The organism is Pseudomonas sp. RIT-PI-S, assembly GCF_025642975.1.
Classification (GTDB): Bacteria; Pseudomonadota; Gammaproteobacteria; order Pseudomonadales; family Pseudomonadaceae; genus Aquipseudomonas.
The window spans coordinates 54483-153592 of the sequence record NZ_JANZKJ010000013.1 but is presented as its reverse complement, the minus strand read 5'-3'; the positions used below and the strand labels follow the sequence as shown (position 1 = coordinate 153592).

The following is a 99110-nucleotide window of genomic DNA, read 5'->3' as shown; positions in this document are numbered from 1 at the left end:
ACCGAGGCCACTTCGTTCTTTGGTAAGGCCACTGGCAAGCTGGCCGAGGACCACAACGTCAGCCTCGATTACTTCTGGTCGCGCAACAACAACATCACCAGCGTGGCACCCGCGCCTTTGACCGGGCTGTCGCTGTCGCCGAGCTCGCCATACTACCCAGGCAACGGCATCACCCCGCTGCCGACCGATTTCACCCTGGACCCCACCCAGCCGGTGGGGGTGAACTGGCGTGAAACCGCGGCCGGCGACCGCGAATCGAAAGACCAGAACACCAGCCAGCGCTTCCAGCTCACCTTCGACGGCACCGTGGCCGGATGGGACTACAACGTGGGCGCCGGCTACAACCAGAACCAGGTATATAACAAGGTCACTGGCGGCTACGTCAGCGACGCGGCGATGATCGCCGGCCTCGAGAGCGGGCTGCTCAACCCGTTCGGCGCGCAAACCGCCGCCGGCCAGGAATATATCGACGCCAACACCTACCACGGCACCTATGCGGTTTCCACCGGCCGGGTCAGTTCGCTGGACGGCAAACTCACCCGGGAAATCGGTGACTGGTTCGGCGCGGGCCCTGTGGGCCTGGCCCTGGGCGGCGAGTACCGCAAGGAGAAATTCCACGAAACCGTGGAGGACTTCGCCGGCGACCTCTCTAGCCTGGGTGTGGACCCCAACAGCTCGGTCTCGGGCGACCGCAGCATCAGCGCCGAATACGCCGAGATCAACGTACCGGTGCTCGACAGCCTGGAGTTGTCGGCCGCCGTGCGCCACGACAAGTACAGCGACTTTGGCAGCACCACCAACCCCAAGTACTCGTTCCGCTTCCAGCCGTTCAAGGAACTGGTGATGCGGGGTGCCTACAGCGAAGGCTTCCGCGCCCCGTCGTTGTATGAGCTGAACAACCCTACCTACACCACCTTCACCCAAGGCAACTACAACGACCCGCGCCTGTGCGCCGGCGGCACGGTGCAGCCAGGGGGCAATGGTGGGCGGGACTGTAACCAGCAGTTCCTCAACAACACCGGCGGCAATAGCGATCTCAAGCCTGAAACCGCGCGCAACGTCACCGCAGGCTTCGTGTATCAACCTGTGCGCAACCTGTCCATGGGCCTGGACTTCTGGTGGATCAAGATCAACGGGCAGATCGAGGAGTTCCCCGAATCCGAGGTGTTCGCCAACCCCGAGCTGTACGCCGACCGCATCGTGCGCGCGGCCGATGGCTCCATCGACCACATCATCACGGGCCTTGCCAACCTCGGTAAGCTCAAGACCAGCGGCGTGGACGTAAGCCTGAACTACCGCTTCCCGCAGACCGGCTTCGGCCAGTTCGGCCTGGACCTGCAAGGCACCTACGTCACCCGCTACGACTACCAGCAGACCATCGGCGGGGCATACATCGACCGCGTAGGGGACTTCCAAGGCTACGGCGTGGCCGCGCGCTGGAAGCACAACATCACCGGATCCTGGACCTACGGCCCGGCGCGCGCCTCGATCACCAACCGCTTCACCTCCGGCTACAACGACTACGACCGCACCACTAACGATCGCGTTGCGTCCTACATGCTCTGGGACCTGGCCGCTGGTTACACCTTCAGCAAGGTGCTGGACGTGGATGTGGGCGTGAAGAACATCCTCGACCGCGACCCGCCATTCTCCAACCAGAACTACACCTTCCAGAGCGGCTACGACCCACGCTACACCGACCCCCTGGGCCGGACACTGTTCGCCAGGGCGACGTACCACTTCTGAGCCACCGTCGACGGGCAACGCTCCGGCCCGTTCGATTGCCTGCGAATCGCACCCCCGGCAGTGCATGCCGGGGTTTTTTCCAGGTTTGAAAGTGTTCGCGTTCGAGGATCGCACCCCATGCCATTGCGCGCTTTTCACGCGCTGCGCCTGATTCTGGCGGCAGCGTTCTACCTGGCTGGCCTGGCGTTTGCCCAGGCGGCCACGGTCACGGCCATGACCGTGTATGGCGAGGCCCCCAAGTACCCGGCTGGCTTCGAGCATTTCGATTACGTAAACCCCGATGCCCCCAAGGGCGGCTCGTTGAGCCGCTCCTCCGAGGAAATCTCCCGGTTCAACTACATCATGCCCTCCAGCGACCAGGGCACCGGGGTGGTCCAGGTAGACGCCTGGCTGTACTCGCCGCTGGCTTATCGCTCGTTGGACGAGCCGTACACCGTGTATGGGCTGGTGGCGGAAAAGATGGAGCGCGACCCCAACGGGATGTGGGTGCGCTTCTACCTGAACGCCAAGGCGCGCTTCCACGATGGCGCGCCCATCACCGCCCAAGACGTGGCCTACACCTACAACCTGCTGATGACCAAGGCCAGCCTGAGCTACCGGCTGCTCTACGGGGACGTACAGGACGTGGTGGTCGAGGGGCCGCGGCAGGTGCGTTTTAACTTCAAGAACAGCCTCAATCGCACCCTGGCGCTGGACCTGGCCTCCATGCGGGTGCTGCCGGAGCATTACTGGAGCGCTCATGACTTTGCCGGCGGTGGCGGCTTTACCCCACCCCTGGGCAGTGGGCCCTACCGCATCGCCAAGGTGGACCCCGGCCGCAGCCTGACCTTCGAGCGGGTGAAGGATTGGTGGGCCAAGGACCTGCCGGTCAGCCGGGGGCTGTACAACTTCGACACCCTCACGGTGAATTTCTACGGCGACACCGAAGTGGCTCGCCAACTGCTTCAGGCGCAGGCGTTCGACTACAACCGCGAGTTCTCGTCCAGCGGCTACGTGGTGGGCTATGACAGCCCGGTGCTTGCCGACGGCCGCTTGCAGCGGGCGATCCTCGCCAGGCCGCGCCCAGTGGCGGCGCAGGGCTTCGTGTTCAACCTCAAGCGGCCGATCTTCCAGGATCGCCGGGTACGCCAGGCGCTGACCTTGCTGTGGGACTTCGACTGGGCCAACCAGCACATGATGCGCAGCTTCTACACCCGCCAGAGCAGCTATTTCCCCAAAAGCGAAATGGCCGCCACCCAACTGCCAGACGCCCAGGAGCTGGCAATACTGGAACCGTTGCGAGGGCAGGTGCCTGATGAAGTGTTCACCCAGGTGTACCAATCGCCCAAGACCGACGGCAGCGGCTACATCCGCGACAAGCAACTGCAAGCGCTCAAGCTGCTGGCCGAAGCCGGTTGGCACCCGGAGCACAACCGCTTGGTCAACGCCCAGGGCGAGCAGCTCAGGTTCACCTTCCTGGACGGGCAGGGCGGGTTCGACCGCCTGGTGCTGCCGATGAAGCGCACCTTGGCGCAGATCGGCATCGACCTCGAGCTGCGCCGCATCGATGGCGGCCAGTACAACAACCTGATGAACGCCCGGGACTACGACATGATCGTGGTCAGCTTCCCGCGCAGCGGCGACCCGGTCATCTCCCCCGGGCGCGAGCTGTACAGCCTGTACGGCTCGGCCAGCGCCGACCAGCCGGGCAGTTCCAACTTCATGGTGCTCAAGGACCCTGCCGTGGACAGCCTGATCGATGGCCTGGTGAAGGCCAACACGCGCAACGACATGATCCACTACGCACGCGCCCTCGATCGGGTGCTGCAGTGGGGTTACTACTCGATCCAGAACTACTACTCCGAGGGCACCCCCACGGTGTACCTCAACCGCTTCGGCATGCCCAAGGTGTCGCCGAGCTACGACGTGGGCCTCGATACCTGGTGGCAGGTCAGCGCCAAGCCACTGACCCACCTGCAGATGAGCGCCCTGGCACAAACCCCTGGTCAGCCTTCAAGAGAGGAGCACTGAAATGCTGCGCTATACGCTGCGTCGCCTGTTTCTGATCGTTCCTACGCTGTTGTGCATCCTGGTGGTCAATTTCGTCATTGTGCAGGCAGCCCCGGGCGGGCCGGTGGACCAGGCCATCGCCCGCCTGCAAGGGGCCGGCAAGCAGGGGGTGGGCGGTGGCGGCGGGGAGCTGGCCGGCGGCAGTGGCAGCCGCTCCAGCCAGGGCCTGGACCCTGCCCTGATCGAGGAAATCAAGCGCCACTACGGCTTCGACAAACCTCTGCATGAGCGCTTGTGGCTGATGCTCGAGCACTATGCCCAGCTGGATTTCGGCAACAGCTTCTTCCGCGGTGCGCCAGTGACCGAACTGATCGCGCAAAAGCTGCCCACCACCCTCTCCCTGGGCCTGTGGGCGACCCTGATCACTTATCTCGTTTCCATCCCGCTGGGCATCCGCAAGGCGGTGCACCACGGCAGCCGTTTCGATGTGTGGACCAGCACGGCCATCATCATTGGCTATGCCATGCCGGCGTTCCTGTTCGCGATATTGCTGATCGTGGTGTTCGCCGGTGGCAGCTACCTGAGCTGGTTCCCGGTACAGGGGTTGGTGTCCGAGGGCTTCGACCAGCTCTCGACCCTGGGCAAGGTAGGCGACTACCTGTGGCACCTGGTGCTGCCGGTCAGCGCGTTGGTGATCGGCGGTTTCGCCACCCTCACCATCATGACCAAGAACAGTTTTCTCAACGAGATCAGCCGCCAGTACGTCACCACCGCCAGGGCCAAGGGCCTGACCGACAGCCGAGTGCTGTACGGGCACGTGTTCCGCAACGCGATGCTGTTGGTGCTGGCAGGCGTTCCGCAAGCCTTGATCGACGTGTTCTTCGCCGGTTCCCTGTTGATCGAAACCCTGTTCAACCTCGATGGGCTCGGCCGCATGAGTTACGACGCGGCGATGAGCCGGGACTACCCAGTGGTGTTCGGCACCTTGTTCCTGTTCACCCTGTTCGGCTTGCTGATCAAGCTGGTGGGCGACCTGTGCTACACCCTGGTCGACCCACGTATCGACTTCTCCGCGAGGGCCGCCTGATGTTCCAACTTTCCCCGCTCGGCAGGCGCCGGCTGGTGGCGTTCAGGGCCAACCGCCGCGGCTGGCTGTCACTGTGGCTGTTCGTTGCGCTGCTGGTGGTGTGCCTGTGCGCCGAGCTGCTGGCCAACGACAAGCCCTTGATGGTGAGTTATCAGGGGCGGATGTATTACCCCATCGTGCATGAGTATCAGGAAACCGATTTTGGCGGCGAGCTGCCGTTCGAGCCGGACTACGGCAGCCAATATGTGCGCGACCTGATCGCCAGCAAGCAGGGCTGGATGCTGTTCCCGCCGATCCGCTTCGGGCCGGAGTCGATGAACTGGGACCTGACAGCGCCGTCCCCCAGCCCGCCCAGCGCGCAGAATTGGCTGGGCACCGACGCCCAGGCCCGCGACGTGCTGGCCCGGGCATTGTATGGCGCGCGCGTGTCGATCCTCTTCGCGTTGCTGTTAACGCTTGTCAGCACCTTGATCGGTGTGTTCGCCGGCGCCATCCAGGGATACTACGGCGGGCTGGTGGACTTGCTCGGCCAGCGCTTGCAGGAGATCTGGTCGGGCCTGCCGGTGCTCTACCTGCTGATCATCCTGTCCGGTTTCGTGGCCCCAAGCTTCTGGTGGCTGCTAGGGATCATGGCGCTGTTTTCCTGGTTGGCACTGGTAGACGTGGTGCGCGCGGAGTTCCTGCGCGGGCGCAACCTGGAATACGTGAAGGCCGCCCGTGCCCTGGGCCTGACCGACGGCGAGCTAATGCGCCGGCATATCCTGCCCAACGCTATGACGAGCACCCTCACGTACCTGCCGTTCATCCTTACCGGGGCCATTTCGACCCTGACCGCGCTGGATTTTCTCGGCTTCGGCATGCCGGCCGGCACCGCCTCGCTCGGCGAGCTGATCGGCGAGGCCAAGCAGAACCTGCAGGCGCCGTGGCTGGGCTTTACGGCCTTCTTCGCCCTGGCGCTGATCCTGTCGCTGCTGGTGTTTATCGGCGAGGGCTGTCGCGATGCATTCGACCCTAGGAGCTGACATGCATAACAACCTGATCGAAATCCGTAACCTGAGGGTCGCTTTCGGCGAACAGGAAGTAGTCCATGGCCTGGACCTGGACATCCGTCGCGGTGAATGCCTGGCCCTGGTGGGTGAATCCGGCTCGGGTAAGTCCGTTACCGCGCATTCGATCCTGCGCTTGTTGCCTGGCGCGAACGTAAGCACTCGCGGCAGCATCCGCTTCGAAGGCAAGGAGTTGGTGGGCGCCAGCGATAAACAACTGCGGGCATTGCGCGGCAACCGCATCGCGATGATCTTCCAAGAGCCGATGACCTCGCTCAACCCTTTGCACACGGTGGAGAAACAGATCGCCGAGGTGCTTGCGGTGCATAAGGGCCTGGGCGGGCGCGCGGCACGGGCGCGGGTGCTCGAGCTGCTGCAGATGGTCGGCATCCAGGCACCGGCCAAGCGCCTTAAGGCATATCCGCATCAGCTATCGGGCGGCCAGCGCCAGCGGGTGATGATCGCCATGGCATTGGCCAACGAGCCGGACCTGTTGATCGCGGACGAGCCGACCACCGCGCTGGACGTTACCGTGCAGCAAAAAATCCTCGAGCTGCTGCGCGACCTGCAGGCGCGCCTGGGCATGTCGCTGCTGCTGATCAGCCACGACCTCAACCTGGTACGGCGGATTGCCCAGCGCGTTTGCGTGATGCGCGCCGGGGAGATCGTCGAGCAGGCCGCGTGCGAGAACCTGTTTCGTTTTCCACGCCACCCCTATAGCCGCTTGCTGATCGAAGCCGAGCCCAGTGGCCGGCCGGTGCCAGCGATGTTCGAGCACTTCCTGCTCACGGTCGACGACCTGCGGGTGTGGTTCCCGTTGCCCAAGCCTTTGTTCAGGCGCGAGCGGGAGTACATCAAGGCGGTGGATGGCGTGAGCTTCGATTTGCTCAAGGGCAAAACGCTAGGGATCGTCGGGGAGTCAGGTTCGGGCAAATCGACGTTGGGGCAAGCCATTTTGCGCCTGGTCGACTGCGAGGGCAGCGTGCGCTTCGGCAACACCCAGTTGACCCTGCAAAGCCAGGCAGGGATGCGCCCGCTGCGGCGGCAGATGCAAGTGGTTTTCCAAGACCCGTTCGGCAGCCTCAGCCCGCGCATGTCGGTGGAGCAGATCATTGCCGAGGGGCTGCTGACCCACAACATCGGCACACCCGCCGAGCGCGAGGCGGCGGTGATCCGTGTGCTTGGGGAGGTGGGCCTGGACCCGGCCAGCCGCCATCGTTACCCGCATGAGTTTTCCGGTGGCCAGCGCCAGCGCATTTCCATCGCCCGCGCACTGGTACTGGAACCGGCCTTGATACTGCTCGACGAACCGACCTCGGCGCTGGACCGCACCGTGCAGAAACAGGTCATCGAATTGCTGCGCTCATTGCAGATCCGCCATGGCCTGACCTACCTGTTCATCAGCCATGACCTGGCCGTGGTACGGGCGCTGGCCCATGACCTGATCGTGATGAAGAACGGCCAGGTGGTGGAACAGGGCCCGGCGCGCCGTATATTCGCAGCCCCGGAGCACCCGTATACGCGAGAGCTGATCGCGGCGTCGGGGTTGGGTTCGGAAGATGACGCCGCAAGCCCGCGGATGAACGCGGCGCCGGCCTGATGGAACCCAGCTTTGCGCAGGCCGGCCCCACAGGGTTTGGCCGCTTTAGGAGACCCTGTGGTTGGGCCCGTGCTCTAACACGTAGCAGCACCGCTTGCCGGAGGCAGGCGTTACAGGGCGCTGCGTTTGGATCGGGGGCAAGCCCGGCTGCTACGGCTCTGGCATGTGGGATTTCTAGGGCTGCCCGCAAGCTGCTAACCTTAGCAGCACGGCTTGCCGGCGGCAGACGTTACGCGGAGTTTCGTCTGATCGCGGGCAAGCCCGAATGCTACGGCCCTGCCGTGGAGAAGTTGGCGCCGGCCTGATGGAACCCGGCTTTGCCGGAGGCCGGCCCCGGCTACTACAGCAACTCGAAGCGCGCCTGTTTCACATCCTGGGAATCCAACCCGATCTGCACGTCGAAGTCGCCCGGCTCGGCGGCGTACTCGAGCTTGATGTTGTAGAACTTCAGGTCGTCTTCGCTCAGGGTGAAGGTAACCTCCTTACGCTCGCCGGCCTTGAGGAAGACCTTCTGGAAGTTCTTCAGCTCCTTGATCGGCCGCGCCATCGAGGCGGTAACGTCGTGCAGGTACAGCTGCACCACCGTTTCGCCATCCCGCTTGCCGCTGTTGCGCACCGTTACGCTTGCCTTGAGGGTGTCGCCGCGCTTGATGCGGTCGGCCGACAGGCGCACGTCGGACACATCGAACGTGGTGTAGCTCAGCCCATAGCCGAAGGGGAACAGCGGGCTGGTGTCTTCGTCGAAATACTGCGACGTGTAGTTGCCAGCCTTGCCGGGGGTGAACGGCCGGCCGATGGTCAGGTGGCTGTAGTACATCGGCACCTGGCCAACCGAGCGTGGGAAGGTGACCGGCAGCTTGCCTGATGGGTTGTAGTCGCCGAACAACAGATCGGCGATGGCATGGCCGCCCTCAGTGCCGCTGAACCAGGTTTCCAACATCGCGTCGGCTTCTTCGTTCTCGCGCACCAGCGACAGCGGCCGGCCATTCATCAGCACCAGCACCAGCGGCTTGCCCGTGGCACGTAACGCGGTGAGCAAGGCACGCTGCGGGGGCGGGATCTCCAGCGTGGTACGGCTGGCCGACTCGTGGGACATGCCCCGCGATTCGCCCACCGCGGCGACGATCACGTCGGCGTTGGCGGCGGCCTTGAGCGCTTCGTCGATCATTTCCTGCGCAGGCCTTGGGTCGATCTCGACCTCGGTGCGGTCGAAGATGATCCGGTTGAGGAAGGCGACGCTGTTGCGGTCGTTGGTCACGTTGGCACCTTTGGCGTAGACCACCTGAGCCTGGTTGCCGACGGCTTCGCGGATACCGCGCAGCAGGGTCACCGACTGTGTCGGCTGGCCGGCGGCGGACCAACTGCCCATCATGTCGATGGGCGCATCGGCCAATGGCCCGATCACGGCGATGGTGCCGGCCTTTTTCAGCGGCAGGGTGTTGCCCGCGTTCTTGAGCAGCACCATCGAGCGCCGCGCCACGGAGCGCGACTCTTCGCGGTGAAGGCGGCTCTCGGCATTGGTGTCGGCTGGATCTTCAGCGGCCTTGCCCAAGCGCCGGTAGGGGTCGGCGAACAGGCCCATGTCGTACTTGGCCGAGAGCACTTCGCGTACCGCGTTGTCGATTTCCGCTTCCGGCACCTCGCCGGATTTCACCAGCCCAGGCAATTCGGCGCCGTAGACCATGTCGTTCATGCTCAGGTCGATACCGGCATGGATCGCCAGCTTGGCCGCTTCCCGGCCATCGCGCGCCACGCCGTGTTTGACCAGCTCCAGGATCGCCCCATGGTCGCTGACGGTCAGGCCCTTGAACCCCCAGTCTCTGCGCAGCAGGTCCTGCATCAGCCAGGTGTTGGAGGTGGCCGGCACGCCGTTGATGGAGTTGAGCGCCACCATCACACCGCCAGCCCCCGCATCCAGCGCGGCGCGATAAGGCGGCAGGTAGTCCTGGTACATGCGGTTGGGGCTCATGTCCACGGTGTTGTAGTCCCGGCCACCCTCGACGCCGCCATACAGGGCGAAGTGCTTCACCGCCGCCATGATGCTGTCTGGGGCGCTCACGTCCTTGCCTTGGTAGCCCTGGACCATCACCTTGGCGATCCGCGATACCAGGTAGGTGTCTTCGCCGAAGCCCTCGCTACTGCGCCCCCAGCGCGGGTCGCGGGAGATGTCCACCATGGGGCCGAAGGTCATGTCCAAGCTGTCCGCGGCGGCTTCGCGGGCGGCGGTGCGCGCACTCAAGCCGATGGCATCCATGTCCCAGCTCGAGGCCAGGCCCAGGCCGATGGGGAAAATCGTGCGGTGCCCGTGGATCACGTCATAGGCGAAGAACATCGGGATTTTCAGCCGGCTGTTCATGGCCGCGTCCTGCATGGGGCGGTTTTCTGGGCGCGTGACCGAATTGAAGGTGCCGCCGATGTGGCCAGCAGCGATTTCCTTGGCGATCTGTTCGTGGGTCATTTCCGGCCCGATGCTGATCAGCCTTAGCTGGCCGATCTTTTCATCGAGGGTCATGCGCCCAAGCAGGTCGGTAATGAACGCATCCTTGCTGCTGCCGGCGGTGGCCTGGTCAGCGGCCAGGGCCGGGGAGCAGGCCAGGGCAGTGGCCAGGCCAAGCAGATACAGCTTCTTCATGAATCGGTTTCCTGGGCGGGGCCCGCGGGGGGCTGACAGATGTCGTAAACGTTTTTTTGTAATTATTCTTACCTTTGTTTGGGCCCGTTTTAACTCATTGGTGGCGGCGGATCCAGTCAGGCAGCGTTCGGCGGAGTTTTTTCCGGTTTCAGCCGCGCTGGCCTAGAATGGCGCTCCGCTGTTTTTCGAGATCCGCTTGATGCCTGTCGCGCCTGTTCCGCCTCTGCCCACCGACGATCCACGGGAGGTTTTCCTCGATCACCTACGCACGGCGCTGGCTGAAAACCGCTGGGTAAAGCTCGTGCTGGCGCGCCATGTGGGCAGCGAACCTGACCTGGAGCGCATCACGGTCAAGCCGCTCACGGTAAAAGGCCAGGCGCGCCTGGGCTTTGTGTTGCGCTACCGCACCCGCGACATCACCCGCCATCACGGGTTGGATGAGGGCCTGGCGGAGATCGCCAGCGCATTGCCCGAGCGTTTCCGCAATGCTCACCTGCAGGCCACGGACGAAACGCTGCAGCTGGAGTTCGGCAAGAAGAAGGCGCGCCTCCACCGCAGCAAGGCCGAGCAGGTGCAGGCGCCGGCTTCAGCGGAGCACGACCGCGCCAAGCAGCGCTGGCTCGACCTCGACCGGCCGTTCCTGGCCGCACTCGGCGTGACTGACCGCCACGGCGTGTTGGTGCCGGCGATGTCGCGCAAGTGGAAGCAGATCAACAAGTTCATCGAGGTGTTCGCCCATGCGTTCACGCAGGCCGGCTTGCCCGCCGAGGCGCCCGTGCGGGTGGCGGATTTCGGTTCCGGCAAGGGCTACCTGACGTTCGCCATCCATGACTACCTGCGCCATGGGCTGGGCCGTGAGGCGCTGGTGACCGGGGTGGAGCTGCGCCAGGACATGGTGCAGTTGTGTAACCAGGCCGCCGCCCAGCTCGATCATCCCGGGCTGCACTTCGAGCACGGCGACGTGCGTTCAGTGGTGCCAGCGCGGATAGAAGTGATGATCGCCCTGCATGCCTGCGACGTAGCCACCGACTATGCCATCCATACGGGTATCCGCAGCCAGGCGGCGATCATCATGTGCTCCCCGTGCTGTCATAAGCAGTTGCGGCCGCAGATGAGCAGCCCGGAACCGCTTGGCCCGATGCTGCAATATGGCCTGCACCTGGGCCAGCAGGCCGAAATGCTCACCGACAGCCTGCGCGCGCTCTACCTGGAAGCCTGCGGCTACGAAACCAAGGTGTTCGAATTCGTCTCGCTGGAGCACACCAGCAAGAACAAGATGATCCTGGCGGTAAAACGCTCAGGCCCAGTGGACGCCGCGCCACGCCTGGCGCGCATCCAGGCGCTCAAGGCCTTCTACGGCGTGCGCGAGCATTGCCTGGAAACGCTGCTGCAAGCCGACGGCCTGCTGGGCTGAATCAGCGCGCGGCCTTCGGTTTTTCCCGAGGGATATGCAACGAGGGCGCGCCCAGTGGATGGCTGGTCGCGTCGAAGAACTCCAGCTGCATCCGGTCGCCCAGCAGCGCTTGGTAGTGCTGCTTCTGGCTGAGTATCCAAGGCGCGCTGAGGGGGAAGATCGCCACTGCCATCTGCCCGATCGGCGCCTGGCGCAGCGCCGCTAGCAGGTGCGCGTCTTGCGCGCCCAACTGGTGGCCGAACAGGCACAGCGGCCCTCGATGGCTGGCCAGCGCGGCCAGGCAACTGGCGAGGTAATCCGAACCACGGATGCCGCGCAGCTTATCCGCGCTGCGGCCCTCGTTGACGAACAGCGGCACGTCGCCTGGGGTGTTGATCGCAAAGCCATCGAGCAGCTCGCTGCCGGCGGCCGCGCGGCGGCGGGTGGCACCGTCGCGGTCCTTGAGCAGGTGCAGGCCGCCATGCAGGTAGAACAACTGGTGGTCGCCGGTTGCCGGCTGGCGCGGGTCGAAGCCGGTGTCTACATCCAGTCGGTCGTCGAAGCCCTCAGGGGCCTCCCAGACGGCCCAATGGCACAGCAGGTCGTAGTTGCTGGAATAGATACAGCGGTATTCACGCAGCGCGGTGTTGAGCGCCAGGCGCGTGGCCGCTGGCAGCAGCCGCCATGGCAGATGCACGCTGCGCATGGCGTGGATCAACGCTTCCTTGATTGCGTAATAACGGTTGAGCGGCCCGGAGGCGCCGATCGCCAAGGCTGCGTTCACCCGTGTGGTGGTGTTGAGCGCGCTCAGCACCTGCTCGAAGCTTTCGCTGCCGAGCGCCTTGAACAGCGCCAGGTCGGTTTGCCCCAGCGGGCGATTGCGCACCTTTTGCGCCAGCTCGAACAAGGCGTCATAGGCAAAGCCACGCCACAGTGCCCGGCTGGCGCCGTTGCCCAGCAGCAGGCCGGGGCAGTGGCCGGCCAGGCGGGTGTCGTTCCAGGCGGGGAGGGAAGCGTTCAGGTCGTGTCGGTCCATAGCTACAGCAAATTCGGTTACCAAGGCTGGCGGCGACTGTAGCACGTTGCCGCCTTTGATCCTCAGGCGGGCCACCCTGTCATCGTTACTGCCACCCCGCTGCGCTATGCTTCACGCCTGGCGTGTAAACGCCACGCCCGGCCTGAGGATAGGCCCGGCGAATGCCCATGACTTGAAAAGGAAAAGCCTGTGAAAAGGGTTGGAAAACACCAGTGGACCACCGCGGCGTTCTGCCTGGCCTTGGTGGCCGCGCCGGCATTCGCCGCCGCGCCGTCGCCCGAGCTGCTGGCGAAGAAGGCAAACGTTGCCTACCCGGCGGTGATCGCCCACCGCGGCGCCAGCTATGACGCGCCCGAGGCTACCAAACCTGCGTACCTGGCCGCTCGCGACCTTGGCGCGGACTACCTCGAAATGGACCTGCAGCGCACCCGGGACGGGCAACTGGTGGGCTTCCATGACGATACCCTGCTGCGCACCACAGACGTCGCGGCCCGCTTCCCCGACCGTCGGGACAAGCCAATCAGCGAATTCACCCTGGCCGAACTCAAGCAGCTGGATGCCGGCAGCTGGTTCAACGCCGCTCACCCTGACCGCGCGCGGGCCGGGTTCGTCAACGCCAAGGTACTGACCCTTGACGAAATCATCGACATCGCCGAAGCCGACCCGCAGCACAAGGCAGGGCTCTACATCGAAACCAAAGTTCCCAACCTGTACCCGGGCATCGAGGCAGACTTGAAAGCCAAGCTGATCGAGCGCGGCTGGCTCACGCCGTCGGGTGAGGTCGCCGCCGGCCGCCGGGTGGTGCTGCAAACCTTCGAAAAGGCCAGCCTGGAACTGCTCGCCAAAGAAATGCCTAAAGTGCCCAAGGTGTTGTTGCTATGGGTAGGCAAAGGCAGCATCGAGCCTGAATCCACGGTGCCGTTCGCCGAATCCGGTGCCAAGGACAAGGCCACCTGGTACGCCAGCCAGCGCCCGGCCAGCAAAGAAGCCTTCACTCAGTGGGTCGACTTCGCCAAGGCCCAAGGCGCCGTCGGCACTGGCCCGTCCGCGGCGCTGACCAACGGCGGCGATCAGAGCTACATGGACCTGGTGCAGCCCTGGATGAACAAACTCACCCACACCAAGGGGCTGTTAGTGCACGTGTACACCGTGGACGAACCGGTCGACTTCGAGAAGGTGAAAAAGGCAGGGGTGGACGGCATCTTCACCAACCGCGCCGCCGAACTGCTCAAGTTCTACGGGCGCCCGGCATCGCGCTCGGTGCAGGACATTCTCGCTGCCGAAGGCTACTGACCGGTGTGACCCGGGCCGCCGCTGTGTAGCGCTGCTATCCAGCGGCTCAAGGGCTCGGCGTTGCGCTCGAGGGTGTCGAGGGCGTCGCGCACACTGCCGGCGGTGGCGGCATCCTCACCGCGCACCTCGATCCACAGGGCGAGCTCCTCGATAGCGGCGGCCAGCGCGATCTGGTTCTCGTACATCTTCTCCAAGGCATGGTGCAGCGAATCCGCCATTGTCCTTACTCCTCAGGGCCTGAAGTTACAGACCTTTCCCGGGGGCCGTTGGTGCCCGGCCTGGCGCCTGGCCAATCGAACTCAACCCAAGGGGAACCCTTTGCTGCCCGCCTGGCCCAAACCAGTGAGAGTTACTGAAGCCATTGGAGAACAGCCATGCAGGTACAGGTCAACAGCAACCAGGTGAACGCCGGCGTAGGCTTGCACGATTGGGTGAGTAGTACTGTCGAGGATACCCTGGCGCGGTTCGATGACCTTCTGACCCGGGTAGAGATTCACGTGAGTGACGAGAACGCTGGCAAGGCTGGCGCCCAGGACAAACGTTGCCAGATCGAAGCGCGGCCAAAAGGGCATACGCCCATTTCCGTGACCCACAAGGCCGATGCGCTGGACCTCGCGGTACAGGGTGCTGCGGACAAGATGAGCCACGCCTTGGAACACCTAATGGGGCGATTGGATGAGCCTGTACTCTCCACTGGCCATATGACTGCGCCGCCGGTATTGGAAGACACCCCCGCCGAGGTCGACGCGATGCTTGAGGATGACTTCCTCGCCCGGCGTGAGGCGGTTGGGAAAGAATAAGCAAACATAGGATGACGGCTTGGTCGCTTCGGCGACCAGGTTGGCCCGCACGGTCGAATCAATTCCTCACCTCCTGAACTCGCTACCCAAGCTGATCGCGCGATCTGCTCGGACCTGTCTTGACGGGAAGCGTGGCTTGAAACCCTGGCGTATCTACTGCGCCGTCGATTTACAAACCTCAGAAGCCTCATAAGGCGCTACCCGGAATTTCGGGCCTTTTGCCTGCGCCTGTGGGTGAGCTTCCTGCTGGCCCCTACCAGTGTTTCCAGATCTGGGAACGCTCCGCTTTTCATCCGAACTCCATAGTGCTAAAGTCACTAGGTGACCTGGTAAATATCGGAGTTCATTTCTATGTTTGAGAAGAATCGACTGTTAGCGATGCTCGAGCGCAAGCAGGTCCCGTTGGGGATGCAGTGTTTCACTGGCAATCCGGCGTTGATTGAGGTCCTGGGCTGTACGGGTTTTGATTTCGTCATGCTCGATACCGAACACGCAGGCAATGACCCTCACGCGATGGAAGACCTGGTTCGGGTGAGCCAACATGCCGGGCTTGTTCCTTTCGTTCGAGTGCCAGATCGCCACGACGAAGGAGCCATTCGCCGGGCGCTCGAGGCTGGTGCTAGCGGCGTGTTCTTGCCGATGGTGCGCACGGTTGAAGACGTACGTTTTGCGGCAAATTCGGCGTTCTTCCCACCGCAAGGTACCCGCGGTATCTGCCCAGCCACCCGGGCGGCTGGTTATGCCTTCAACGGCTTCGAGCGTTACACCGAGTGGAGCAATGCCGAGAGCCTGCTTATCCCAATGATCGAACACCCTGAAGGGGTACAGAACATCGATGCGATCTGCGCGATGGAGGAAGTGAAGGTCATCGTGTTTGGAGCAGGCGACCTGGCGTACGCCATGAATGAAGGCACCCTGATGATGAAAAGCCCGAAGGTCCAGGAAGCCTATCGCATCGTACTCACCGCCGCTAAACGCCACGGCGTGGCCGTCATTGGTGGGCCGGTGCTCGACCCATCGCCCGAAGCCTGCCGCAAGTCCCTCGAGGACGGCATCAGCGTCTTTTGCTTGGGTTTGGACATTCTTGGTTTCCGCCGTTTTTGCGAGCAAACCGTAAGCGCTCTCAACACGGCTATCGACGATAGCGGTTGGCAACGGCCCGCCGCGCCTCCCAGCGGTTTTCACGGCTAAGTAACGCGTCATCAGAACAATAAGAGGAAACGGCTATGGCCAAGTGGAAACGCTATGTTGTGGGCCCCAACGAGCACGGCAAGTCAGCAGTGTTAATGGAAGAGGCAAACAACGTGCAGGAGCAGGAAGGCATTTTTTACCGTGCCACGCTGTGGAGCACTAAAGAGACGCCCGTAGATAACCGAATAGAAGGTGATCGCGGCGATGACACCATGACGCGCGAGCCTTTCGCGGGCGGTATGTTGTTCCGCGCGTTGGAGATTCCGCCCGATACCCCGGACCGTCTAGGGCACATCGCCAAACTGGCCAAGCTTAACGCTGAGGTCAAACAGAAGCACCCGCCCAGCGCAGCAGACCTCGCCCGGCATCCGTCGATGCACCGCACGGACACGCTCGATTGCATCACCTGTGTGAAAGGCGAAATTTACCTGTTGACCGATGTCGACGACGTGCTGATGCAACCGGGCGATTCGGTGGTGATTCGCGGCACTAACCACGCTTGGAGCAATCGCTCAGACCAGCCGTGTCTGTTAGTCGGTTGCATGATCGACGCGAGCCTCTAAGCCGCCGTCCACGCGCATTTTTAGAGTGATTGCACACAGCTGCGCCAGCCGGTGGAGGCTTGCGCGTGGACGTTCGACGAGCGCGCAGCGGGCAAAACATAGCTGAAAACCATAGGGAAAAGCCTTCTCGGGGGCTCTTAAGCTGTGTAGAATTCATCAAGTCACTAGGTGACAAAGTGCTTCACTTTCACATCAATAAAAATAAGAAAGAGGAAGTCATGGACAAATCCAAAAGCCTATTGGCGTGCTGTTCGGGTGTTCTCGCCGCTTGTATAGGCCAGTCTGCGCAGGCCATTGAGCCAGGGTATCCGGGTTGGACCATGCCGCCTGGCGTCACCATCGGCTCTAATGCAGCAGCACCGCCACCGGGGCTATACAGCTTCAACCAGGTGTACACCATTCAGGCGACCTTAACGGGCCCCGGCGGTGCGGCTAACACCAAGTTGCACTTAGGCTCGGCGGCGTTCGGCCTTACCTGGGCACCGGGCTGGGACCTATTAGGTGGCACATACACCGCCACCGTCGTGCAGCCGTTCACCTATGCGAAGCTTGGCGCGCCGCTGGATGACCACCGCTCCGGCATGCACAACACCTATGTCATGCCTGCGGCCATCAGCTGGAAAGTGGCCGATAGCTGGTACCTCAAGGCGGGCCTGGGTGTGGGGGTTCCAGATGGCAGCATCCAGGGCGATACCGGCCTGGATAGCATCGGTAATCCGTGGTGGACCTTTCAGCCGAACCTGGTGCTGTCGTATTTGAACCACGGTTGGAACATTACCGCCAACGTGTCTGAAGAGTTCAACACCCCCAATTGGAAGACCGACTACAAGATGGGCAATGTCTTGCATCTTGACTTGGCCGCGACCAAAACCATCGGTAAATGGACGGTAGGGCCGCTGGCCACCTACGTCGGCCAAATCACCGGCGACGACTCCAGCAGTTATTACCATGACCGCATCATTACCGATCACTTCAACGTGATCTCTGTAGGCGGTTTGGTGGGCTATGACTTTGGCGGGCCGAGGCTCAATGTGTGGGCCGCCAAGGACATCAATACCAATGCTTCCGGTGGCTTGAGCCCAGACCGCGCGACCATTCCCGAAGGCTACAAGGTCTATGCCAGCTTCAGCTTCAAAGTGTTCTAGGACGGTTCTACGCAGCGGGCCCACCTGCGTCGACGTGGGCCTTTGCCGAGGTGCAAGACATGACTGATAACCAAGGGTTGAACCTGGAAGCCATCGTTGACGCCAGCCCGGTCAGCCGTTACCAGATCGGTGTGCTGGTGCTCTGTGCATTGGTAGCGATGCTCGACGGTTTCGACACCCAATCGATTGCCTTTGTCGCCCCCGCGATTACCCAGGCTTGGGGCATAGAGCCTGCGTTGTTCGGGCCGGTCTTTGGTGCAGGTTTGCTGGGTGGCCTGCTTGGCGGCGTAGCCTTCGGTCATATGGGCGATCGCTTTGGGCGCAAACCGCTACTGATCGTGGCGATTGTTATTTTCTCCATGGCCTCTTTGCTGACTCCTTGGGTGGGCTCAATGAAGTGGTTGATTGCAGCGCGCTTTATTACTGGGGTAGGGCTAGGCGGAGCATTGCCGGGCTTTATCGCGTTGGCCAGTGAATATTCCCCGGCGCGCCTGCGTCCAGGCACGGTGGCAGTGATGTTCTGCGGCTTTCCACTGGGCGCGGTGATGGGCGGGATAGTCTCCGCCAAACTCATCCCCGCGTATGGCTGGCAGGCGGTATTTTTACTCGGTGGCGCTCTGCCGCTGGTGCTATTGCCGGTGTTTGTCGCAAAGCTTCCTGAATCCTTGCAGTTTCTCGCGGTGCGTGAGCGGTCGGCCGTGATTCTGCGCATTCTTGCGCGGATGGGTTCGCCTTACACCTGGGATGCGACGGCAGAGCCCATGCGCCATAAACAGGCAACGCTGTCATTCATCAAGCTGTTTGCTCCCGGCACCGCGCTCGGCACGCTGTTGCTGTGGGTCACGCTGTTTCTAAGCCTGCTGCTCAGCTATTTCCTGATCAATTGGATTCCCATCGTGGTCAACCGCAACGGCTTGAGCGTACAGAGCGCGGTGCATGCGGTGACGATGTTGAACCTCGGTGGCATCGTCGGTTGCTTGTTGTTCGGTCGGCTGATCGTGCGCTTTGGCGCGGCACGGGTCATTAGCATCGCTTTCGCATGTGGGGCTGCGGCAGTGGCCAGTATCGGCCTGGCCGGCGGCTCGTCGCTGCTGCTGTGTACGGTGACCTTCTTCGCCGGCCTTTTCAGCCTCGGCCCGCAAATGTGCACCGTGGCGTTGTGCTCGGCCTTCTATCAAACCTTCTTACGGGCCACCGGCGTGGGCTGTGCCTTGGGCGTGGGGCGCATGGGTGCCATCACCGGCCCGCTTGTGGGTGGGCTGCTGCTGGCGGCAGGGGTGTCCTTCCTGAACCTGTTCCTGTTTGCCGGGGCTATCTGCGCGGGCGCTGCGATCAGCGTGGGCCTGCTTGGCGTTTTGGTGTTGAACCGTCGGCCAATTAACGAGCCACCCGAACATAAAGCAGCCGTGGTTATTTCAAACGGTATGACGAGGTAGTTATGCACACACTGAAACTGCAGCAGGCAGCTGAAATCATCGAGGTAGCGCTGGCCCATGCGCGGGATGTTGGCTGCCCACCAATGACGGTGGCGGTACTGGACCCAGGGGGGCACTTACTGGCCCTCCAACGCGAAGACCGCAGTGGCATCCTGCGCCCACAGATTGCTCAAGCCAAAGCTTGGGGGGCGCTAGGCATGGGCCACGGCAGCCGTTTTTTGGCAGGACGAGCGGAGGCCGCCCCGGCGTTCTTCGCGGCCCTGACCGATATCTCTGCGGGGCGCATAGCACCGGTCCCAGGGGGTGTATTGATCCGTGACAGCGACGGCAACATCTTGGGGGCGGTGGGGGTCAGCGGTGACCTCCCCGATCGAGACGAAACCTGCGCAGTGGCGGGTATTGACCACCTTGGGCTGGTCGCTGACGTGGGTTAAAGGTGTTGCCCGACGCTCATGAGCTTGGCTAGATGGTTATTCGATACCAGGGCATCCTGGGCGTTAGGCAGTGCGCTGATGATCTTCTGGGCTGTCTGGTGGTAAGCCACGGCCGCCGCGCGTGCTCCGGCGGCATCACGGGCTTTTATTTTGTCCACCATGTTTTGCCGAGCGCCGTGCAGCGATTTGGCGGTGGCACGCCATTGCTTCATGGAGTCGCCGGCCAACTGCCGTGCCAGGCTGATTTGGATATTGGCCAGGAAGCGGCAGAAGATTGCCAGCAAGGTGTTGCCAGAGGCCGTGGCAACGCGGTCTAGAAACTCCGTCAGCGCTTGGCTCACCGCCTCCGGATCAGCACCGGAATTGATGCGCAGCAGGCTGCGTTCGAGGAACTCGATATCTTCAGCCGTAGCGTGCTCGGCCGCGAGTTCGGCTGCGTAGCCATTTAGCGCGCCCAGCACGCCGAGCAGTTCGGGAATGCCAATTTGCTCAAGCCGAATCATCGAGCGCATGGAGACGGCAATCAGTTGATCAGTGTCCGCCGTAACGTAGGCGCCGCTACCGTGGCGCACTTCAATCAGGCGCGCAGTGGTCAGGCCGCGGATAGCCTCGCGCACGGTGGCACCGCTGACGCCATAGGCCTCGGCCAACTGCTTTTCGGTAGGCAGCTTGCTCCCGCGCGCGAGTTCACCACCCAGGATACGGTCACGCAACTCATCGAGGATCTGCTCTGCAGCATTGCCACGCTCCAGCCGGCGAGTAGGCAGCCATTCAGCAGTTGGTTTTTTTTCAGCGGTTTTTTTGCCCAGAGGCATGCTCGTTTTTCCTTTTTAAGTCACAAGGTGACATTGTCACTTGAATATAAATGACCTAATGTAATTTACCGGCCGAAGCTTAGCGCCTTCGCCTTCGGCAAACAATCGACAGGCTGTGACCGAAGTCCCGCCAACGATGCCTCCGTACCCAAGGGGATAAAAGATGGAACTGGCAGACCTTAAAGCTATAGAAGCACTGTTTAGCGAGTTTGCGTGGTGCGCTGATCGCGGCTTGGGCGAAAAAATGGCGGCGCTGTTTGCAGAGGACGGCGTGCTTGCTATAGGTGAGCTGGAGTTTCAGGGGCACGGCCGTATAGGCCTGGTATGCCAACAGCGCGCGCAGCCACCCCGGTACACTCGCCATACGTGGTCTGGCCTGCGGGTAGCTGAAGACGCTGGTGACTGGGTGCGCACCACGGCGATTCAAACCACGTTTGAGCGGAGCGACACGAACTCATCGCCGCTGGTGCGTGTCAGCGACTTGTTCGATCAACTGATCAAGACCGAGGCGGGAATATGGCGTTTTGTACGCCGTGAGATCAGCCGACAATTGTCGGTAGGGGCATGAAGTGCCTGTGGCAGCCTGGCTAACGGCAGCGGTATGGCAGGCCAAGCACGTTTCATGGCCGCGAGGGGTTGATCAGAGGACGATGCAATATTGAGTATGGGAGCGGCAAAAACAAGAAAACCGGCTTGAGGGCCGGTTTCAGTTCAGGCGCCTATGCGGGCGCACGCTAACATCGATCTGGAGCGGGTGGAGGGAATCGAACCCTCACCTAGAGCTTGGGAAGCTACCGTTCTACCACTAAACTACACCCGCTTGAGCGGTGTACTTTTTACCAGAAAGCCTTTCGGAAAAGAACTTCTTTTTTGTGTTTCTTGGGCGTGGGGTGCGTTTAGCGCAACACGTTCGCGAGTTCCGATCCCGTAGCCGCAAGGCTTGCCGGCGTCTGGCCACCTCCTACACGGCCTCCAGGCTGGCCAGCTCTTCCTTCGTCAACGCTCGATACTCGCCAGGCGCCAGCCCAGGATCGAGGGTCAATGGCCCTATGGCCAGCCGGTGCAACCGGGTGACCTTGTTCTGAAAGTGCCCGAACATGCGTTTGACCTGATGATATCGACCTTCCATCAGGCTCAGGTGCGCTCGATTCGGCCCCAGCACGGTTAGGCGGGCGGGTAGGGTGGTCAGATTTTCGTAAGCGAAGTATAGGCCGGCGGCAAATACCTCGGCGTAATGAGGTTCGATGGGCTGTTCAGTTTCCACGTCGTATAGCTTGGGCAGTTTGCTGCCTGGCAGCGTCAGCTGTCGCGACCACTGCCCATCGTTGGTCAGCAGTACCAGGCCTGTCGTGTTGTAATCCAGTCGCCCGGCCAGGTGCAGGTCGGACCGCTCGGCTTCCGGCAGCAAGTCCAGTACTGTGGGGTGTTCAGGGTCCGCAGTGGCGCTCACGCACCCCATTGGCTTGTGCAGCATCAAGTAGCGCGCAGCCACGCCTTGCTGCACGACCTTCCCCCGCACGCACACCGTATTGAAGGTGCGCACGTCCAGGCGAGGATCATAGGCCGGCTGGCCGTCGACGCTGACCTCGCCCCGTGCCAGCGCAAGCCGCGCCTGTTGGCGGTTGAAGCCCGGCAGGTTGGCAACGAAGCGGTCAACCCGCATCGCTGGGCGTCTGAGGTTGGCCGGGTAGCGTGGCCGTTAGGTTGGCGCAGCGTGGGCAAAGGCAAGCACGGCCACGCTCGGCCTCGGGCAATGCCGCCAGTGCAGCGGCCGACACCTCCACGCTGAAACACCAGCAGGGCGCCGAGCTGCCGTCGGTTAGCGCGCACTGGTTACGGCCACCGCAGGCGGGGCAGGTTGCCGGGTCTGTCATGCATGTGTACTCAACGTAATAGGGCCAAGAAGGCGGGATTGTCGCACAGGCTCGCCGGGCCAGCCCTATCCTCAGGCGGTAACGCGCAGGTTCTGCAGCACGATCGGCCGCGCCCAGCCGCTATCGAAGTCGAACTCGCGCTGCTGGTAGATAAGCGTCTGGTCGTCGTACGGCTCGTTCGGGGGCGGGAGCAAGTCCGTTTCAAACTCGGCGATGGGCAGGTACAGCGCGCGGGGTTTGGGTGCCGGGCCGGGTGTCGGTATGGGCTGGCCGTTGTTGAGCACCAAGGGGCGGTGCCAACCGGTGTCCAGGTCCAGCTCATATTGCTGGGCTTGCACTTCCTCGGGCGGGTAGGGCTTCGCCGCTGGCGGCAGCAGGTTGGTGTCCAATTCCGCGATAGGCAGGAACAACGGCTTGGGCGGCTCCACGACCTGGTCGGCGATGTCGCAATCACGCTGCTCGTTCACCTGTTCCAGCCATTGGGTGGCGGCGACAGGTTCGCCTTCACTGGTCACGGTGTTCGGAAGCAAGGCTACCGGCGCTTCTGCGCCTTCCTCGACCCCACCATGGGCGTTGAGCGCGCTGGCGAAAAAGTCCTGCCACAGTTGGCTCACCCCGCCCAGGGTCTGGGTATTGCGCCGGCTGAAGTTACCAACCGGCGACACGTAACCAACAGGTGGGGAAATCAAATCGGTCATGACGTTCGGTGGGCTCAAAAGCTCTGGCAAAATACCGGTCAGAGTGACTATCGGCCGCCAGCGGCGAAGATTTAACCCTTTCGAGTACAACCCATGCAAGAACGACAGGCGGCGTGCCGCATCCAGGTCATGCCGATGGCGCCAGCCTTCACCGAAGCGGCGCAGGCCCTGGCAAGCGCACTGGGCTTGCCCTGCGGCTCGTCAACGGGCCCGAGCGACGGCGAGTTTGCCTTGCAGCTGGGCCCGGCGGGTTTGCAGCTGCAACAGCTAGGGGCAGAGGCGCCGGGGCCGGTCTGGGTGGATTTCCTCCAGGGCGGCGCCGCGCACCGGCGCCAGTTCGGCGGCGGTAGCGGGCAGATGATCGCCAAGGCGGCGGGCTTGCAGCCGGGCGTGCGGCCCTATGTGCTGGATGCCACCGCTGGGCTCGGGCAGGATGCTTTCGTGCTGGCGACCCTGGGTTGCCGGGTCGAGATGATCGAGCGCCAGCCGATCATTGCCCAACTGCTGCGGGACGGGCTAGAGCGGGCGCGTGGTGACGCGCAGGTAGGCTCGATCGTGGCGCGCATGCGCCTGCACCAAGGCAATGCCATCGAGTTGCTGCGTGCCTGGCAAGACGAGCCGCCACAAGTGGTTTACCTGGACCCGATGTTCCCCCATCGGGACAAGAGCGCATTGGTCAAAAAGGAGATGCGCTTGTTCCGCCCGTTGGTGGGCGATGACCTGGACGCCCCGGCGCTGCTTGAAGCGGCGCTTGCCCTGGCCACTCACCGGGTGACGGTGAAGCGCCCGCGCAAGGCGCCGCCCATCGCCGGCGTAGCGCCTTCGCTGACCTTGGAAGGAAAGTCCAGCCGCTACGATATTTACCCGAAAAAGTCCCTCAAGGCTTGAGGCTGCCGAAGACCTTCTTCGCAAGGCTAGTGGCGGCCCCGGTTGGGTTCTCACGCAGCGCTTGCTCCTGGCCCGCGATGACCTTGAACAGGCCATCGAGGGCCTTGTCGGTGACGTACCCTTCGATGCTGCTGACCTTCGGGTCGGCGCCCAGGGTAGCGGCCTGGCCGGCAACCGCATTGAATTTCTGCGCCAGGCCGATGCGGTCGGTGTTCTGCTTGATGATAGGCAGGAATTTGGCGCGAATCTGTTCGCGGCTGCTCTTGTCCAGGTATTGCGTGGCCGAATCTTTGCCACCGGCCAGGATGCCCTTGGCATCGGCAACGGTCATGTGCTTGACCGCGTCCACCAGAATGGCCTGGGCTTGCGGCATCGCCGCCTCGGCCGCGCTGTTCATCCCGGTTTCCAGTGCCTCGACCTGCGGGCCCAGGCCGAACTGCTTGAGCAACTTGCTCGCCTTGCCGAGCTTGCCGGGCAGTTCGATGCGCACTTGAGGGTCGTTGCTGAAGCCCCCAGGGGTGCCCAACTGCTTGACGGCGATCTGCGCCCCCTGGCTAAGGGCGTCTTTCAGGCCGCCGTTGGCATCGGCCTGCGACAGGTCGGCGAGCGACAGCGCGCTGGCCTGGCTCGCCAGCAGCACCGTGGCGCAAAAGGTGATCAAAGTGGCGGTTCGACGAAGCATGGCGGCACCTGGTAACAAAAGGGAAAATTCAACGCGCCGGATCGACACGAATACGCAAGGGTTGCGGGTCGCTGCCATCGAGCGCGACGGGCACGGTCTCGGTGTTGATCCACAGCAGCTCGCCGGCGGCCTCGATACGGGCGCTTAGCGCATACCGATGGCCACGTTCAACCAGGCGGGGATCGTAGCTCAATTCAAAGGGCAGAGGCACCTGTGCGCCGGAGGGGCCGGTATAGCGGGCCAGTGTCACTGCTGGGGCGTCTGCCAGGGAAACGTCGGCCAGGGTGACGCTGAGCACTGCTTCGGGCGGCAATGCGATGCGTTGTAGATAAAAGGCTTCGCCTTTCAAGGTGGCGGGCGCCGACCCGTGATGACAGCCTGTGAGCAATAGGGCGATAAACAGCGCGGCAATGGATTTCACAGCCAGCTCCAATGGTGGTTGGCCGTCCAATGTAGCCGATGCGTCGGTCATGCGCAGCCGGGGAAGCTCCGAAGCGGGCGAGGTGCCTCGCCCCGGCAGGAGCGAGGCGGGTGGGCCTATGGCTTGTCGAAGAGGTTGCCGCCGTGGATACCGGCAACAGGTGGGTTATCGATCAGGTTGCCGCCGTGGATACCCGGAACGGCTGGATTTTCAATGGGGCTCCAGCCGTGGATGCCCTCCGAGGCCACCGCGGTGACCTCGACATCCAGGTGGGTGGTTGCGTACAGATCGGTCAGCTTCTCAGAGACACCGCGTTTATGCGGGCGGTCGCGGTGATGGACCTCGGCGATCACCAGATACCCCCGCGCCGGGACGACGCTCCTTGGGTCATAGTCGAGGCGGTACGTCAGGGGGCCGCCCGCCGAAACCAGGCGGGCCATGCTGGCGATGGTTTTCTCGGCAATCCCCCTGGCAGACACTTCCTTGAGGGTCACGGTAAGGGTGACTTCGGGCAGCAGCTCCCGAGTCATGTAGTGGATGTGGCCGGTCAGTTTTGCTGTGCTCATGAAGATCTCCTTGAATGAAAAGCCCGGCGCTCAGGCCGGGGCTTCAAGGTAGCGGGGCGATCTTAGGCGCAGCGGTGCTTATTTACCCGCGGGCTGGCTCTGCCACTGCCAGCTCGTCGTTGCGTTGCAGGGTGACTTGGCGGATGGACAGCCGCACCTCCGCCGACAGCACCCGCTTGGCCGCGCCTTCGGCCAGCTCGCCGAGGCGGTCCTGATACCCGAGCTTGCCCTCCTCGTTGCGATGCACCACGCCGGCTTCCACCAGTGCCTGGATAAAGTGGCGGAACAGGGTTTTATCAAAGAACTCCGGTGCGTTAAGCCCGTGCAGGATCGATATACGCTGCGCCATGACCGTGGAGAGGTCTTCCAGGGCTTCGGCCGTCAGCCCGTACTGGCCGTGGTTGAGCAGCAGCGCGATGGCCATGTAGAAGCGTTGCAGGGTCTGGGTGATGCCGCGCGCCAGCAGCGTAAGCAACACGAACTGCCGGGAACTGGGCGCCGGGCGCAGGTAAGTGTCCGCTTCGCGGCGCAGCAGCCCCTGGCTGACGAACGCCTCCAGCCATTGGTCGATGACGGCGTCCAGCTCCTCCACCGACCAGCGAATGAACAGCTCGGCGCGCAGGAAGGGGTACAGCGCCTTGGCGAAGCGCAGCACCTGGGCGCGGTCGATCTTCGCGGCGCTCTGGAACAGGCTGGCCAGCAGGGCAGGCAAAGCGAACACATGCAGTACGTTGTTGCGGTAATAGGTCATGAGGACCGCATTCTGTTCGGTCAGATACAGGATGCGACCCAAGGCGTCCGTTTGTTCAGCTACTAGGCCCATGCCCTTCACATGGGCGATCAGCGCCAGGCCGTCGCCTTCGGGCACCGTGGTATAGGGCGAGTAAGGCACCGAGCGCAGCAGCGCGAGAAAGACGTCGAGCACCCGCGCCAGGGCGCTTTCATCCAAGGCTTGGCGGGAGGTAGACAACAGCGCGAGCGCTACCAGGTTGGCCGGGTTGATCGCCGCGGCCTCATTGATGCCACAGGCCACTCGCTCGCCCAGGCGGTGGGTCGCCTGGTTAAGCCAGGCTGGCTTGAAGTCCTCGACGGGCGGCTCGCCCCGCCAGCCCGGCTGCTGCTGGTCCAGGAACTCGCTGAGCCTGATCGGCTGGCCGAAGTTGACCGACACCTGGCCAAAGCGCTGCTTGAGCGCACCCAGTACCTTGAAGATGTCCAGCAGCGATTCTTTCTTCTTGCTCGCGCCGCGCAACTCGCCGAGGTAGGTCCTGCCTTCGAGCACCCGTTCATAGCCGATATACACCGGTACGAACACGATAGGCGTACGTGACGAGCGCAGGTAGCTGCGCAGGGTGATGGCGAGCATTCCGGTTTTCGGTTGCAGCATGCGCCCGGTTCGCGAGCGGCCGCCCTCAACGAAATACTCCACCGGGAAGCCTTTGGTGAACAACGTGTGCAGGTATTCGTTGAACACCGCTGTGTACAGCGGGTTGCCCTTGAACGTGCGGCGCATGAAAAACGCCCCGCCACGCCGCAGCAGCCCGCCGATGACCGGCATGTTCAGGTTGATGCCCGCTGCAATGTGTGGAGGGGTGAGGCCGTTGCGGAACAGCAGGTAGGACAGCAGCAGGTAGTCGATATGGCTGCGATGGCAGGGCACGTAGATGACCTCGTGCCCTGGGGCGATCTGCTGCACCTGCTCGATCTGGCTGACCTTGATGCCGTCGTAGATCTTGTTCCAGAACCAGCTGAGCACCACTTCCAGGAAGCGGATCGCCGTATAGGTGTAGTCCGAGGCGATTTCGTTGCCGTAGCGCAGGGCCTGTGCCTCGGCTCGTTCGGGGCTGATGTTCTCGCGAGCAGCCTCATCGGCGATGGCCTGGCGCACCAGCGGCGCATGCACCAGCCCTTTGACTAGGTGGCGGCGGTGGGAGATGTCTGGGCCAATGACCGCAGCCCGCTGTTGGCGGAAATGTACGCGCAGCAGCCGCTGAGCCATGCGCACGGTGCGCTCCGGGCCCTTGCCGGCGTCCACCAGGGCGCGCAGGGAGATAGCCGGCGCGAACTGCACGCGGGTCTTGCGACCAAGGATCAACACCGTCACCAGCCGGCGCAGGCGCCCGGTAACCGCCCAGCTGTCAGCGAACAATAGTTTCCAGGGGCTCGACTCGCTGTCTGGCGATAGCCCCCAGAACACGCTTACCGGGACCAGCAAGGCATCTTCGCCCGGCTGTTCGGCGCAGGCTGCGACCAGCCGCTGCAAGGTCGGCGGCGCGCCGCGTTTATCTTGCCGGCCAAGCCAGTCAGCGTCTGGGGTCAGGTAAAAGTACGCTCTGGGTTCGAGCACTGGACCCAGCGCCACCGGTAGGGCGGGGCGTGGCAGGCCCATGCGGGTGCATTCGTGATCGACCACTGCCAGGTCCGTGGCCGCGGGGCTTTCGAGTACGTAGACGATGGGCCGGCTTCGGTCCAGGCTGGTGCTTGCCCCAGGGTTGATGGTTTCCGAGCGGACCCATAGGTAAAGGATCCGACGCAGTGCACTGAATACGACGCGGTGCAATACAGAAGGGGTCATACGTGGTTGCTCAGGTAAACAAGCGCACAGTGTGACAGATCATTGAAAAAAAGCCTCGCAAAGGGCCTTTTTTCCGGAGATCGCTGGCATATACTCGGACGGCTTCGGGGTTGCTGGCATCAGGCCATCTCCCCGTGGTCAAGGGACGTTGGAATAATAAAAACCGGAGTAGTGCAGATGTCTTCTCGCGAAATTGGCAAGGTCAAGTGGTTCAATGATGCCAAGGGCTATGGCTTCATCCAGCGTGACAGTGGGGGCGCGGACGTGTTCGTTCACTACAGGGCCATTCGAGGGGAGGGCCATCGCACCTTGCAGGAAGGCCAGCAGGTCGAGTTCGCCTTGATCGAGGGCGACAAGGGCCTGCAAGCGGGTGAGGTCGTCGGCCTCTGACGCCACCGGGTTTGCCCGGGCCTGCATCGGGCGGCAAGGTGCCACGCCGGTGCCGCGTCGGTCGCTTGTGGGCCTGGGCGCTGCCCGGGAACGAATTCGCTTTCAGGCCGGCTGCTCCAGGCCGCTCAGCGGTTCAGGTGCGCCAGGTGATTTCCTGTTCACCCTCGGCGCTGACCCGTATCCAGCGGTCGGCGTCCTCCTCGCCTTCTTCCTCAACCCAGCCGCCCGGCGCGCAACGCACTTCCACCCTCAGCGCCGCATGCGCCGCGCGCGCGCAGGCAAGGTCATCGGCCCACGGGGTATGGTCGCTTTCCAGGTAAAGGCTGTTCCATTTGCCCACGGCCAGCGGGACCCAGGTCACCGGGATGTCACCTGCCTTGCATTTCCACACCTGGCCCTTCTGCGCCCAGGCGGTGCAAGGGCCCAGCGCCTCGGTCAGCCAGGCGGTGATGGCCTTGTGGTCGACATCGGCGTCCTTGAGGTAGATCTCGATATCCGGTTGCTGCATGGTGTGCTCGCTGAATTGGAGGCTCATGGCGCTACGGCGTAGCGCCTGGCTCGGTAACGAAGTAATCGTATCGCATGGAAACGGTCACCGTGAAAGGGCCCGGCCAGTCGATCACCGCCGCGCGTCGTTCGGCGCTGGCCCGCCAGCCGTGGGGCGTCATCGCCAACAGGTTGGCTCGGCTGTCCGGGGCGATCAGGCGCAGCCGGTAGGTCAGCACCTCGGAGTGAGCCAGGGTCATCTCGGCCGGCACCCGCGCCAGGTGCTTGTCGTCGACGTATTCCCGCACCTCGTCGTAAAGCTGCTGGCGCAGCTCCATCAAGTGCTCGCGGGTGGGGCCAACGCGCATCAGCCCGCCACCGGGGCGCAACAAGCGGCAGGCTTCCTGCCAGTCGAGCGGGCTGAACACGCTGGCGATAAAGTCGCAGCAGCCTGAAGCGAGCGGCACCCGCGCCATGCTCGCGACCAACCAGGTGGTTTGCGGGGCTCGCCGGCAGGCACGCTTGACCGCCTCGCGTGAAATGTCCAGGGCAAAGCCTTGTGCGTCGGGCAAGGCTTGCGCCAGCTGGGCGCTGTAGTAGCCCTCGCCGCAGCCGATATCCAGCCAACGCGCTGGATGCCGTTGCCGGGCAAGCTCGGCCAGGCGCTCGGCCACGGGTGCATAGTGGCCTTCCTCGAGGAAGCTGCGTCGTGCATCCACCATGGCCTGATTGTCACCCGGGGCACGGCTGTTCTTGTGCTGCACCGGCAGCAGGTTGAGGTACCCCTGGCGCGCGCGGTCGAAACGGTGGCCTGCCGGGCAGGCGACGCCGTTGCCGGCCTGCGCCAACGGGGCGGAACAAAGAGGGCAGATGAGCATCAGGCGAGCAGCTTCACGAGGGTCTGGTAGTAGATGTCGGTCAACAGGTCGAGATCACTGGCCAGCACCCGCTCGTCCACCTGGTGGATGGTGGCGTTGACCGGCCCTAGCTCCACCACCTGGGTACCGAGGGTGGCGATGAAGCGCCCGTCGCTGGTGCCGCCACTGGTGGAAGGCTCGGTGTCGCGGCCGGTCACGTGCTTGATCGCACCCGCTACCGCGCTCAGCAGTTCGCCCGGTTGGGTCAGGAACGGCAGGCCGGAGAGCGCCCAGTCGATGTGCCAGTCCAGCCCGTGCTTGTCGAGAATCGCGGCCACCCGCTGTTGCAGGCCGTCCACGGTCGATTCCGTGGAAAAACGGAAGTTGAACACCACGCTCAGCTCGCCCGGGATGACGTTGGTGGCCCCGGTGCCACCGTTGATGTTGGAGATCTGGAAACTGGTAGGTGGAAAGAACGCATTGCCATCATCCCAGTGCTCGCTGGCAAGTTCCGCCAGCGCAGGCGCCGCGAGGTGGATCGGGTTGCGCGCCAGGTGCGGGTAGGCCACGTGGCCCTGCTTGCCGCGTACCCGCAGGGTGGCGCCGAGCGAACCACGGCGGCCGTTCTTGACCACATCGCCCACCAGCGTGGTGCTCGAAGGTTCGCCGACGATGCACCAGTCCAGCCGCTCCTGGCGTGCCTTCAGCCGTTCCACGACGGCCTTGGTGCCGTGGTGCGCGGGGCCTTCTTCGTCGCTGGTAATCAAGAAGGTAATCGCGCCACGGTGGTCCGGGTAATCGGCCACGAAGCGTTCGGCGGCCACTACCATTGCGGCGAGGCTGCCTTTCATGTCAGCCGCGCCCCGGCCACAAAGCATGCCGTCGGCGTCGATCAGCGCCTCGAACGGCTGATGCTGCCACTCCTGCGCGGGGCCGGTGGGCACTACGTCCGTGTGCCCGGCGAAGCAGAGCACCGGTCCGTCGCTGTTGCCGTGGTGGGCCCAGAAGTTATCCACGTCTTCGATGCGCATGGGTTCCAGGGCGAAGCCCGCTGCGCCGAGGCGTTGCATCATCAACGCCTGGCAGTCGGCATCTACCGGCGTGATCGACGGGCGACGGATCAACTCGCAAGCCAGGGCGAGGGTAGGCGAAAGATCAGCGGCGGCCGTCATTGGGTCACTCCGGGCAAGGCGGTAAAAAGGCTGCGTATGGTAAAGCAAAACGCCCGCGCCGGCAGCGGCCGCTCAGGTATCGCCCAACGCGACCCCCGCTGCCCGCCGCAGCCTGGGTGCCGCCGAGAGCAGCGCCATGGCTACCGCGGCCAGGTAAGGCAGCGATTGCACCAACAACATCACCAGCCACCAGCGCGCGTCTGAATTGGGCAACCCCTGGGTCAGGCATATCCCCAACGCGGCGCCCCATAGCAACAGCAGCACGTACAGCTCCTCTCGCGCCTCGCCCAACGCCTTCAGCAGCCCAAGCGCATCGGCGAGCTTGGGTGTACGCATGAATGGCATGCTTTGAGTGAACAACCCGTACAACACCGCCTTGCCGATGGTGTGCGACAGCGCCAGGCCGGCGATCGCGGCGCTCAGTGCGCGCCCTAGCGACAGGCCCATGGCGCGGCGATAGACGAAAAGCATCTTGCCGACCTTGAACACGAACAGCGCCAGCGGTGGAATCGCGAACACCAGCAAGGGCGGCTCCACCCGGTTGGGCACGATGATCATCGCGCCGGACCACAACAGGGCGCCGAAGGTGAAGAAGATATTCATGCCGTCGGCGATCCACGGCAGCCAGCCGGCCACGAAGTGATAGCGTTGGCCGCGGGTCAGTTGCCCGTCGCTGCCCAGGAGAAGGGCACGGGCATGGCGCTTGAGGATCTGCACGGCGCCGTAGGCCCAGCGCAGGCGCTGTTTCTTGAAGTCGCTGAAAGTATCGGGCATCAACCCCTTGCCGTAACTGTGCGGATGATAGGCCGCCGACAGCCCTTCCTCGAACACCCGCAGGCCCAGCTCGGCGTCCTCGCAGATGCACCATTTGGCCCAGCCCAGGCGTTCCAGCACACTGCGCCGGATCAAGGTCATGGTGCCGTGCTGGATGATCGCGTCGCGATCGTTGCGGGTGATCATGCCGATGTGAAAGAACCCTCGGTACTCCGAATGGCACAGCCGTTTGAACAGGCTGTCGGCGTCGTCGCGGTAGTCTTGCGGGCTTTGCACGATGGCGATGCGCGGTTCGGCGAAGTGCGGAACCATGTGCTTGAGCCAGGCCGGGTCCACGCAGTAGTCGGAGTCGATCACCGCCACCACTTCCGCGTCAGCGGCGGTGAAACCCAGCAGGTAGTTCAGCGCACCGCCCTTGAACCCGTCCAGGGGTGCCACATGGAAAAACCGGAAGCGCGGCCCGAGCGTGGCGCAGTGAGCCTGCACCGGCTCCCACACGGCAGGGTCGCGGGTGTTGTTGTCGATCACCAGCACTTCGTAGTCCGGGTAGTCCTGGGCGGCGAGGGCATCGAGGGTCGCGATCACCATCGCTGGCGGTTCGTTGTAGCAAGGTACGTGGACCGACACCTTCGGCCGGTAGGCCTGGTCATCCAGCACGGGCGCGAATTGCCGCCGGCGCTTGCGGGTCCACACGGCCTCGGCGAGCTCGTGGGCTTCAGTCAGCAGCACGATGGCAACGCCGAGCACCCCGAGCGCCAGCAGCCCACCCACGGTGAGGCTGAACCAGGTGCTGTATTGCTGGCTGTAGTCGTAGGCGATCCACACCAGTACCGATCCGCACAAAAAGGCAATGAAGGTCAGGAAGGCACGACCCCGCTGGCGCAAGCTGGAGCCGTCGATCAGCAACAGGGCCAATGCCACCAGCGCGAGTACCGCCGAGGCGGTTGCCAACAGCCGCCATTGCGGAATGGCCACCACCGGGCCAGTGAAATTGAATTTGGGTTGCCGCGCTGCGTTGAACACGCCCCAATACGCGCCGACTGCGCCTTCGTCGCCCGCTTTCCACGGCTGGTCATAAGCCTCGATCACGAAGTAGTCGTAGCCCCGGCGGTTGAGGGTGTTGACCAGTTTGCGCAGATAAACCGCCTGGTCGGCCTGGGTCGCGTCGGCCCCACCGCGCATACGCCCATTGCTGGGCCAGCCTACTTCCGACAGCAGCAGCTGTTTTTTCGGGAATTGCTGACGCAGCTCGCGGGCGCGATCGAGTACGAACTGCCCGGCGTCTTCCATTTTCACGAATTCCCAATAGGGGAGGATGTGCGCGGCAATCAGGTCCACGTGCCTGGCGAGGTCCGGATGATGGGTCCAGATGTGCCACTGCTCGGAGGTGGTGACCGGGACTTTCACCGCTGCCCGCACCCGGTCCAGGTAGCCCATCAGCTGCTCGGAAGTCACCTCCTGGCGAAACAGCGCTTCGTTGCCCACCACCACCCGCACCACGCTGCGGTAGCGGTTAGCCAGGTCGATGCCGGTGGAGATTTCCTGCTCATTGCGTGCCAGGTCGTTGCCGATCCAGATGCCCAGCGTGACCTGCAGCCCGGCGTCTTCGGCCAGCCGCGGGATAGCCGCCTGGCTGCCCGCTACCGAGTAGGTACGCAGGCTCTCGGTGTATTGGCTCAGTTGTTCCAGGTCCTGGCGGATTTCCTCTTCGCTGGGGTATCGCCCGGCTTGGGGATTTTGCCCCAGGCGAAAGGGGGAATAGGAAAATCCGGCAATGCGGTCGGGCCAGTTAGGGGCCCCAACGGGCCGGTTGATCAGTGCCCAGCAGCCGATGAACAGCGCGGCGATGGCCACGACTGTCATCAGGTTCAGGCCCAGCTTGCGGGTAGGCATTAATGCAACGTCCTTGTGGTTTCTCAACAGCTGAAACCAGACGGCGCGGAAAGTTGCCGTGCCGTGATGAACGTCGGCTTTCGCTTCGCCTGCCGGCCGACGCCCGTATAATCGCCGCTCGATCCAGAGGTACGGCAATGAGCAGTGATGATCCAAGGTTTGGCGGGGTGGCCCGCCTGTATGGCGCGGAGGGCTTGGCCCGTTTGCAGGCGGCGCATGTGGCGGTGGTCGGCATAGGCGGCGTAGGCTCGTGGGCGGCGGAAGCGTTGGCGCGCTCTGGCGTGGGCGAGATTTCCCTGTTCGACCTGGACGACGTTTGCGTCAGTAACGCCAACCGTCAGGCCCACGCGTTGTCGAGCACGGTCGGCCAGCCAAAGGTCGAGGTGATGGCGCAGCGGCTGCGTGACATCAACCCGGCGTGCACCGTGCATGCGGTGGCGGATTTCGTCACCGCCGAGACCTTGCCCGAATACATCACCGACTCGCTCGACTATGTGCTGGACTGCATCGATAGCGTCAACGCCAAGGCCGCGCTGATCGCCTGGTGCAAGCGCCGCAAGCTTCCAATCGTCGCAACCGGTGGCGCGGGTGGGCAACTGGACCCTACTCAAGTGGGTATCTGTGACCTTAACCGTACTCGCAATGACCCGCTGGCCTCGCGGGTACGTTCGCTGCTGCGGCGGGACTATGGCTTTTCCCGGAATACCTCGCGCAACTATGGCGTGCCCTGTGTGTACTCCACCGAGCAGCTGCGCTACCCAGCGGCGGACGGCGGCGTGTGCCTGAGCAAGGGGTTCGTGGGCGAAGGGGTGCGCCTGGACTGCGCCGGCGGGTTTGGCGCGGTGATGATGGTCACCGCTACCTTCGGGATGGTGGCCGCGAGCAGGGTCGTGGACAAGCTGGTGGCCGGCGTGCGGCGGCCGTCGGAGCGCAAGCCTGCGCAATTTTCTATTTGCGAGCCGTCGCCGGATGGCCGGCCCTTCACTGCTACGGATGGCCCTCCGCCAACGCTCGCATCCGCCGCAACACGGCGTTAAGGCCATTGCTCCGCGAGGGTGTGAGCTGGCGCTGCAGGCCAAGCCCTGCAAACCATTGTTGCAAGTCCACCTCTAGGAGGGCGGCTTGGTCCAGGCCATTGACTCGGACCAGCAATAGCGCGAGCAGGCCACGCAGCAACCGCGCGTCACTGCTGGCACGGAAATACCAGTGGCCGCTGTCGAGATGGGCCACCAGCCACACTTGGCTTTCACACCCGTGAACGAGGTTGGCATCCGTTCGCTCCTGCGCCTCGAGGGGCACCAGGCGCTCGCCTTCTTGCATCAGCAAACGCGCCCGGGCCTCCCAAGAAGTGCAGCCTGCGAACCTCTCAACGGCCGCCGCGGCTTCGGTCGAGAGGGTCAACGCAGCAACTCCATGGCACGGTCCAGGGCTTCGAAGAAGCGCTGCAGGTCGTCGGAATCGTTGTACATGGCGAGGGACGCGCGGATTGCGCCGTTTACCCCCAGGGTGTTGAACAGTGGCATGGCGCAGTGATGGCCTACTCGCACGGCAATGCCTTGGTCGGTCAACAGATGAGCCAAGTCAGCGTTATGCACACCCTGAACGACGAAACTCGCCAGGGCCTTGTCTGGCGCGCCCAACAGGCGAACGCCTTCGCGATCCCCCAGCCCACGCAGCAACTGCTGATGAAGCTCATGCTCGTGGGCCATCACGGCTTTTTCGTCGAGCGAACCGAGCCAGTCCAGGGTGGCGCCGAGGCCGATCACCCCGCCGATCGGTGGCGTCCCCGCCTCGAAGCCCAGTGGAGCCGGGTGAAAGCTGGCGTGGTGATAATCGGCTTGGTGCACCATTTCCCCGCCGAATTGCCAGTGGCGCAGCTTTCCTAGCGCCTCGCTGCGGCCGTACAGCACACCGACACCGTCCGGCCCATACAGCTTATGGCTGGAGAAGACGTAGAAATCGCAGCCCAGCGACGCCAGGTCCTGGCGGCCATGTACTACGCCTTGGGCGCCATCGATGACCGAGAGGGCACCCTGCTGGCGGGCCAGCGCGATCAGTTCAGGCAGGGGTTGCAGCGTACCCAGTACGTTGGACAGCTGGGTGACGGCGAGGATGCGTGTTCGGGGCCCGACCAGATTGCTGGCAAGGGCAAGGTCGATACGCCCGTGAGCATCGGCTGGCAACACCACTAGCCGCGCATTGCGGCGAATCGCCAATTGCTGCCACGGCAACAGGTTGGCGTGGTGTTCCAGCGCACTGACGGCGATTTCATCACCGCTGTTCACCTGATGCTCCAGCCCATAGGCCAGGAGGTTCAGCGCCGAAGTTGCGCCGTGAGTGAAAATCACCTGGGCTGGTGCTCCGGCATGCAGCCACTGGGCGACCTTCTCGCGGCACTCTTCGAACGCCTGGGTCGCCAGCGCGCCTGGCAAATGTTGGGCCCGATGGACATTGGCGGCGCCGTGTGTGTAGTAGTGGCTGAGCGCATCCAGCATCGCCTGCGGCTTCTGGGTGGTGGCTGCGCTGTCCAGGTAGGTTTGCTGCTGCCGCTGCAGGGCGGCGAGGGCAGGAAACTCTGCCCGCCACGGGGAAGGCTGGAACATGTTCGGAACCCTGGCACCGGGCGGCGGCGTTCGTTAACAGCCCAACGCCGCCCCGGTGACCGTCATCAGTTATGGGCGTGCAGCGCCTCGTTGAGCTCGATGGCGGACTTGTGCGTTTTGCATTCGACCGCGCCGGTTTCCGAATTGCGGCGGAACAGCAGGTCGCTTTGGCCTGCCAACTCGCGTGCCTTGACCACTTTCACCAGCTGGTTGGCGTCGTCGAGCAAGGCCACCTTGGTGCCGGCGGTGATGTACAGGCCGGCTTCGACCGTGTTGCGGTCACCCAGGGGGATGCCGATACCGGCGTTGGCGCCGATCAGGCAGCCTTCGCCGACCTTGATCACGATGTTGCCACCGCCAGACAGCGTGCCCATGGTCGAGCAACCGCCGCCCAGGTCCGAGCCTTTGGCGACGAACACGCCTGCGGACACGCGGCCTTCGATCATCCCCGGGCCTTCGGTGCCAGCGTTAAAGTTGACGAAGCCTTCGTGCATGATGGTAGTGCCTTCGCCAATGTAGGCCCCCAGGCGTACGCGCGCGGAGTCGGCGATGCGCACCCCTGCCGGCACCACGTAGTCGGTCATCTTGGGGAACTTGTCCACGGAGAACACTTCCAGCAGCTTGCCCTTGAGGCGAGCTTCCAGCTGGCGCGCGGCGAGTTCGCCCAGGTCGATGGCGCCTTCGCTGGTCCAGGCGACGTTGGGCAGCAGTGGGAAGATCCCAGCCAGGTTCAGGCCGTGAGGCCGCGCCAGCCGGTGCGACAGCAAATGCAGCTTGAGGTAGGCCTCGGGAGTAGAGGTGAGCGCGGCGTCTTCTGCCAGCAAGGTAGCGACCAGTGGCTTCTGGCTTTCGGCCAGGCGAGTAAGCAGCGCGGCCTGGGTGGGGTCGATGGCCTTGAGGGCTTCGGCCAGCTGCGAGGCCTGCGTGGCACCGAAGGTGATGGCCTGGTTGCCGCCGGTGTAGCCCAGCAGTGTGCTCACAGCCTCCACTAGGGCAGGGGCGGGGGTAACCAGGGGATGTGCGTAGAACACTTCGAGCCAGGCGCCCTGGCGGTTTTGGGTGCCGACACCAAAGGCCAGGCTGAACAGGGTATTAGACATGCAGTATTCCTCTTGCAAGGCGGGGCCAGCTGATCAGTTCAGGGCCGCCGCGTAGTGGTCTGGCTTGAAGCCGATGAGGGTTCGGTCGCCCAGGTCGAGTACCGGGCGCTTGATCATCGAAGGCTGGGCCAGCATCAATTCGATGGCCCGTGCCTGATCCAGCCCGGTCTTGTCGGCGTCCGGGAGTTTGCGGAAGGTAGTGCCAGCGCGGTTGAGCACGGTTTCCCAGCCATGGGCCTCGCACCAGCGGGTCAAGCGCTCGCGGTCGATGCCTACCGTTTTGTAGTCATGAAAGCTGTAGGCGATACCATGCTCATCCAGCCAAGCGCGGGCTTTTTTCATGGTGTCGCAGGCCTTGATGCCAAAAAGAGTGTAAGCCATGTGCGTGAAGCAGCGGCCCGGTGGGCCCCAGCCTTTGCTCCGGAATTGAGGGGGCGGGAATTATGCGACATCGCTCGAGCTGGCGCCATGACTGTGTAGTCGCCGGGCGGGCCGGTGAGGGCGTTGGCAGCGCGTCGGCCGCTGTCCCGTAGGCTTCATCGGCGGGGTAATTGTTCGGTATGTGACCCGGTAATTCCGGATGCAATTGTCAGCGCATTTACATGTATACATTACGCGCGCGGACTAACTTCTTTACATGAAATGTCATATATTCCATTTGCGTTACTGAATTTTTATTTATCAGCGTTATAGGAGTTTTCAATTACAGCTAAACGGCTTCCGCTCTCTACGATTAAGTGGCTGTTACCACAATAATCCATGAGGGATACCATGAAACTAACTAACTTGAGTAGCCAGGCCCTAGGCGTTGTTGCCTTTGGCGCACTGGCCGTTTCCTCGGCCATTGCTACGCCCCTGACTCGCGATAACGGCGCGCCGGTAGGTGATAACCAAAACTCGCAGACTGCAGGCGCCACTGGCCCCACCTTGTTGCAGGACGTGCAGCTGATACAAAAGCTCCAGCGCTTCGACCGCGAACGTATCCCGGAGCGCGTGGTGCATGCTCGCGGCACGGGCGTTAAAGGTGAATTCAGTGCGACCGCGGACCTGTCCGACTTGACCAAGGCCAGGGTCTTCCGCGCTGGCGAGCATACGCCTGTGTTTGTGCGCTTTTCCTCGGTGGTACACGGTAACCATTCACCCGAAACCCTGCGTGACCCTCGCGGTTTCGCCACCAAGTTCTATACCGCCGATGGCAACTGGGACTTGGTAGGTAACAACTTCCCTACATTCTTTATCCGCGACGCAATCAAGTTTCCCGATATGGTCCATGCTTTCAAACCGGACCCCCGCACTAACCTGGATGACGATTCCAGGCGGTTCGATTTCTTCTCTCATGTTCCCGAGGCTACCCGAACGTTGACGCTTCTTTATTCCAATGAAGGAACGCCCGCGGGTTATCGCTTCATGGATGGTAACAGTGTGCATGCCTACAAGTTGGTCAATGCCAAGGGCGATGTGCACTATGTCAAGTTTCACTGGAAGAGCCTGCAGGGTGTGAAGAACCTTGATCCGGCGGAAGTGGCCAAAGTCCAGTCCACGGACTACAGCCATATGACCAACGACCTGGTAAAGGCGATCAACAAAGGCGACTTCCCCAAATGGGACCTGTATGTCCAGGTCATCAAGCCCGAAGACCTGGCCAAATTTGAATTCGATCCGCTGGATGCGACCAAGATCTGGCCAGATGTGCCCGAGCGCAAGGTTGGCCAGATGGTGCTGAACAAGAACGTGGACAACTTCTTCCAAGAAACCGAGCAAGTGGCGATGGCGCCGTCCAACCTGGTGCCGGGTATCGAGCCGTCCGAGGACAGGCTGCTGCAGGGCCGGATCTTCTCCTATGCCGACACCCAACTGCACCGCGTGGGCACCAATGGGCTGAGCCTGCCGGTCAACCAGCCGCGGGTGCCGGTGAACAACGGCAACCAGGACGGCGCCATGAACGGCGGCCACACCACTACCGGAGTCAACTACGAGCCAAGCCGGCTGAACCCGCGCCCGGCCGATAGTGGCGCGGTCTACAGCCAGCTACCGCTAAGTGGCACTACCCAACAGGCGAAGATCCAGCGCGAGCAGAACTTCAAGCAAGCGGGCGATCTGTACCGCTCCTATAGCGAGAAGGACCGTCTGGACCTGATCCAGAGCTTTGGTGAATCCCTTGCGGGTACTGACGCGGAAAGCAAGCACATCATGCTTTCCTATCTGTACAAGGCGGACCCCGAATACGGCACTGGGGTCACTAAGGTTGCCAATGGCGACCTAAGCAAGGTGAAGGCCCTGGCCGCCCAATTGCAGGATTGACCCGCTCTGCCCCGGCCTTGCGGATGCAAGGCTTGGGGCCTGGCGCACGCTAAGCGTTGCGCCTACGTACGTTGCTCGACGAACGCGCGAACGCGCCGGGCCGCTTCGATGCATTCGGCCAACGGCGCTACCAGCGCCATGCGCACGCGGTTGGCGCCGGGGTTCACGCCGCCTACTTCCCGCGACAAGTACGACCCAGGGACCACGGTCACGTTCTGTTCGCAGAACAGCTCACGGCAAAATGCCTCGTCGCTCATCGGCACACCGGCCCAAAGGTAGAAGCCGCCATCCGGCCGCTGCACGTCCAGCACAGGGCCTAGGATCTCCAGTACTGCATCGAATTTCTCACGATACAGGTCACGGTTTGCCCGAACATGGGTCTCATCGTTCCAGGCCGCGATGCTTGCCAGCTGGGTCGGGATCGACATGGCGCAGCCGTGGTAAGTGCGGTAGAGCAGGAATGCCTTGAGGATCTCGGCGTCCCCGGCGACGAAGCCCGAGCGCAGCCCCGGGAGGTTGGAGCGCTTGGACAGGCTATGGAACACCACGCAGCGTTTGAAATCCGACCGGCCCAGCGCGGCGCAAGCACTCAGCAAGCCTGGCGGAGGGGCGCCCTCGTCGAAGTACAGTTCGCTGTAGCATTCGTCGGCGGCAATGATGAAGTCATGTTCGTCGGCCAGCGCAATCAGCGTTTTCAGGGTGTCCATGGGGATCAACGCCCCGGTCGGGTTGCCCGGCGAGCACAGGAAAAGCACCTGGCAGCGCGCCCACACCTGAGCCGGTACCGCGTTGAAGTCCGGATTGAAACCCTGTTCTTCAAGGCAGGGTAGGTAATGCGGCTGCACGCCGGCCAGGATCGCTGCGCCTTCGTAGATTTGATAGAACGGGTTGGGGCTCACGATCAAGCCGTCCTCTTCGCGTTCGGCCACGGTTTGCACAAAGGCGAACAATGCTTCACGGGTGCCGTTGACGGGCAGCACGTGGCGCGCGGGGTCGAGCCAGGCGGCGGGCACCCCAAAGCGATGGCCGCACCAGCGGGCGATGGCTTCGCGCAGCGCAGGCAAACCCGCGGTGGTGGGATAAACCGACAGTTGGTCGAGGTTATCGGCCAGTGCCTGAGCCACGAACGCAGGCGAGGCATGCTTGGGTTCGCCGATGGACAGCGCGATGTGTGCCATGCCCTCCGGTGGCTGGGCCCCGGCCATCAGGGCGCGGAGCTTTTCGAAAGGGTAGGGTTGCAAGTGCTCGAGGGCGTGATTCATCGGGTCTAGATGCTCAGGCGGGTCAATTCGATGCCAGGGGACTGGCTGACGCTCAACTGCTCGACGATGGCGTCCTGCAGGCGCGCGCACAGCTGCGGGTCCGCCAAGGGTTGGTTGTTGGCGTCGGTGAGGAAGAACACGTCTTCCACTCGCTCGCCGAGGGTCGCGATCTTCGCGTTCTGCAGCGACAGGTCGAACTCCAGGAAAATCTTGCCCAGGCGCGCCAACAGGCCAGGCCGGTCCGGCGCGCTCAGTTCCAGAATGGTTACCGGGCGCTGGGCGTCGGTATGAATGGTGACTTGTGGCGCGAAGGCGAAGTGCTTGAGCTGACGCGGCACCCGGCGCTGGATGATGGTCGGGTAGTCGTCCGGGTTGCGCAGGGCTTCGGCCAGCCCGTCGCGAATCTGCTGGATACGCTGGGGGTTGTCGCCGATCGAGTCACCGTCGTTATCCAGCACGATATAGGTGTCGAGAGTGAACTGGCTGCTGGAGGTGATGATCCGAGCGTCGTGGATGTTCAGGTTCAACTGGTCCATTGCGGCCACTGTCACGGCAAAGAAGTCGTGTTGGTCCGGCGCATAGATGAAGATCTGGCTGGCGCCCTCGAAGTCTCGCTGGGTGGTTTCCCGGATCAGCACCAAAGGGCCGCCGTCCAACGGTTGCTGAAGGATGGCCTCGGTATGCCAGGCAACATCGGCGGCCGTATGGCGTAGGAAATAATCGTCGCCCAGTTGGCTCCAGAGCTGTTCGACGTCATCCGGGTCGGTGCCACCCCGTACCAGGATGTCCAGCGCCGCGGCTTGGGTCTGGCGAATCTGCTCTTCGCGATCGAGCGGGTTTTCCAGGCCCCGACGCAGCGCACGCTTGGTTTCGGTGTAGAGCTGGCGCAGCAGGCTGGCGCGCCAGGAGTTCCACAGGCTCGGGTTGGTGGCGTTGATATCGGCCACGGTCAGCACATAAAGGTAATCAAGGTGTACTTCGTCCCCCACCAGTTGGGCGAAGTCATGGATCACCTGCGGGTCCGAGAGGTCCTTGCGCTGGGCAGTGGTGGACATCACCAGGTGGTTTTGCACCAGCCACACGATCAGCCGGCTGTCCCATGGCGGGAGCTGGTGCCGCTCGCAGAACGCCTGCGCATCGACCGCGCCGAGCTCGGAGTGGTCGCCATTACGGCCCTTGCCGATGTCGTGGTAGAGCCCGGCGATATAGATCAGCTCCGGCTTGGGCAAGCGGCACATGACCTTGCTCGCCAGTGGGAACATCTCCGACACAGGTGTGTACTGGAGCTTGCGTAGGTGCTTGATCAAGTTGAGCGTGTGCGCGTCCACCGTATAAATGTGGAACAGGTCGTGCTGCATCTGCCCGACGATATGGCCGAACTCAGGCAGGTAACGGCCCAGGATGCCGTAGCGGTTCATCCGCCGCAGGTTGCGATGGATGCCGATCTCGCATTTGAACAGCTCAATGAACAGGCTGGTGTTGCGAATATCGTGGCGGAAGCTGTCGTCGATCAGGTGGCGGTGTTCACGCAGCAGCCGGATGGTATCGGCGCGCACCCCTTTGATCTCCGGGTTCTGCGCCATCAGCACGAAGATTTCCAGGATCGCGAACGGGAAACGCTTGAATACGTTGGGCGCCGTGGCCTCGATGTAGCCGTCGTGGAGCTGGAAGCGGGCGTTGATCGGCTGCACGCTGGCACCGGTTTCGCCTGCGAGCAGTTCTTCCTCGAAATGCTGGATGATCAGGTCGCTGAGTTCGGCGATGCGCATCACCACCCGGTAGTACTTCTGCATCAGCGCTTCGATGGCCAGCTTCGCATCGCTGTCCTGATAGCCGAGCAGCTCGGCGATTCGCCGCTGATAATCGAACAGCAAGCGGTCCTCTGAGCGCCCGGCGAGCATGTGCAGGGCATAGCGCACCTTCCAGAGGAACTCCTGGGAAGCGGCCAGCAGGTCACTTTCGTTTTCGAGCAGGAACCCCTGCCCGGCGAGCGCCTGAAGGTTGAGCGTGCCGTATTGACGGCGCGCGACCCACAGGATGGTCTGGATGTCGCGTAGCCCACCCGGGGAGCCTTTGACGTTGGGCTCCAGGTTGTATTCGGTGTCGTTGTACTTGTGATGGCGAGCCTTTTGCTCGGCCCGCTTGGCCAGGAAGAATTCCTTGCTCGGCCACATGCGATCCGGAGCGGTCACTTCCAGCATGCGCTTGCGCAGGCGTTCGGGCCCGGCGATGGTGCGGCACTCCATCAGGTTGGTGATCACCGTCAGGTCGGCGCGCGCTTCCTCGGCGCATTCTTCTACCGAGCGCACGCTTTGCCCCACTTCCAGGCCGATGTCCCAGAGCAGGGTGAGAAAGCGTTCGATCGAATCCCGGAATACTTCGTGATCGGCGTCTTCGAGCAGGATCAGCAGATCGATGTCCGAGAAAGGGTGCAGTTCGCCGCGGCCATACCCGCCGACGGCAACCAGGGCGATGTCCGCTTCCTCGCTCCAGTCGAATTGCGTCCAGGCCTGCTGCAGGATGTTATCGACGAACCAGGCGCGGTCCTCCACCAGCCGGCGGATATCCCGGCCGCTGGCGAAGCGTGCGTCCAGCACCTCCCGCGCCTGGCGGATGGCCTTCTTGAACGCAGCCACAGGGCTGGACTTGAGCGCCAGTTCCGCCTGGAACTGACCGCGATCAAACAACTCCGGATCCACCTGTGGCATCGGGCGCCTTCCTTCTATAGAGACAAGCTCACGCTTTCAGTGCGAGGAGGTGCGGGGCAGGGTGTCGTCCCGGCGAAGCGTAAGGATTTCATAACCATCGTGGGTGACCAGCACCGTGTGCTCCCACTGCGCCGAGAGCTTGCGATCCTTGGTGATCGCGGTCCAGCCATCGCCCAGCAGGCGGGTATCGGCCTTGCCCTGGTTGATCATCGGCTCGATGGTGAAGATCATCCCTTCCTTGAGCTCGACACCGGTACCGGCGCGGCCGTAGTGCAGTACCTGCGGCTCTTCGTGGAATACCTTGCCGATGCCGTGGCCGCAGTATTCGCGAACTACCGAGAAACCGTTCTTTTCAGCGTGCTTCTGGATAACTTCGCCGATATCGCCCAAGCGCGCACCGGGGCGTACCAGTTCGATGCCTTTATACATGCACTCCTGGGTGACCCGCGACAGCTTGGTCGCCCACTCGGGCACCGTGCCGACGTGGAACATGCGACTGGTATCGCCGTGGTAGCCATCCTTGATCACGGTGACGTCGATGTTCAGCACGTCGCCGTCCTTGAGCGGCTTCTCGTTGGGAATGCCATGGCATACCACGTGATTGATCGAGGTGCAGATCGACTTGGGGAAGCCCTTGTAGTTGAGCGGAGCGGGGATGGCTTTCTGCTCATTGACGATGTAGTCGTGGCAGAGGCGGTTAAGCTCGTCTGTGGTTACCCCGGGCTTGACATACGGCTCGATCATTTCCAGCACTTCGGCGGCCAGGCGGCCGGCAACGCGCATCTTTTCGATGTCCTCGGGGGTCTTGATGGTTACGGTCATACAGGCTCTCTCGGCACCATCGGTGCGGGTAAAGAATTTCCAAAGGGGCGATTCTACCATAGGCCTGCGCCGGGCGGCCCGCGTCGACCCGTGAGCACACTTTGGGCTGTTCTGCGTGGTTTCTCTTTGCGGTGTTGTGTGATATAAAGTGCGCCGCTTTGCGGGGGTGTGCTCCGCAGGGCTTGAACCCACACACGTATCGACACGATGACCTGGGTGCCCGGGCCGCGAGGCCATGGGTTGGATCATTGGGATGCGTGGAGGCCTAACCCGACTTATCAAGGAACTATCATGTCCCAAGTCAATATGCGCGATATGCTGAAGGCCGGTGTGCACTTCGGCCACCAGACCCGTTACTGGAACCCGAAAATGGGCAAGTTCATTTTCGGCGCGCGTAACAAGATTCACATTATCAACCTGGAAAAAACCCTGCCGATGTTCAACGAAGCGCTGAGCTTCGTGGAGAAACTGGCTCAGGGCAAGAACAAGATCCTGTTCGTTGGCACCAAGCGTTCCGCTGGCAAGATCGTTGCTGAAGAAGCAGCACGTTGCGGTTCGCCGTACGTCGACCACCGCTGGTTGGGCGGCATGCTGACCAACTACAAGACCATTCGTCAGTCGATCAAGCGCCTGCGCGACCTGGAAACCCAGGCCGAAGACGGTACTTTCGCCAAGCTGACCAAGAAAGAAGCCCTGATGCGCACCCGCGACCTGGAAAAACTGGATCGCAGCCTGGGTGGTATCAAGGACATGGGCGGCCTGCCTGACGCGCTGTTCGTGATCGACGTCGAGCACGAGCGCATCGCTATCACCGAAGCAAACAAACTGGGCATTCCGGTCATCGGCGTTGTCGATACCAACAGCAGCCCTGAAGGCGTTGACTACGTGATCCCAGGCAACGATGACGCCATCCGCGCCATCCAGCTGTACATGGGTTCGATGGCTGATGCCGTCATCCGTGGTCGTAACAACGTTGCTGGCGGCACTGGCGAATTCGCCCAGGATGCTTCCAGCGAGGCCGTAGAAGGCTGAGTCGACCGCGCCTGAGAATGGCTCGGTAAGCAAAAAGGGGGCTAGGCCCCCTTTTTGCCACCCGTTGGGGTCGCAAACGACCCGGCGGGCCGGAATTTCAATGCCCGTTCACACGCGGGCGGTATGGCCGAAAACCTGTTCGAGAGGATTTTTGAAATGGCAGAGATTACTGCAGCGCTGGTCAAAGAACTGCGTGAGCGCACCGGCGAAGGCATGATGGATTGCAAGAAGGCCCTGACCAAGGCCGGCGGCGACATCGAAAAAGCCATCGACGACATGCGCGCCTCGGGCGCCATCAAGGCAGCCAAGAAGGCCGGTAACGTCGCCGCTGAAGGCGCCATCGGCATCAAGGACGACGGCAAGGCCGCCGTGCTGATCGAAGTCAACTCGCAAACCGACTTCCTCGCCCTGCAAGATGACTTCAAGAACTTCGTGGCCGCTAGCCTCGACAAGGCCTTTGCTGAAAACCTGACGGTCGAAGCGCTGATTCCGGTCATGGAAGAAGCTCGCACCGCTCTGGTTGCCAAGGTCGGCGAAAACGTCAACATTCGCCGTCTGGTGCGTGTTGAAGGTGACGTGATCGGCACCTACCTGCACGGTAACAAGATCGGTGTCGCGGTTGTGCTCAAGGGCGGTACCGTTGAGCTCGCCAAGGACATCGCCATGCACGTGGCTGCCAGCAACCCCGAGTTCCTGCTGCCTTCGGAAGTTTCCGCCGAAGCGATCGAGCGCGAGAAGGGCGTGTTCCTCTCTCTGAACGAAGAGAAGATCAAGGGCAAGCCAGACAACATCGTGGAAAACATGGTGGCCGGCCGTATCAAGAAGTTCCTGGCCGAGGCCAGCCTGGTTGAGCAGGCGTTCGTCAAGAACCCAGAACTCACCGTGGGTGCCCTTGCCAAGCAAGGCGGCGCTGAAATCGTTTCCTTCACCTACTTCAAGGTAGGCGAAGGCATCGAGAAGCCTGTCGACAACTTCGCTGATGAAGTTGCCGCACAAGTGGCAGCTGCCCAGAAGCAATAAGACAGGTTTACATCTGTCACCCCAAAGAGGCTGCCCGCTCACGCGCGCAGCCTCTTTGTCAAAGTAGTACCCGTGAGCGCGCCTGGAGCGAGCCGCGGCCGCGCCCCAGGCGCCCGGTTACAACAGGCCATGGCCTGAAATATTCAAGTACGCCGCAGGAGAGATACGCAATGGCCCAGCAGGTGAGTGGTCGTCAACCTCGCTATAAACGCATTCTGCTCAAATTAAGCGGCGAAGCCCTGATGGGCTCGGAAGAGTTCGGTATCGATCCCAAGGTCCTGGACCGCATGGCGTTGGAAGTCGGCCAACTGGTCGGCATCGGCGTGCAGGTAGGGTTGGTGATCGGTGGCGGTAACCTGTTCCGCGGTGCTGCCCTGAGCGCAGCCGGCATGGATCGGGTGACCGGTGACCACATGGGCATGCTGGCGACCGTCATGAACGGCTTGGCCATGCGCGACGCGCTCGAGCGTTCGAATATCTCCGCCATCGTGATGTCGGCGATTTCCATGGTTGGCGTCACAGATCATTACGATCGTCGCAAGGCGATTCGTCACCTCACCGGTGGTGATGTGGTAATTTTCTCCGCGGGCACCGGGAACCCTTTCTTCACTACTGATTCAGCCGCCTGCTTGCGCGGGATCGAAATCGGCGCGGACGTGGTGCTGAAAGCGACGAAGGTCGATGGTGTGTACACTGCCGATCCATTCAAAGATCCGCATGCCGAGAAATTCGAACGGCTGACCTACGACGAAGTGCTGGATCGCAAGCTTGGGGTAATGGACCTGACCGCCATCTGCCTGTGCCGCGACCACAACATGCCGTTGCGGGTGTTTAACATGAACAAGCCTGGCGCTCTGCTGAACATCGTAGTGGGCGGCGCTGAAGGAACTCTGATCGAGGAAGGCGAGCAATGATCAACGAAATCAAGAAAGACGCCCAGGAGCGCATGCGCAAGTCCATCGAGTCGCTGGAGCACGCCTTTGGCCGTATCCGCACCGGCAAGGCACACCCCAGCATCCTCAGCGGCGTGCAGGTTCCCTACTATGGTGCGGATACCCCGCTCAACCAGGTCGCCAGCGTGACCGTGAAGGATGCTCGTACCCTCCAGGTCGTTGCGTTCGAACGCAATATGCTGGGCGCCGTGGACAAGGCCATCCAGAATGCCGGCCTGAACCTGAACCCTACCAACCTGGGTGAACTGTTGTTGGTCAACATGCCGCCGTTGACCGAAGAAACCCGCAAGGGGTTCACCAAGCAAGCCCGTGAAGCTGCCGAGGAAGGCCGGGTGGCCGTGCGCAATATCCGCCGTGACGCCCTGAGCCAGCTCAAGGATCTGGTCAAGGAGAAGGAAATCAGCGAAGACGAAGAGCGTCGCGCTGCCGACGATATTCAAAAGCTGACCGACAAGTTCGTGGCCGAGATCGAAACGGCCGTGAAAGCGAAAGAAGCCGATTTGATGGCCGTATAAGAAGGGTCCGCGCGTTTTCATGGAAAAGATCAAGCCGGCAGCGCTAGCGACCGTCCCGCGGCACGTGGCGATCATCATGGACGGTAACAATCGCTGGGCCAAGAAGCGCCTGCTGCCTGGGGTGGCAGGGCACAAGGCTGGCGTTGACGCCGTCCGGGCGGTGATCGAGGTGTGCGCCGAGGCGCGGGTCGAGGTGCTGACCCTGTTCGCCTTTTCCAGTGAAAACTGGCAGCGGCCTGCCGAAGAAGTAGGTGCGCTGATGGAGCTGTTCTTTACGATGCTGCGGCGCGAGGCTCGCCGGCTCGATGAAAACAACATCAGCCTGCGCATCATTGGCGACCGCAGCCGCTTCCATCCCGAATTGCAGGCCGCGATGGCCGAGGCCGAAGCGCTGACTGTCGGCCCGGGGCGCTTCGTTCTACAGATCGCCGCCAACTATGGTGGTCAATGGGACATCGCCCAGGCGGCCCAACAGCTGGCGCGCGAAGTCCAGGCGGGTAGGCTGCAACCGGAGGAAATTACCCCTTCGATGCTGCAGGCGCGCCTGGCCACTGGCGAGTTGCCCCTTCCGGATTTGTGCATCCGTACCGGGGGCGAGCATCGCATCAGTAACTTCCTGCTTTGGCAGCTCGCCTATGCCGAGCTGTATTTCTCCGACCTCTACTGGCCGGACTTCAAACACGAGGCCATGCGCGTTGCGCTGGCCGATTTCGCCTCCCGCCAGCGTCGCTTCGGTAAAACCAGCGAGCAGGTAGAGGCTGGAGCCCGTGCCTGATGCTTAAGCAACGCATTCTTACCGCCCTGGTTCTGCTACCGCTGGCCTTGTGTGGTTTTTTCCTGCTGGATGGCGGCTGGTTCGCTCTGTTCATCGGTGCCGTCGTGACCTTGGGCGCGTGGGAGTGGGCACGGCTGGCCGGCCTTGAAGCGCAACCTGTGCGTTGCTTGTTCGCAGCGTTGGTGGCGGGGATGCTCATGGTGCTCTACATGGTGCCGACGCTTGCGCCTTGGTTGCTTGGCCTGGCGGTGATTTGGTGGGCCGTGGCCACTTGGCTGGTGCTGACCTACCCAGGTTCTGCGCAGTATTGGTCCAGCATCGCCTGCAAAGTGCTGATCGGCCTGCTGGTGCTGCTGCCGGCCTGGCAGGGTCTGCTCATGCTCAAGGAGTGGCCGTCGGGCCTGGGTAATTGGCTGATCGTGTCGGTCATGGTGCTGGTGTGGGTCGCTGATATCGGCGCGTATTTCACCGGCCGCGCTTTTGGCAAGCGCAAGCTCGCGCCAGCGGTGAGCCCAGGCAAAAGTTGGGCCGGGCTCTATGGGGGGCTTGGCATCGCCTTGTTGATCACACTGATCACCGGGGTGGTCCGCGCCTGGTCCGCCGGGCAGCTGATCGGCGCCCTTGCCGCCGCGGCCGTGGTGGTACTGGTGTCCGTGGTGGGTGATCTCACCGAGAGCATGTTCAAGCGCCAGGCCGGGATCAAGGATAGCAGCCAGCTGTTGCCTGGGCATGGCGGCGTCCTTGACCGCATCGACAGCCTTACCGCGGCCATCCCGGTATTTGCCGTGCTGCTCTGGGCCGCCGGCTGGGGCACGATGTGACTACCCGACAGCGGATAACCGTGCTGGGCGCTACCGGCTCGATCGGTCAAAGCACCCTTGATGTGATCCTGCGTCATCCCGATCGCTATGAAGTGCATGCATTGACGGGCCATTCCCGCCTCGACGACCTGCTGCTGCTTTGCCAGCAGCACCGGCCGAAGCTGGCGGTGGTGGCCACGGCCACGGATGCCGCCGCGTTCTCCGAGCGTCTGCGTAAAGCGGGTCTCGCCACAGATGTGTTGCATGGCGAGGCCGGGCTTTGCGAAGTGGCGGCCGCTAGTGAGGTGGACGCGGTGATGGCGGCCATCGTCGGTGCTGCCGGATTGCGCCCAACCCTCGCGGCCGTACGGGCCGGCAAGAAGGTGCTGCTGGCCAACAAAGAGGCGTTGGTCATGTCTGGCGCGCTCTTCATGCAGGCCGTTCGAGACAGCAACGCCGTGCTGCTGCCTATCGATAGCGAACACAACGCTATCTTTCAGTGCTTGCCCGGCGGCTATGCGCAAGGGCTGGCTGCAGTCGGAGTGCGCCGGATCCTGCTCACGGCCTCGGGAGGGCCGTTTCGCGAAACGCCCTTGGCCGAGCTGGCCGACGTTTCGCCCGAGCGGGCATGTGCCCATCCGAACTGGTCAATGGGCCGCAAGATATCCGTGGATTCGGCCACCATGGCCAACAAGGGGCTGGAGCTGATCGAGGCCTGCTGGCTGTTCGATGCCCGCCCGTCGCAAGTGGAAGTGGTAGTGCATCCGCAAAGCGTGATCCATTCCCTTGTGGATTACATCGATGGCTCGGTATTGGCGCAGCTAGGTAACCCGGATATGCGCACGCCTATCGCCAATGCCCTCTCCTGGCCGCAGCGGATCGACTCCGGTGTTCCGCCGCTGGACCTGTTCAGCATTGCTCGCCTGGATTTCCACAAGCCTGATGAACAGCGCTTCCCTTGCCTGCGCCTGGCAAGGCAGGCGGCGGAGGCGGGCTCAAGCGCGCCCGCTACGCTCAATGCCGCCAACGAAGTGGCCGTGGCGGCGTTTCTCGACCGGCGCATCCGTTACACCGAGATCGCGAGTATGATCGAGGCGGTACTGGCCAAGGAGCCCTGTGTGGTGTTGGATAGCCTGGACGCCGTATTCGATGCCGATGCCAGAGCGCGTCGGGCCGCCGAGCAGTGGTTGACTCAGGCCAGCCGATGAGTTCCGATTGGTGCGCCCCAGGGGCGGATGACTGCCTGCGGGCGCTGCGGAGAAACCTATGAGCGCACTCTATATGCTGGTCGGCACCCTGGTGGCACTTGGGGTGCTGGTGACCTTCCACGAATTCGGCCACTTCTGGGTGGCCCGCCGCTGCGGGGTCAAGGTGCTGCGGTTCTCGGTGGGCTTCGGTACACCGCTGCTGCGCTGGGCCGACAAGCAGGGCACCGAGTACGTGGTGGCGGCCATCCCCCTGGGCGGTTACGTGAAGATGCTCGACGAGCGGGAGGCCGAGGTGCCGGCCGAAGAGCTGCAGCAGGCCTTCAACCGCAAGCCGGTTGGCCAGCGCATTGCGATAGTCGCTGCCGGGCCCATCGCCAACTTCCTGCTGGCTATCGTGTTCTTCTGGTTCATTGCCATGTTGGGCAGCGAACAGGTACGGCCGGTCATCGGCGCCGTGGAAGCGGGAAGCATGGCCGCGGGCGCAGGGCTCGCAGCTGGGCAGGAAATCATCGAGGTGGATGGCGAGCCGGTCACTGGCTGGTCCGGCGTCAATATGGAGCTGGTGCGCCGTTTGGGCGAAACCGGCAACTTGCAGATTCGGGTCAATGATCAGGACGGCAACGGTAGCGTTCATCAGCTCGCCCTCGTGGGCTGGCTCAAGGGCAGTGACGAGCCGGACCCTGTTCGCTCCCTGGGGATTCGGCCGTGGCGGCCGGCCCTTGAGCCCGTGCTGGCGGAGGTAGACCCCGCCGGGCCTGCCCATGCCGCCGGCTTGAAATCCGGCGACCGCCTGCTGACCCTGGATGGCGCGGCGCTCGCCGATTGGCAACAGGTGGTGGACGCGGTGCGTCAGCGGGCCGACAAGCAGGTCATGTTGCAGGTCGAGCGCGACGGGCACTCTCTGGAGGTTCCAGTAACCTTGGCAAGCAAGGGGGAGGGGGCAGCGGCGACCGGTTACCTCGGCGCCGGCGTGGCGCCGGTCGCCTGGCCAGCAGACATGCTTCGGGAGGTTCGTTATGGTCCTCTCGACGGGTTGGTCGAAGGCGCGCGACGCACTTGGGAGATGAGTGTGTTGACCCTTGATTCGCTGAAGAAAATGCTCTTTGGCGAGCTCTCGGTAAAAAACTTGAGTGGACCGATAACCATTGCTAAAGTGGCGGGCGCTTCGGCCCAGTCGGGCCTTGGGGATTTCTTGAACTTCCTGGCTTACCTGAGTATCAGCCTGGGGGTTCTCAATCTGCTTCCCATTCCCGTCCTGGACGGGGGGCATCTGCTGTTCTACCTGATCGAGTGGGTTCGGGGTCGCCCGGTTTCCGATCGGGTACAGGGCTGGGGGGTCCAGATCGGTATCAGTCTAGTGGTGGGAGTTATGTTACTCGCCCTGATAAACGACCTGGGTCGGTTGTAATGAGTCGCACAATTGCGAACCTGCCGCTTATGCGGCAGTTTGTTTATTGCCAGTTGGAATAAGAAAGGACTTCATGAAACGTCTGCTGCTTACTGCGGTGCTGTCCGCACTGATGATCGCCGAAGTTCACGCCGAGTCCTTCACCATCTCCGATATTCGTGTCAATGGCCTGCAGCGGGTATCCGCCGGCAGCGTCTTCGGCGCCTTGCCCCTGAACGTGGGCGAAGAGGCCGATGACCGCAAGCTGGTGGACTCCACGCGCGCGCTGTTCAAGACCGGGTTCTTCCAGGACATTCAACTGGGGCGCGACGGTAACGTCCTGGTGATCAACGTAGTGGAGCGGCCGTCGGTCGCCAGCATCGAGATCGAAGGCAACAAGGCCATTTCCACCGAAGACCTGCTCAAGGGCTTGAAACAATCGGGCCTGGCCGAAGGGGAAATCTTCCAGCGCGCCACCCTCGAAGGCGTGCGTAACGAACTTCAGCGCCAGTACGTCGCCCAGGGCCGCTACTCGGCCACGGTAGATACCGAGGTGGTGACCCAGCCGCGCAACCGCGTGGGCCTGAAGATCAAGATCAACGAAGGCACGGTCGCGGCGATCCAGCACATCAACGTGGTGGGCAACACCGTGTTCCCCGAGCAGGATCTGGTCGACCTGTTCGAGCTGAAAACCACCAACTGGCTGTCGTTCTTCAAGAACGACGACAAGTACGGCCGCGAGAAACTGTCCGGTGACCTGGAGCGGTTGCGTTCCTATTACCTGGACCGCGGCTACATCAACATGGACATCGCCTCCACCCAGGTGTCCATCACCCCGGACAAGAAACACGTCTACATCACCGTCAACGTGAACGAAGGCGAGAAGTACAAGGTCCGCGACGTCAAGCTCAGCGGCGACCTGAAGGTGCCCGAGCAGCAGATCCAAGACCTGATGCTGGTCAAGCCCGGCCAGGTGTTCTCGCGCAAGGTGATGACGTCCACCTCGGACCTGATCACCCGCCGCCTGGGCAACGAAGGCTACACCTTCGCCAACGTCAACGGCGTGCCGCAGCCGCACAACGAAGACCACACCGTGGACATCACCTTCGTGGTGGACCCCGGCAAGCGTGCCTACGTCAACCGCGTGAACTTCCGCGGCAACACCAAGACCGAAGACGAAGTGCTGCGCCGTGAAATGCGCCAGATGGAAGGCGGCTGGGCGTCGACCTACCTGATCGACCAGTCCAAGACGCGCCTGGAGCGCCTGGGCTACTTCAAGGAAGTGAACGTCGAAACCCCGGCGGTGCCTGGCACCGACGACCAGGTGGACGTGAACTACACCGTGGAAGAGCAACCCTCGGGCTCGATCACCGCCAGCGTGGGTTTCGCCCAGAGCGCGGGGCTGATCCTCGGTGGCTCGATTAGCCAGAGCAACTTCCTGGGTAGCGGTAATAAAGTGAGCCTGGGGCTAACCCGCTCCGAATACCAGAGCCGTTATAACTTCAGCTTCGTCGATCCTTACTACACGCCGGATGGCGTGAGCCTGGGTTACAACGCCTTCTACCGTAAGACCGACTACGACGACCTCGACGTCGACGTGGCCAGCTATGCGGTCGACAGCCTGGGCGCCGGCCTCAACTTCGGCTACCCCATCAGCGAGACTTCGCGCCTGACCTTCGGCCTGACCGTACAGAAGGACGAGATCAACACCGGCACCTATACCGTCGGCGAGATCTACGACTTCATCGACCGCGAGGGCGACAGCTTCACCAACTTCAAGGCCTCCGTGGGCTGGTCGGATTCGACTCTGAACCGCGGCACCTTGCCGACCCGTGGCCATGCCCAGAGCCTGACGCTGGAAACGACCACGCCGGGTAGCGACCTGTCGTTCTACAAGCTCGACTACCGTGGCCAGCTGTTTACGCCGGTAACCGAAAACTACACCCTTCGCTTCCACACGGAACTGGGGTATGGCGACGGCTATGGCTCTACCGATGGCTTGCCGTTCTACGAGAACTACTACGCCGGTGGCTTCAACTCCGTGCGCGGCTTCAAGGACAGCACCTTGGGCCCACGCAGTACGCCAGCAACTAACGATCCGGACCAGGATGCCCTGGCCTTCGGCGGTAACGTGATGATCACCGGCGGCGCCGAGATCCTCTTCCCGATGCCATTCGTGAAGGACCAGAAATCCCTGCGCACATCGCTGTTCTGGGATGTGGGTAACGTGTTCGACTCCAAGTGCCAATACTCGTCGAAGAGTACCCAGTACCCGGTGAACACCAAGGATTGCGGCTCCATCGACTTCTCCAACATGGCCGCTTCGGTCGGCCTGGGCGTGACCTGGATCACCGCCCTTGGTCCGTTGAGCTTCAGCCTGGCGATGCCAGTCAAGAAGCCGGACGAAGCCGAAACCCAGATCTTCCAATTCTCGCTGGGGCAGACGTTCTAAGCGTCGCGCCCTGGCCTACATACAACGAATTCGCAGGAGTTTATCGTGCGCAAGCTGACTCAACTGGTTATCGTCGCCGCCGCCATGTTCGCGACCCCGGCCTTCGCCGAAATGAAAATCGCCGTGCTGAATTATCAGATGGCATTGCTCGAATCCGATGCCGCGAAGAAGTACGCAGTGGACGCGGAAAAGAAATTTGGCCCTCAGCTGACCAAGCTCAAGGCCTTGGAAAGCAGCGCCAAGGACATCCAGGACCGCCTGGTCAGCGGCGGCGACAAGATGCAGCAGCCTGAGCGCGAGCGCCTGGAGCTGGACTTCAAGCAAAAGGCACGTGACTTCCAGTTCCAGTCCAAGGAGCTGAACGAAGCCAAGGCTTCGGCTGACCGTGACATGCTCAAGCAGCTCAAGCCCAAGCTGGACGGCGCCGTGGAAGCAGTGATCAAGCAAGGCGGTTTCGACCTGGTGCTCGAGCGCGGCGCGGTCATCGATGTCAAACCTCAATACGACATCACCCGTCAGGTCATCGAGCGCATGAACCAGTCCAAGTGATGACGACGTCGAGCCTTACCCTCGGCGAAATCGCCGATACCCTGGGCGCCGAGGTCGTCGGCGCCCGCGGGCATATGATTGACGGGCTGGCCACCTTACAGGAGGCCGGCCCGTCTCAGCTGAGCTTCCTGGCCAACCCACAGTACCGCAAGCACCTGGCGACTACCCAGGCCGGCGCGGTCCTGCTCAAGCGTGAGGACGCCGAGGCATTTCAGGGCAACGCCTTGGTGGTGCCGGATCCGTACCTGGCCTACGCACGGATTTCCCACCGTTTCGACCCCAAGCCGCGTGCGCCAGCGGGCATTCACTCCAGCGCTGTGGTTGCCGCCGACGCCAGCGTCGACCCAACCGCGAGCGTGGGCCCCTTCGTGGTCATCGAGAGCGGCGCAATCATCAGCGCCGGTGTGACGTTGGGCGCCCACTGCTTCATCGGCGCTCGCAGCGTGGTCGGCGAAGGCGGCTGGCTGGCGCCACGGGTCACCCTCTACCACGATGTTCGCATTGGCAAGCGGGTGGTTGTTCAATCCGGCGCCGTGTTGGGTGGCGAGGGCTTCGGCTTCGCCAACGAAAAAGGCGTGTGGCAGAAGATCGCCCAGATCGGCGGCGTTAGCATTGGCGATGATGTCGAAATCGGTGTGAACACCGCGGTGGACCGTGGCGCCCTGGCCGATACCCTGATCGGCAATGGGGTCAAGCTGGACAATCAAATCCAGATCGCCCACAACGTGCAGATCGGCGATCACACGGCCATGGCCGCATGTGTCGGCATCTCGGGAAGCGCCAAGATCGGCAAGCATTGCATGCTGGCCGGCGGGGTAGGGCTGGTAGGGCATATCGAGATATGCGACCACGTATTCGTGACCGGCATGACCATGGTGACGCGATCGATCACCGAGCCGGGCGCCTATTCTTCCGGTACCGCGATGCAGCCTGCCGCCGAATGGCGCAAGAGTGCCGCGCGCATCCGCCAGCTTGACGACATGTATCGCCGCCTTACCCAGGCGGAAAAGCAGATCGAAGCGGTGACCCGAGGTGACGACGGGTCATCAGATGGCTGATACCTTTTCAATATCAGTTGCGCACTGCCGCTAGACTGCGCTGCTGAGCAAAGGAGTGCGCCCAGGCTTGCGCGCTCCCTCTCTTTTATACAGGCTTTCCCCCGATATGATGGACATCAACGAGATTCGCGAATACTTGCCTCATCGCTACCCTTTCCTGCTGGTGGACCGGGTGGTGGAACTGGACGTCGAGAGCCAGCGCATTCGCGCCTACAAGAATGTCAGCATCAATGAGCCTTTCTTCAACGGCCATTTCCCTGCGCACCCGATCATGCCCGGCGTGCTGATCATCGAAGCGATGGCGCAGGCCGCGGGCATCCTCGGTTTCAAGATGCTCGACGTGAAGCCAGCCGATGGCACCCTCTACTACTTCGTAGGCTCAGACAAGCTGCGGTTCCGCCAGCCAGTGACCCCTGGCGATCAGCTGATACTCGAAGCTCGCTTCATCAGCTGCAAGCGGCAGATCTGGAAGTTCGACTGCCAGGCCTCCGTGGACGGCAAGCCGGTATGTTCCGCTGAAATTATCTGTGCGGAACGCAAGCTATGAGTTCGATCGACCCTCGTGCAATCATCGATCCTTCGGCCGTATTGGCTGAAGGCGTCGAGGTAGGCCCGTGGTCGATCATCGGCGCAGGGGTTGAAATCGGTGAAGGGACAGTCGTTGGCCCTCATGTGGTACTTCGGGGGCCGACCCGGATCGGCCGCAACAACCGTATCTACCAATTTTCGTCCATAGGCGAAGATACCCCTGACCTGAAATACAAGGGCGAAGCCACGCGGCTAGTGATCGGTGACAATAACGTCATCCGCGAAGGCGTAACCATTCACCGTGGCACCGTGCAAGATCGGGCCGAAACGACCATCGGCGACCATAACCTGATCATGGCCTACGCCCATGTGGGTCACGACAGCGTCATCGGCAACCATTGCATCCTGGTGAACAACACGGCATTGGCCGGGCATGTGCACGTCGGTGATTGGGCCATCCTTTCCGGTTACACGCTTGTGCACCAGTATTGCCACATCGGCGCCCACAGCTTTTCAGGCATGGGCACGGCCATTGGCAAGGACGTGCCGGCTTTCGTTACCGTGTTCGGCAACCCCGCTCAGGCACGTGGGATGAACTTCGAGGGCATGCGCCGTCGGGGCTTTAGCGACACCACCATCCATACGCTGCGCAACGCCTACAAAGTGGTCTACCGCCAGGGCTTGACCATCGCCCAGGCACTGACTCATCTGGAGCCAGCCGCCGACGGGTGCCCGGAAGTCGCGTTGTTCGTTGGCTCCATCCGCGACGCCACGCGTGGCATTACCCGCTGATGCCTGCACCGTCTGACCTTTGCGTTGCGTTGGTCGCTGGCGAGGCCAGTGGCGATATCCTTGGCGCCGGCTTGATGCGCGCACTCAGGGAGCGCCACCCTCAGGTGCGTTTTATAGGCGTGGGCGGGCCCCTGATGGAGGCCGAGGGCTTGCAGTCCTATTTCCCGATGGAACGCCTTGCCGTGATGGGCCTGGTCGAGGTGCTCGGGCGGCTGCGTGAGCTGCTGGCACGGCGCAAGGCGCTGATCCATAGCCTGCTCGAGGCTCGGCCCGATGTATTCATTGGCATCGATGCGCCGGATTTCACCCTGGCCATCGAGGCGCGGCTGCACCAGCAAGGCATCAAGGCGGTGCATTATGTCAGCCCTTCGGTTTGGGCCTGGCGCCAGAAGCGCGTGCTGAAGATCCGCCAGGGCTGCGACCTGATGCTCACGCTGTTTCCCTTCGAGGCGCGCTTCTACGAGGAGCAGGGCGTTCCGGTGCGTTTCGTCGGCCATTCACTGGCCGATCAGATACCGCTCCAGGCCGACCGTTCTGCGGCACGCGAGGCCCTTGGCCTGCCACAGGACGGGCAGGTGGTGGCGCTGATGCCAGGCAGCCGGGGCGGTGAAGTGCGGCGCCTGGGCACGCTCTTCTTCGACACCGCCCAGCGGTTGTTGGAGGCCCGCCCTGGCCTGCGTTTCGTGCTGCCTTGCGCCAGCCCCGAGCGCCGCGCCCAGTTGGAGGCCTTGATGGCGGGCCGGCCGCTGCCGATTACCTTGCTCGATGGCCAGTCGCATCAAGCCCTGGCGGCCTGCGACGCGGTGTTGATCGCGTCCGGTACGGCGACCCTGGAAGCGTTGCTGTTCAAGCGACCGATGGTGGTCGCCTACCGCCTCGCCCCGTTGACCTGGTGGCTACTCAAACGTATGGTCACAAGCCCATATGTGTCCCTGCCCAACCTTCTGGCCCAGCGCGAGCTGGTCCCGGAGATTCTGCAGGACGCAGCCACGCCGGAGGCGTTGGCCGAGGCCCTGTTGCCCCTGCTCGATAGCCCTGGGGAGCAGACTGCAGGCTTCGATGCGATTCATCGCACGCTTCGTCAAGACGCCTCCAATCAGGCGGCAGACGCCGTGTTACAGCTGCTGTCACGTTGACCGGGAACAGGTGATGGAACCGACACAATTGCAGATGGGCCTGGACTACAACCTGGTTGAAGAACTGGTCGCTGGCGTTGACGAAGTAGGGCGTGGCCCCCTGTGCGGTGCAGTGGTGACAGCGGCAGTGATCCTCGACCCGGCACGCCCCATCCTTGGCCTCAATGACTCGAAAAAGCTCACTGAGGCTCGCCGCGAAGCGCTCTACGAGGAAATTTGTGAGAAAGCCCTGAGCTGGAGCATCGCCCGCGCGGAAGTCGATGAAATCGATCGCCTGAACATCTTGCATGCCACCATGCTTGCAATGCAGCGCGCGGTCGCCGCATTGCATATCACGCCCCGGCTTGCGCTGATCGACGGCAATCGGTGCCCGGTCCTCGCCGTGCCTAGCGCGCCGGTAATCCAGGGCGACGCCAAGGTACCGGCCATCGCCGCGGCCTCGATTCTGGCGAAGGTCAGCCGGGATCGGGAAATGACCGCATTCGAGCTGATCTACCCCGGTTACGGCCTGGGCAGCCATAAAGGCTACGCCACCCCGGTGCACCTCGAAGCCCTTGTGCGCCTAGGCCCCACGCCTATTCATCGCCGCTCCTTCGCACCGGTACGCGCAGCCTTCGAGGCGCGCGACGCGGATTTCGCCGAAGCCTGAGGCAGCCCGCTCCGGTACAATCGCGCGCTATCGTTTTTCAATCGCCAACGGGACATCCATGTCGGTTTCATTCGTACACCTTCGCCTGCACACCGAATACTCCCTGGTAGACGGGCTGGTACGGATCAAGCCGCTGGTCAAGGCCCTGGCCGGCATGAACATGCCCGCCGTGGCGGTAACCGACCAAAGCAACATGTGCGCCTTGGTGAAGTTCTACAAGGCGGCCATGGGGGCGGGCCTCAAGCCTATCTGCGGGGCGGACCTGTGGTTGGCGGGCAGTGGCGCGGATGGCCCGCTCAGCCGCATTACCTTGCTGGCAATGGATGCCCAAGGCTATCGCAACATCACCGAGCTGATTTCCCGAGGCTACATCGAAGGCCAGCGCAACGGCCTGATCATCATTGAAAGGGAGTGGATCGCCGCCGCCAGCGCTGGCGTGATTGCCTTGTCCGGCGCCAGGGAAGGGGAAATCGGGCAGGCCCTGCTAGGCAACGACCCTGCCCAGGCCGAGGTGTTGCTGCGCTACTGGATGGAGCTGTTCGGCGACCGCTTCTACCTGGAAGTACAACGCACCAACCGAGCCGGCGATGAGGAATACCTGCACGCCGCGGTGGCGCTGGCCGACCGCCTGGGCGTGCCGCTGGTAGCGACCAACGATGTGCGGTTCATCAAGGCCGAGGATTACGAAGCCCACGAAACCCGCGTGTGCATCGGTGAAGGGCGGGCCCTCGACGATCCCCGCCGCTCGCGCAACTACAGCGACCAGCAATACCTCAAAAGCCCTGAGGAAATGGCCGAGTTGTTCAGCGACCTGCCCGACGCGCTGCAAAATTCCGTGGAGATCGCCAAGCGCTGCAATATCGAGGTGAAGCTGGGCAAGCACTTCCTGCCCGACTACCCCATCCCGGATGGCATGACCATCGATGAGTACTTCCGTAAGGTCTCCTTCGACGGCTTGGAAGAACGTTTGGCGGTACTGCTGCCCAAGGACACCACCGAAGACTACGACGCCAAGCGCCAGGTCTACGTGGACCGGTTGAATTTCGAACTGGATATCATCATCCAGATGGGCTTCCCCGGTTACTTCCTGATCGTGATGGACTTCATCCAGTGGGCCAAGAACAACGGCGTGCCGGTAGGCCCTGGTCGGGGGTCGGGTGCTGGCTCGCTGGTGGCCTATGTACAGAAGATCACGGACCTGGACCCCCTCGAATATGACCTGCTGTTCGAGCGGTTCCTGAACCCGGAACGTGTGTCGATGCCGGACTTCGACGTGGACTTCTGCATGGATGGCCGTGACCGGGTGATCGACTACGTGGCCGACAAGTACGGCCGTAACGCGGTGAGCCAGATCATCACCTTCGGTTCGATGGCGGCCAAGGCAGTAGTGCGCGACGTGGCGCGAGTGCAGGGCAAGTCCTATGGCCTGGCCGACCGGCTGTCCAAGATGATCCCCTTCGAAGTGGGGATGACCCTGGAGAAAGCCTTCGAGCAGGAAGAAATGCTCCGCGACTTCCTCGCCAACGATGAAGAGGCGGCCGAGATCTGGGCCATGGCGCTCAAGCTCGAAGGCATCACCCGAAACGTGGGCAAGCACGCCGGTGGCGTGGTGATCGCGCCCACCAAGCTCACTGACTTCTCGCCCATTTATTGTGACGAGGCCGGCGACGGCCTGGTGACCCAGTTCGACAAGGACGACGTTGAAGCGGCGGGGCTGGTGAAGTTCGACTTCCTTGGCCTGCGGACCCTGACCATCATCGATTGGGCGCTGCGCACGATCAACCGCGACCGCGCCAAGGTCGGCGAGCCGCCGCTGGATATCGCGTTCATCCCGCTGGACGACAAGCCGACCTACCAGCTGCTGCAAAAGGCCGAAACCACGGCGGTGTTCCAGCTCGAATCGCGGGGCATGAAAGAGCTGATCAAGAAGCTCAAGCCAGACTGCCTCGAAGACCTCATCGCATTGGTGGCGCTGTTCCGTCCCGGCCCGTTGCAGTCAGGCATGGTGGACGACTTCATCAACCGCAAGCACGGGCGCGCGGAGCTTGCCTACCCGCACCCGGACTACCAGTACGACGGCCTGAAACCGGTACTGGCGCCCACCTACGGCATCATCCTGTACCAGGAACAGGTGATGCAGATTGCCCAGGTCATGGCCGGCTATACCCTCGGCGGCGCCGACATGCTGCGCCGCGCCATGGGCAAGAAAAAACCTGAAGAGATGGCCAAGCAACGCGGCGGCTTCATCGAAGGTTGCGCCAGCAACAACATCGATGCAGACCTGGCGGGCAACATCTTCGACCTGGTGGAAAAATTCGCAGGCTACGGTTTCAACAAGTCTCACTCCGCCGCCTACGGCCTGGTGTCGTACCAGACCGCCTGGCTCAAGGCGCACTACCCGGCGCCCTTCATGGCCGCGGTGCTGTCGGCGGACATGCACAACACCGACAAGGTCGTCACCCTGATCGAGGAAGTGCGCAGCATGAAGCTGCGGCTGGACGCGCCAGACGTGAACACCTCGGATTTCAAGTTCACGGTCAACGACGACGGCCGCATCGTTTACGGGCTGGGCGCGATCAAGGGCGTGGGCGAGGGGCCGGTGGAAGCCATTGTCGAGTCTCGCCAGGCGGGGCCGTTCAAGGACCTGTTCGACTTCTGCGCGCGGGTGGACCTCAAGCGTATCAACAAGCGCACCCTCGATGCCTTGGTGCGAAGCGGCGCCCTGGATCGCCTGGGGCCGCATTTTCATGACGAGCCCAAGGCCTACCAGGCCAACATCGACCGCAACCGCGCGGTGTTGCTGGCGGCGATGGAGGAAGCGATCAAGTCTGCCGAGCAGACCGCGCGCACCCAGGACAGCGGCCATGTGGACCTGTTCGGCGGGGTGTTCGCCGAAGCCGACGCTGATGTATATGCCAACCATGGCAAGGCCAGGCCTCTATCGCTCAAGGACCGCCTCAAGGGCGAAAAAGACACCCTCGGGCTGTACCTCACCGGCCACCCCATCGACGAATACGAAACGGAAATCCGCCGCTTCGCCCGCCAGCGGATCATCGACCTCAAGCCTGCCCGGGATACCCAGACCATCGCCGGCATGGTGGTGGCGCTGCGGGTGATGAAGAACAAGAAAGGCGACAAGATGGGCTTCATTACGTTGGATGACCGCTCCGGGCGCATCGAAGCGTCACTGTTCGCCGACGCCTTCCACAGCGCCCAGGCCCTGCTGCAGACCGACACCGTGGTGGTGGTCGAAGGGGAGGTGAGTAACGACGACTTTTCCGGCGGCCTGCGCCTGCGGGTCAAGCGCGTGCTGACCATGGAGGATGCCCGCACCCAGCTGGCCGAAAGCCTGCGCCTCAAGGTGGATATCCAGAGCCTCGGCGGAGACCGGCTCAACTGGCTAAGCACACTGCTGAATCAACACCGCGGCGCCTGCCCGATTACCCTGGACTACAGCTCCAGCGAAGCCCGGGCCTTGTTGCAGTTCGGCGAAGCATGGCGGATCGACCCGGCAGACAGCCTGATCCAGGCGCTGCGTGACCAGTTCGGGCGCGAGAACGTCTTCCTGAATTATCGTTGAACCGGGGCGACCGATCCTGCCCCGTCCGCGCCCAGCCGCCAAAGAGCGGCGGGCGCACTATTTTTACATCTCGACCTCAAGGCGCCACTTCCCGTATGGTATGGCGCCAAACGGATCAACCGGCCGCCTGGCCGTCGACCCTAGACGGAAGCCTATGAACCCGAATTTCCTGGATTTCGAACAGCCTATCGCTGACCTGCAAGCCAAGATCGAAGAGCTGCGCCTTGTCGGCAACGACAACTCGCTCAACATCAGCGATGAGATCTCTCGCCTTCAGGAAAAGAGCAGCACGCTGACCGAGAGCATTTTCGGCAACCTCACCAGCTGGCAGATCGCTCGGCTGGCGCGCCACCCGCGCCGCCCCTATACCCTGGATTACATCCCGCAGATCTTCACGGAATTCGAAGAGCTGCACGGCGACCGCCACTTTGCCGACGATGCCGCCATCGTCGGTGGCACCGCGCGCCTGGATGGCCAACCGGTCATGGTGATCGGCCATCAGAAAGGCCGTGAAGTGCGTGAAAAGGTGCGCCGCAACTTCGGCATGCCGCGCCCGGAAGGCTATCGCAAGGCGTGCCGCCTGATGGAAATGGCGGAGCGCTTCAAGATGCCGATCCTGACCTTTATCGATACCCCGGGCGCTTACCCCGGGATCGACGCTGAAGAGCGCAACCAGAGCGAGGCGATCGCCTGGAACCTGCGCGTGATGGCGCGGCTGAAAACCCCGATCATCGCGACCGTGATCGGCGAGGGCGGCTCCGGTGGCGCCTTGGCGATCGGTGTATGCGACCAGCTCAACATGCTGCAATACTCGACCTACTCGGTGATCTCGCCTGAAGGCTGCGCTTCCATCTTGTGGAAGACCGCAGACAAGGCCCCGGATGCCGCCGAGGCCATGGGCATCACCGCCGAGCGCCTCAAGGGCCTGGGCATTGTCGACAAGGTCATCGACGAGCCGCTGGGCGGTGCCCACCGGGATATCGCTCTGGCCTCGCAAACCCTGCGCGCCTCGCTGGTCGAGCAGCTCGACATGCTCAAGGGCTTCGACATGCCGGCCTTGCTCGACCGCCGCTATCAGCGGTTGATGAGCTACGGCGTCTAAGCCTTCCCGCCACTATGCCAGCGATGCTGGCATAGTGGCGATCGGAGCCACGGATGAGCCTTGGCCAACACCTTCTGCAACACCTGGAGCCATGGCGCGATGCGCCGGGGTGGATAGTCGCCCTCTCGGGCGGGCTGGATTCCTCCGTATTGCTTCATGCCCTCGCCACCCTTGGCCGCGAGCATTCCCTGCCGCCCCTGCGGGCTATACACGTTCATCATGGCCTGCAAAGCGCTGCCGACGCCTGGCCTGCGCACTGCGAGCGGCTGTGCCAGAGCCTGGGCGTGCCGCTTCAGGTGATGCGCGTTCATGTCGAGCCGCTGGCTAGCATTGAACAGGCGGCGCGCAATGCGCGCTATAGCGCCTTTGCGGCTGAGCTACGGGCCGGCGAGCTGCTGCTGATTGGGCAGCATCGAGACGATCAGGCTGAAACCTTGTTGTTGCGGTTGATGCGCGGGGCTGGGTTGCGCGGCGCGGCAGGCATGCCGGAGGCGCGCCCGTTGGGGCAGGGGACCTTGGCGCGGCCGTTGCTCGAGCTGGGCCGCGATGCATTGCTCGAGTACGCCCGGGACGTCGGGCTGCAGTGGATCGAAGATCCGTCCAATGCCGATAGCCGACATGCGCGAAATTATCTCCGTCATGAGGTGCTGCCGCAGCTGCAGGCTCGCTGGCCTGCGGCCTCGGCGAACCTTGCACGCAGCGCTGGCCATTTTGCCGAGGCGTTGGCGCTACTTGAGCAGTTGGCCACGGATGACTTGGCTGTTGCTCGGCAGGCGTCGCCCTTTGCCTGGCTTGCGTTGCCATCGCTCGCGCTGGCCCCTTTGCGCGAATTGAGCGAAGCCCGCCAGCGCAATGCATTGCAAGCGTGGCTGGCCCCGCTGAGCCGCCTGCCCGACACCGATCACTGGGTGGGCTGGGTGGCGTTGCGGGATGCCGCACCCGGCGCCGCGCCGGTATGGCCGTTGGCCGATGGCGCACTGGTGCGGGCTGGCGACCGGGCCTGGTGGCTGGCCGGGCTGTGGCAATCAACGCCCTCCGCCCCGCCGGGCTGGTCGAACCTGGCCGAGCCGCTGCGCCTGCCCGGCAATGGCGAGCTGCAATGGCACGGCCCTGTGCCTGCTGGCGCGGTCGAGGTGCGCTACCGTCAAGGCGGCGAGCGCCTGGTGTTGCCAGGGCGCGGTAGCCGGGATCTCAAGCGATTGCTCAACGAAGCCGGGGTGCCTCCCTTCGTTCGCGCGCGCTTGCCGTTGCTGGTCGTGGAGGGGCATTTGGTGGCGGTGGCGAACTTGCAGAACCTGTCTGCAATCGCCGGTACGCTGCGCTGGCGACCACCGACGAACGACCGGTGTTTGAGATGAAAGGCGCTTTCCGGTAGACTACCCTCCCTTCTTGATACAGCTTCTGCGCGTTCGTGAAACCGCTGAAGCTGCCGATGGCCGAGCAGCCTTTGCTGGGCAATGTTTGAAATGCCTGTCGCTTACACACCGGTCATAACCGCCGGTACGTACGAGCGCGGCAATTTTTCGAACCTTGCACGGCGAACACCGCCGGCAGTCGGGGCTCATGCAGGCGGAACCCCGTTCCGTGCGCCGGGCCTTCCTTCGCTTTCCCCGGCGGCTCCGACCGCTTTAACGCAGACTTCTAGGGTTTTTCATGACGCGTTACATCTTCGTCACGGGCGGTGTTGTTTCTTCATTGGGGAAAGGCATTGCCTCGGCATCACTGGCGGCCATCCTGGAGGCGCGGGGGCTGAAGGTCACCATGCTCAAGCTGGATCCGTACATTAACGTCGATCCGGGCACTATGAGCCCGTTCCAGCACGGTGAAGTGTTCGTTACCCACGACGGCGCCGAGACCGACCTGGACCTGGGTCACTACGAGCGGTTCATCCGCACCACCATGACCCAGAACAACAACTTCACCACTGGCCGCGTGTACGAGCACGTGCTGCGCAAGGAGCGCCGTGGTGACTACCTGGGCGCGACCATCCAGGTCATCCCGCACATCACCGACGAGATCAAGCGCCGCATCATCAAGGGTGCCGGCGACGCCGATGTGGCCCTGGTGGAAATCGGCGGTACCGTCGGCGACATAGAATCCCAGCCATTCCTCGAAGCCATTCGCCAGTTGCGGGTGGAGGTCGGTGCCCGCCGGGCCATGCTGATGCACCTGACCCTGGTCCCGTATATCGCCACCGCTGGCGAGACCAAGACCAAGCCAACCCAGCACTCGGTCAAGGAGCTGCGCTCCATCGGCCTGCAGCCCGACGTATTGATCTGCCGCTCGGACCATCCGGTGGATGCCTCTTCGCGTCGCAAGATCGCGCTGTTCACCAACGTTGAAGAACGCGCGGTCATCTCACTCGAGGACGTCGACACTATCTACAAGATCCCGGGCGTACTGCATGCCCAGGGCCTGGACGACTTCGTCGTCGAGCGCTTCGGCCTGCAGTGCGGTGGCGCCGACCTCTCCGAGTGGGACAAGGTCATCGATGCCAAGCTCAACCCAGAGCATGAAGTCACCATCGCCATGGTCGGCAAGTACATGGAACTGCTCGATGCCTACAAGTCGCTGATCGAAGCGATGAGCCATGCCGGCATCCAGAATCGCACCCGGGTCAACCTGCGCTACATCGATTCCGAAGACATCGAGAACCAAGGCACCGGCCTGCTCGAAGGCGTGGACGCCATCCTGGTTCCAGGCGGCTTCGGCCTGCGCGGCGTGGAAGGCAAGATCCGCGCAGTGCAGTTCGCCCGTGAAAACAAGGTCCCGTACCTGGGTATCTGCCTAGGCATGCAGGTGGCGGTGATCGAATTCGCCCGTAACGTGCTGGGCTGGGCCGACGCCAACTCCACCGAGTTCGAGCGCAACAGCGGCCACCCTGTGGTCGGCCTGATCACCGAGTGGGCCGACGCCACCGGCGCGGTCGAAACCCGTACGGAAACCTCTGACCTGGGCGGCACCATGCGCCTGGGTGCGCAGGAGTGCCTGCTCGAGCCGGGTTCTCGTGTGCATGCCTGCTACCAGAAAGACGTGATCGTCGAGCGCCATCGCCATCGCTATGAAGTGAACAACAACCTGCTGCCAAAGTTGATCGAGGCCGGCCTGGTCATTTCCGGTCGCTCCGGCGACGGCGCGCTGGTCGAGGTGGTCGAAGGCAACGACCATCCGTGGTTCGTGGCCTGCCAGTTCCACCCGGAATTCACCTCCACCCCGCGTGATGGTCACCCGCTGTTCAGCGGCTTCGTCAAAGCGGCATTGGCACAACGGAACAAAGGCTGACCCATGGCACAGAAAACTATTCGCGTAGGCACCATCGAGCTGGCCAACGACAAGCCGATGGCGCTGTTCGGCGGCATGAACGTGCTCGAGTCCCGCGACCTCGCCATGAAGGTGTGCGAGGAATACGTTCGGGTGACCGAGAAGCTCGGCATCCCCTATGTGTTCAAGGCAAGCTTCGACAAAGCCAACCGCTCCTCGGTCAATTCCTACCGTGGGCCGGGCATGGAAGAGGGCCTGAAGATCTTCCAGGAGATCAAGGAAACCTTCAACGTGCCGGTCATCACCGACGTGCATGAGCCTCACCAGGCCGCGCCGGTTGCCGAAGTGTGCGACATCATCCAGTTGCCGGCTTTCCTGTCGCGGCAGACCGACCTGGTGGTAGCGATGGCGAAGACCAACGCCGTCATCAATATCAAGAAAGCGCAATTCCTCGCGCCTCAGGAAATGAAGCACATCCTCACCAAGTGCGAGGAAGCCGGTAACGATCAACTGGTGCTGTGCGAGCGCGGGTCCAGCTTCGGCTACAACAACCTGGTAGTGGACATGCTCGGCTTCGGCATCATGAAGCAGTTCGAGTACCCGGTGTTCTTCGACGTGACCCATGCCCTGCAAATGCCTGGTGGCCGCGCCGATTCGGCGGGCGGGCGCCGCGCCCAGGTTACCGACCTCGCCAAGGCCGGTATCAGCCAAGGCCTGGCCGGGCTGTTCCTGGAAGCTCATCCAGACCCAGACAACGCTCGCTGCGACGGGCCCTGTGCGCTGCGTTTGAATAAACTCGAAGCGTTCTTGAGCCAGCTCAAGGCACTCGATGAACTGGTCAAGGGTTTTCCGATCATAGAGACCGCTTGACCTTGTAAGCGCGGGGTCAAGCGCCCGTTTGTTTGACGCTCCGCGACAGGAGTCGCGGGGCGATGTCCATCCCTCAGCTGCGTCGTTTCGTCCAATCTGGAGTGTTTACAACAATGGCAAAAATCGTCGACATCAAAGGTCGTGAGGTTCTTGACTCCCGTGGCAACCCGACCGTGGAAGCCGACGTGCTTCTGGACAATGGCATCATTGGCCGCGCCTGCGCGCCCTCAGGTGCGTCCACCGGGTCGCGCGAGGCGCTCGAGCTGCGCGATGGCGATAAAAGCCGCTACCTGGGCAAGGGTGTGCTCAAGGCCGTAGCCAACATCAATGGCCCGATCCGCGAGCTGCTGCTGGGCAAGGATCCGGCGGAGCAGAAAGCCCTCGACCAGGCCATGATCAAACTCGACGGTACCGAGAACAAGGCGAACCTGGGTGCGAACGCCATCCTGGCCGTATCCCTGGCTGCCGCCAAGGCTGCTGCCGAGGATCAGGACCTGCCGCTCTACGCGCACATCGCCAACCTCAATGGCACCCCGGGCGTTTACTCGATGCCCGTACCCATGATGAACATCATCAACGGTGGCGAGCACGCCGATAACAACGTCGACATCCAGGAATTCATGGTCCAGCCCGTGGGCGCGAAGACCTTCGCCGACGCGCTGCGCATGGGCGCGGAAATCTTCCATAGCCTCAAGGCCGTGCTCAAAGGTCGTGGCCTGAGCACCGCTGTGGGCGACGAAGGTGGTTTCGCCCCGAACCTGACCTCCAACGAAGACGCGCTCAAGGCTATCGCTGAAGCCGTGAAAAACGCTGGCTACACCTTGGGCACCGACGTCACCCTGGCCCTGGATTGCGCCGCCAGCGAGTTCTACGAAGACGGCAAGTACAACCTGGCCGGCGAGGGCCACACCTTCGATTCCGAAGGCTTCGCCGAGTACCTCAAGGGCCTGACCGAACGCCACCCGATCATTTCCATCGAAGATGGCCTGGACGAATCCGACTGGGCAGGCTGGAAGATCCTTACCGACAAGATCGGCGACAAGGTACAGCTGGTGGGCGACGACCTGTTCGTGACCAACACCAAGATCCTCAAGGAAGGCATCGACAAGCACATCGGTAACTCCATCCTGATCAAGTTCAACCAGATCGGCAGCCTGACCGAAACCCTGGAAGCTATCCAGATGGCCAAGGCCGCTGGCTACACCGCGGTTATCTCGCACCGTTCGGGTGAAACCGAGGACTCGACCATCGCCGATCTGGCAGTAGGTACCGCGGCAGGGCAAATCAAGACCGGTTCGCTGTGCCGCTCCGATCGCGTATCCAAGTACAACCAATTGCTGCGTATCGAGGAGCAATTGGGTGGGAAGGCGCCTTACAACGGTCGTGGCGAGTTTCGCGGCTGATCAGGAAGTGGTAAAAAGGCGGCAGGGAAGGCACCGCCCGGCCAATGCCGCCTAGATTGCTTCCCGGCGATGCTGACATACATTTAGCCTGGCCCGTGCCAGGCTAAATGCTGTCCGGCAAGCAGTAGACCTACCTCTGGATCCTTCGATGCGCAGTCCCTATTGGTTGTTTCTGGTTCTTATCCTGTTGCTGGCGGGGCTGCAGCATCGGCTGTGGGTAGGCACGGGCAGCTTTGCCCAGGCCGCCGACCTACAGCAGCAGATCGCTGACCAGAAGGCTGAGAACGAACGCCTGTTCGAGCGTAATCGGGTGCTCGATGCTGAGGTGCTGGAACTGAAAAAAGGCATGGAAACCGTCGAAGAGCGTGCCCGCCACGAATTGGGCATGGTCAAGGACGGCGAAACCCTCTACCAGATTACCCAATGACTGCTCCATCGATCCCATTCTGGGTAGTCATTCCCGCTGCGGGTGTCGGTTCGCGCATGGGCGCCGACCGTCCCAAGCAATATCTCAAGCTCGCTGGCAAAACGCTGCTTGAACACACCCTTGATTGTTTCCTCGGGCATCCCGGCTTGCGCGGCCTGGTGGTGAGCGTGGCGGCGGGCGACCCTTGGTGGCCAACGCTCGAATGCGCGCTCAGCCCTTCTATTCATCTCGCCACCGGTGGCAGCGAGCGCTGCGATTCGGTACTCAATGCTCTGATGACGCTAAGCGAACTTGGCGCCGGCGCCAGCGACTGGGTGTTGGTTCACGATGCTGCCCGGCCGAACCTGGCAGCCACTGACCTGGAACGCTTGCTGGGGGAGCTTGCCGAGGATGAGGTCGGCGGCCTGCTCGCTGTGCCGGCCAAGGACACGCTCAAACGCGCCGATGCCACTGGCCGGGTCAGCGACACCCTGGACCGCACCGTAATCTGGCATGCCTTTACGCCGCAGATGTTCCGGCTTGGCCCATTGCAGCGCGCGCTCGCCGACGCACTGGTGGCAGGGGTGGCGGTGACCGACGAAGCCTCGGCCATGGAATGGGCGGGCCATGCCCCGCGGTTGATCGAAGGGCGTTCGGATAACATCAAGATCACCCGCCCCGAAGATCTGGCCTGGCTACGCCGAGGCAGTCAAACCGACGCGTGATAGTGCGACTGGCTTCGGCTAATTGCCTATTGGTTGCGAGCTGTCCGCTTGCTCTGCCAGCCCCTGGCGCAAATGTTCGACCATCCCGCGTACTTTGGGTGACAGGTGTCGCTGCTGGGGGTAAAGCGCCCAGACCGCTGTGTTAGGCGGTTGATGAGCTTCCAACAGCGACACCAACGCGCCGCTGCGCAGATGCTCGAGCACGTAATAGTCCGGCAGCTGGCACAAACCCATACCCTTCAGCGCGGCGTCCAACACCGCTTGGCCGCTGTTGCAGCGCCAGTTCCCCTGCACTCGGATGCTCAGCTCGCGGCCGTCCTGCTGCATTGCCCATTGATCGCTGCTGCCGACGAGGCAATTGTGCCGCGCCAGTTCCGACAGGCTATGGGGGCGGCCATAGCGCTGCAGGTACGCCGGCGCCGCGCACAAATACATGCGCCGTGGCGCCAGGCGGCTGGCGACCAGCCGGGAATCCTGCAAGCGGCCCAAGCGTACCGCCAGGTCCAGCCCTTCATTGACCAAGTCGAGCGTTCTGTTGCTCAGCTCGATGTCGACCCGCAGCTGTGGATAACGTGCCTGGTAATCATTGACCAGCGGTACGATAAAGCGCTCTCCGTAAGCCACCGCGCAGGTCATGCGCAAGAGCCCTTTGGGCTCGGCGGCGAGGTCGTGGACGGCACGCATCGCTTCTTCCCGACCATCGTGAAGACGGCGGCAATGTTGCAGGAAGGTAAGGCCCGCCTCGGTCAAGCTGACCCTGCGTGTGCTGCGGTAGAACAGCCGAGCTTGCAGGCGCTCCTCCAACTGCGCCACTTGCCGGCTCACATGCGACGATGACACGCCGAGCTGAACGGCAGCTGCGCTGAACTGGCCAAGCTCAGCCACCGCGACGAATTCATCTATGCCTTCCCAGCGCAGCGCCGTCATGATTGTCCCTCGCTGGCAATAATGTTTCCCTTGAGCGGGGATTATCCACAGGCAGGGGCTGATTTACACTTCCTGTTTCATCCCCTTTGCCGAGGAAGCCTCATGATCAAGTCCCGCGCCGCCGTTGCCTTCGAAGCCAAGAAGCCACTGGAAATCGTCGAAATCGATGTGGCGATGCCCAAGGCCGGGGAGGTTCTGCTCCGTGTAATCGCGAGCGGGGTTTGCCATACGGATGCCTATACGTTGTCGGGGGCCGACCCAGAGGGCATCTTCCCGAGCATCCTCGGGCATGAGGGCGGCGCTGTGGTCGAAGCCGTGGGGGAAGGGGTAACGTCTGTGGCGGTGGGGGACCATGTGATCCCGCTGTACACGCCGGAATGCCGCCAATGCAAATTCTGCCTTTCGGGTAAAACCAACCTCTGCCAGGCGATCCGCGCGACCCAGGGTAAAGGCCTGATGCCTGATGGCACTACCCGCTTCTCGTATCAGAGCAAGCCGTTGTTCCACTACATGGGCACGTCGACCTTCTCCGAGTACACCGTGTTGCCGGAGATTTCCGTGGCACGCATCCCTAAACAGGCGCCGTTAGAGAAGGTCTGCCTGCTGGGCTGCGGCGTGACCACCGGCATCGGCGCGGTGCTCAATACCGCCAAGGTCAAGGCCGGCGATACCGTGGCTATCTTCGGCCTCGGCGGCATTGGTCTCTCTGCCATCCTGGGTGCCGTCAAGGCCAAGGCCAGCCGCATCATCGGCATCGACATCAATCCGGCCAAGTTCGAGATCGCCCGGCAACTGGGCGCAACCGACTGTGTGAATCCCAAGGAGTACGACAAGCCGATCCAGGAAGTCATCGTCGATATGACAGATGGTGGCGTGGACTTCTCCTTTGAGTGCATCGGCAACGTGCAATTGATGCGCGCCGCGCTCGAGTGCTGCCATAAGGGCTGGGGTGAATCGGTCATCATCGGCGTTGCCGGCGCCGGCCAGGAAATCGCCACCCGGCCGTTCCAACTGGTCACCGGGCGGGTATGGCGCGGTAGCGCTTTCGGCGGAGTGCGCGGGCGCAGCGAGCTGCCCAGCTACGTGGAAATGGCAGAGCGCGGAGAAATCCCGCTCGACACATTCATTACCCACACCATGCCGCTGGAAGACATCAACAAAGCCTTCGACCTCATGCATGAAGGCCAAAGCATCCGCAGTGTCATCCATTTCTGAGGGGGCGCCATGAGCCTGGAAAACCTGTCCTGTCAGAAAAGCTTCGGCGGCTGGCACAAGCGTTACAAGCATCGATCCAGCAGCCTTGGCTGCGACATGGTGTTCGCCGTATACCTGCCGCCCCAGGCGGAATCCGGCCAGCGCCTGCCGGTGTTGTACTGGTTGTCTGGCCTGACCTGCACCGACGAAAACTTCATGCAAAAAGCCGCTGCACAGCGGTTGGCCGCCGAGTTGGGGCTGATTCTGGTTGCGCCAGACACCAGCCCGCGGGGCCAGGAGGTTCCGGGTGATCCCGACGGCGCCTGGGACTTCGGCCACGGCGCGGGCTTTTACCTCAACGCTACCCAGCCACCTTACGCCCAACATTACCGGATGCACGATTATGTGGTGGACGAGCTGCCGGTGTTGATCGAAGCGAACTTCCCGGCCAGCGCCGCACGGGCTATCGCCGGGCATTCCATGGGCGGCCACGGTGCCTTGGTATGCGCGCTGCGTAACCCGGGGCGCTACCGCTCGATCTCAGCCTTTGCCCCGATCAGCAATCCCATGGATTGCCCCTGGGGGCAAAAGGCGTTCAGCCGGTACCTGGGCGAAGATCGCAATCGTTGGCGAGAGTGGGACGCCAGCGTGTTATTGGCGAAGGCCACCGAACAACTGCCGCTGCTGGTGGATCAAGGGGACCGGGACGACTTCCTGACCAGCCAGCTCAAGCCCGAGGCCCTGCAAAAAGCTTGTGCCGACGCCGGTTACCCGCTGACTCTGCGCCTACAGCCAGGCTACGACCACAGCTACTATTTCATCGCCAGCTTTATAGAGGATCACCTGCGTCATCATGCGGCGGCGCTCGGCCTGGCCTGATCCGGCCGTAGCGGTGCCCAAGCAAGCCCCGGCAGGGTAGAATCGCGCCCTGACTCAAACAGGGCGTTTTTTTCTATGCGTATCGGCCACGGTTACGACGTTCACCGCTTCGGAGAAGGCGATTTCATCACCTTGGGTGGGGTACGTATTCCCCACACTGCCGGATTGGTGGCGCATTCCGATGGCGACGTGCTGTTGCATGCCTTGAGCGATGCGCTGCTCGGCGCCGCGGCCTTGGGCGACATCGGCAAGCACTTCCCGGACACCGACCCTCGCTTCAAGGGTGCCGACAGCCGCGCGCTGTTGCGCAACGTAGTGGAGCTGGTACGAGGCAAAGGCTGGACCGTGGCCAACGTCGATTCGACCATCGTTGCCCAGGCACCCAGGATGGCGCCTCATATCGATACCATGCGGGCGCTGATCGCCGAGGACCTGCAGGTTGGGCTCGATCAGGTCAACGTCAAGGCCACCACCACCGAGAAGCTGGGCTTCACTGGGCGTGAGGAGGGGATTGCCGTGCACGCGGTAGCCCTGTTGCTCACGGCATGAACGAACTGCAACTGCTGGGGCCGCGGGCCACTGGCGACTCGCTGGGTACCGCTGTTCTCAAAGCCACGGCCGAAGATTTTCAAGTCGATGAAGTGCTCGACATTCCCTTGGCAGGTGATGGAGAACACCTGTGGCTATGGGTCGAGAAGCGCGAACTCAATACCGAAGAAGCGGCACGCCGGTTGGCGCGCGCCGCCGGGGTGCCGCTACGGGCGATCAGCTACGCAGGCCTCAAGGACCGGCAGGCCCTGACCCGGCAATGGTTCAGCTTGCACCTGCCGGGCAAGGGCGAGCCGGATTTGGCCGCTGCCCAGGACGCCAACCTGAGGGTGCTACAGGCCACCCGCCATCGGCGCAAGCTGCAACGCGGCGCACATTCGGCCAACGGTTTTTCACTTCGGCTGACGTCTCTGGCCGCCGACCCCGCTGCCATCGAACAGCGCTTGCGATGGATTCAACAGCACGGGGTGCCGAACTATTTTGGCGCTCAACGCTTTGGCCACGACGGCGGCAACCTCGCCCAGGCCCGGCACTACGCCCAGAGCGGTCGGCTGCCAGAGCAGCGCAACCTGCGCTCGCGCATCCTTTCCGCCGCACGCAGTTATCTCTTCAATCGTGTGCTTGCCGAGCGCGTGGCGCAGGGCACTTGGAATCAGGCGCGCCCCGGCGACGTGCTGGCCTTTACCGACAGCCGTAGTTTTTTCTGTGCGGGCGAGGCCGAATGCAGCGACCCGCGGCTCGATGCGCTGGATCTGCACCCGACTGGGCCGTTATCAGGTCGCGGCGTTTCGCCTGCTGGCGGAGAAACTCTCTCGCTGGAGCAAGAGATAGAAGCAGGCGAAGTGACACTATGCCGCTGGCTTAGCGAGGCGGGCCTGGATCACGAACGCCGCATTCTGCGACTGCCCATCCGCAGCTTGTCGTGGCATTATCCCGAGCCTGACATTTTGCAACTGGATTTCATCCTGCCCACCGGATGCTTCGCCACCGCCGTGGTTCGTGAGCTTTTCGATCTGGTGCAAGCGGGGTAGACAAAAAAGCCCATGCGTATCTTGATCTCCAATGACGACGGGGTCACCGCCCCAGGCATCGCCGCGCTTCATGCCGCGCTGGCGGATTTCGCCCATTGCACGGTGATCGCGCCCGACCAAGACCGCAGCGGATGCAGCAGCGCCTTGACGATCGATCGCCCGCTGCACCCCATCACCTTGGACAACGGCTTCATCAGCCTCAACGGGACGCCCACCGACTGCGTGCACCTGGGTTTGAACGCGTTGCTCGAAGAGCAGCCGGATTTAGTGGTTTCGGGAATCAACCTGGGTGCCAACCTGGGCGACGACGTCATCTATTCCGGGACCGTGGCGGCCGCGCTGGAAGGGCGCTTCAGCGGCCATACCGGCTTCGCGTTCTCCCTGGCTTCGCGACAGCTCGACAACCTGCCGACCGCCGCCTGGTATGCGCGCAAGCTGATCGAGGCACAGGCCAACCTCGTGCTGCCGCCACGCACGGTGATCAACGTCAATGTGCCCAACCTGCCGCTGGCAGCGGTGCGAGGCATTCGTCTCACCCGTCTCGGCCATCGCGCCCGTGCGGCACGCCCCAGCCTGGTGGTGGACCCACGTGGCAAGCCGGGCTATTGGATCGCGGCGGCGGGCGATGCCGAGGACGGTGGGGCCGGCACGGATTTCCATGCGCTGATGCAGGGTTACGTATCGGTCACGCCGCTGCAGCTGGACCGGACCTTCCATCCGGCCTTCGAGCCACTAGGGGCCTGGCTGGAGGAGCTGCGCTGATGCGTGGGCAAGACGACCTGCTGCACCGTGGCATCGGCATGACTTCCCAGCGTACGCGCGAGCGGCTGATTCAGCGCCTTTACGAAGAGGGCATCTGCAATCACCAGGTGCTTGAAGTGATCCGCAAGACGCCGCGTCACTTGTTCGTAGACGAAGCGCTGGCCCACCGGGCCTATGAAGATACTGCCTTGCCGATCGGGAACAACCAAACCATCTCCCAGCCTTACATGGTCGCGCGCATGAGCGAGCTGTTGCTCGCCGCGGGGCCGCTGGACAAGGTGCTGGAAATCGGCACGGGGTCCGGTTACCAGACCGCCGTGCTGGCGCAACTGGTGGAACGGGTGTTTTCAGTCGAGCGCATCAAGGGGTTGCAAGACCGCGCCAAGGAGCGGATGCAAAGCCTGAACCTGCGCAACGTGGTATTCCGCTGGGGAGATGGCTGGGAAGGGTGGCCGGCGCTGGCGCCCTATAACGGAATCATCGTTACCGCCGTGGCCGCGGATGTGCCGCAGGCGTTGCTGGAGCAACTGGCGCCTGGCGGGCGAATGGTGATCCCGGTTGGCGCTGGCGACGTACAGCAGCTGATGCTGATCATTCGCGAGGAAACAGGCTATGCCAGGCATTTGCTCGGGGCTGTGCGCTTCGTCCCACTGTTGACCGGCCCCTTGGCCTGAGTGATTGCACTTCGGAATTCCACCGCGAGCGGCCTGTCATAGAGGAGGCTTCAGCTTCTTCGCGCATCTTTTTGTTTCACAACACCTTTCCCGGCATGGCCGGTTATCAGGCTCGGTTATACTGCCGGCCTCGTTCAATGAATCATCCAGAGGGAGTAGCGGGTGAGTCCGACAGTTAAAGGCTTGCAGGCGGGTGCGCGACCTCGAGGGTGCTTACTCGCTACGCTGGCTATCGCAGTCTTGCTGGCAGGCTGCTCAAGCGCGCCGAGCAATGGCGTGCGAGTCGTCGACCGCGCGGCTCAGACGCCCCAGCGTCCGCAGGTGACCACGGGCCAATACGTGGTCAAGCGGGGGGACACCCTGTTTTCCATCGCGTTTCGTTACGGCTGGGACTACAAGGCCTTGGCAGCCCGTAATAACATTGCAGCCCCCTATACCATTCGTCCGGGGCAGTCGCTGCGCTTCGATGGTCAGAATGGCAGTGGTAGCTCGACCGTCATCGCGCCCCCGACTGTCGTGACCCGAAGCAACTCGACTTCTTCTTCCAGCACCACGACCATCACTCGACGTACGGTACCTGCAGCAACTGCGGTTACGCCGGCTGTTTCCGGCGACGCGGCAGGCGCTGCCAGTGAGCCAACAGCTACTCCGGTGCCTGCTGGCGAAGTCATGGCAGGGGGGTGGACCTGGCCGGCAAACGGTGTGCTCATCGGAAAATTCGCTTCAAACGGTAGTTTGAATAAAGGAATTGATATCGCCGGAGATTTGGGACAGCCTGTTTTCGCTGCGTCTGATGGATCCGTGGTGTACGCCGGAAGTGGATTACGGGGCTACGGCGAGTTGGTGATCATCAAACACAGTGACACCTACGTGAGTGCTTACGGTCATAACCGTAGGCTACTGGTTCGGGAGGGGCAGCAGGTCAAGGCCGGGCAGACGATTGCCGAAATGGGCTCCACGGGCACGGACCGGGTGAAACTTCACTTCGAGATTCGTCGCCAGGGTAAGCCGGTAGACCCAATGCAATTTCTGCCGCGACGTTGAACAATGCTGCAGCCTGTCGCTGACCACGTAGTGGGGACAGGCTCCTGCGCAGCCATGGAAACAGGCGCGCTTGGGCTTGAGGTCGAACTCAGCAAGGGACTATAACAATGGCTCTTAACAGAGAAGCGCCGGAGTTTGACATCGACGATGAGGTGCTGTTGGTTGAAACCGGCATCGTCCTGGATTCCGCGGTAGACGAGGATACGCCGCCGCCCACCGCACGCGCCAAGGCCAGGTCGTCTTCTTCGCTCAAGCAGCACAAATATATCGATTACACCCGTGCGCTTGATGCCACCCAGCTCTATCTGAATGAAATCGGCTTTTCCCCACTGCTATCCCCTGAAGAAGAAGTCCACTTCGCACGGCTGTCGCAAAAAGGCGACCCAGCCGGGCGCAAGCGAATGATCGAAAGCAACCTGCGCCTGGTGGTAAAGATCGCCCGTCGCTATGTCAATCGCGGCTTGTCGCTGTTGGACCTGATCGAAGAAGGCAACCTGGGGTTGATCCGCGCGGTTGAGAAATTCGACCCTGAGCGCGGCTTCCGCTTCTCCACTTATGCCACATGGTGGATCCGCCAGACCATCGAGCGGGCGATCATGAACCAGACCCGCACGATTCGCTTGCCCATTCATGTGGTGAAGGAACTCAACGTCTATCTGCGTGCCGCTCGCGAGCTCACCCAGAAGCTCGACCATGAGCCCTCTCCAGAAGAAATCGCTGCCTTGCTCGAAAAACCGGTATGCGAAGTCAAGCGCATGCTGGGCTTGAACGAGCGAGTATCGTCAGTTGATGTGTCACTCGGCCCTGACTCAGACAAGACGCTCCTAGATACGCTCACCGACGAACGGCCCACGGACCCCTGTGAGCTCTTGCAGGACGACGACCTGTCACAGAGCATCGATCAATGGCTATCAGAGCTGACGGACAAGCAGCGAGAGGTCGTGGTGCGTCGGTTTGGGCTGCGCGGGCATGAAAGCAGCACCCTCGAAGATGTAGGCCTTGAAATCGGCCTGACGCGTGAGCGGGTACGGCAGATCCAGGTAGAAGGCCTCAAGCGCCTGCGCGAGATACTCGAGCGCAATGGGCTGTCCAGCGAATCGCTGTTTCAATAATCGGTTTCTGTACCCCTAAGGCTTCTCCTGGCCACCCGAGCCCCGCCGTCTACGGATCGCGGGGCTTTTTAGTACGATCGTCCCGGTGTCAATGCCCGTAGCTGTGTAGGAAAACTCTTACGCGTAACGTAAGTGAACTGCCGCCATTAATGTGAAAAAATTGTCTGGCGGACCAAGAATCTGTTCAATACATTGATATTTATAGGTTTTTTAATCTAAGCACGGTGCTCGTGATTTGTTTTGAAAAAACCCAGCGGCTTGCCGGCCGCTTCGAAAAACCGGATATTGGAACTGTGTCGAGGGACAGACACAGGCTACCAGGAAGGCGGCCAGGACATCGCAAGAAGCGATTCATCAGGACGATGGCACGGAAATACAAGGACCAAGGAAGACAATACGGGGGGTTTATACCCCCCTTTTTCATGCCCGCTTTACTGCTATTTGTCGCTTCGAAGCAGATCAAAAAAGGCAGGAGCTCTGCGGCTCAGCGTTCCAGGTCTTTTATCTTGCCCTTGATGCCGTCGAAGGCTGCCGCTTCTGCGAGAGCATCCTTGCGCTCGGTGATGTTCGGCCACACCTCAGCCAGTTCGGCGTTCAATACGATGAATTCCTGCATGTCTTCCGGCACCTCGTCTTCAGAGAAGATCGCCTGCGCGGGGCACTCTGGTTCGCATAGCGCGCAGTCGATACATTCGTCCGGGTGGATTACCAGGAAATTCGGGCCTTCGTAAAAGCAGTCCACCGGACACACTTCTACGCAGTCGGTGTACTTGCACTTGATGCAGTTGTCGGTGACGACGAAGGTCATTTCTAATTCTCTCCTCAGGCGGCTGTCGCGGGCCCCACGGCTTGGGCCCGGCAGATTCGGGCGCTGGCCTGCGCCAGACTGATAATAGCGGCCTTTGGCGGTGGCCAGCCCGGCGGCGCGCGTGGTGGTACGCCGAACCGCGCGGGATTCTATCAGCTTGCGCCCATGGGCGTTAGACCCGGTTCTTCAGTGTATAGAGCAGTTCAAGTGCCGCGCGTGGTGTCATGTTATCGAGATCTGCCTTGGCGAGATCATCGAGGACTGGGTGCGGCAACTGGGCGAACAAGTCGCTTTGGTGCGGTATCTGCGCTTTGCCCTGCCTGGTTCCTGCTTGCTCCTTGGGCAGGCTGGAGGTTTCAAGCCTGCCCAGGTGCTCGCGGGCGCGCTGAATGACTGGGGCCGGTACTCCGGCGAGCTGGGCCACGGCTAATCCGTAGCTTTGGCTAGCGGGCCCGGGCAATACATGGTGCAGAAATACAATTCGCTCGTTGTGCTCAGTGGCGTTGAGGTGAACGTTCGCGACCACCGGTTCGCTTTCTGGCAGCACGGTCAACTCAAAGTAATGAGTAGCAAACAGGGTGAACGCCTTGAGCTGCGCCAGGCGTTCCGCAGCGGCCCAGGCCAGTGAGAGCCCATCGAAGGTGCTGGTACCCCGGCCTACTTCATCCATCAGCACCAGGCTCGCATCAGTGGCGTTGTGGAGAATATTGGCCGTTTCGCTCATTTCCACCATAAAGGTCGAGCGCCCTCCGGCCAGGTCGTCGCTCGAGCCGATGCGGGTGAAGATGCGGTCCACCAGTGACAACTCACAGCGGGCCGCGGGAACGAAGGCGCCTATGTGTGCGAGCAGCACGATCAAGGCGGTCTGGCGCATGTAAGTAGACTTACCACCCATGTTTGGGCCGGTGATTACGAGCATCCGGGTTTGGGTGTTGAGGCTCAGGTCGTTGGCCACGAACGGCGTTGTGAGCACCTGCTCGACCACCGGATGGCGGCCCTGCTCGATGCGGATACAAGGCTCGTCGGTGAACGCCGGGCAGTTTAGGTCCAGCGTCAGGGCGCGCTCCGCGAGGTTGCTCAATACATCGAGCTCTGCGAGCGCGGCAGCGGTATCCTGGAGCGGCGCCAGGTGGCCGATCAGGGTTTCCAGCAGGGCCTCGTAGAGCATTTTTTCCCGGGCCAGCGCGCGGGTTTTTGCCGATAACGCCTTATCTTCGAAAGCCTTCAGCTCCGGAGTGATGAACCGCTCCGCGCCTTTAAGGGTTTGCCGGCGGATATAGTCTGCCGGGGCTTGCTCGGCTTGCTTGCTGGGCAACTCGATGAAGTACCCATGGACGCGGTTATAGCCGACTTTCAGGTTCGCAAGCCCAGTGCGCGCTTTTTCACGGGCTTCGAGGTCGATCAGGAATTGGCCGGCGTTCTCGCTCAGTGCCAGCAACTCGTCCAGCTCGGCGTCATAGCCTGTTTTGAGTACGCCGCCGTCGCGAATGACCGCTGGTGGGTTATCGATAACGGCCCGAGCCAGCAGTGCCGCCAGTTCCGGGTAGGTGCCAGTGATGGCGGCTAGCTGTGCGAGGTGAGGCGCCTCGAGATCAGCCAAGTGGTTCTGCAACTCAGGCAGGGCCGCTAGCGCATCTCGTAGCCGGGCCAGGTCTCGCGGCCGAGCATTGCGCAGGCCGATGCGGGCCAGGATCCGCTCCAGGTCCCCGATGTTCTTGAGCTGTGGTTGCAGGCCCTCGAAGCGATACCCCTCGAGCATGCAGCGAATCGAATGCTGGCGGGCAGTGAGAGTCTTCAGGTCACGCAGCGGGCGGTTGAGCCACCGGGTAAGCAGGCGGCTACCCATGGAGGTCTGACAACGGTCCAGCACTGACTGCAAGGTATTGTCGCGACCACCGCTGAGGTTAACGTCCAGCTCGAGGTTGCGCCGCGTCGCGGCGTCTAGCACCACGGTATCGTCCAGCCGCTCGTGGCGAAGGCTGCGCAGGTGAGGCAAGGCGGTGCGCTGGGTTTCCCGGGCGTAGGCCAGCAAACAGCCGGCAGCGCCAATGGCGAGGGTCAGTTGTTCACAGCCAAAGCCTTTGAGATCTTGCGTTCCGAATTGTTGGCACAGTAGCTTTTTCGCCGTGTCGCGCTCGAACTCCCAGGGTGCGCGGCGGCGTGAACCGCGCCTTTTTTCCGCGGGCAAGCCCTGCGGCCAGTCGTCCGGAATCAGCAACTCCACAGGGTTGATGCGCTCAAGCTCCGCCAGCAGGTGCTCCCAGCCCTTAACCTCCTGGACGATGAACTGCCCGCTGGTGATGTCCAGCACTGCCAGGCCGAACAGGCGCTCGTCGCCTAGCAATGCAGCAATCAGGTTGTCCCTGCGTTCATCGAGCAAGGCTTCGTCGCTGACCGTTCCAGGCGTGATGATACGTACCACTTGCCGCTCGACAGGCCCTTTGCTGGTAGCGGGGTCGCCGATCTGCTCGCAGATCACCACCGATTCACCAAGCTTCACAAGCTTGGCCAGGTAGCCTTCCGCAGCATGGTAAGGGATGCCGCACATGGGGATGGACTGGCCCGCCGACTGGCCACGGGCGGTAAGCGTAATATCCAGCAGCTTCGCCGCTTTTTTTGCGTCTTCGTAGAAGATTTCGTAGAAATCGCCCATGCGATAGAACATAAGCTGGTCGGGATGCTGGTTCTTCAGCTTCCAATACTGCTGCATCATCGGGGTGTGGCTTGAAAGGTCGGTCATGCGGGGGGTTGGCTCTGGGCTGTCTTTTTGACAAAGGCGAATTGTCTAATACTACAGAGATTTTTTCGGCATCGCAGGCGGCTCTGCCACGCCGGCTTCACGATGGCGGAGGTAGCGTCCGGTCATCTCGCGCCAATGAGCGCCCTGTTTTTTCTGCGCGTCGTTGCCCTGCCTATCCGTGTCAGCCAGCAACTTTGGCCAGGATGGCCAGCCCCTGCTCTTCAGACGGGGAGGCGATTCAAGACTCAGCGCGCAGCAGCGCGAGAGCGGCAGCGATGCGCGCCTGGGCTTGCTCGAGCTCCTCGATCGCCTGAAGGTATTGACCAGATGCCAGGTGCGGGTGGCCAAAACCAGCCGTGAGGCTGGCCTGGCGTCTGCCCTTGCGGTTTGTCGCGGCGTCGGGTTCCGGTTCGGGCGCTCTCCTTGGAGCAGCGACTAGGTGCTTCCTGTTATGGGGCAGGCTTCGGGCCTGTGCGCTCTGCAGCCGCTGGCGGAGGCAATCCGGTCGTTATGAAAGCGCTCCGCGGGCATGCAATGCACAGAGGCAGTGAACAGAATATGCACCAGCGCAATTTTGGCGTTAGTGCACCTGTGCATTGTTTTTTGCTGAGCAGTCCCTTGTGTGAAACAGGAAAAATTTGGATACTGTTTATGCGTACAGTATAAGCGTCAAGGAGCGCACGATGTCAGAGAAGCCCCCCGAAACAGCACCCGTTTGCCCAGCTCAGCGCCTAGCGATCAGAGTTTCCAATATAATCAATGCCCCAAAAGCGCAGATTGACCGTCGCGCCACTATCCACAGGCTGGATACTGACCCGGAAAATGCCTGGCTTGGAATGGTTGAAACTCTCGCGGAAATTAACGAATTAGTTCTTATTCGAAACGACGACGGCACTATCACCGTTGAGTGGGGGCCGACTGCAGCCCAGGTGAACCCGAACGTGGAACACGAGCCGCTGATTCGAATGGAGAAGGCCAGGGCCTGAACGCTTAGACTTTCCGGCCCGCCGATCAGCGGCAGATGGCGGCCTGTACAGGCCGCCTACAGCAGGTTGGCGTTCCAGACCATTAATACTTTAGCCATGATGTAAATGTCTTCTCGGAGCACTACTCGGTCTTTGTGCCGTGGATTATCCGAAATCATCTCCAGCCGCTCCGGATCAACTGCTTGCACGCGCTTGACGTAAAGCATGTCATCCCAAGCCAGCAGGTAGACCCCGTCGCCGACAAATTCGCGAATGCTCACGTCTACAATGAGCGGATCCCGGTGCCTGATAGTGGGCTCCATGGATGAGCCCCACCCATGCACGATTTTCAGGTGATTGAAATCGCTGTATTGCACGCCTAAATCGCGTAGATGCTGCTGACTGACCTTCACGTCGTGCAACACTTCCGGGTAGTCAGGGGGAACCTGTCCACCGCCCATCGCGGCGCGGATATCGTAAAGCGCAATGCTGATCTCGTCCCCCGGCTCAGGTGCCCGCAGGTAATCCCCTGACAGGGCATCACTGATCCTGGCTTCTGCCGTTTCTTTCGCCACTGCTGCAATCCGCGCCTTGGCCTCGGGGGCCAAGCCTTTTCCATGCTTGGAAAGCATCTTGCTCACCAGATCCAGGGTGGACGTGGATGTGCGATCGAAATCCGTTCGGCCGCCGCCAGGGAGGGGCTGATGGCCGCGCAGCTGGTCCGTGCTGACTCCAAAGAAATCAGCTAAGGGGCGCACCTGCTTATCCGTCGGCTCCTTGATGCCCTTTGGGGCTGAAGGTTTGAGAATGCGGGAAATAGTTGATTGACCCACGCCGGTCTTCCGGGCCAGGTCGGCCTGAGAGACATCGCTCGCCGTCATCAGCTGTGCAAGGACTTTATCTATAGATTTATGCATGAGTGCAATGGTGTCCATCCTAAGTGCATATCTCAAGAGCAGATGCATTGACAGCTATGCACCAGTGCAAGAGAATGTGCATAATCTATAAGGAACGGCCCGTGGCAACCACTGATTTGTCCAGGAAATTGGATGACCTTCTCGGCTCAAGCCTGATCTACGAGGCCGTTGCCGGGCACGCTAAATGCGACGCCTCGACCGTCTTTCGTATCAGGCAAGGACAGCTCACAAACCCCAGCTACAGCGTGGGTAAGGCCATCGACGACCTCCACGGTGAGCTGCTCGCCTCCGGGAAGCGCCTGCGGAGGGACTCGGCAGCGGGGCCATGAAAAAGGGTGGACCGCCAGCGTTGCGCCAGCAGCCGCGCGGTTTATTCGTTGATTTATCCAGCGCCCGGACAGCGGGCATGAAAACCCGGGATGACGCCCCAGCTTCTTCACAACACAGCGATGAGGTTCGATTATGCCGCCGCCAAAGCATGATGTGCAGGGCAGGGCGCCCGTGCCACGAAAGGCGAGCCATGAAAACGTGGCGCGCACGATGTCTTCTCGAGAGATTGCCCAACTCACCGGCAGCTCGCACGAAAATGTACTGAAAACCATTCGGGCATTGATCAAAAGGGGGATTGTTTCCCCTAACGAGGCCCCCTATACCCACGCCCAGAACGGCCAGACCTATCCGGAATTTCTGCTGAACTACCGCGACACGATGGTGGTGGTGTCTGGCTACAGCGTGGAGCTCCGCGCCAAGATCATTGATCACTGGCAAGACCTCGAAGCCTGGCAGGCTGGTGTGCTGCAAATCCCTTCGAACTACGCCGAGGCCCTTCGCCTGGCTGCCGAGCAGGTGGAGCGCAACTTGCTGCTGCAACAGCAGATTGCCCAGCAAGCGCCGAAGGTCGCGGCAATCAAACGCCTCGCCGGCGCACAAGGCGCCATTTGCATTACCGACGCGGCCAAGCAGCTGCAGCTGGCCCCCAGTTCGCTGTTTGCGTGGCTGCAGGAATACCGGTGGATCTTCCGCCGCAAAGGCTCCAAGCGTTGGATCGGCTATCAGCCCCGCATCCACGCCGGCTGGATCATTCACAAGGTGACCGCCTTAAAGCCCGACCTCGAGACCGGTGCCGAGCATGCGGCATTTGACCTCTTGATCACGCCCCGCGGCCTGGCCGTGCTGGCCGAGAAAGTCCCAGGAGCGAAGCTGTGAGCGTTCAAGCCATGTCCTGGGCGCTCGCCCTTCCAAAATCCGCTCTGGCCGATTCGAGCGCACGCCATGTGCTGCTTTGCCTGGCGAACTATGCCGGCAGCGACGGCAAGGGCGCTTTCCCCTCGGCAGCCACGCTCAGCGATGACACTGGTCTGTCCGAGCGCACTGTGCGTTACAAGCTCGATTCGCTGGAAACGGCGGGCCTGATCATGCGTGGTAACCAGGCCATTGCCGCTGTGTACATCGACCGTCACGATCGCCGGCCTGTCGTGTATGACCTTGCTCTTAAGCGGGGTGCAAATCCTGCACCCCGTTCGGAACGGGGTGCAAATGACGACACGGGGTGCAGCCAGCATCAGAGCGGGGTGCAAACTTCGGCAGAGCGGGGTGCAGCCACTGCACCTAATACGTCACTGATCCATCAAGTAACCGAAGAGCAGCAGCTGCGCGAGGAGTGTGATCGCCAAGACCGGGCTGCGCTCGAGCCCCAGCCCGCTGCCAACCGCTTCGCCATGTTCGCTGCCTGGGCGCCGGACGCCGAAGCCCTGACCGCCCAGGCGACCATCGCCGCTGTGCCACTGGCCTCGATCACTGACGCCGCCATTCGGAGCTTCAAGGGTTTCTTCGTGGCCAAGCCCACCACACGGGATTCGGCGGGTGGCTGGTGCTACCGCCTGGTCACCTGGGTGAAGCGTGAGCGGGTGAAGGCAGCCGCCTCGGGCACGGTTCCTGATTTCGACGACACCAGCTGGGCAAATGACTTGGGGGATTTGTGATGCAGCCCGTAACCACGCTAATCACCAGTATGCCCCTTGCCCCGCAGCGCTCGGTGCGCCCGGCCAGCGCCGAGCCAGGCCCGGTGCTCACGGCGCACACCTACAAGCCCGCGCCCAAGCAGATCGACGCCGCTGCGGCGAAGGTTATCAACACACTCTTTCGCGAACTGCAGGTGATCTTCACCGGCTGGCGCCAGGCGTGGCCCGACGACGATGCGATCAAGGCTGCCAAGGCAACCTGGACCAAGGCGTTCATGGAGGAGGGCATTACGACCATCGAGCAGGTGCGCTTCGGTGTGCAGGCTTGCCGCCGGCTGGAGCAAGACTTCGTACCGAGCCCGGGGCGTTTCATCGGGATGTGCCGGCCGACACCGGAAAGCCTGGGGTTGCCCTCGATGGCTGTGGCCTATCGCGAAGCCACGCGCAACGCTCATCCCAGCATGGCTGGGCAGGGTGGGTGGTCGCACGCTGCGGTGTATCACGCCGCTGGCGAGACCGGCTTTTTCGAGCTGAGCAACTTGCCCGCCGAGAAGAGCCGTGCCTTGTTCGAGCGCAACTACCAGATCGCCGTGCGGGCGGTACTGGCCGGCGAGCCGCTGCGCAAGATGCCGCTGGCGCTACCCGCCCAGGTGTCGGTGAGCACGCCAGAGGTAGGGCGGGCTGCCTTGGCCGCGCTGCGCAAAAGCCGGGCTGCACCTGCCCATGAGTAACGCCGCGCAAGAGTTCCATGCCTGGTGGGCTAGACAGCCTTTCAACGCCCTGTTCGAGGAGTTCAAGCAGCAGATGTGCAACGTGTGGGTAGCGAGCAGGGCGCAGTACGTGGTGCGCCTCGACCTGGGCGAGTCGCCCGCCAGCATGGCGCGCGAGATTCAGAAGGGCGACCTGCGATGGCCTGCTGGGAAAGCGCTGCGGACTCAAGGGTCCGTGCCACCTGACGGGCTTTGGCGCGATGACGACAACTTGCTGGCCATGTTCAAGGCTGGTCGCGATGGGCTTGCCGATGCCCAGGGCGTAGACGACAGCATCTTCGCTACTCAAATTCGGCTCAGCGAAGAAATCATGAACGGCGGCGCTGTGCGCGTCCGCATCGAAGCATTAGCGGGGGAAGCAGCATGAAATTGAACAGCGCACGCCAGGCCTGGCACGACTGCGCCTATAACCCAAGCCGGGGAGGGCTGTCCGGGCTCGCCGAGCGAAGCGTACTCGGTACCGCGGTGCAAACCACCGACCGGGGCGTCACGGCCGACCACGCCATGCACAACACATTAGCCGGTTGGGTGCAGTCCGCTATCGCCAAGCTTCACCCGCAAGTTCAGGTGTTCGGTGAGTTCATGTATGGCGCCCGGAGCTGCGACGACATCCGCGAGGCGGCCGAAGAAGTGATCTTTCGCATGGTGCAGGCGAAGTCGCCGCGCATGACCGCGGCCAAGCGCGAGAAGTTGGAATGGGTAGTGAAAGGCGTTATGCGTAGGTACCGCTACATGCACCAGGGCGGGCAGTCGGCTAACGCCGATCCATTGGCCAAGCCGGAGGCATTTCGCGCCTGGCTGTGGGAGGAGTTCGGGGTACAGCTCGAGTCGACCAATTGGGATCGCGATTGGGGTAGTGCTGTAACGCTTATCTTCGAATGCTGCGAGGACCTGGATAGGCTGGCGCTGAGCCCCGTGGCAGCCGTTATTTACAAAATGAAATCTGCTGCTTGACTTCCCGTGCGGCTGAGGGTAATGTTTCCCCATCGTTAGGGTTTCGCCTCCGTTCTGGCAAACCTAAATAAAAACCCAAGTTCGCTTGGGTTTTTTTATGCCTACGAAAAAAGCCCCGGAATTCGGGGCTTCGTCGTTTCTGGCGCATACAAAGAGAGGGCGGCTCCAAAGGGTGCTGTAACACCTAATGGAGCCGCCAGATCGCAGAACCAGCCTGCAAGCCGGCCAAGGCCCTCACTGCTCGCGCGAGCGGGGCGGAGCCTAGCAGATTCGAAAGGGCTTTGCAGATGTTGAAAGACTGCCGATGCGGTGCATGTAAGAAATTGCTCGCCAGAGTGGGCGAGTGCAGTGAACTCCAGATCAAATGTTCCCGGTGCGGAACGTTGAATCATGTGAAGGCCCCTGAGCCTCGGGTGATCGCCAATGAGCGAACTAGCGCGGAAACAGACCGTGCAAACGCTCCCTGACATCGAACGAGGTTGAAAATGAAACTACCTAAAAAGCTCCTGCTATCCACTGTGCTGTTGTCGTCCTTTGCATCCGTGAATTCCTGGGCGGATACCGCCATGTCCTGGAACCTGGCCAGGGATATGTATCTGATGACAGTAGCCGCCCCCGCAAACTCTCCTTGGGCCTTCCTGGAAAATAAATCCGGGGTGAACGCTTCTGCCAACTACACGCCTTTCCCGACCTTCGTCGCGGATCAGTGCAACGGCAACCCGTCGACCTGCTGGAAAGACGATGCAGGTGGCGCGTGGACCGGCATTCCGAAAAAGGACTACACCTTCACCGGATCCGGCACCAGCTTTGTTTTCAAACAAGGTGATGTGATCACGCACCCATGGAGCAACGCGCAAACCATCTTCCGCTGGGCCAGCCCAGTTGCAGGGAACATCAATGCCCTGGGCCGTATCAACGACCTGCACAACGCTTGTGGGGATGGCATCAACTGGTCGATTAACCTGGAAGACACGGTCCTGCAGTCTGGCAGCATAGCGAACGGCGGCAGCACCACGTTCTCGCTGAACAACGTTGCAGTGACGACGACCTCCAAGCTCTATCTGGTCATCGACAAGAAGGGCAACAACAGCTGTGATGCGACTAGTTTGGATTTATTGATTACCCGTTAGTAGCTTTCCTGAACAGGCTCAGGATCACCCGCTATGGCATGACCCGTGAAGGCCCCGAGCCTCGAGCCAACGCCTCCGAGCGTAAGAAGCAGCAGCCAGACTGCCCATTATTTCTATCGACTCGAGGCATTTGCGAATGGCTAACTCCAGCACCGGTATCAACTCGCTTACCAACATTCCGCTCCTGGGCATCAACCTGGGCTCGCAGGCAAACGCTCGCCAGATCGTTCCGGGTGAAGCCGGCACGCACTATTTCTGGCCTACCCGCGACACCATCAGCCTGTGGGTAAAGCAGCGTGGGGTTCGCCTGATCCGCTTCCCTTTCGAGGTGCAGCGCGCTATCAACCTGACCAATGAAGGGTTGCCTGGGCAGGGCGCTAGCCTGGACACCACTTTCGTGAGCAAGTGGAAGGAACTGCTGGGCTGGATTCGAGACGACTCGAATGGTGAGGCGAAGATCATTCCTGATCCGCACCACTACATGCGCTTGATGCGTTTCGAAACGGCAAACGGCAAGCTGACGGGCCGCCTATTACCTGCCAACGAAGCCGGCAATCAGGGTAACCGCTGGAAAGCCACCGAGCCCGTGCTGATCAACGACAACAACAGTATCAGTGGCGCCGCATGGTCAGCGGTTCACCTGGCGAATTTCCATCAGAAGCTGGTGCAGTCCTGCGACGATCCGATGGTGTTGGGCTGGGGCCTGGGTAACGAGCCGTACGCGCAACCTAATACCGCAGCAACCGACTACATCACACTGGATGGGATGAAGACGCTGTACATCAACACGATGAACACGGTGCTGAAGTACCTTCGTAACAGCTCGAAAAAGCCCGTATTCATTTGCGGCCTGCAATACGCCAGCGCCCGCAACTGGGCTACCTACTCGGCAGAGCTGCAAGCCCAGATCGTTGACCCAGCCAATTCCATCGTGTGGGAAGTACATGGCTATGGTGACATAGACGGCGGCTCCAGCGGTGCCTACATCGGCGACAACACCCAGATCAAGGCTGACATCTTTACAAGCGCGAGCTACGGTATTTTCGCGCCGATGTTCACCTATGCCAGCAACAACAAAATGGCGACCTATATAGGTGAAGTTGGGATTCCCAGCACTGACGCGGCGCGGGTGGCATTGAAGAACCTGCTGGATCGCCTTATCACCGAGAAGGTGCCGGCGACTCTGTGGATCACCGGGCCAGGATCGGACACCGAACAAATGAGCCTGGAACGGCCCGACCAGGCCGCCACGGTTTCGCTAGTAACGCCGTACTTTGCGAAGCGCCTGAGTCACTGGAACTATTCGGCCTCTTAAACTGGCAAGCGCGGCGGCGACTGTTTCGTCGCTGCCGCGTCAAGGCGAGGTATGGCCTTGCCCTGAGCTGCCAGCCCTTCCAGCGTGATGAGCGTGACCTCTACCGTTCTCCTCGTATTGTCCTGATTGGCGGGGCTTTTCAGGGGGCGGACGGTGCTGGGCGTAACCGTATGCTTAACAGATGACGGCATCCCGTGATGCGATCCAGATACCGCCCTCAGCCTCAAGCTCCTTTATCAGTTGCTTGCTTTGCACCTCCATCCCCAATGATGTTGATGGAGAAATATAACCCTAGGCGCATGACCGCGCGACGAAGATGCGCCCAGGCGCATGAACAGTCGCGAGGCTGCGGCGTGTGAGGACCAGTCCTGTGGGCGAACTCATTCCGCTGGCCTTGGCCTGGAGCCAGTTCGGCCTGCTGGGGATGCTCGGCGGCCTGGTCAGCTACTTCTACCCGCCGTCGACCGAGATGCGCTTCTCCTGGAAGCTATTCGTCTCCAAGCTGGTGATCTCGTTTTTTGTGGGCAAGGTCGCCGGCGAATTCATCGCCGCGGACAACCAGTTCAAGTCCGGCTACATCATGCTGTTGGGATTCTTCGCCTACCCAGTCCTGGGCGTACTTGAAATCAAGGTCAAGGCCTGGGTGGAAAACTTCAATCCACCGGGAACGCGATGATGCTGCTCATATCCCTGGCCGCACTTGTGGCCTACCTGCTTGTAATGCTTCGGTGCATCGCTTTCGCAATTGACACCACTGAGCGCCGCCAGGCCGATAACGCCGAGGTGGGATACATCCTCGGCGCCTCGCTGCTTTTCCTCACGTCCTACGTTTGCCTGTGGGTTTTCGAACCATGGAAGCTGACCAGTAACAGCACATACAGCGCTATGTTCGTAGGCTTCACCATCTTCAACGCCGCGTACTTCTTCCGCAGGGTCGGTGCTCTCATCGTAGGGCGCAACCGCAGGAGGGGGCCCCGCCGCGCTGAGAGGGCACATGAATGACTATTGCCAAAGGCTTTGCGCGCTGGATCTTTGCCGGCCTGATCGTTTTCATCATGGGCAACGGGCTGGGCTACATCGGCCGGACTTATGAATGCCGGAGCGACCGGGTGCGTATCTACGTTGCCGCGCCCGGGTATGAAGCGCCGCGGGATGAACTCCCTCGGAAACTTTATGCCATGCAGGTCACACGCTGCACCCTGCCCGAACAATGGGGTGGGGATCGGGAGCCGCTGGAGGGGTATCCATGAACGGCGGCGCAGGATGCGAACTCGTGCGTTATCACGTGACAAAGGCTGCTCGCTTCATCCATGGCAAACCCACCAGACTTGTACGCGACGGCACACTACCGGACGCCATCCGTGCCAGCCATAACGATGAAGCCATACGTTGTGGAAACCTAGTGTTCGTAAAGCGCCAAATCGCAAGCGTTAGCCAGCCTGTTGGTTGAGACACCCCCTTTCCATGAACCCGCTTCGGCGGGTTTTTTATTGCCTGGCGAAACCATGAAAATCAATCCTGTGGTGCTGCAACTGCAGCAATGGTGCCCCGTGTTCGCGGGCCGGGTGGCCGGCGGCGTCGACTTCGATGCGGCCAGGGCCAGCCATCAGGTGGACCCTCCCGGCGCATTCGTGATCGCCACCGGCGACCATGCCAGCGACAACGACCTGGCCAACAGCATTCGCCAGAACATCAGCGACGGCTTTGATGTGATGGTCATTCTCGACGCCACGGAGCAAGGCGCGCAGTTGGCCGCGGATGTACTGCACGACATCCGCGCTCAACTCTGGCGAGCGTTGGTGGGGTGGAAGCCTGCGGCCGAGTACGACCCCATTACCTATGCAGGCGGCGTTCTGGTGCAGATCGACCGCGCGCTGGTGATCTACCGCTACTCCTTCGCCAGCATCTTCCAACTGGGCCGCAATACCGATACCGACCCCGCCGAAACCTGGCAGGAGTTGGAGCAGGACGGCCTGCCAAGGCTGGAGGGCTTCGACATCAATGTCGACTGCCTCGATCCAGCCGATCACAACCTTAAACACCCTGGCCCTGACGGGCGCATTGAAGTTCAACTGAAAGAGGATCTGCCATGAACCGCATTACCGTGGTACCGGCCAAAGGCCGCGCGGTACCGGACCCGGAAACCGGGGAGTTGCTGCCAGCCGAAGGGCGCGACGTTCCGGACGATATTTACTGGCGGCGCCGTCTGCTCGATGGCGACGTTGTAACCCCCACCCCGATCGCGAAAGAGGCCCAGAGCAAATGAGCGTAGGATTCCAACAAATTCCGCAAGACATCCGCGTGCCGCTGTTTTACGCGGAAATGGACAACTCGATGGCGAACAGCGCGACCAGCGCGCTGCGGCGGCTGATCGTGGCCCAGGTCAACGACGGCGCTACCGCCGACGAGATCGGCAAGCTGGTGCTGGTGTCCAGCCCCGCCCACGCCAAGACCATCGGCGGCCAAGGTTCGATGCTGGCGGCCATGTATGACACCTGGCGGCAGAACGACCCCGTGGGCGAAATCTGGTGCTTGCCGCTGAAGAACACAACCGGTTCAGTCGCTTCGGGCAAGGTGACCTTCACCGGGACTGCCACCGAGGCCGGGCTGGTCAATCTCTATGTGGGCGGGGTACGTATTCAGGCCAGCGTCGCTTCGGGCAACGCGGCCGCAGCGGCTGCCTCGGCCTTGGCGACGAAGATCAACGCCGCGGCGGACCTTCCGGTAACTGCGGCCGCTGCTGCCGGCGTGGTCACGCTCACTGCCAAGTGGACCGGCGACTCAGCCAACGACATCGGCCTGGTGCTGAACCGCCTGGGCAAGAGCAACGGCGAGGCTACCCCTGCAGGGCTCACGGTGGCGATCACCGCCATGGCCGGCGGTGCCGGCACGCCGGATGCGACAGCTGCGCTGGCCACCTTGGGCGATGCGCCGTTCGAGTTCATCTGTGTGCCCTGGGCAGACACCACCACGCTCGATGCCTGGAAAGCGGCGATGGCCGACATCAGCGGGCGCTGGTCCTGGGCCAAGCAGCTTTACGGCCATGTGTTCGGTGCGCTGCGCGGTACGTTGGGCGCCCTGGTAGCCGCCGGGCAGGCGCGCAATGACCAGCACGTGACCATCTTTGGTTTCGAAGCGGGCGTGCCTCAGCCGTTCTGGCGCGTTGCCGCGGCTGCCGCTGCCCGTCAGGCGGTGTTCATCTCTGCCGACGCCAGCCGCCCGACCCAGACTGGTGCGCTGGTGGGTATCGATCCCGCCCCCGAGGGCAGCCGGTTCACGCTCACCGAGTCGCAATCCCTGCTGCAATACGGCATCGCCACGCTGTATTACGAAGGTGGCTACCTGCGCATTCAGCGCGCAATCACCACCTATCAGAAGAACGCCTACGGCCAGGCAGATGATTCGTACCTGGACAGTGAAACGATGCACCAGAGCGCGTACATCGTGCGCCGGCTCAAGGGCATCATCACCAGCAAGTACGGCCGCCACAAGCTGGCCAATGACGGCACGCAGTTCGGCGACGGCCAGCCCATCGTCACCCCGAACGTGATCCGCGGCGAGCTGATCAGCGAATACGGGAACCTCGAACGCGACGGCCACGTGGAAAACTCGGCGCTGTTCGCCAAGTACTTGATCGTCGAGCGCGATAGCAAGAACCCAGCTCGGGTGAACGTGCTGTACCCACCGGACTACGTGAACGGGTTGCGCATCTTCGCGTTGCTCAACCAGTTCCGGCTGCAATACACCGCTGACGCAGCGTAACGCTGTTCCATTATCCAGGCCCGCCGCACGCGGGCTTTTTCGTTTGGAGGCCCAGCTATGGGGCAGAAAGTTGCAGGTACCTGCTACGTCAAGGTTGACGGTACGCAGTTGACCCTTAAAGGCGGCGCTGAAGCGCCGCTGATGGACAAGACCCGGGAAACGGTTGTGCCCGGGTTTTTCAAGGAAGAGGACAAGGCGCCGTTCGTGAAAATCACCCCGCTGCTCACGTCGGGCTTTCCGCTTCAAAAGCTAGTGGAAGGTACCGACATGACCGTCACCGTGGAATTCAAAAGCGGCAGGGTCTACACGCTCTCCGGCGCTTACCTGGTGGCCCAGCCCACCGGCAAGGGCGACGAAGGCACCACTGAATTGCAGTTCGATGGCATCAAGGGGGTATGGTCGTGAGTGAGGAAACCCAAGCAATCACCGCGAGTGATTCGTTCAGGCTGAGCGCCCCTATTCAGGCGCACGGCGAGCAGCTGTCTGAGCTTACGCTGCGCCGGCCGACGCCGCAGGAGGCCCGGGCTATCAAAGTGCTGCCCTACAAGGTCGACAAGGATGAAGCCATCAGCCTGGATCTCGATGCGGCGGCCAAATACATCTCGGTATGCGCGGGCATCCCCCCCTCCTCGGTTAACCAGCTGGATCTCGCCGACCTGAACACCCTGGCTTGGCAAGTCGCAGGTTTTTTCATGATGCCGGCATCGGGGACGTTGAAGGCCTGATCGAGCTGGCCTACGACCTGGCCTACTTCTGGAAGGTTGATCCCGAACAGATCATGGCCAGGCCGCTAGGCATTTTCCTCGAGTCGCTGGCCCAGGCTCAGCGCATTAACCGAACGTTGCAGGTGGACTGATGGCAGACAATTTTCAGCTTACGACGCTGATCACCGGCGTCGACAAGCTGTCGCCGACCCTGGCTAGCATCCGCAAGAACGTGTCCAAGTTTCGCGAGGAGCTGGAAAGCACGGGTTTGGGCAAGGTGGGCTTCAGCGACCTGATCACCCGTGCTCCCTTGGCCGCTCCGCTGATTGCAGGGGCCAAGGCCGCCATCCAGTTCGAATCCGCGATGGCCGATTTGCACAAGGTGGTCAACTTCGATAACCCGACACAGTTTGCCCAAATGGGGGACGACATTGGCAAACTGTCCGAGAAACTCCCGATGACCGCCAACGATATCGCCAAGCTCGTTGCGGCCGGGGGGCAGGCTGGCATCGCGCGTGGCGAGCTGCTGGGCTTCGCGGAAGATGCCGTAAAGGTGGGCATCGCCTTCGGCCAAACAGCCGAGCAAAGCGGCGATATGATGGCCAGGTGGCGGACCTCCTTCAAAATGACCCAGGCTGATGTGGTGGGCCTCGCTGACCGTATCAACTACTTGGGCAGTACCGGGGGCGCCAACACCCGGCAGATTTCGGACGTCGTGACGCGTGTGGGTCCGCTGGGCAAGGCTGCCGGTCCGGCGACTGGGCAGATCGCGGCGATGGGCGCAACGATGGTCGGTGCGGGTGTTGAGCAAGACGTCGCGGCCACGGGCATCAAAAACTTCATGCTCGCCATGACCCAAGGATCTGCCGCCACGAAGAGCCAAGCGCAGGCATTCAAGGCACTGCGGTTGGACGCCGAGCAGGTCGCCCATGCCATGCAGACCGATGCTCAAGGAACGATCCTGGACCTTTTGAATCGAGTCGGCGGCGTGGAAGGGGCCAAACAAGCCGGAGTGTTGGGCTCCCTGTTTGGCACCGAGTCTGTCACTGCCGTCGCCTCGCTTTTGGCGAACCTTGAGCTGCTCAAGCGCAATCTGAATAACGTCGGTGACGCTTCCCAGTACGCCGGCTCGGTGGATAGGGAATACGCCTCCCGCGCCGGTACCACCGAGCACAATCTGACGCTTCTGCGTAACAGTGTTGCCAGTGTGGTTAGGGCCATGGGCACGGCGTTGTTGCCCGGCATCAATGAGGTAGTGAACTCGCTTCAACCATGGATCAGCCACGTTGCGGAATTAACCCAGGCCAATCCTGCCTTGGTCAGGGGCATCACCGCCGCCAGCATCGCCTTCACGGCCATGCGGGTCGCGGTGGTGGCGGCTACGGTCGCCGCTCAAGTCATGGGCGTGGCCTTCGCCGCGACCCCCATTGGGCTGATCGCCGTTGGCATGGCGGCCGCCGCGGGCCTCATCATCGCCAACTGGGACAAAGTCGGCCCATTCTTCGAAGCGTTTTGGGAGCTGATCAAGGCCTACAGCGTGCCGGTGTGGGATCTGCTGAAGCAGATGTTCGCCTGGTCACCGCTCGGGATGATCGTGAGGAACTGGGAGCCAATCGTTGGCTTCATTCAGGGATTGCTCGACAAAGTGAAGCCGATCCTCAAGGCGATCGGTATAGATGCGGGCGAGGGCGGCACGCTCGCTGAGCGGGTACAGGCGATGGCCGATGCCCGGAACCTGCGCAACGCCGGGCCCCTGAGCGGCGACGGCTCGATGGTTCGCGCCGGAGCGCCTGGGGCTGCTTTGCAGCGCCAGCAGCAGTTGAATCTGGCCACCGGCGTGCCCGCAACCAGCGAGCTGCTGAACCGGCCCAATTTACCGGCACCGGGGAGCTTGCTCATCAGTGGCGCTGGCAAGGCTCAGCTCGACGGGGCCTTGGTCGTGCGGTTCGAGAACGCGCCCCCTGGCCTTCGGCCGCAACCAGCCCAGACCAACCAGCCGGGCCTGAAAGTCACCACTAACGTCGGTTACCGAACCCTCTCCGGAGCACCATAAATGGCAGATACCTGGCGTGAGCAGCTGCTGCCCGCGTCCTTCCGAGGCGAGACGTTCCTCATTGAGGACACCTCGGTCCCGGTTGGCCGCAAGGTGCAACTGCATGAATACCCCAAGCGGGACAAAGCCTACGCCGAGCAGATGGGCAAAGTGGCCCGCGTGCACAAGGTTCGGGCGTTCATCATCGGTGCCGACTGCTTCGAGCGCCGCGACAAATTGCTGAAGGCGCTGGAAACCGAAGGAGAGGGCACCTTGGTGCATCCCTGGCTGGGGCAGCTGTCCGTAGTTCCGGGCCAATGCGAGATGTCACACAGCCGCCGCGAAGGCGGCATGGTCACTTTTGACCTGACGTTCTACCCGGGTAATGCGCCGCTCAATCCGTCGGTGAAGGCCAATACCGCCCGCTTGGTGGCGCAGACATCCGCCAGCTACTGGAGCGGTGCCCTGGACCGTTATAAAGCTGCCATGGCGAAGGTCGATGCGGCGCGGATCAACCTGGTTGGCCTACAGAATCGCCTGAGCGGGGTGTTCCTCGTGATCGGCAGCCAGTTCTCGCCGCTCACTGGTGCGGTCGGGTCGATCAATGCAATGGCGCAGAGCCTCAAGAATTCGCCGGGCTCCCTGTCCAGCCTGTTCAGCGGCTACTTCAGTGACCTGCGCCTCTCGTCGTTGACGTCCGGCAGCTCGGGCAAGAGCACCAGCGCTGGCGCCGCGGCGTTCAACAACTACAGCAGCGCGGTGGCCACTGTCTCCAGCCAGGCCGAGGGTGCAGCGAGCATCAATTCGGTCGGCTCATCCAGCGGCGCGGATACCACCGCAGCCGCGCAGGCCTTGGCCAACTTGGTGCAGGACGCCTTGCTGGTTCAGGCCACGGCCACCGTGGCACAAATGCCCGTGGTTACCCCGCCTGCGGCCGACGAGACCACCGCTTCGCTGGAGCAGCAAACCATCGCTCCGGTGGAGCGTGCCGAAGTACCGGTCGCCAATGATGTGATCGCCGCCCGTGATGCGTTGGACGATGCCTTCTGGCAGGCATCGCTCAAGGCTGATGCCACCTATTACCCGGTGATCAACGCTGCCCGGCAGCAGGTCATCCGGCACCTTAGCGCCGTGGCGGCGTCGGGCGTGCAGTTGGTCACCGTGACACCGCTGCAAACCCTGCCTGCGTTGGTGCTGGCGTACCGGCGCTTTGGCGATGCCACTCGCGAGGGGGAAGTCATCCAACGCAACAAGATCACGCATCCCGGCTTTGTGCCGGCGTTGCCTTTGCAAGTCGCCCGGGAGTAATACCGCATGTCCGATCCCTCGACGGCCGTGATCCTGACCGTCGACGGTCTGGACTATTCCGGCTGGACATCCGTGGAAATCAGCGCAGGCCTGGAACGTCAGGCGCGCAGCTTCAACATTGGCATTACCTGGAAGTGGCCCGGGCAGAATGTGTTGCGCCCGGTGAAGCAGGGCGCTCGCTGCGAGGTGCGCATCGGCGGCGACCTGGTGGTGACGGGCTGGGTGGATGCCACGCCGATCAGCTACAACCACGAAAAGGTCACCACGTCGATCACCGGCCGCTCGCTGACTGCTGACCTGGTCGATTGTGGTGCTATCAACAAGCCCAGCCAGTGGAAGGGTCTGGGCGTGCAGAAAATCGTCCAGGCCATTGCTGGGGAGTATGACCTCAGCGTCATAAGCGAGATCGCCACCACCGGCAGCCTGGCCGACCACACCATCGAACCCGGCGAAACCGCGTTCGAATCCATTGACCGGCTGCTGACGCTCTACCGGATATTGAGCACCGATAATGCCCGCGGCCAAGTGGTGCTGGCCGAGGTGGGCAGCGCCGGCCGTGCCGCTGAGTCGCTCGAGCTAGGGCGCAATGTGCTGACCGGCGATGCGCCGCTCGACTTTTCCCGGGTGTTTTCCGAATACCGGGTGATCGGGCAGCGCTCGGGCAGCGACAAGGATTTTGGCCAGACCATCACCGAAGTCCACGGCTCGGTCAGCGACCCACGCATTGCCCGCAAGCGGGTGAAAGTCATCCATCAAAGCGGCCAGCTTAGCGACAAGCTGGCGGCCGACCGGGCCAATTGGGAGCGCGGTACTGCCCTGGGCAAAGTATTCGAAACCACTTACACGGTGCAGGGCTGGCGCCAGGCGAACGGGGCGCTTTGGCTGCCCAACACCCTCGTTCGTGTCATCGACCCACTGCTCGGGTTTGATCGCGACATGCTGATTGCCGAAGTGACCTACCAGCTGACAGAGCAAGGCACCCTGTGTCGTCTGCGTGTCGGCCCGCCCGAAGGCTACCTGCAAGAGCCGGACGCTCCCACGAACACTGCGAAGTGAAGAAGCACGACGGCTTCGAATGCCTATTGCCCGCAAC

The 99110-nt window shown here is 62.2% G+C and carries 94 protein-coding genes, 1 tRNA gene and 1 pseudogene; 69 read left to right on the top strand and 27 right to left on the bottom strand.

Annotation, left to right across the window (positions count from 1 at the left end; all coding sequences use genetic code 11):
- The 5 genes from OGL93_RS17780 to OGL93_RS17760 all read left to right on the top strand — a co-directional run.
- A partial coding sequence (locus tag OGL93_RS17780; RefSeq protein ID WP_263264121.1) for a TonB-dependent receptor occupies nucleotides 1–1746 on the top strand: 1746 nt, incomplete at its 5' end.
- Nucleotides 1747–1863: 117 nt separating this feature from the next.
- Nucleotides 1864–3756, top strand: a complete 1893-nt coding sequence (locus tag OGL93_RS17775; protein ID WP_263264120.1) for an extracellular solute-binding protein — start codon at nucleotides 1864–1866, stop codon at nucleotides 3754–3756.
- 1 nt (nucleotide 3757) lies between these two features.
- Nucleotides 3758–4822, top strand: a complete 1065-nt coding sequence (gene yejB / locus OGL93_RS17770) for a microcin C ABC transporter permease YejB (protein WP_263264119.1) — start codon at nucleotides 3758–3760, stop codon at nucleotides 4820–4822.
- Entirely contained in the window at nucleotides 4822–5844 is a 1023-nt protein-coding gene (locus tag OGL93_RS17765; RefSeq protein WP_263264118.1) for an ABC transporter permease, read from the top strand. The genes yejB and OGL93_RS17765 overlap by 1 nt, the downstream gene beginning before the upstream one ends.
- 1 nt (nucleotide 5845) lies before the next feature.
- Complete coding sequence (locus OGL93_RS17760; RefSeq protein ID WP_263264117.1) at nucleotides 5846–7468, top strand: ABC transporter ATP-binding protein; 1623 nt, start codon at nucleotides 5846–5848, stop codon at nucleotides 7466–7468.
- Nucleotides 7469–7808: 340 nt separating this feature from the next.
- Here OGL93_RS17760 and bglX read toward each other — a convergent pair whose 3' ends face one another.
- Nucleotides 7809–10100, bottom strand: coding sequence for a beta-glucosidase BglX (gene bglX / locus OGL93_RS17755; RefSeq protein ID WP_263264116.1), 2292 nt, complete (start codon nucleotides 10098–10100; stop codon nucleotides 7809–7811).
- 199 nt (nucleotides 10101–10299) lie between these two features.
- On the opposite strand from bglX, the gene OGL93_RS17750 reads away from it, so the two are divergent.
- Nucleotides 10300–11514: an SAM-dependent methyltransferase gene (locus OGL93_RS17750; RefSeq protein ID WP_263264115.1), complete on the top strand. Its 1215-nt coding sequence runs from the start codon at nucleotides 10300–10302 to the stop codon at nucleotides 11512–11514.
- Nucleotide 11515: 1 nt separating this feature from the next.
- On the opposite strand, the gene OGL93_RS17745 is transcribed toward OGL93_RS17750, so the two are convergent.
- Nucleotides 11516–12529: a DUF4917 family protein gene (locus tag OGL93_RS17745; protein ID WP_263264114.1), complete on the bottom strand. Its 1014-nt coding sequence runs from the start codon at nucleotides 12527–12529 to the stop codon at nucleotides 11516–11518.
- Between the two features lie 243 nt (nucleotides 12530–12772).
- Here OGL93_RS17745 and OGL93_RS17740 point away from each other — a divergent pair, with 243 nt between their 5' ends.
- Nucleotides 12773–13822 (top strand): glycerophosphodiester phosphodiesterase, encoded by a 1050-nt coding sequence (locus tag OGL93_RS17740; protein WP_263264133.1) that lies wholly within the window; start codon nucleotides 12773–12775, stop codon nucleotides 13820–13822.
- Here the strand turns inward: OGL93_RS17740 and OGL93_RS17735 are convergent.
- Entirely contained in the window at nucleotides 13816–14040 is a 225-nt protein-coding gene (locus OGL93_RS17735; protein ID WP_263264113.1) for a hypothetical protein, read from the bottom strand. The two genes, OGL93_RS17740 and OGL93_RS17735, sit on opposite strands and share 7 nt — an antisense overlap.
- 156 nt (nucleotides 14041–14196) lie before the next feature.
- On the opposite strand from OGL93_RS17735, the gene OGL93_RS17730 reads away from it, so the two are divergent.
- The 6 genes from OGL93_RS17730 (at nucleotide 14197) to OGL93_RS17705 (ending at nucleotide 19391) form a co-directional block, all read left to right on the top strand.
- On the top strand, nucleotides 14197–14622 hold the full coding sequence (locus OGL93_RS17730) for an HPF/RaiA family ribosome-associated protein (RefSeq protein ID WP_263264112.1): 426 nt from the start codon (nucleotides 14197–14199) through the stop codon (nucleotides 14620–14622).
- 351 nt (nucleotides 14623–14973) lie between these two features.
- Nucleotides 14974–15813, top strand: coding sequence for an aldolase/citrate lyase family protein (locus tag OGL93_RS17725; RefSeq protein WP_263264111.1), 840 nt, complete (start codon nucleotides 14974–14976; stop codon nucleotides 15811–15813).
- Nucleotides 15814–15848: 35 nt separating this feature from the next.
- Entirely contained in the window at nucleotides 15849–16376 is a 528-nt protein-coding gene (locus tag OGL93_RS17720) for a cupin domain-containing protein (RefSeq protein ID WP_263264110.1), read from the top strand.
- Between the two features lie 218 nt (nucleotides 16377–16594).
- Complete coding sequence (locus tag OGL93_RS17715; protein ID WP_263264109.1) at nucleotides 16595–17521, top strand: transporter; 927 nt, start codon at nucleotides 16595–16597, stop codon at nucleotides 17519–17521.
- A 158-nt stretch (nucleotides 17522–17679) separates the two neighbouring features.
- Complete coding sequence (locus OGL93_RS17710; protein WP_263264108.1) at nucleotides 17680–18957, top strand: MFS transporter; 1278 nt, start codon at nucleotides 17680–17682, stop codon at nucleotides 18955–18957.
- Nucleotides 18958–18959: 2 nt separating this feature from the next.
- On the top strand, nucleotides 18960–19391 hold the full coding sequence (locus OGL93_RS17705) for a heme-binding protein (RefSeq protein ID WP_263264107.1): 432 nt from the start codon (nucleotides 18960–18962) through the stop codon (nucleotides 19389–19391).
- On the opposite strand, the gene OGL93_RS17700 is transcribed toward OGL93_RS17705, so the two are convergent.
- Entirely contained in the window at nucleotides 19388–20206 is an 819-nt protein-coding gene (locus OGL93_RS17700) for a GntR family transcriptional regulator (RefSeq protein ID WP_263264106.1), read from the bottom strand. The genes OGL93_RS17705 and OGL93_RS17700 overlap by 4 nt on opposite strands.
- 163 nt (nucleotides 20207–20369) lie before the next feature.
- Here OGL93_RS17700 and OGL93_RS17695 point away from each other — a divergent pair, with 163 nt between their 5' ends.
- Nucleotides 20370–20774: a nuclear transport factor 2 family protein gene (locus OGL93_RS17695; RefSeq protein WP_263264105.1), complete on the top strand. Its 405-nt coding sequence runs from the start codon at nucleotides 20370–20372 to the stop codon at nucleotides 20772–20774.
- A gap of 178 nt (nucleotides 20775–20952) precedes the next feature.
- Here the strand turns inward: OGL93_RS17695 and OGL93_RS17690 are convergent.
- The 4 genes from OGL93_RS17690 to OGL93_RS17675 all read right to left on the bottom strand — a co-directional run bounded on the left by OGL93_RS17690 (nucleotide 20953) and on the right by OGL93_RS17675 (nucleotide 22778).
- Nucleotides 20953–21026, bottom strand: a tRNA-Gly gene (locus OGL93_RS17690).
- Nucleotides 21027–21167: 141 nt separating this feature from the next.
- Nucleotides 21168–21869: a pseudouridine synthase gene (locus OGL93_RS17685; protein WP_263264104.1), complete on the bottom strand. Its 702-nt coding sequence runs from the start codon at nucleotides 21867–21869 to the stop codon at nucleotides 21168–21170.
- On the bottom strand, nucleotides 21859–22080 hold the full coding sequence (locus OGL93_RS17680; RefSeq protein ID WP_263264103.1) for a cysteine-rich CWC family protein: 222 nt from the start codon (nucleotides 22078–22080) through the stop codon (nucleotides 21859–21861). Before OGL93_RS17680 ends, OGL93_RS17685 begins: the two co-directional genes overlap by 11 nt.
- A 71-nt stretch (nucleotides 22081–22151) precedes the next feature.
- A complete protein-coding gene (locus OGL93_RS17675) occupies nucleotides 22152–22778 on the bottom strand; it encodes an energy transducer TonB (RefSeq protein ID WP_263264102.1) in 627 nt (208 codons plus the stop codon).
- Nucleotides 22779–22871: 93 nt separating this feature from the next.
- Here OGL93_RS17675 and OGL93_RS17670 point away from each other — a divergent pair, with 93 nt between their 5' ends.
- Nucleotides 22872–23666, top strand: coding sequence for a class I SAM-dependent methyltransferase (locus tag OGL93_RS17670; protein WP_263264101.1), 795 nt, complete (start codon nucleotides 22872–22874; stop codon nucleotides 23664–23666).
- Here OGL93_RS17670 and OGL93_RS17665 read toward each other — a convergent pair.
- The 4 genes from OGL93_RS17665 to plsB form a co-directional block, all read right to left on the bottom strand.
- Complete coding sequence (locus OGL93_RS17665) at nucleotides 23656–24348, bottom strand: DUF4197 domain-containing protein (RefSeq protein WP_263264100.1); 693 nt, start codon at nucleotides 24346–24348, stop codon at nucleotides 23656–23658. The two genes, OGL93_RS17670 and OGL93_RS17665, sit on opposite strands and share 11 nt — an antisense overlap.
- Nucleotides 24349–24376: 28 nt before the next feature.
- Entirely contained in the window at nucleotides 24377–24769 is a 393-nt protein-coding gene (locus tag OGL93_RS17660) for a YbaY family lipoprotein (RefSeq protein ID WP_263264132.1), read from the bottom strand.
- A 116-nt stretch (nucleotides 24770–24885) separates the two neighbouring features.
- The gene (locus tag OGL93_RS17655) at nucleotides 24886–25335 is read right to left on the bottom strand and encodes a YbaY family lipoprotein (protein WP_263264099.1); all 450 of its coding nucleotides are present in this window, start codon (nucleotides 25333–25335) and stop codon (nucleotides 24886–24888) included.
- An 82-nt stretch (nucleotides 25336–25417) separates the two neighbouring features.
- Nucleotides 25418–27910, bottom strand: coding sequence for a glycerol-3-phosphate 1-O-acyltransferase PlsB (gene plsB / locus OGL93_RS17650; protein ID WP_263264098.1), 2493 nt, complete (start codon nucleotides 27908–27910; stop codon nucleotides 25418–25420).
- Nucleotides 27911–28087: 177 nt separating this feature from the next.
- Here plsB and OGL93_RS17645 point away from each other — a divergent pair, with 177 nt between their 5' ends.
- A complete protein-coding gene (locus OGL93_RS17645; RefSeq protein ID WP_263264097.1) occupies nucleotides 28088–28300 on the top strand; it encodes a cold-shock protein in 213 nt (70 codons plus the stop codon).
- Between the two features lie 133 nt (nucleotides 28301–28433).
- On the opposite strand, the gene OGL93_RS17640 is transcribed toward OGL93_RS17645, so the two are convergent.
- The 4 genes from OGL93_RS17640 to OGL93_RS17625 form a co-directional block, all read right to left on the bottom strand.
- Nucleotides 28434–28808 (bottom strand): hypothetical protein, encoded by a 375-nt coding sequence (locus OGL93_RS17640; protein ID WP_263264131.1) that lies wholly within the window; start codon nucleotides 28806–28808, stop codon nucleotides 28434–28436.
- Nucleotides 28809–28839: 31 nt separating this feature from the next.
- Complete coding sequence (locus OGL93_RS17635) at nucleotides 28840–29664, bottom strand: putative RNA methyltransferase (protein ID WP_263264096.1); 825 nt, start codon at nucleotides 29662–29664, stop codon at nucleotides 28840–28842.
- Nucleotides 29664–30815: a succinyl-diaminopimelate desuccinylase gene (gene dapE / locus OGL93_RS17630; protein WP_263264095.1), complete on the bottom strand. Its 1152-nt coding sequence runs from the start codon at nucleotides 30813–30815 to the stop codon at nucleotides 29664–29666. Before dapE ends, OGL93_RS17635 begins: the two co-directional genes overlap by 1 nt.
- A 72-nt stretch (nucleotides 30816–30887) precedes the next feature.
- Nucleotides 30888–33482, bottom strand: a complete 2595-nt coding sequence (locus OGL93_RS17625) for a glycosyltransferase (RefSeq protein ID WP_263264094.1) — start codon at nucleotides 33480–33482, stop codon at nucleotides 30888–30890.
- 137 nt (nucleotides 33483–33619) lie between these two features.
- On the opposite strand from OGL93_RS17625, the gene tcdA reads away from it, so the two are divergent.
- Nucleotides 33620–34519 carry a tRNA cyclic N6-threonylcarbamoyladenosine(37) synthase TcdA gene (gene tcdA, locus OGL93_RS17620; protein WP_263264093.1) on the top strand — a complete coding sequence of 300 codons (900 nt, stop codon included), beginning with the start codon at nucleotides 33620–33622 and terminating at the stop codon, nucleotides 34517–34519.
- Here the strand turns inward: tcdA and OGL93_RS17615 are convergent.
- From OGL93_RS17615 to OGL93_RS17600, 4 genes are all read right to left on the bottom strand, one after another.
- On the bottom strand, nucleotides 34470–34883 hold the full coding sequence (locus OGL93_RS17615) for a SufE family protein (RefSeq protein ID WP_263264092.1): 414 nt from the start codon (nucleotides 34881–34883) through the stop codon (nucleotides 34470–34472). The two genes, tcdA and OGL93_RS17615, sit on opposite strands and share 50 nt — an antisense overlap.
- On the bottom strand, nucleotides 34880–36085 hold the full coding sequence (locus OGL93_RS17610) for a cysteine desulfurase (protein ID WP_263264091.1): 1206 nt from the start codon (nucleotides 36083–36085) through the stop codon (nucleotides 34880–34882). The genes OGL93_RS17615 and OGL93_RS17610 overlap by 4 nt, the downstream gene beginning before the upstream one ends.
- A gap of 65 nt (nucleotides 36086–36150) precedes the next feature.
- Complete coding sequence (gene dapD / locus OGL93_RS17605; protein ID WP_263264090.1) at nucleotides 36151–37185, bottom strand: 2,3,4,5-tetrahydropyridine-2,6-dicarboxylate N-succinyltransferase; 1035 nt, start codon at nucleotides 37183–37185, stop codon at nucleotides 36151–36153.
- Nucleotides 37186–37218: 33 nt separating this feature from the next.
- Nucleotides 37219–37566 (bottom strand): ArsC family reductase, encoded by a 348-nt coding sequence (locus OGL93_RS17600; RefSeq protein ID WP_263264089.1) that lies wholly within the window; start codon nucleotides 37564–37566, stop codon nucleotides 37219–37221.
- 378 nt (nucleotides 37567–37944) lie between these two features.
- On the opposite strand from OGL93_RS17600, the gene katB reads away from it, so the two are divergent.
- Nucleotides 37945–39486, top strand: coding sequence for a catalase KatB (gene katB / locus OGL93_RS17595; protein WP_263264088.1), 1542 nt, complete (start codon nucleotides 37945–37947; stop codon nucleotides 39484–39486).
- A 62-nt stretch (nucleotides 39487–39548) separates the two neighbouring features.
- Here the strand turns inward: katB and dapC are convergent, their stop codons facing one another.
- Genes dapC through map form a run of 3 tightly spaced genes read right to left on the bottom strand, consistent with a single transcriptional unit; the run spans nucleotide 39549 to nucleotide 44278 of the window.
- Nucleotides 39549–40748 carry a succinyldiaminopimelate transaminase gene (dapC, locus tag OGL93_RS17590; protein ID WP_263264087.1) on the bottom strand — a complete coding sequence of 400 codons (1200 nt, stop codon included), beginning with the start codon at nucleotides 40746–40748 and terminating at the stop codon, nucleotides 39549–39551.
- Between the two features lie 5 nt (nucleotides 40749–40753).
- Nucleotides 40754–43456, bottom strand: a complete 2703-nt coding sequence (locus OGL93_RS17585) for a [protein-PII] uridylyltransferase (RefSeq protein WP_263264086.1) — start codon at nucleotides 43454–43456, stop codon at nucleotides 40754–40756.
- A gap of 36 nt (nucleotides 43457–43492) precedes the next feature.
- A complete protein-coding gene (gene map, locus OGL93_RS17580) occupies nucleotides 43493–44278 on the bottom strand; it encodes a type I methionyl aminopeptidase (protein ID WP_263264085.1) in 786 nt (261 codons plus the stop codon).
- 291 nt (nucleotides 44279–44569) lie between these two features.
- On the opposite strand from map, the gene rpsB reads away from it, so the two are divergent.
- The 23 genes from rpsB to ispD all read left to right on the top strand — a co-directional run bounded on the left by rpsB (nucleotide 44570) and on the right by ispD (nucleotide 70479).
- On the top strand, nucleotides 44570–45310 hold the full coding sequence (gene rpsB / locus OGL93_RS17575; protein ID WP_263264084.1) for a 30S ribosomal protein S2: 741 nt from the start codon (nucleotides 44570–44572) through the stop codon (nucleotides 45308–45310).
- A 156-nt stretch (nucleotides 45311–45466) separates the two neighbouring features.
- Complete coding sequence (gene tsf, locus OGL93_RS17570) at nucleotides 45467–46330, top strand: translation elongation factor Ts (protein ID WP_263264083.1); 864 nt, start codon at nucleotides 45467–45469, stop codon at nucleotides 46328–46330.
- A 170-nt stretch (nucleotides 46331–46500) separates the two neighbouring features.
- Nucleotides 46501–47244 carry a UMP kinase gene (gene pyrH, locus OGL93_RS17565; RefSeq protein WP_263264082.1) on the top strand — a complete coding sequence of 248 codons (744 nt, stop codon included), beginning with the start codon at nucleotides 46501–46503 and terminating at the stop codon, nucleotides 47242–47244.
- Nucleotides 47241–47798 (top strand): ribosome recycling factor, encoded by a 558-nt coding sequence (frr, locus tag OGL93_RS17560; RefSeq protein ID WP_263264081.1) that lies wholly within the window; start codon nucleotides 47241–47243, stop codon nucleotides 47796–47798. The genes pyrH and frr overlap by 4 nt, the downstream gene beginning before the upstream one ends.
- 19 nt (nucleotides 47799–47817) lie before the next feature.
- Nucleotides 47818–48573, top strand: coding sequence for a polyprenyl diphosphate synthase (gene uppS, locus OGL93_RS17555; RefSeq protein ID WP_263264080.1), 756 nt, complete (start codon nucleotides 47818–47820; stop codon nucleotides 48571–48573).
- Nucleotides 48573–49394, top strand: coding sequence for a phosphatidate cytidylyltransferase (locus OGL93_RS17550; RefSeq protein ID WP_263264079.1), 822 nt, complete (start codon nucleotides 48573–48575; stop codon nucleotides 49392–49394). Before uppS ends, OGL93_RS17550 begins: the two co-directional genes overlap by 1 nt.
- Complete coding sequence (ispC, locus tag OGL93_RS17545; RefSeq protein ID WP_263264078.1) at nucleotides 49391–50581, top strand: 1-deoxy-D-xylulose-5-phosphate reductoisomerase; 1191 nt, start codon at nucleotides 49391–49393, stop codon at nucleotides 50579–50581. Before OGL93_RS17550 ends, ispC begins: the two co-directional genes overlap by 4 nt.
- 58 nt (nucleotides 50582–50639) lie before the next feature.
- Nucleotides 50640–51989, top strand: a complete 1350-nt coding sequence (rseP, locus tag OGL93_RS17540; protein WP_263264077.1) for a sigma E protease regulator RseP — start codon at nucleotides 50640–50642, stop codon at nucleotides 51987–51989.
- A gap of 73 nt (nucleotides 51990–52062) precedes the next feature.
- On the top strand, nucleotides 52063–54420 hold the full coding sequence (gene bamA / locus OGL93_RS17535; RefSeq protein WP_263264076.1) for an outer membrane protein assembly factor BamA: 2358 nt from the start codon (nucleotides 52063–52065) through the stop codon (nucleotides 54418–54420).
- Between the two features lie 45 nt (nucleotides 54421–54465).
- Nucleotides 54466–54969, top strand: coding sequence for an OmpH family outer membrane protein (locus tag OGL93_RS17530; RefSeq protein WP_263264075.1), 504 nt, complete (start codon nucleotides 54466–54468; stop codon nucleotides 54967–54969).
- Nucleotides 54966–56027 carry a UDP-3-O-(3-hydroxymyristoyl)glucosamine N-acyltransferase gene (gene lpxD / locus OGL93_RS17525; RefSeq protein ID WP_263264074.1) on the top strand — a complete coding sequence of 354 codons (1062 nt, stop codon included), beginning with the start codon at nucleotides 54966–54968 and terminating at the stop codon, nucleotides 56025–56027. Before OGL93_RS17530 ends, lpxD begins: the two co-directional genes overlap by 4 nt.
- Nucleotides 56028–56133: 106 nt before the next feature.
- Nucleotides 56134–56574, top strand: coding sequence for a 3-hydroxyacyl-ACP dehydratase FabZ (gene fabZ / locus OGL93_RS17520; protein ID WP_040261126.1), 441 nt, complete (start codon nucleotides 56134–56136; stop codon nucleotides 56572–56574).
- Entirely contained in the window at nucleotides 56571–57347 is a 777-nt protein-coding gene (lpxA, locus tag OGL93_RS17515; protein ID WP_263264073.1) for an acyl-ACP--UDP-N-acetylglucosamine O-acyltransferase, read from the top strand. The genes fabZ and lpxA overlap by 4 nt, the downstream gene beginning before the upstream one ends.
- Nucleotides 57347–58483: a lipid-A-disaccharide synthase gene (lpxB, locus tag OGL93_RS17510; RefSeq protein ID WP_263264072.1), complete on the top strand. Its 1137-nt coding sequence runs from the start codon at nucleotides 57347–57349 to the stop codon at nucleotides 58481–58483. Before lpxA ends, lpxB begins: the two co-directional genes overlap by 1 nt.
- 28 nt (nucleotides 58484–58511) lie before the next feature.
- Entirely contained in the window at nucleotides 58512–59132 is a 621-nt protein-coding gene (gene rnhB, locus OGL93_RS17505; RefSeq protein ID WP_263264130.1) for a ribonuclease HII, read from the top strand.
- A gap of 58 nt (nucleotides 59133–59190) precedes the next feature.
- Nucleotides 59191–62712, top strand: coding sequence for a DNA polymerase III subunit alpha (gene dnaE, locus OGL93_RS17500; RefSeq protein WP_263264071.1), 3522 nt, complete (start codon nucleotides 59191–59193; stop codon nucleotides 62710–62712).
- 154 nt (nucleotides 62713–62866) lie between these two features.
- Nucleotides 62867–63814, top strand: a complete 948-nt coding sequence (locus tag OGL93_RS17495) for an acetyl-CoA carboxylase carboxyltransferase subunit alpha (RefSeq protein WP_263264070.1) — start codon at nucleotides 62867–62869, stop codon at nucleotides 63812–63814.
- A 53-nt stretch (nucleotides 63815–63867) separates the two neighbouring features.
- Nucleotides 63868–65172 (top strand): tRNA lysidine(34) synthetase TilS, encoded by a 1305-nt coding sequence (tilS, locus tag OGL93_RS17490; RefSeq protein WP_263264069.1) that lies wholly within the window; start codon nucleotides 63868–63870, stop codon nucleotides 65170–65172.
- 295 nt (nucleotides 65173–65467) lie between these two features.
- A complete protein-coding gene (locus OGL93_RS17485; protein WP_263264068.1) occupies nucleotides 65468–67096 on the top strand; it encodes a CTP synthase in 1629 nt (542 codons plus the stop codon).
- A 3-nt stretch (nucleotides 67097–67099) separates the two neighbouring features.
- Nucleotides 67100–67945, top strand: a complete 846-nt coding sequence (gene kdsA / locus OGL93_RS17480) for a 3-deoxy-8-phosphooctulonate synthase (RefSeq protein ID WP_263264067.1) — start codon at nucleotides 67100–67102, stop codon at nucleotides 67943–67945.
- Nucleotides 67946–68058: 113 nt separating this feature from the next.
- Nucleotides 68059–69348 carry a phosphopyruvate hydratase gene (gene eno, locus OGL93_RS17475; protein ID WP_263264066.1) on the top strand — a complete coding sequence of 430 codons (1290 nt, stop codon included), beginning with the start codon at nucleotides 68059–68061 and terminating at the stop codon, nucleotides 69346–69348.
- Between the two features lie 148 nt (nucleotides 69349–69496).
- Complete coding sequence (gene ftsB, locus OGL93_RS17470; protein ID WP_263264065.1) at nucleotides 69497–69775, top strand: cell division protein FtsB; 279 nt, start codon at nucleotides 69497–69499, stop codon at nucleotides 69773–69775.
- Entirely contained in the window at nucleotides 69772–70479 is a 708-nt protein-coding gene (gene ispD, locus OGL93_RS17465; protein ID WP_263264064.1) for a 2-C-methyl-D-erythritol 4-phosphate cytidylyltransferase, read from the top strand. Before ftsB ends, ispD begins: the two co-directional genes overlap by 4 nt.
- An 18-nt stretch (nucleotides 70480–70497) precedes the next feature.
- Here the strand turns inward: ispD and OGL93_RS17460 are convergent, their stop codons facing one another.
- Nucleotides 70498–71406 carry a LysR substrate-binding domain-containing protein gene (locus OGL93_RS17460; RefSeq protein ID WP_263264063.1) on the bottom strand — a complete coding sequence of 303 codons (909 nt, stop codon included), beginning with the start codon at nucleotides 71404–71406 and terminating at the stop codon, nucleotides 70498–70500.
- Nucleotides 71407–71508: 102 nt separating this feature from the next.
- Here OGL93_RS17460 and OGL93_RS17455 point away from each other — a divergent pair, with 102 nt between their 5' ends.
- The 8 genes from OGL93_RS17455 (at nucleotide 71509) to rpoS (ending at nucleotide 78651) form a co-directional block, all read left to right on the top strand.
- Entirely contained in the window at nucleotides 71509–72621 is a 1113-nt protein-coding gene (locus OGL93_RS17455) for an S-(hydroxymethyl)glutathione dehydrogenase/class III alcohol dehydrogenase (RefSeq protein ID WP_263264062.1), read from the top strand.
- Nucleotides 72622–72630: 9 nt separating this feature from the next.
- Nucleotides 72631–73479 (top strand): S-formylglutathione hydrolase, encoded by an 849-nt coding sequence (gene fghA / locus OGL93_RS17450; protein ID WP_263264061.1) that lies wholly within the window; start codon nucleotides 72631–72633, stop codon nucleotides 73477–73479.
- A 75-nt stretch (nucleotides 73480–73554) separates the two neighbouring features.
- Complete coding sequence (gene ispF, locus OGL93_RS17445) at nucleotides 73555–74028, top strand: 2-C-methyl-D-erythritol 2,4-cyclodiphosphate synthase (RefSeq protein WP_263264060.1); 474 nt, start codon at nucleotides 73555–73557, stop codon at nucleotides 74026–74028.
- A complete protein-coding gene (gene truD, locus OGL93_RS17440) occupies nucleotides 74025–75059 on the top strand; it encodes a tRNA pseudouridine(13) synthase TruD (RefSeq protein ID WP_263264059.1) in 1035 nt (344 codons plus the stop codon). Before ispF ends, truD begins: the two co-directional genes overlap by 4 nt.
- A 12-nt stretch (nucleotides 75060–75071) precedes the next feature.
- Complete coding sequence (surE, locus tag OGL93_RS17435) at nucleotides 75072–75821, top strand: 5'/3'-nucleotidase SurE (protein ID WP_263264058.1); 750 nt, start codon at nucleotides 75072–75074, stop codon at nucleotides 75819–75821.
- A 38-nt stretch (nucleotides 75822–75859) separates the two neighbouring features.
- Nucleotides 75860–76495, top strand: a complete 636-nt coding sequence (locus OGL93_RS17430; protein WP_263264129.1) for a protein-L-isoaspartate(D-aspartate) O-methyltransferase — start codon at nucleotides 75860–75862, stop codon at nucleotides 76493–76495.
- Nucleotides 76496–76678: 183 nt separating this feature from the next.
- Nucleotides 76679–77539: a peptidoglycan DD-metalloendopeptidase family protein gene (locus tag OGL93_RS17425; protein ID WP_263264128.1), complete on the top strand. Its 861-nt coding sequence runs from the start codon at nucleotides 76679–76681 to the stop codon at nucleotides 77537–77539.
- 107 nt (nucleotides 77540–77646) lie between these two features.
- Nucleotides 77647–78651, top strand: coding sequence for an RNA polymerase sigma factor RpoS (rpoS, locus tag OGL93_RS17420; protein WP_263264057.1), 1005 nt, complete (start codon nucleotides 77647–77649; stop codon nucleotides 78649–78651).
- 484 nt (nucleotides 78652–79135) lie between these two features.
- Here rpoS and fdxA read toward each other — a convergent pair whose 3' ends face one another.
- Together fdxA and mutS are read right to left on the bottom strand one after the other, a co-directional pair.
- Nucleotides 79136–79459 (bottom strand): ferredoxin FdxA, encoded by a 324-nt coding sequence (gene fdxA / locus OGL93_RS17415; RefSeq protein ID WP_263264056.1) that lies wholly within the window; start codon nucleotides 79457–79459, stop codon nucleotides 79136–79138.
- Nucleotides 79460–79631: 172 nt separating this feature from the next.
- Nucleotides 79632–82199, bottom strand: coding sequence for a DNA mismatch repair protein MutS (mutS, locus tag OGL93_RS17410; protein ID WP_263264055.1), 2568 nt, complete (start codon nucleotides 82197–82199; stop codon nucleotides 79632–79634).
- Between the two features lie 683 nt (nucleotides 82200–82882).
- On the opposite strand from mutS, the gene OGL93_RS17405 reads away from it, so the two are divergent.
- Nucleotides 82883–83185 carry a DUF1654 domain-containing protein gene (locus OGL93_RS17405; protein ID WP_263264054.1) on the top strand — a complete coding sequence of 101 codons (303 nt, stop codon included), beginning with the start codon at nucleotides 82883–82885 and terminating at the stop codon, nucleotides 83183–83185.
- A 56-nt stretch (nucleotides 83186–83241) separates the two neighbouring features.
- Here the strand turns inward: OGL93_RS17405 and OGL93_RS17400 are convergent, their stop codons facing one another.
- Nucleotides 83242–84099 carry a LexA family transcriptional regulator gene (locus tag OGL93_RS17400; protein ID WP_263264053.1) on the bottom strand — a complete coding sequence of 286 codons (858 nt, stop codon included), beginning with the start codon at nucleotides 84097–84099 and terminating at the stop codon, nucleotides 83242–83244.
- A gap of 522 nt (nucleotides 84100–84621) precedes the next feature.
- Here OGL93_RS17400 and OGL93_RS17395 point away from each other — a divergent pair.
- The 19 genes and pseudogenes from OGL93_RS17395 (at nucleotide 84622) to OGL93_RS17305 (ending at nucleotide 99073) form a co-directional block, all read left to right on the top strand.
- Nucleotides 84622–85287, top strand: a complete 666-nt coding sequence (locus tag OGL93_RS17395) for a phage regulatory protein/antirepressor Ant (RefSeq protein ID WP_263264052.1) — start codon at nucleotides 84622–84624, stop codon at nucleotides 85285–85287.
- A gap of 11 nt (nucleotides 85288–85298) precedes the next feature.
- Complete coding sequence (locus OGL93_RS17390) at nucleotides 85299–86063, top strand: helix-turn-helix domain-containing protein (protein WP_263264127.1); 765 nt, start codon at nucleotides 85299–85301, stop codon at nucleotides 86061–86063.
- A complete protein-coding gene (locus OGL93_RS17385) occupies nucleotides 86063–86773 on the top strand; it encodes a replication protein P (protein WP_263264051.1) in 711 nt (236 codons plus the stop codon). The genes OGL93_RS17390 and OGL93_RS17385 overlap by 1 nt, the downstream gene beginning before the upstream one ends.
- A complete protein-coding gene (locus tag OGL93_RS17380) occupies nucleotides 86766–87179 on the top strand; it encodes a hypothetical protein (RefSeq protein ID WP_263264050.1) in 414 nt (137 codons plus the stop codon). Before OGL93_RS17385 ends, OGL93_RS17380 begins: the two co-directional genes overlap by 8 nt.
- Entirely contained in the window at nucleotides 87176–87766 is a 591-nt protein-coding gene (locus OGL93_RS17375) for a hypothetical protein (RefSeq protein ID WP_263264049.1), read from the top strand. The genes OGL93_RS17380 and OGL93_RS17375 overlap by 4 nt, the downstream gene beginning before the upstream one ends.
- Before the next feature lie 287 nt (nucleotides 87767–88053).
- Nucleotides 88054–88167, top strand: a pseudogene (locus OGL93_RS17370) (Com family DNA-binding transcriptional regulator); the annotation flags it as partial.
- 84 nt (nucleotides 88168–88251) lie between these two features.
- Nucleotides 88252–88896 carry a hypothetical protein gene (locus tag OGL93_RS17365; RefSeq protein WP_263264048.1) on the top strand — a complete coding sequence of 215 codons (645 nt, stop codon included), beginning with the start codon at nucleotides 88252–88254 and terminating at the stop codon, nucleotides 88894–88896.
- A 136-nt stretch (nucleotides 88897–89032) separates the two neighbouring features.
- Nucleotides 89033–90211 carry a glycoside hydrolase family 5 protein gene (locus OGL93_RS17360; RefSeq protein WP_263264047.1) on the top strand — a complete coding sequence of 393 codons (1179 nt, stop codon included), beginning with the start codon at nucleotides 89033–89035 and terminating at the stop codon, nucleotides 90209–90211.
- 370 nt (nucleotides 90212–90581) lie between these two features.
- Entirely contained in the window at nucleotides 90582–90887 is a 306-nt protein-coding gene (locus OGL93_RS17355) for a hypothetical protein (protein ID WP_263264046.1), read from the top strand.
- Nucleotides 90884–91213, top strand: coding sequence for a hypothetical protein (locus OGL93_RS17350; protein WP_263264045.1), 330 nt, complete (start codon nucleotides 90884–90886; stop codon nucleotides 91211–91213). The genes OGL93_RS17355 and OGL93_RS17350 overlap by 4 nt, the downstream gene beginning before the upstream one ends.
- The gene (locus OGL93_RS17345; protein ID WP_263264044.1) at nucleotides 91210–91461 is read left to right on the top strand and encodes a hypothetical protein; all 252 of its coding nucleotides are present in this window, start codon (nucleotides 91210–91212) and stop codon (nucleotides 91459–91461) included. Before OGL93_RS17350 ends, OGL93_RS17345 begins: the two co-directional genes overlap by 4 nt.
- Nucleotides 91462–91716: 255 nt before the next feature.
- A complete protein-coding gene (locus tag OGL93_RS17340; protein ID WP_263264043.1) occupies nucleotides 91717–92304 on the top strand; it encodes a hypothetical protein in 588 nt (195 codons plus the stop codon).
- Nucleotides 92301–92477 (top strand): DUF2635 domain-containing protein, encoded by a 177-nt coding sequence (locus OGL93_RS17335; protein ID WP_263264042.1) that lies wholly within the window; start codon nucleotides 92301–92303, stop codon nucleotides 92475–92477. The genes OGL93_RS17340 and OGL93_RS17335 overlap by 4 nt, the downstream gene beginning before the upstream one ends.
- The gene (locus OGL93_RS17330) at nucleotides 92474–93973 is read left to right on the top strand and encodes a phage tail sheath subtilisin-like domain-containing protein (protein ID WP_263264041.1); all 1500 of its coding nucleotides are present in this window, start codon (nucleotides 92474–92476) and stop codon (nucleotides 93971–93973) included. Before OGL93_RS17335 ends, OGL93_RS17330 begins: the two co-directional genes overlap by 4 nt.
- A gap of 57 nt (nucleotides 93974–94030) precedes the next feature.
- Nucleotides 94031–94378, top strand: a complete 348-nt coding sequence (locus OGL93_RS17325; RefSeq protein ID WP_263264040.1) for a phage tail tube protein — start codon at nucleotides 94031–94033, stop codon at nucleotides 94376–94378.
- Nucleotides 94375–94698, top strand: a complete 324-nt coding sequence (locus tag OGL93_RS17320; RefSeq protein ID WP_263264039.1) for a phage tail assembly protein — start codon at nucleotides 94375–94377, stop codon at nucleotides 94696–94698. Before OGL93_RS17325 ends, OGL93_RS17320 begins: the two co-directional genes overlap by 4 nt.
- Nucleotides 94699–94954: 256 nt before the next feature.
- Nucleotides 94955–96730 (top strand): phage tail tape measure protein, encoded by a 1776-nt coding sequence (locus OGL93_RS17315; RefSeq protein ID WP_263264126.1) that lies wholly within the window; start codon nucleotides 94955–94957, stop codon nucleotides 96728–96730.
- Nucleotides 96731–98017, top strand: coding sequence for a DNA circularization N-terminal domain-containing protein (locus OGL93_RS17310; RefSeq protein ID WP_263264038.1), 1287 nt, complete (start codon nucleotides 96731–96733; stop codon nucleotides 98015–98017).
- A gap of 6 nt (nucleotides 98018–98023) precedes the next feature.
- Complete coding sequence (locus OGL93_RS17305; protein WP_263264037.1) at nucleotides 98024–99073, top strand: phage baseplate assembly protein; 1050 nt, start codon at nucleotides 98024–98026, stop codon at nucleotides 99071–99073.
- Nucleotides 99074–99110 lie beyond the last annotated feature (37 nt).

Excerpts from the sequence above, each read along its gene's own strand:
- OGL93_RS17775 (WP_263264120.1), top strand. The coding sequence starts at position 1,864 with ATGCCATTGCGCGCTTTTCACGCGCTGCGCCTGATTCTGGCGGCAGCG.
- yejB (WP_263264119.1), top strand. The coding sequence starts at position 3,758 with ATGCTGCGCTATACGCTGCGTCGCCTGTTTCTGATCGTTCCTACGCTG.
- OGL93_RS17765 (WP_263264118.1), top strand. The coding sequence starts at position 4,822 with ATGTTCCAACTTTCCCCGCTCGGCAGGCGCCGGCTGGTGGCGTTCAGG.
- OGL93_RS17760 (WP_263264117.1), top strand. The coding sequence starts at position 5,846 with ATGCATAACAACCTGATCGAAATCCGTAACCTGAGGGTCGCTTTCGGC.
- bglX (WP_263264116.1), bottom strand. The coding sequence starts at position 10,100 with ATGAAGAAGCTGTATCTGCTTGGCCTGGCCACTGCCCTGGCCTGCTCC.
- OGL93_RS17750 (WP_263264115.1), top strand. The coding sequence starts at position 10,300 with ATGCCTGTCGCGCCTGTTCCGCCTCTGCCCACCGACGATCCACGGGAG.
- OGL93_RS17745 (WP_263264114.1), bottom strand. The coding sequence starts at position 12,529 with ATGGACCGACACGACCTGAACGCTTCCCTCCCCGCCTGGAACGACACC.
- OGL93_RS17735 (WP_263264113.1), bottom strand. The coding sequence starts at position 14,040 with ATGGCGGATTCGCTGCACCATGCCTTGGAGAAGATGTACGAGAACCAG.
- OGL93_RS17730 (WP_263264112.1), top strand. The coding sequence starts at position 14,197 with ATGCAGGTACAGGTCAACAGCAACCAGGTGAACGCCGGCGTAGGCTTG.
- OGL93_RS17725 (WP_263264111.1), top strand. The coding sequence starts at position 14,974 with ATGTTTGAGAAGAATCGACTGTTAGCGATGCTCGAGCGCAAGCAGGTC.
- OGL93_RS17720 (WP_263264110.1), top strand. The coding sequence starts at position 15,849 with ATGGCCAAGTGGAAACGCTATGTTGTGGGCCCCAACGAGCACGGCAAG.
- OGL93_RS17715 (WP_263264109.1), top strand. The coding sequence starts at position 16,595 with ATGGACAAATCCAAAAGCCTATTGGCGTGCTGTTCGGGTGTTCTCGCC.
- OGL93_RS17710 (WP_263264108.1), top strand. The coding sequence starts at position 17,680 with ATGCTCGACGGTTTCGACACCCAATCGATTGCCTTTGTCGCCCCCGCG.
- OGL93_RS17705 (WP_263264107.1), top strand. The coding sequence starts at position 18,960 with ATGCACACACTGAAACTGCAGCAGGCAGCTGAAATCATCGAGGTAGCG.
- OGL93_RS17700 (WP_263264106.1), bottom strand. The coding sequence starts at position 20,206 with ATGCCTCTGGGCAAAAAAACCGCTGAAAAAAAACCAACTGCTGAATGG.
- OGL93_RS17695 (WP_263264105.1), top strand. The coding sequence starts at position 20,370 with ATGGAACTGGCAGACCTTAAAGCTATAGAAGCACTGTTTAGCGAGTTT.
- OGL93_RS17685 (WP_263264104.1), bottom strand. The coding sequence starts at position 21,869 with ATGCGGGTTGACCGCTTCGTTGCCAACCTGCCGGGCTTCAACCGCCAA.
- OGL93_RS17680 (WP_263264103.1), bottom strand. The coding sequence starts at position 22,080 with ATGACAGACCCGGCAACCTGCCCCGCCTGCGGTGGCCGTAACCAGTGC.
- OGL93_RS17675 (WP_263264102.1), bottom strand. The coding sequence starts at position 22,778 with ATGACCGATTTGATTTCCCCACCTGTTGGTTACGTGTCGCCGGTTGGT.
- OGL93_RS17670 (WP_263264101.1), top strand. The coding sequence starts at position 22,872 with ATGCAAGAACGACAGGCGGCGTGCCGCATCCAGGTCATGCCGATGGCG.
- OGL93_RS17665 (WP_263264100.1), bottom strand. The coding sequence starts at position 24,348 with ATGCTTCGTCGAACCGCCACTTTGATCACCTTTTGCGCCACGGTGCTG.
- OGL93_RS17655 (WP_263264099.1), bottom strand. The coding sequence starts at position 25,335 with ATGAGCACAGCAAAACTGACCGGCCACATCCACTACATGACTCGGGAG.
- plsB (WP_263264098.1), bottom strand. The coding sequence starts at position 27,910 with ATGACCCCTTCTGTATTGCACCGCGTCGTATTCAGTGCACTGCGTCGG.
- OGL93_RS17645 (WP_263264097.1), top strand. The coding sequence starts at position 28,088 with ATGTCTTCTCGCGAAATTGGCAAGGTCAAGTGGTTCAATGATGCCAAG.
- OGL93_RS17640 (WP_263264131.1), bottom strand. The coding sequence starts at position 28,808 with ATGCAGCAACCGGATATCGAGATCTACCTCAAGGACGCCGATGTCGAC.
- OGL93_RS17635 (WP_263264096.1), bottom strand. The coding sequence starts at position 29,664 with ATGCTCATCTGCCCTCTTTGTTCCGCCCCGTTGGCGCAGGCCGGCAAC.
- dapE (WP_263264095.1), bottom strand. The coding sequence starts at position 30,815 with ATGACGGCCGCCGCTGATCTTTCGCCTACCCTCGCCCTGGCTTGCGAG.
- OGL93_RS17625 (WP_263264094.1), bottom strand. The coding sequence starts at position 33,482 with ATGCCTACCCGCAAGCTGGGCCTGAACCTGATGACAGTCGTGGCCATC.
- tcdA (WP_263264093.1), top strand. The coding sequence starts at position 33,620 with ATGAGCAGTGATGATCCAAGGTTTGGCGGGGTGGCCCGCCTGTATGGC.
- OGL93_RS17610 (WP_263264091.1), bottom strand. The coding sequence starts at position 36,085 with ATGTTCCAGCCTTCCCCGTGGCGGGCAGAGTTTCCTGCCCTCGCCGCC.
- dapD (WP_263264090.1), bottom strand. The coding sequence starts at position 37,185 with ATGTCTAATACCCTGTTCAGCCTGGCCTTTGGTGTCGGCACCCAAAAC.
- OGL93_RS17600 (WP_263264089.1), bottom strand. The coding sequence starts at position 37,566 with ATGGCTTACACTCTTTTTGGCATCAAGGCCTGCGACACCATGAAAAAA.
- katB (WP_263264088.1), top strand. The coding sequence starts at position 37,945 with ATGAGGGATACCATGAAACTAACTAACTTGAGTAGCCAGGCCCTAGGC.
- dapC (WP_263264087.1), bottom strand. The coding sequence starts at position 40,748 with ATGAATCACGCCCTCGAGCACTTGCAACCCTACCCTTTCGAAAAGCTC.
- OGL93_RS17585 (WP_263264086.1), bottom strand. The coding sequence starts at position 43,456 with ATGCCACAGGTGGATCCGGAGTTGTTTGATCGCGGTCAGTTCCAGGCG.
- map (WP_263264085.1), bottom strand. The coding sequence starts at position 44,278 with ATGACCGTAACCATCAAGACCCCCGAGGACATCGAAAAGATGCGCGTT.
- rpsB (WP_263264084.1), top strand. The coding sequence starts at position 44,570 with ATGTCCCAAGTCAATATGCGCGATATGCTGAAGGCCGGTGTGCACTTC.
- tsf (WP_263264083.1), top strand. The coding sequence starts at position 45,467 with ATGGCAGAGATTACTGCAGCGCTGGTCAAAGAACTGCGTGAGCGCACC.
- pyrH (WP_263264082.1), top strand. The coding sequence starts at position 46,501 with ATGGCCCAGCAGGTGAGTGGTCGTCAACCTCGCTATAAACGCATTCTG.
- frr (WP_263264081.1), top strand. The coding sequence starts at position 47,241 with ATGATCAACGAAATCAAGAAAGACGCCCAGGAGCGCATGCGCAAGTCC.
- uppS (WP_263264080.1), top strand. The coding sequence starts at position 47,818 with ATGGAAAAGATCAAGCCGGCAGCGCTAGCGACCGTCCCGCGGCACGTG.
- OGL93_RS17550 (WP_263264079.1), top strand. The coding sequence starts at position 48,573 with ATGCTTAAGCAACGCATTCTTACCGCCCTGGTTCTGCTACCGCTGGCC.
- rseP (WP_263264077.1), top strand. The coding sequence starts at position 50,640 with ATGAGCGCACTCTATATGCTGGTCGGCACCCTGGTGGCACTTGGGGTG.
- bamA (WP_263264076.1), top strand. The coding sequence starts at position 52,063 with ATGAAACGTCTGCTGCTTACTGCGGTGCTGTCCGCACTGATGATCGCC.
- fabZ (WP_040261126.1), top strand. The coding sequence starts at position 56,134 with ATGATGGACATCAACGAGATTCGCGAATACTTGCCTCATCGCTACCCT.
- lpxA (WP_263264073.1), top strand. The coding sequence starts at position 56,571 with ATGAGTTCGATCGACCCTCGTGCAATCATCGATCCTTCGGCCGTATTG.
- lpxB (WP_263264072.1), top strand. The coding sequence starts at position 57,347 with ATGCCTGCACCGTCTGACCTTTGCGTTGCGTTGGTCGCTGGCGAGGCC.
- dnaE (WP_263264071.1), top strand. The coding sequence starts at position 59,191 with ATGTCGGTTTCATTCGTACACCTTCGCCTGCACACCGAATACTCCCTG.
- OGL93_RS17495 (WP_263264070.1), top strand. The coding sequence starts at position 62,867 with ATGAACCCGAATTTCCTGGATTTCGAACAGCCTATCGCTGACCTGCAA.
- tilS (WP_263264069.1), top strand. The coding sequence starts at position 63,868 with ATGAGCCTTGGCCAACACCTTCTGCAACACCTGGAGCCATGGCGCGAT.
- OGL93_RS17485 (WP_263264068.1), top strand. The coding sequence starts at position 65,468 with ATGACGCGTTACATCTTCGTCACGGGCGGTGTTGTTTCTTCATTGGGG.
- kdsA (WP_263264067.1), top strand. The coding sequence starts at position 67,100 with ATGGCACAGAAAACTATTCGCGTAGGCACCATCGAGCTGGCCAACGAC.
- eno (WP_263264066.1), top strand. The coding sequence starts at position 68,059 with ATGGCAAAAATCGTCGACATCAAAGGTCGTGAGGTTCTTGACTCCCGT.
- ftsB (WP_263264065.1), top strand. The coding sequence starts at position 69,497 with ATGCGCAGTCCCTATTGGTTGTTTCTGGTTCTTATCCTGTTGCTGGCG.
- ispD (WP_263264064.1), top strand. The coding sequence starts at position 69,772 with ATGACTGCTCCATCGATCCCATTCTGGGTAGTCATTCCCGCTGCGGGT.
- OGL93_RS17460 (WP_263264063.1), bottom strand. The coding sequence starts at position 71,406 with ATGACGGCGCTGCGCTGGGAAGGCATAGATGAATTCGTCGCGGTGGCT.
- OGL93_RS17455 (WP_263264062.1), top strand. The coding sequence starts at position 71,509 with ATGATCAAGTCCCGCGCCGCCGTTGCCTTCGAAGCCAAGAAGCCACTG.
- fghA (WP_263264061.1), top strand. The coding sequence starts at position 72,631 with ATGAGCCTGGAAAACCTGTCCTGTCAGAAAAGCTTCGGCGGCTGGCAC.
- ispF (WP_263264060.1), top strand. The coding sequence starts at position 73,555 with ATGCGTATCGGCCACGGTTACGACGTTCACCGCTTCGGAGAAGGCGAT.
- truD (WP_263264059.1), top strand. The coding sequence starts at position 74,025 with ATGAACGAACTGCAACTGCTGGGGCCGCGGGCCACTGGCGACTCGCTG.
- surE (WP_263264058.1), top strand. The coding sequence starts at position 75,072 with ATGCGTATCTTGATCTCCAATGACGACGGGGTCACCGCCCCAGGCATC.
- OGL93_RS17430 (WP_263264129.1), top strand. The coding sequence starts at position 75,860 with ATGACTTCCCAGCGTACGCGCGAGCGGCTGATTCAGCGCCTTTACGAA.
- rpoS (WP_263264057.1), top strand. The coding sequence starts at position 77,647 with ATGGCTCTTAACAGAGAAGCGCCGGAGTTTGACATCGACGATGAGGTG.
- fdxA (WP_263264056.1), bottom strand. The coding sequence starts at position 79,459 with ATGACCTTCGTCGTCACCGACAACTGCATCAAGTGCAAGTACACCGAC.
- mutS (WP_263264055.1), bottom strand. The coding sequence starts at position 82,199 with ATGACCGACCTTTCAAGCCACACCCCGATGATGCAGCAGTATTGGAAG.
- OGL93_RS17405 (WP_263264054.1), top strand. The coding sequence starts at position 82,883 with ATGTCAGAGAAGCCCCCCGAAACAGCACCCGTTTGCCCAGCTCAGCGC.
- OGL93_RS17400 (WP_263264053.1), bottom strand. The coding sequence starts at position 84,099 with ATGGACACCATTGCACTCATGCATAAATCTATAGATAAAGTCCTTGCA.
- OGL93_RS17395 (WP_263264052.1), top strand. The coding sequence starts at position 84,622 with ATGTCTTCTCGAGAGATTGCCCAACTCACCGGCAGCTCGCACGAAAAT.
- OGL93_RS17390 (WP_263264127.1), top strand. The coding sequence starts at position 85,299 with ATGTCCTGGGCGCTCGCCCTTCCAAAATCCGCTCTGGCCGATTCGAGC.
- OGL93_RS17385 (WP_263264051.1), top strand. The coding sequence starts at position 86,063 with ATGCAGCCCGTAACCACGCTAATCACCAGTATGCCCCTTGCCCCGCAG.
- OGL93_RS17380 (WP_263264050.1), top strand. The coding sequence starts at position 86,766 with ATGAGTAACGCCGCGCAAGAGTTCCATGCCTGGTGGGCTAGACAGCCT.
- OGL93_RS17375 (WP_263264049.1), top strand. The coding sequence starts at position 87,176 with ATGAAATTGAACAGCGCACGCCAGGCCTGGCACGACTGCGCCTATAAC.
- OGL93_RS17365 (WP_263264048.1), top strand. The coding sequence starts at position 88,252 with ATGAAACTACCTAAAAAGCTCCTGCTATCCACTGTGCTGTTGTCGTCC.
- OGL93_RS17360 (WP_263264047.1), top strand. The coding sequence starts at position 89,033 with ATGGCTAACTCCAGCACCGGTATCAACTCGCTTACCAACATTCCGCTC.
- OGL93_RS17350 (WP_263264045.1), top strand. The coding sequence starts at position 90,884 with ATGATGCTGCTCATATCCCTGGCCGCACTTGTGGCCTACCTGCTTGTA.
- OGL93_RS17345 (WP_263264044.1), top strand. The coding sequence starts at position 91,210 with ATGACTATTGCCAAAGGCTTTGCGCGCTGGATCTTTGCCGGCCTGATC.
- OGL93_RS17340 (WP_263264043.1), top strand. The coding sequence starts at position 91,717 with ATGAAAATCAATCCTGTGGTGCTGCAACTGCAGCAATGGTGCCCCGTG.
- OGL93_RS17335 (WP_263264042.1), top strand. The coding sequence starts at position 92,301 with ATGAACCGCATTACCGTGGTACCGGCCAAAGGCCGCGCGGTACCGGAC.
- OGL93_RS17330 (WP_263264041.1), top strand. The coding sequence starts at position 92,474 with ATGAGCGTAGGATTCCAACAAATTCCGCAAGACATCCGCGTGCCGCTG.
- OGL93_RS17325 (WP_263264040.1), top strand. The coding sequence starts at position 94,031 with ATGGGGCAGAAAGTTGCAGGTACCTGCTACGTCAAGGTTGACGGTACG.
- OGL93_RS17310 (WP_263264038.1), top strand. The coding sequence starts at position 96,731 with ATGGCAGATACCTGGCGTGAGCAGCTGCTGCCCGCGTCCTTCCGAGGC.
- OGL93_RS17305 (WP_263264037.1), top strand. The coding sequence starts at position 98,024 with ATGTCCGATCCCTCGACGGCCGTGATCCTGACCGTCGACGGTCTGGAC.